Below are 115343 nucleotides of genomic sequence, written 5' to 3' on the forward strand. Positions count from 1 at the left end.
CAACTACGGCGGGTTGCCGCACTACGAGCCCAACAGCTACGGCCAGTGGCAGGAGCAGCCGCAGTACCGCGAGCCGCCGCTGCGCATCCGCGGCGATGCCGACTTCTGGAACTTCCGCGAGGACGACAGCGACTACTTCAGCCAGCCCGGCGCGCTGTTCCGCAGCTACGACGACGCGCAGAAGCAGCGCCTGTTCGACAACACCGCGCGCGCCCTGGGCGACGCCCCGGACTTCATCAAGCAGCGCCACGTGGACAACTGCGGCAAGGCCGACCCGGCCTATGGCGCCGGCGTCGCGGCGGCACTGAAGAAGCTGGCGGAGGCGGGGCCGGCCAACCCGTTCGCGCCGGCACAGCCGGAAGCGACGTTCCCCAGGGCAACGCCGGGCGCGGAAGACATCACGCTGTGACGCCCTTGGCCCCGCCCTGCGCGGCGGGGCCGCGGACACCTGCAAGCGGCGCCTGCGCCCCCACGCGGAGCGGGCGATTGCCGCCCCACCGCCCGCTCCCCGCCAGGGCGGACATGCCGGCGCCGCGCCGGCCGAGACCGGCGCCGGGGTGGCGCTGCGCTGGCGGTCCGCGCCCCCGCCGCATGGCCGCCGGGCGCGCACCGCACCGGCGTACCGGCCGCATCCAGCGTGCCCCATTGCCGCGTGCCCCGTGTGCCGGCGGCCGCGCATGGCGTCTGCCGGCGCTACCATGGCCGGGCATACCCACCGCAAGGATCCGCCCGATGAGCCTTACCGACGAGCTTCTTTCCCAATTGCAGGGCGCGCCGCTGCAACAGGTCTCCCAGCAGTTGGGACTGGACAGCCGGCAGGCCGCCGGCGCGGTCAGCGCGGCACTGCCACTGCTGCTGGGCGCCCTGGGCAACAACGCCGCGCGGCCGCAGGGCGCCGAGGCGCTGTTCGGCGCGCTGCAGGACAACCACAGCGGCCTGGACATCGGCGGCGTGCTCGGCGCGGTGCTGGGCGGCGGCAGCAGCCCGGCCACCAACGGCGCGGGCATCCTCGGCCACATCTTCGGCGGCAACCAGGGCCGCGCCGAGGCCGGGCTGGCGCAGGCCACCGGCCTGGGCGGCGAGCGCGCCGGGCAACTGCTCCGGATCCTGGCACCGGTGGTGATGGCCTACCTGGCCCAGCGCCTGTCCGCGGCCGACCAGGTCGACGCCGGTGGCCTGGGCCGCCTGCTTGGCGAGGAAAGACAACAGGTGGTGCAGCAGGGCGGTGTCGCCGGCGGCCTGCTTGGCAGCCTGCTCGACCAGGACGGCGATGGCCAGCTCGGCGTATCCGATCTGATCCGGCTTGGCAGCGGCCTGCTCGGCAGCGGCAAGCGCTGAGCCGGCGCCCGCGCGGTCTGAACGGCACCCGCTGGCGGCGGGGAGCGGCCCCGCCCGTGCCGCAGGCGGCCGTTGCCACGCGCCGCCAGGGCGCGGCCTCGCCTACAGCGCGTCGATGTCGCCCAGCGCGCGGATCAGCCGCCGCGCGCGTTTGTCCGGCTTGTGTTCCGGGGGCAGGTAGCCGTCGCGGGCGGCGGCGCGCTGCAGCCGCTGTTCCTCGCGCGCCCTGCGCGAGGCCTCGGTCTCCTGGTACAGCGCCTGCGCCACCGGTGCCGGCCCGCGCGTGTCGCTGAGACCGCGCACGCCGATCTCGAAAACCTCATCGCCGCGCTGCACGCGCAGGGCGTCGCCGACGCGGACCGCGCGCGAGGATTTCGGGCGCTGCCCGTCCACCTCGACCTTGCCGGTCTCCACCGCGTGCTTGGCCAGGCTGCGGGTCTTGAAGAAACGCGCGGCCCACAGCCACACGTCCAGGCGGATGGTCGCCGGTACCTGTTGCGTTTCAGTCATGCTTTTTCTTGAAGTCCACGTCCATCGTCTCGCTGCGCGACGAACCGATGGTCCAGTTCAGGCCCTCGTCGGGGTTGCAGCGCCGGCTGCGCATCGATGGCGCGGCCCCCCTGGGCACCGGCTCGGCGGGCCCGGCGCCGACCAGGCAGTCGGCATGGTCGGACGGACGCACGCCGGCGTCCATCAGGCGCTCGCTGTTGGCGCAGCCCGACAGGGCCAGCACCGCCATTGCGCCGCACAGCTGTCTGCGCACTCCCGTTCCTCCACTGGACATACCCGGACGCCATCGTAGCGAGACCTGCGGCCACCGTCACACCGGCAATGCTAGTGTCCGCATTCAGTCGCCGACCGCCGCCCATGACCGCCCCCGCCCCTGCCGCCCGCTCGCTGACCGAAGGCCCCATCGGGCGCAACCTGCTGCTGTTCGCCCTGCCGATCCTGGCCGGCAACATCGCCCAGTCGCTCAACGGCTCGGTCAACGCGATCTGGGTCGGCCGGTTCCTCGGCGAAGCGGCGCTGACCGCCACGGCCAACGCCAACAACATCATGTTCTTCCTGATCGGCTCGGTGTTCGGCATCGGCATGGCCGCCACCATCCTGATCGGCCAGGCGATGGGCGCGCGCGACGTGGTCCAGGCACGGCGGGTGATGGGCACCAGCGCCACCTTCTTCATCGGCATTTCGGTGCTGATCGCCATCGCCGGCTGGTTCATGGCGCATCCGCTGCTGCGGGCGATGGGTACCCCGGCCGCGTCGCTGCCGCTGGCCGAGGCCTACCTGCGGATCATCTTCCTGGCCACGCCGACGCTGTACGCCTTCGCCTTCCTCAGCGCGGCGCTGCGCGGTGCCGGCGACTCGCGCACGCCGTTCCGCTTCCTGCTGCTGTCGGTGGCGCTGGACATCGCGCTCAACCCGCTGCTGATCTTCGGCGTGGGCCCGTTCCCGCGGCTGGGCATCGCCGGTGCGGCGTGGGCCACGCTGCTGGCGCAGTCGCTGTCGCTGCTCGGCCTGCTGGCCTACATGCGCCAGCGCGGCCATGTGCTGTGGCTGGGGCGCAAGGACCTGGGGCTGCTGCGCATCGACCTGGCGATCCTGCGCGCACTGGTGGTCAAAGGCGTGCCGATGGGCCTACAGATGGTGCTGATCTCGCTGTCGATGATCATGCTGATGACCATGGTCAACGATTACGGCACCGATACCGCCGCGGCCTATGGCGCGTCGCTGCAGTTGTGGACCTACGTGCAGATGCCGGCGATGGCGATCGGCGCGGCATGCTCGTCCATGGCCGCGCAGAACGTGGGTGCCGGCCATTGGAGCCGGGTCCGCGGCACCGCGCGCAAGGGCGTGCTGTACAACTTCGTGCTCACCGGGGTGCTGATCCTGCCGCTGGTCCTGCTGGACCGGCACTCGCTGGCCCTGTTCCTGCCCGACGGCAGCCAGGCGCTGGCGGTCGCGCGGCACCTGAACCACATCGCGGTGTGGTCGTTCCTGTTCTTCGGCGTGAGCTTCGTGATTTCCGGCGTGGTCCGCTCCACCGGTGCGGTGATGGCCCCGCTGCTGATCCTGGCCGCCGCGCTGTGGGGCGTGCGCGTGCCGTTTGCCGAACTGCTGCAGCCGTACTGGGGCGCCGATGCGATCTGGTGGAGCTTCCCGGTCAGTTCGCTGGTCTCGATGCTGCTGTCGCTGGCCTACTACCGCTGGGGCGGCTGGCGCAGGGCCAGGATGCTGGCGCCGCCGGCGCATGCCGGGCAACTGGCGACGCCGGCCGAAGTGCCGGCGTGCCCGCCCTCGCCGGTGGCCGACGCCGATGCGGAAACCGCCACCCGCTGAGAACCGGCAGGCGGCAGGACCCCACTTCAGTGCGCGAAGGGCCTGCACGCAGGCCCTTCGCATTGCCGGCACACCCAGGTGCGGGGTATCAGGGCAAAGCCCCCTCGCGTACCGGGGTGCGCTGCTGCGGGCTCAATAGCGCCCGTCGAACGCGAAGATCGGCTTGCGCTGGCGCCACAGGCCGCCGGTGAAATCCGGGAACTCCAGGGTCTGGAAGCCGTTGCCGATGGACTGCTCGGACAGCGGCGTGATCGCGCTCCAGGTCACCGCGTCGAAGATGTCGATCGGCATCGGCGCCTGCGCCTTGAGCGCCTCGACGAAGGCGTGGATCACGAACCAGTCCATGCCGCCGTGGCCGGCGCCGGCGGCGGTATCGGCATGCTGCTTCCACAGCGGGTGCTCGTACTGGTCCTGGTAGGCCTTGAAGTCCTCCCACTCGTGCGGCGGGCTGCGGCCCTCGATATGGATGCCGTGGTTGAGGTCCATCCACAGGCCCTTGGTGCCCTGCACGCGGAAGCCCAGCGAGTACGGGCGCGGCAGCGACGTGTCGTGCTGCAGCAGGATGGTCTCGCCGTTGGCGCAGGCCAGGGTGGTGGTGACGATGTCGCCGAGCTTGAACTGCACCCGGGTGCTCGGATGCGTGGTGCCGCCACTCCTGGCCACGGTGTATTCGTGCAGCCCGCGCGCCTTGCTGGCGAAGGCATTGATGTGGGTGAAGCGGTTGCCGCGGTTGATGCCGGTGTACATCGCGCAGGGGCCGATGCCATGGCTCGGGTACAGCTCGCCGTTGCGGGTGACCGAGTGTTCGGTGCGCCAGCGCGCCTCGGACCAGCCCCTGGGCCCGAACTCGACCCCGCTGCCGTAGGGATGGTCGGGATTGCCGTCGTTGAACTTCACCCCGCGCAGGTCATGCTGGTAACCGCCCTGCAGGTGCACCAGCTCGCCGAACAGGCCTTCGCGCACCATCTGCAGCGCCGCCATCACGTCGCGGCGGTAGCACACGTTCTCCAGCAGCATGTACGGGGTGCCGGTCTGCAGCTGGGTGTTGAGCACGTCCCAGTGGTCCTGCAGGGTGATGCCGGCCACCACTTCGCAGCCAACCGCGACCCTGGCCTGCATCGCCGCGATCGCCATCGGCGCGTGCAGTTCCCATGGCGTGGCGATGATCACCCCGTCCAGGCCACGCTGCTCCAGCAGGCGTTTCCAGGCGTTGGCATCGCCATCGGCGCCGTAGGTCCGCGGCACCGGCTTGCCGGCCCGGGTTGCCATGGCGGTGGCGCGGCCGAGCATGATCGGCTCGATGTCGCACAGCGCCACCATGTCCACGTCGTCACGGCGCAGCAGTTCCTTGAGCAGCACCTGGCCGCGCATGCCGGTGCCGATCATGCCCAGCCGCAGCCTGCGTCCGCGCGCCCAGGCCGGGGTCTCCGGCAACAGGCTGGTGGCGGCCAGCGCGGCGCCGGCCAGGATGAATTCCCTGCGTTTCATTGCATGTCCTCTTTGGCTTGGAATCACGCCCGTGGCGGCCGCCATGGCACGCCCCGGGCGGGCGAAGCAGGCGTGCTCCCCTTCATGCCATGCACGCAGGGGAGCACGCAACGGTGCGGCATCAGAACCGGTAGGTGGCGGTCACGCTGTAGATGCGGCCGAAGTTGTTGGTGTAGCCCGGGAAGTTCATCCAGTCGTTCGGGTCGTAGAACGGCAGGCGGTTGAACAGATTCTTCACCGTCACCCCCACGCTCAGCTTCTCGACCGGCCGCCAGTTCACGCTCAGGTTGGCCGTCCACCACGACGGCGCGCCCTCGCACTGGCTGGGCGACACGTCGACGTAGCTGCCGGTGCAGGTTTCGGCGTTGTTGTCTTCCGCGTCGATGCGGTCATACGCCCACTTGGTGCCGCCGACATAGTTGATGTAGAAGCCGGTGTCCCAGTTGCCGTAGGTCCAGTTGGTGTTGAACGTGGCGCGCAGCCGCGGGTTGTTGTAGTAGCCGACGAAGTTGCCGTAGTACCAGCCGTCGGCATCATCGGCGTTGTACATGTTGCGGTTGGCGATGGTCGCGGCCACGCCGACGTTCAGCCGGCCCCACTCGCCCAGGTCGAAGCGGCCGCGGGCGTCCACGTCCAGGCCGTCGACCAGGGTGCGGCCGCGGTTCTTGTACTGGCCGATCACGCTGGCCACGTTGCCGGTGCTGTAGCCCGGCAGGGTCGCCGGACAGGCCACGCCGCTGGCCGGGTCGGCGCACATGCGGGCCAGCGCGGCCAGGTTGGCCAGGTCGGTCTCGGTGATCGGGAAGCGGGTCATCGCGCTGATTTCTTCCGGCTTGCTGTAGTCCGGCGCGACGATCTCGTTGCGGCGGTACACGAACCAGTAGTCGGCCGACAGCGACAGCCAGTCGGTCGGCTCGAGCACGAAGCCGACGGTGGCGATCTTGGCCTTCTCCGGCTTCAGGTCCGGGTTGGGCTGGGTCATGCGCGCCACGTTGCGGCTGCAGTCGCTGTTCCACAGGCTGTTGCCCAGGTCCTTGTCGACGCCGCGCGCGGACTGGCGCAGCAGGCCGGCGATGGCATTGGTCTCGGCGCAGCGGGTCTCGTCGCGGTAGCCGCCGATCTGCGCGTACACGCCGCCGCTGCCGGACTCGGCCAGGCTGGGCGCGCGGAAGCCTTCGGAATAGGTACCGCGCAGCATCAGCTGCGGCAGCGCCTGGTACTTCAGGCCGATCTTCGGCGCCAGGTTGGCGCTGAAGCCCGGGTACTTGTCCACGCGCAGCGCGGCGTCCAGCTCCAGCTTGTCGGTGATCGGCGCCACCGCTTCGGAGAACAGCGCGTAGGTGTTGCGCTTGCCGTCGAACCATGAGCCGCCCTGCTGGGTGATCAGGCCGTTGGCGGCGTCCGGGTTGCCGGGGGTATAGAAGGTCTCGCGGGTGGCGTTGAAGCCGAACGCGGCGCGCACTTCGCCGGCCGGCAGGTTGAACAGCGGGCCTTCGATCTTGCCGTCCAGGGTATGCAGCCGCGTCCACGACTGGATGTCGAAGGTCGGGAACGCCTCGCGGATCAGCGCGGCATTGGCTTCGCTCAGCTCGCCGAACTTGTAGGCCGGGTGGTCGGAAATGATCACCCGGCCGGTGCCCGGGTCGACCGTGTACGGGCCGAAGGCCTTCTCGAAGCCGCGCAGGTTGACGTTGGTGGTCTGGTAGGTGACCGAATGCGAGCCGGCGGTGGCGAAGGCGGTTTCCCAGTTCCAGTCGCCGATGCTGCCGCGCAGGCCGGCCACCGCGCGGTAGCTCTTGTCGGTATTGCGCTGGCCGAAGTGGTTGCCGCCCACGTCCTGCAGCAGGTAGCCCAGGCCGACCACGCCGCCCATCAGCGCCTTCAGCTCGGGGCTGGCGTGGTTGTACTCGTTGTTCGGGCCGAGGAACGGATACAGGAACTGGTTGACCGTGTTGCCGGTATTGCGCGAGAACCAGCTCTGCGGGTTGCCGGTGGTGGTGCCGTAGGCGCGCGGGGTGCCGCCATTGGCGCGCAGGTCGATATCGGTATAGGTGACCTCGGCGAACGCCTCGGTGGCATCGTTGACCACGAAGTGGCCGTTGACGTAGGCGGTGACCCGGCGGGAGTCGGCGCCGCCGTTGATCTGGCGGTTCATCCAGGTCTGCCAGATGCAGCGGGTGCCGCTGCTCACCTGCAGCACATTCTTGCAGCCCGGCGCGGCCTCGTCCACGCGCGCCTTGGTCACCGGGTCGAAGGCGAAGTAGTACCCCGGGTTGAACACCCCCGGCGCACTGCCCGTGCCCAGCCGCAGGTTCTTGATGTAGTCCGGATTGTTGACGTAGAACTGAGCCGGGTTCTTGTCGTACCACTCGCTGTCGGGGATGCCGTCGCGCTCGTACAGGTTGACGCTGGCGTAGACGTTGTAGCGGTCGCGGGACAGGTCGCCGAAGCCACCGGTGATGCTGGCCTGCTTCTCGCCGTAGGAGTCGAAGCGCGGCGCGGTGTCCCAGGTGCCGCTGACCTCCAGGCCCTGGTAGCTGCGCTTGGTGATGACGTTGATGACACCGGCCACCGCATCGGTGCCGTACACCGCCGAGGCGCCGTCGGTCAGCACTTCCATGCGTTCGATCGCGGCCGCGGGAATGGCGTCGATGTTGACGAACTGGGTCTGGAAGCCCGACGGCGCGCCGTAATACGACAGCCGGCGGCCATTGAGCAGCACCAGCGTGCCCTGCGGGCCGAGGCCGCGCAGGTTGGCCTGCGAGGCGCCGTCGGAACCGGTGAACAGCGACTTGGAATCGACCTGGGCCGGGCGCGCGGCCGGCAGGTTGTCCAGCACCTGCAGCAGGGTGCGGGCGCCCATGTTCTGGATGTCCTGCTTGCTGATCACCTGTACCGGCGAGGCGGTTTCCACGTCGGTGCGGCGGATGTTGGAACCGGTGACCTCGACGCGGGCCAGTTCGGTGGTCTTTTCCTTGTCCTTGTCCTTGCCGGCATCCTGCGCGAGGGCCGGCGCGGCGATGGCGATCAGGGCGCTGGCCACGGCCAGCGACAGCGGCGTGGACAGGCAACGGGTGGGAGTGCGGCGGGCTGGCAACATCGGGGTTCTCTCCTGGCGGTGACGCACGGAACAGCGGATGGCGGGCATGGCGATCCCGTTCCACGGCCGCGACGGCCGTGGGCGGTGTGTTGGGGGAGCAGCGGTGTTACGCGGGGGTCATGGGGCGACAAGTTCGGCGGAGTCGCCCTCCTCGCCGATCAGCACGGCATTGGCCCAGTTGCCACAGACTTGGGCGGGTTGGCTGCCCTGCGCACCCAGCGTGCGCAGGCTCAGCGCGGACAGGCCGCGGATGTCCAGCTCCGGCTTGACCACGCCGGGCGCCTTCACCAGGCCACTGTCGTAGAGCAGGCGGCCATCGCCCCAGACCTGGAACTGCAGGCCGCCGGCGGCGCGGCAGGCATCGTCGATGCCGAGGTCGGCGCGCAGCAGCTGCCAGTGGCCGGTGAGTGCCAGGTCGATGCGGCTGTCGGCCCCCACGCCCAGCCCGCTGCGGAACTGCAGGCCGTTCATGCGCATGCCGGCATCGCCGCGGAACGCGCGGTCGGCCCGCACCTGGCCGGCCAGCGCGGCCGGCAGCGGCAGCCGGGAGAGGTATTGCTGCCGTGCCGGCCGCTCCGGTCGGCGTTGCTCGAGGATGCGGAAAGTGGACAGTGCGATCGGACCGACGTCGCGCGGCCGCAGCGCATCGACGGCGCGTGCCGTGGCGCCCTGCGCGACGCTGACCATCGGGTCGCTGGCCGCGGCACCGTCGCCGTCCGGGTTCTGCACGCCGAGCACGCGGAAGCGCAGCAGGCGGCCGGCATGGGCCGGGAAATCGATGCGCTGCAGGCCTTCTTTCAGCGGCAGGCGGCCGCGTGCGACCGGCTCGCCCCATTCGCCGTTGCTGTCGGCCAGGTAGATCTCGTAGTCGCGTACCTGGCCGTGCTTCCAGTGCTGGTCGTTGCGCGGCGCCAGTTCGATACCGTCGATCATCCTGCGCTCGCCGAAGCCGATCACCCATTCGTGGGCGCCGGTGCGGATGGCCTGGTTGCGCACCGTGCGGAACCAGGTGGCCGGATCGTCGTCGAAGGCGTTCTCCAGCGGGTAGCCGTTTTCCTCGGCCGGGCGGTTGACCACCAGCAGGCTGTCCGGCGGCAGCGCCCGACCCTGTTCCGGGGCGGCCGGGAACGCGTCGTCGGCTGCCGCGGCGGCCACCGGGAAGTCCAGCTGCAGCTGCAGCGGCTGGCGGATGTCCACCGCCGCGGTGCGCACGTGCAGGGTGCCGCGGCGCTCGCCGGCGTCGAAGTACCAGCCTTCGCCGGCCGCATCGAAAGCGGTGGCATCGGCGAGCGCGGGCAGCGCGCGGCCGTCCAGCCGCACCGCGGCCGGTGCCTGCCGGTTGAGCACGCGCAGGCCGTAGCGGCGCTGCGCCAGCTGGCCGCGGTATTCGCCCTGCACCGCCTCGATGCGCACCTGCACCGGGCCACTGCCCTGCGCCGGCGCCTGCACGCGGATCTGCTGGGTGCTCGATTCGCCCTGCTGGTAGCGGCGCGTGTTGCCGTCGTCCTCGTACAGCGTGTACTGCGAATCGCCCTGCGGATACAGGTCGAACGTCACCTCATCCAGCGGCTTCTCGCCGTCGAACAGCATGGCCGGGTACATCGGCAGGATCGCGCCGGCGCGCACGAACACCGGCAGCGTCGCCAGGTCCACCTGGCGGTCGAGCTGGCGGCCGTCGGCGCCGGCCTGCACGCGGCGGCCGTCCCAGTAGTCGATCCAGCCGCCGGCCGGCAGGTGGATGTCGCGGCGCCAGCCGCGGCTGGCGGCCTGGCTGCGGTACACCGGCGCCACCAGCAGGTCGCGGCCGAGCAGGAACTGGTACTTGTAGGTTTCGTCGCGCGCGTGCGGATCGCGAGGGTAGTCCCACATCAGCCCGCGCACCGGCGGCGCGCCGGTCTGCGCGGCCTCGTGCACCAGCCCGTACATGTACGGGGTCAGGCGCATCTTCAGCTTGAGGTAGTCGCGGTTGATCGAGCGATAGGGTTCGTCGAACCACCACGGGTGCTTGCGCGCGTTGGACGACCAGCCCGACATGCCCATCAGCACCGGGGTGAACGCCTTCCACTGCAGGTCGCGGGTGAAGGTCTCGGCGCTGCCGCCGAAGATCGCGTCGACGTCGCCGCTGGCGTAGGCCATGCCGGACAGGCCCGAGCCGACCAGGGTCGGCACGTGCCAGCGGATGTAGTCCCAGCTGCTGCTCTGGTCGCCGGTCCAGGCCACGGCGTAGCGCTGGATCCCTGCCCAGCCCATCACCGTCCACAGGAACGGGCGCGAGTCGGAATTGTCGAGGATGCCGTTGAACGCCTGGCGGTTGGCGTCCATCGCGAACTGGTAGCCCTGGCCGGTCCAGGCCACGTCCAGCTTCTGCACGCGGCTGCCGGCCTTGCCCACTTCCCAGGCGATCTTGTCCACCCCGTTCTCGGTCCACAGGCCGGTCCTGAAGCCGTACTTCGCCAGCCCCTGCACGGTCTCGGGCAGTTGTTTGTAGCCGCAGCCGTAACCGTCGTTGGGCAGGATCCAGCCGCCGGGCATGTCGTGCTCGCGGTACTGCCTGGCGACGCTGTCGACCACGTCCGGCGTGGTCCCGGTGGGGCCATCGCTCCAGCCTTCGGGCACGCTGCCGGGCTTCTTGATGTTGTCGCCGTCGTTGTAGCAGTCGGCATCGCCGTAGGACAGCGCCCAGCGCGCGACCATGTTCGGGCGGCCGGTCAGCTGCGTGTAGCGCTCGATCAGCCGCGGCAGGTCGGCGCCGACGAAGTAGTAGGCGTCGAAGCGGTCCTCGCGGTGCAGCAGCGTGGCCTGGTCGGGCTGGCGCAGGTCGTAGCTGCCATCGCTCCAGGTGTTGCGCAGCATGCCCCAGCCGCGCGAGCTGAGCAGCATCGGCGCCGGGCTGGGGCGGTCGCCCTCCTCCCAGCCGCCGGAATAGGAAATCTCCAGCTCGCGGCCCTTGAACTGGAAGCGGCCGTTCTGCTGGCCGCCGCCGAAGAACGCCTCGTCGGCCTGCGAGGACAGCACCTGCACGCTCTGCGCGGCATCCAGGTCCAGCGGCTGCAGTTCCTGCCACAGGGCGGTGGGCCGGCCAGCGTCCAGCCGCTCCAGGCGCAGCCGCAGCGGCTGCCGCTGCACGTGCAGCACCAGGGCATCGGTGCGCACGCGGATTTCCTGCGCGTCCTGTTCCAGTTGCGCCTGCACGCCGGCCGTGGGCTGCGGCAGCACGATGGGCGCGGCCTTGTCACCGGCACCACTCAGCCTGCCCTTGCGCCCGGCCTGCACGCGGATGATGTCGGCGGCCGGCAGTTCGATGCGCACGCGCGTGCCGGTGTCGGTGAGCAGGTCCCAGCCACGCACGCCGTCGCGGCCATCGCCGGCGCTGACCGCACGCAGGTTGCCCACCGGCTCGGCCTGCGCCGGCAGCGCCGGCAGCAGCAGGACGGAAAGCAGCGCCACCGGCAGTGGCAGACGTCGTACGCGGTTGTGCACCCTTGCTCCCCAGGCCCGATCGGGCATCCGATGGCGTTGCGCCGACTCTAGGGCAGCAATTCGAAAGATGTCAACAAAATGAAAGCAAAAGATAAGGATTTTTTGATAAATCGAAAGTTTGTGCAAAGCACCACTTTCTTTATCGGCATTCACCTGCCGTATCGTGGCAACGAAAGATAGGGCGCACAGAACTTTCGTTCGGCGTCATGACCCGCACAGGCTCGTGCGCCGAAAGTTATCTTTCCTTTTTCTTTCGATGTTTGACATTTCGAAAGAAAAAGCAGATCGTGCGCTGGCCCAACAGGAACCAAGAATGGACGCCACCCTGCTTACCGATCTATCTGCCTGGCAGCGCCTGGGCGGAGCCGATACCGCCGCCGAAATCGCCCAGCAGCCGGCGTTGTGGGACGCCCTGGCCGCAGACCTGGGGCGCGACCGCGAACGCCTGCAGGCGTTCCTCGGCCAGCGCCTGTCCGACCCGGCGCAGCGCGTGCTGTTCACCGGCGCCGGCAGCTCTGGCTTCATCGCCGAGATGGTCGCCGACCATATCAACGCGCAGTGGCCGGCGGACGTGCGCGCGGTGCATACCACCAGCCTGCTGACCCATCCGGCGCTGTATCTGCAGCGCGAACGCCCGACCCTGCTGGTGTCCTTCGGCCGCAGCGGCTCGAGCCCGGAAAGCGTGGCCGCGGTCGAGCGCGTGCGTGCCGACGTGGACGATGCCTGTTTCCTGGATATCACCTGCAATGCGGACGGCGAACTGGCGCGGCGTGGCGCCGGCCGCGCCGACACCTGCACCCTGCTGATGCCGGCGGCCAGCTGCGACCGCGCCTTCGCCATGACCAGCAGCCTGAGCTGCATGCTGCTGGCGGCGCTGGCGGTGTTCGAGCGCGCCCCATGGAACGAACGCGGCGCGCGCATCGGCCAGGTCGCCGCGCTGGCGCGGCAGGGCCTGCGCGCATGGGACGCGCCGGTGGCCGCGCTCGCCACGCAGCCGTTCGAGCGGGTGATCTACCTGGCCAGCGGCCCGCTGGAGGCACTGGCGCGCGAAGCCGCGCTGAAGGTGCTGGAGCTCACCGCCGGCCGCGTGCTGGCGATGGCCAACACCCCGCTGGGCTTCCGCCATGGCCCCAAATCCACCCTCGACCCGCGCACCCTGGTGGTGATGCTGCGCAGCGTGCAACCGTTGGCGCGCCGCTACGAGCAGGACCTGCTGGAAGAACTGCGCGGCGACGGCGTGGCCGGCAGGGTGCTGTCGCTCGGCCCGCATTCGGACATCGGCGCCGGCGACGACTTCACCCTGCAGGTGCCGGCGCTGGCCGATGCCTGGCTGGCGCCGGCGTGGCTGCCGTTCGCCCAGCTCTACGCGCTGCGCCGCTCGGCCGCGCTGGGGCTGACGCCGGACAACCCGTTCCCCGACGGCACCGTCAACCGCGTGGTCAAGGGCGTCACCATCCACCATGGCTGAGTCCATCGCCAACGCCTGCTACGGCATCGATATCGGCGGCACCAAGATCGAACTGGTGGCCTGCGATGCGGCGCTGCAGGTGGCCTGGCGCAAGCGCATCGCCACCCCGCAGGGCGACTATGCCGGCTTCCTACTGGCCGTCCAGCAACTGGTCGCCGATGCCGATGCGGCACTGGGCCGGGGCGCACGGGCCATCGGCATCGCCCTGCCCGGGGTGCGCGAGCGCGCCAGCGGCCGCCAGCTCAGTGCCAACGTACCGGCCCTCACCGGCCAGTACGTCGCCCGCGACCTGCAGGCGCTGCTGCAGCGCCCGCTGCATTTCGGCAATGACCTGCAGTGCTTCGCACTGTCCGAAGCGCATGGCGGGGCCGCCGATGGCTACCCCAGCATGTTCGGCGCGATCCTCGGCACCGGTGCCGGCGGCGGCTACTGCGTGCAGGGCCGGCTGATCGGCGGCTTCAACGGCCTGGCCGGCGAATGGGGCCACTGGAGCGTGCCCGCCAACCTGCTGCAGCGCCACGGCCTGCCGCTGCTCGACTGCGGCTGCGGCCTGCGCGGCTGCGTGGAGCGCTATGTCTCCGGCAGCGGCGTGGCGATGATCGAGCGCCACCTCGGCGGCGGCGCCGGCAACGCCAGCGACGTCATCGCCCTGGCCGAGGCCGGCGACGCGCGCGCGCGGCAGGCGCTGGACATCCACTGCGACCTGCTCGGCCACAGCCTGGCGGCGCTGGTACTGGCGCTGGACCCGCATGTGATCGTGCTCGGCGGCGGCCTGTCGCAGTACGCGCCGCTGTACCAGCAGCTGCCGGCGGCGATCGCCGCGCACCTTTTCGCCGGCGTGCAGGTGCCGCCGATCGTGCCGCCCCGCTTCGGCGATGCCGGTGGCGCGCGTGGCGCCGCCCTGCTCGCCTGCCAGCCCACTTTTTCCTGACCCCGGGAGTTGGTCCATGTCCCCGCTGCAATCCCTGCTCGCCGCGCATCGCGCCGGCCACAACGTCGGCCTGTACAGCGTCTGCTGCAGCCATGAACAGGTGCTGCGCGCGGCGCTGGACGTGGCCGCGCGCCACGCCACCGTGCTGCTGGTCGAAGCCACCTCCAACCAGGTCGACCAGTTCGGCGGCTACACCGGCATGACCCCGGCGCAGTACCGCGATTACGTGTGCGCGCTGGCCGATGGGGAAGGCTTCCCGCGCGAGCGGTTGATCCTGGGCGGTGACCACCTCGGCCCGAATGCCTGGCAGAAGCGCCCGGCCGCCGAAGCGATGACCCATGCGCGCGTGCTGATCGAAGCCTACGTCGCCGCCGGCTTCCACAAGATCCACCTCGATTGCAGCATGTCCTGCGCCGACGATCCGGTGCCGCTGCCGGACGCCATCGTCGCCGCGCGCTCGGCCGAGCTGGCCGCCATCGCCGAGCGCACCGCCGCCGAACACGGCCTGCCGCCGCCGGTCTACGTGATCGGCACAGAGGTGCCGGTTCCCGGTGGCGAAGCCTCGCTGGCTGGGGGCCTGCAGGTGACCACGCCGGCCGCGGCCGCGCAGACGCTGGAAATCCACCGCCAGGCGTTCGACACCCCGCACCTGCGCGACGCCTGGCAGCGGGTGATCGCGATGGTGGTGCAGCCGGGCGTGGACTTCGACCACAGCAGCGTGCACGACTACGACCCGGCCGCCGCGGACGCGCTGGCCGCGTTCCTGGAGCGGCAGCCGCGCATCGTGTTCGAGGCGCACTCCACCGACTACCAGCGCGAGAGCGGCCTGCACGCGCTGGTGCGCGACCATTTCGCCATCCTCAAGGTCGGCCCGGCCGCGACCTTCGCCTACCGCGAGGCGCTGTTCGCGCTGGCGGCGATCGAAGCCGAGCTGCTGCCGGCGGCGCAATGCTCGCGGCTGCCGCAGGTGCTGGAAGAGGTAATGACCGCGCAGCCCCGGCACTGGCAGGCGCACTACCACGGCGACGCGGACACGCTGCGGCGGCTGCGCGCGTTCGCCTTCAGCGACCGCTGCCGCTACTACTGGGGCGAGCCGGCGCTGCGCGAGGCGGTACGCACGCTGTTCGCCAACCTGGAGCGGCACGCGCCGCCGCTGCCACTGCTCAGCCAATACCTGCCGGAGCAGTTCCGCGCGGTGCGCGAGGGCAGCCTGGCGAACACGCCCGACGCGCTGGTGCGGCACCGCATCGGCCTGTGCCTGGACGCGTACGCGCGCGCCTGCGCCGCCAACAGCGCCGGCCCGCGCAGGCACAACGCAAGTTCCGCCCCGGCAAACCTTGCGAACGGCTAAGCTCGCCCTTTCCCGGAGAAAGCACGCAATGGCCATGCGCAACACCCGCTCCCGCCGCCAGCAGATCCTGCAGCAACTGATCGAGCAGGGCTCGGTGCAGGTCGCCGAACTGGTCGCGCGCTACGCAGTGTCGGCAGTGACCATCCGTACCGACCTGGGCCATTTCGAGGAGCAGGGCCTGGCCACCCGCACCCATGGCGGCGCCACCCTGGTGCGCACCCCGCCCGAGGAACAGGACATCCACGAAAAGGATGCGCTGAACCTGCCACTCAAGGAGTCCATCGGCGCGCGCGCCGCGCAGCTGGTGCAGCCCGGCGACAACATCATCATCGACTCCGGCTCGACCACCATGACCCTGGCCCGCCACCTGCGCGGGCACCGCGACGTGACGGTGATGACCAACGGCCTGAACATCGCCTGGGAGCTGGCCAACGCCGCGGGCGTCAACGTGCTGCTCACCGGCGGCCAGCTGCGCAAGCAGTCGCTGTCGCTGCAGGGCAGCCAGGCCGAGGCCAGCCTCAACCCCTACAGTTTCGACACCCTGTTCCTCGGCGTGGACGGGCTGGACCTGCAGTTCGGGCTGACCACCCACGACGAGGCCGAGGCACGCCTGAACCACCGCATGGTCGAGCGCGCGCGGCGCATCGTGGTGCTGACCGACGCCTCCAAGTTCGGCCGCGTCAGCCTGCACCGCATCGCCTACCTGGACCAGATCCACGCGGTGATCACCGACGCCGGCATCGACGAGGCCACGCGCGAGGGGCTGCAGCGCCGCGGCATCGAGGTCGTGGTCGCCGAAGCGGCGGCATAGGCCGGAACCGGACGGCCCCCGCAACCCGGCCCTCGCCCGGAGCGGCAACGCGCGGCTGCGCGCCGCAGACGTGGCCGGAACCCGGGCGGCGCACGTGGGGAACCCGTCGTGCCGCAAGCCCGCGCGGCGGCAACCGCACCACCCCGCGCGTTGCGCGAAACACGGGCGGCAGACATGCCGTGCGGCTTCGCCGTGCCCTCATCCGCCCGTTCCGGGCACCTGCACCCGCAACCGGAAGCAACCGGCGCCTCCACGCCCGAGGCGCGGCAGCGCAGGCGCGCCGTCGTTGGATGCCGCACTTCCCCGCGTGGAAGGCACAAACGCAAACGGCCGCCCGTAGGCGGCCGTTGCGCGACGGCGGGCACGAGGCCCGCGCGGCGGGAATTACTCGGCGGACTTGGCGGCCTGGCGGGCAGCCTTGGCCTGCGCAGCGGCGGCCAGGTCTTCCTTGATGCGGGCGGCCTTGCCTTCCAGGCCACGCAGGTAGTACAGCTTGCCGGCACGGACCTTGCCGCGGCGCTTGACTTCGACCGAGTCGATCAGCGCGCTGTGGGTCTGGAACACGCGCTCGACGCCGTAGCCGTGCGAGATCTTGCGCACGGTGAACGAGGAGTTCAGGCCGGCGTTCTTGGTGCCGATCACGACGCCTTCGTAGGCCTGCACGCGCTCGCGGTTGCCTTCCTTGACCTTGACGTTGACGACAACGGTGTCGCCCTGGCTGAACTTCGGCAGTTCGCGGGTGATCTGGGCGGATTCGAAGTCCGCGACGATGGATTTGTTCAGCTTGCTCATGATTGCACCGATGTATTCGGGTGGACGTGTCGTTTCGACAACTTGGGCTGATGCAGTCGCCGGATTGCGCTGCACGATTGTTGTTCTGGCGGTCCGCAGGGCCCGGGGGCCATGGGAATCCGCAATTCTAGCCTATGCGCCGCCGCCGGCGCCAGTGGGGGCATCCCCTTCGCCGGCGAGGGCCTGCCGCGCCTCGTCCAGCAGCCTGCGGTCGGCCTTGCCCAGGCGGGCCTCGTCCAGCAGGTCGGGACGGCGCAGGGCGGTGCGCAGCAGCGACTGCTGCCGGCGCCAGCGCGCGATCGCGGCATGGTTGCCCGAGCGCAGCACCTCCGGCACGTCGCCCAGCGCGTGGCTGGCCGGCTGGCTGTAGTGCGGGCAGTCCAGCAGGCCGTCGCCCTCGAAACTGTCCTGGACCGCGGATTCGGCGTCGTTCAGCGCCCCCTCCTGCAGCCGGGTCACCGCGTCGATGATCACCGCCGCGCCCAGCTCGCCACCGGACAGCACGTAGTCGCCCAGGGAGATTTCCTCGTCCACCTCGGCGGCCAGGAAACGCTCGTCCACGCCCTCGTAGCGGCCGCACAGCAGGATCATCCGCGGCAACGCCGCCAGTTCACGCACCCGGGCCTGGGTCAGCGGCCGGCCCTGCGGGCTCAGGTAGATCAGCGGCGCCGGGGCCGGGTCGGCGGCACGGGCGGCGGCCAGCGCCGCGCGCAGCGGTTCGATCAGCATCACCATCCCCGGGCCGCCGCCGAACGGGCGGTCGTCCACGCGGCGATAGTTGCCCTCGGCATGGTCGCGCGGGTTCCAGCCGTGCAGGTCGAGCAGGCCGCGCTCCCGGGCGCGGCCGACCACGCCCAGCGCGGCCGACTGCGCGATGAACTCCGGGAACAGGGTGATGACGTCGATGCGCACCGGGCTCAGAACTCCGGGTCCCAGTCGACCACGATCAGGTTGGCATCGAAGTCGACCGACTTGACGAAGTCGTCCATCACGAACGGCACCATGCGCTCGCGGTCGCCACGCACCACCAGCACGTCGTTGGCGCCGGTATTGAACAGGTGCGAGGCGCGGCCCAGGCTGACGCCGTCCACGGTCCGCACGTCCAGGCCTTCCAGGTCGACCCAGTAGTACTCGTCCGGCTTCGGCGGCGGCAGCGCGCTGCGCGGGATATGGATCTCGGTGCCGCGCATGGCCTCGACCACGTTGCGGTCGTCCACCCCGGGGAAGGTCGCCACCAGCGTCTTGCCGGCCTCGCGGCCGCGCACGCCGGAGATCTGCGACTCCTGCCCCGAGGGGCTGCGCAGGATCCAGGGCTGATAGTTGAAGATGGCCAGCCGCGGCTCGGTCCAGGACTCGAGCTTGAGCTCGCCGCGCACACCAAAAGCGCCGGTCACCCTGCCCAGCAGGATCCGGCGCTCGGAATCTTTCTTCATAAAGCAGTCGGGCCGCGCTTGCGCGCGGTCCGCCAGGATCAGGCCGCTGCGGCCTGGGCCTTGGTCGCTTCCTTGTACAGGTTGCGAACCTTGTCGGTCAGCTGGGCGCCGTTGGCGACCCACTTGTCGACCGCGGCGATGTCCAGCACCACGCGCTGCTCGGCGCCCTGGGCGACCGGGTTGTAGTAGCCGACGCGCTCGATGTTGCGGCCGTCGCGGGCGCTACGGACGTCGGTGACGATGATGTGGTAGAACGGACGCTTCTTGGCGCCGCCGCGGGTCAGTCGAATCTTGACCATGGTGGTTTTTCCTTTGTAGCCCAGTCGCCAGGATGGCGCGGTAAGCCGGCGATTATAGCCGCGCCCCCGGCCCATTCCAAGCCCGCCCCCTGCCCTGCCTGAACGGGCCGGTTCAGAGCGGCCGCCAGGGTTCCTGCGCCAGCGCCTGCCGCAGCCGCTCCAGCAATGCCGCCGACTCCGCGAACCGGCAGTCGCCGACGCGCGCCAGCGGCCACAGCCCGGTGGCGTTGCAGGCCACGGCCCCGGAGAAGCCCGGCAGGGCCTCCAGCGGCACCTCGCGCCACGCCTGCGCCCGCCCCAGCCGTTGCAGTCCGGCCACCAGCAGTTGTTCGGCGGTGCCGCGCAGCGCTTCCGCCTGCGGCCACACCACCTCTTCGCCAGCCAGGAAGGCGATGTTCCAGGTACTGCCCTCGCTGACCCGCCCGGCCGCGTCGACGAACAGCGCATCGTCGAAGCCCTGGCGCATGGCCAGGCGCCGCTGCCGGAACAACGGGAAGGTGCCGACGTGCTTGAGCTGCGGCGAGTCGCGCTGGTAGCGCACCGGCAGCACCGCGCGGGCGTCGGCGGGCACCGTGGCCGGCGCCGCGACGCTTGCCAGCACGTCCACCGGCACCGCCCGCGACGGCTGGCGGAAGTCGAACGCGCGCGAGAACACGGTGATGCGCAGCGAGGCGTCCGTCATGCCGCTGCGTTGCAGCGCCTGGCGCAGCCAGCCCAGCAGGCGCGCTTCGTCCAGTTCGGCGTCGAACAGTTCGCGCGTGCCCTGCTGCAGGCGCCGCAGGTGCAGCGCCCAGCCCTGGACCGCGCCGCCGCGCACCTGCAGCGAAGTGAAATGCCCATAGTTGACCAGGGCCGCGTCGAGCAGCCCGGCATCGACCGGTTGGCCATTGCAGGACACGGCCGTCACAGCAGCGCCTGCGCCTGCTGCCACATCCCCTGCACCAGGCCGGCGGCGGGGCCGCGCCGCGCCATCCACGCCGACTGCCCGGCCCAGGCCTGCATCGCGTCCAGGCGGTCGTCGGCCTGGGCCTGCCGGCGCATGCCGGCGGTCAGCCCGCGCTGCACCGGGTACGGCCGCGGCGGTGGCGCATCGGCGGCCTCGGCGGCCCGCACGTAGGCGGTGTCCAGCGCGCGGCCCAGGCGGCCGCTGAAAGCGCGGGTGGTGCGGGTATGTTCCGGTTCCGCCACGGGCAGCGCCTGTTTCCAGGTCTCGGCGATCGTGGATTCGTCGGCGGCCAGGAACGCCGTGCCCACCTGCACCGCGCTGGCGCCCAGCAGCAGCGCCGCGGCCACGCCGCGACCGTCGCCGATGCCGCCCGCCGCGATCACTGGTACCTCAAGCCGGTCGGCCAGGCGCGGCAGCAGCGCGAACAGGCCACTCATCTGCGCCTCGGCGCGCGCGTCCACGAACGCACCGCGGTGGCCACCGGCCTCCATCCCCTGCGCGACCACCGCGTCGGCGCCGGCGGCCTGCGCCTGCAACGCCTCGTCCAGCGTGGTGGCACAGGCCAACCAGGCAATGCCGGCGGCCTTCAGCCGTGCGGCCTGCGCGGCGGAGAACAAGCCCATGATGGTCGAGGCCACCGCCGGCCGCGCCGCGACCAGGGCGTCGAACTGCGCGTCGAAATCGGCCGGGCCGGCATCGCCGGCGCTGGCTGGCACCGCCGGCCCCCAGCGCTCGAGGAAGGCGCGGGTCGCGGCCTCGGCGGCGGCATCGCGCACCGGCGCCGGGTCCGGCACCCAGACGTTGACCTGGGCCGGGCCGCGCGACTGCCGGCGGAAGTCGTCCATCCACTGCCCGATCTGTTCCGGCGTGGACAGCACCGCGCCCATCGCGCCCATGCCGCCGGCATTGGCCACGGCGGCGGACAGGGCCACCGGACAGCTACCGGCCATCGGCGCCAGCAGCACCGGCAGTTCGAGGCCGAAACGCCGGCAGAAACGCTCGGTGCGTTGACGGATGTCCGGGTTCATGCCGCACTCCAATCGGGAGCCACCATCATCGCCGGGCCGTGCGGCGCCGCCAACGGTGGCCCGCCCGGCGGCGACGCGATGGCGGGTGCCGGGTTCGGCCGCACCGGCACAAGCGCCGCCACCGGCGCCTGCGCGGCTCAGCGGAACGGCAGCCCGCCCTTGCCGCCCATCGCGCCGAGCATGCCCTTCATGTTGCGCAGCATGCCCTTCATGCCGCCGCCGGACAGCTTGCCCATCATCTTTTCCATCTGCATGTACTGCTTCATCAGCTTGTTGACGTCGGCCGGCTGGGTGCCGGAGCCGCGGGCGATGCGGGCGCGGCGCGAGCCGTTGAGCAGGCCCGGGTTGCGCCGCTCCTTCTTGGTCATCGAGTTGATGATGGCGATCATGCGCGGCACTTCCTTGCTCTGCTGCACCTGCTGCTTGAGGTGCTCGGGGATCTGCCCCAGCCCCGGCAGCTTGTCCATCAGCCCGCCGATTCCGCCCATGTTCTGCATCTGTTCGAGCTGGTCGCGCATGTCGTTGAGGTCGAACTTCTTGCCCTTGGCGACCTTCTCGGCCAGCTTCTGCGCCTTGTCCTTGTCGACCTGCTGCTCGACCTGCTCCACCAGCGACAGCACGTCGCCCATGTCCAGGATGCGGCTGGCCACGCGCTCGGGGTGGAACACGTCCAGGCCGTCGACCTTTTCGCCGGTGCCGGTGAACTTGATCGGCTTGCCGGTGATGTAGCGCACGCTCAGCGCGGCGCCACCGCGGGCGTCGCCGTCGGTCTTGGTCAGCACCACGCCGGTCAGCGGCAGCGCCTCGCCGAACGCCTTGGCGGTGTTGGCCGCGTCCTGGCCGGTCATCGAATCGACCACGAACAGGGTTTCGGCCGGGTTGACCGCCGCGTGCAGGGCCTTGATCTCGGCCATCATCGCTTCGTCGATGGCCAGGCGGCCGGCGGTGTCGACCAGCAGCACGTCGACGAACGACTTGCGGGCGTCGTCGATGGCCGCGCGCACGATGTCCACCGGCTTCTGCGTGGCCGACGACGGGAAGAACAGCACGCCGACCTGCTCGGCCAGCGTCTTCAGCTGCTCGATCGCGGCCGGGCGGTAGACGTCGGCCGAGACCACCATCACCTTCTTCTTGCGCTTTTCCTTCAGGTGCTTGGCGAGCTTGCCGACCGTGGTGGTCTTGCCCGCGCCCTGCAGGCCGGCCATCAGGATGATCGCCGGCGCCGGCACGTTGAGGTTCAGGTCGGTGGCCTGCGAGCCCATCACCGCGGTGAGTTCGTCGCGCACGACCTTGATCAGCGCCTGGCCCGGGGTCAGCGACTTGAGCACCTCCTGGCCGACCGCGCGCACCTTGATCTTCTCGATCAGCGCCTGCACCACCGGCAGCGCGACATCGGCCTCCAGCAGCGCGATGCGCACCTCGCGGGTCGCCTCGCGGATGTTCTCCTCGGTCAGGCGGCCACGGCCGCGCAGGCGCTCGATGGTGCCGGAAAGGCGCTGGGTCAGGGACTCGAACATGCGGTGCAACCTGCGGGAACGTTGGCAAAGAGGCCAAATTATAGCGGCCGCCGGCGCTTGCCGCCGCCCTGGCGCCGCGCGCATCGCCAGCGGCGGGCGCGTGTGCGAAACTGTGGCGATGACAATCGTTCTCATCGCGACCGCGCTCTACCTGCTGTCCACCGGCCTGCTCGTCCATGGCCTGGCCGCCGAACGCGCCAGCGGCTCGCGCAGCTGGCTGTGGCCGGCGTCCGCGGCGGTGGTGCTGCATGCCGGCTACCACCTGCTGGTGGCGATGCGCACCAGTGGCGGGCCGGACATGCATTTCTTCGCCGCGCTGTCGCTGGTGGCGCTGGGCATGGCCGCGCTCACCACCGTGGTGGGCGCGCGCGGGCGCATGGCGGCGCTGGGGGTACTGGTGTTCCCGATGGCCGCGCTGTTGCTGCTGGCCTACCACGGCTACGGCCATGAACCGAGCCGGGTGCTGGGCTGGCGCCTGGCCACCCACGCCTGGCTGGCGCTGCTGGCCTACGCGACGCTGAGCATCGCCGCGCTGCTGGCGATCATGCTGTGGCTGCAGGAACGGGCGCTGCGCCGGCGTGATTTCCGGCCGTGGCTGCGCGCCCTGCCGCCGTTGAACGACCTGGAAACGCTGCTGTTCCGCACCATCACCGTCGGTTTCTGCCTGCTGACCCTGACCCTGGTCACCGGGGTGCTGTTCGTGGACGACCTGCTGGCGCAGAAACTGGTGCACAAGACCGTGCTCAGCGTGCTGTCGTGGCTGGTGTTCGGCACGCTGATGATCGGCCGCCGCCGGCATGGCTGGCGCGGGGTGAAGGCGGTGCACTGGACGCTGAGCGCGATGGTGCTGCTGTTGCTGGCCTTCTTCGGCAGCCAGTTCGTGATCGAACTGGTGTTCGGGCACGCGCGCTGACCCACGCCCCGGCGCCGCGCCGGCGACTCAGGGAAACGGCCGCACCAGCAGCGCGCGCAGGGATTGCCCGCGATCGGTGATCAGGTCTTCGGCCCGCCAGCAGCCATCGGCCTGGCGGCGCATCGCCAACCGCGCCAGGCGCGGCTCGCCCCATACCGCGAAACGCACTTCCACCGTTCCGGCCGCCGGCGACTGCGCCACCCACTGGTAGCCGGGTCCGGCATCCACCTCGCCATCCTGCCCGTCCAGCCACGGGTCATGGTCGAGCCGGCAGATGCCCTGCTCGCGCTGCTGGCAATCGCGCTCGGCCGCGATCAGCCGTGCGAACCCCGGGGCCAGCAGGGCATCGGGCGTGTCGAGGAAGCGCGCGGACGTCCCGGCCTGGAACAATGCCCGCGCCACCGCCAGCGGGGCCGCGCAGGCGGGTGCGGCCTGCGCCACCGGCGCCAGCAGCAAGCCCAGCACCCCGGCACCGGTCATGGCCCGGGAAATACGCATCGATGCCCTGCCCCGGCGGCGCATCACCGATCCAGCGCGCGCCACTCAGGCCGCCTCGATCGCTTCGGCCAGGCGCTCGACCGCGATCACCTCCATGCCCTTCACCGACCCGGCCTTGGGCGCATTGGCACGGGGCACGATGGCGCGCTTGAAACCATGCGTGGCCGCCTCGCGCAGGCGCTCCTCGCCGTTGGGCACCGGCCGGATCTCGCCGGACAGGCCGACCTCGCCGAAGGCGATGGTCTTGTCCGCCAGCGGCTGGTCGCGCAGCGACGACAGCACCGCCAGCAGCACCGGCAGGTCGACCGCGGTCTCCTGCACGCGGATGCCGCCGACCACGTTGATGAACACGTCCTGGTCGCCGACCATCACCCCGCCATGGCGGTGCAGCACCGCCAGCAGCATCGCCAGCCGGTTCTGCTCCAGCCCCACCGCGACCCGGCGCGGGTTGGACAACGGCGAGGAATCGACCAGCGCCTGGACCTCCACCAGCAGCGGCCGGGTGCCCTCGCGGGTGACCATCACGCAGCTGCCGGGCTGGCGGGTGCTGCCGCCGGACAGGAAGATCGCCGAGGGGTTGGGCACTTCCTTCAGGCCCTTCTCGCCCATGGCGAACACGCCCAGTTCGTTGACCGCGCCGAAGCGGTTCTTGAACGCGCGCAGCACGCGGAAGCGGCTGCCGCTTTCGCCCTCGAAATACAGCACCGCGTCGACCATGTGCTCCAGCACCCGCGGGCCGGCGATGCCGCCCTCCTTGGTGACATGGCCGACCAGGAACACCGCGGTGCCGGTCTCCTTGGCGAAGCGCACCAGCCGCGCGGCGCTCTCGCGCACCTGGCTGACCGAGCCGGGCGCGGCGGTGAGCGTCTCGGTCCACAGGGTCTGCACCGAGTCGGCAACGATCAGCTTCGGGCGCGCCGCGGCGGCATGCTGCAGGATCAGTTCGATGCCGGTCTCGGCCAATGCGTCCAGGCCGTCCAGCGGCAGGTCCAGGCGCACCGCGCGCCCGGCCACCTGCGCCAGCGATTCCTCGCCGGTCACGTACAGCACCGGCAGGGTGCCGGCCATTTTCGCCAGCGCCTGCAGCAACAGGGTCGACTTGCCGATGCCCGGGTCGCCGCCGACCAGCACCACCGCGCCCTCGACCAGGCCGCCGCCCAGCACCCGGTCGAACTCGCCGATGCCGGTGGACACCCGCGCGTGCTCGCTCTGGCGCACGTCCTTGAGCGCGGTGATCTTCGGCGATTCGACCTTGCCGGCCCAGCCGCCACGACGCGCGGCCGGCGCCTTCACCGCGGCCGCGCTCTCCAGCACGACCTCGCCGAGCACGTTCCAGGCGCCGCATTCGGTGCACTGGCCCTGCCACTTGCTGTATTCGGCGCCGCATTCGCTGCAGACATAGGCGGTGCGGTTCTTCGCCATCGGGGGTCCTCGAGTGGATGCGCGCACAGGATACCCGCCGGCCGTCGCAGCCGATGCGACCGGCACGACTAAAGAAGCACGGCGGCATGCCGTTGTCTGGTGCATTCTTTGGCCACGAATCGGCGGACGCTGCGCGCATGGTTGGCACCTACAACCCGACCCTGGTGGTCATTTCGCTGCTGGTCGCCATCCTGGCTTCGTACACGGCCCTGGACATGGCCGGGCGCCTGGCCACGGCCAGCGGCCGCAGCCTGCGTGGCTGGATGGCCGGCGGCGCCCTGGCCATGGGCCTGGGCATCTGGTCGATGCACTTCATCGCCATGCTGGCCTTCCACCTGCCGATCCCGGTCGGCTACGACCTGGCCATCACCCTGTATTCGATGGCCGCGTCGGTGGGCGCGTCGGCCTATGCCCTGTGGCTGGCGTCGCGGCCGCAGCTGCCGTGGCCGCGGCTGCTGGCCGGCGCCGTGCTGATGGGCAGCGGCATCGCCGCCATGCATTACCTGGGCATGGCGGCGATGCGCATGCAGCCGGGCATCGACTACGACCCGCTGTGGTTCAGCGCGTCGATCCTGGTCGCCATCGGCGCCTCGGGCGCGGCGCTGTGGATCGCCCTGCGCCTGCGCCGCGAAGGCCGCCACACGCGGCCGCTGCGGCTGGCCGCTTCGCTGGTGATGGGGCTGGCGATCGTCGGCATGCACTACACCGGGATGGCCGCTGCCGACTTCCCGCCCGGCAGCATCTGCGGCGCGGTGGTCGACGGCGGGCTGGAGACCCGCTGGCTGGCGGTGCTGGTGGTGGTCACCACCCTGGGCATCATCGGCATCACCCTGATCGCCTCGCTGTTCGACAAGCGCCTGCACCGGCGTACCGGCAGCCTGGCCGACTCGCTGGCGCGCGCCAACCAGGAACTGGTGGAGGCGGCGCTGCACGACCCGCTGACCCGGCTGCCCAACCGCATGCTGCTGCAGGACCGCATCGAGCAGGCGATCGAGAAGGCGCAGCGGCGCGGCACCGCGGTGGCGGTGGTGTTCTGCGACCTGGACGGGTTCAAGCTGGTCAACGATGCCTACGGCCACCAGTTCGGCGACCGCCTGCTGGTGCGCATGGCCGAGCGCGTGCGCGGGCTGCTGCGGCCGCAGGACACCCTGGCGCGGCTGGGCGGCGACGAGTTCGTCGTGGTGCTGGACGTGGAGACCACCGACGACGCGGTGGTGGTGGCCGAACGCATCACCGCGGCCGTGGCCGAGCCGTTCGTGATCGAGGCGGCCGAACTGCAGCTCAGCGCCAGCCTCGGCATCGCCCTGTACCCGGACGATGCCACCAGCGAGCGCGAACTGATGGCGCACGCCGACGCGGCGATGTACCACACCAAGCAGTCGGGCCGGAACGGCTACACCTTCTTCACCCCCGCCATGCAGGCCAGCGCCAGCCGCCGCCTGCGCCTGCTGCAGGACCTGCGCCGCGCGCTCGCCCGCGACGAACTGGTGCTGCATTACCAGCCCAAGTTCCCGGCCAGCGGCCACCCGGTGATCGGCGCCGAGGCGCTGCTGCGCTGGCAGCATCCCGAACTGGGCCTGCTCGGCCCGGACACCTTCATCCCGATCGCCGAGCGCAGCGGGCTGATCCTGCCGATCGGCGACTGGGTGCTGGACCGCGCCTGCGCGCAGCTGCGCGCGTGGCACGATGCCGGCCACGGCGGCTGGTCGATGGCGGTGAACCTGTCGCCGCTGCAGTTCGCCTCGCCGGGGCTGGTGGAGACGGTGCGCGACACGCTCCAGCGCCATGCGCTGGCCCCCGGCCACCTGACCCTGGAGGTCACCGAGACCACGGCGATGAGGGACGTGGAGGACAGCCTGCAGCGGCTCAACACGCTGACCGCGATGGGCGTGAAGATCGCCATCGACGATTTCGGCACCGGCTATTCCAGCCTGCTGTACCTCAAGCGCATGCCGGCCACGGAGTTGAAGATCGACCGCGCCTTCGTGCGCGACCTGGAGCACAACACCGAGGACGCGGCCATCGTGTCCTCGATCGTAGCGCTGGGCCGCTCGCTGCAGCTGCAGGTGGTGGCCGAGGGCGTGGAGACCGAGGCCCAGCGCGACTTCCTCGACCAGCTGGGCTGCGACCTGCTGCAGGGTTACCACCTCGGCCGGCCGATGGACCCGGAGACGTTCGTGCGCCAGGCCGGTTGAGCGCGCGGGGCGTCCGCGGCGCGGGCCCGGCGTCGCGGCCCGCCTTGCACGCACGCCCGGGGCGGGGTCCCGGCCCCCGCGAACCGCACAGGCCGCGAACGGCTGCCGCACTGCGCGCGCGGGCAGGCGGGCCGCGCACGCAGCGCGGCGCGGGCGTCCGCCACCCGGCAAAGGAAAAGGCCGCCCGAGGGCGGCCTTTTCGGTCACGGCGTCGTCAGGCGTCAGTGCATCATGTGGTAGTTCATGTTCCACATGACCCACAGCGTGCCGGCGACGATGATGCCGATCACCACCACGGTGAACAGGCCGGCGTTGACGTTCCAGCGCGCGGCCGAGGAGCGGTCCAGGTGCAGGAAGAACACCAGGTGGACCAGCAGCTGCAGCAGGCCGGAGACCAGGATCACCATCGCCGTGGCGAAGGTCGAGGACAGGCCGCCGCTCATCACCACCCAGAACGGGATGATGGTCAGGATGGCCGCCAGCACGAAGCCGATCAGGTAGGACTTGACGCTGCCGTGGCTCTCGCCGCCGGCACCGTGGGCGTGGTTGTCATGTGCGGACATCAGAGGGCTCCCGACAGGTAGACGACAGAGAACACGCCGATCCAGACCAGGTCCAGGAAGTGCCAGAACAGGCTCAGGCACGCCATGCGGGTCTTGTTGGTCTGGGTCAGGCCGTTGCGCTTGAGCTGGATGAACATCACCAGCAGCCACAGCAGGCCGGCGCTGACGTGCAGGCCGTGGGTACCGACCAGGGCGAAGAACGCCGACAGGAAGGCGCTGTGGTCCGGGCCGTAGCCCTGGTGCACCAGGTGGTTGAACTCCCAGATCTCCATGGCCATGAAGCCGGCACCCAGCAGCCAGGTGATGACCAGCCAGGTGAACATCAGGCCGACCTTCTTCTGGTGCATGGCGATCATGCCCAGGCCGAAGGTCAGCGAAGAGATCAGCAGCAGCGCGGTCTCGCCGGCCACGAACTTCAGGTCGAACAGCTCCTTGGCGCCCGGGCCGCCGTTGGTACCGCCGGCCAGCACCACGTAGGTGACGAACAGCGAGGCGAAGATGAGCAGGTCGCTCATCAGGTACACCCAGAAACCGAAGATGGTCTTCTCGCCGGTGTCGTGGTGGTGCTCGTGGTCGTGGCCATGGTCCGCCGCGTGCGCGGCGTGGCCATGGTTCAGCGTGTGGGCGGTCGTGCTCATGCCTTCACCTCGGTCTTCACCAGCCCCTGCGCTTCCAGGTGGCGGCGATGTTCGTTTTCGATGCGTTCCACTTCGGCGGCCGGCACCCAGTAATCCACGTCGTTGTCGAACGTGCGGTAGATGAAGGTGCCGATCATGCCGACCAGGCCGACGATGGCCAGCCACCAGATGTGCCAGATCATCGCGAAGCCGAACACCAGGCTGAACGCGCCGATCACCACGCCGGTGCCGGTGTTGCGCGGCATGTGGATGTCGCTGTAGCGGGCCGGCTTCGGCCAGGCTTCGCCACGCTGCTTGCGCTCCCAGAAGTCATCCAGTTCCTCGCCCTTGGGCAGCACGGCGAAGTTGTAGAACTGCACCGGCGAAGCGGTTTCCCACTCCAGCGTGCGCGCATCCCACGGGTCGCCGGTCAGGTCCACGTTCTTCTTGCGGTCGCGGATGGACACGATGATCTGGATGACCTGGCACAGGATGCCGGCGCCGATGATGAACGCACCGATCGCGGCGACCACGAAGTACGGCTGGTAGTCGGCGTTCGGATAGCTCTGCAGGCGGCGGGTGACGCCCATGAAGCCCAGCACGTACAGCGGCATGAAGGCCACGTAGAAGCCGATGAACCAGCACCAGAACGCACGCTTGCCCCAGGTCTCGTCCAACTTGAAGCCGAACATCTTCGGGAACCAGTAGGTGATGCCGGCGAACATGCCGAACACCACGCCACCGATGATCACGTTGTGGAAGTGGGCGATCAGGAACAGCGAGTTGTGCAGCACGAAGTCGATGGCCGGGATCGCCAGCATCACGCCGGTCATGCCGCCGATGACGAAGGTGACCATGAAGCCGATGGTCCACAGCACCGGCGAGGTGAAGTGCACGCGGCCGCGGTACATCGTGAACAGCCAGTTGAAGATCTTCACGCCGGTCGGGATCGAGATGATCATCGTCGTGATGCCGAAGAAGGCATTGACGTTGGCGCCCGAACCCATGGTGAAGAAGTGGTGCAGCCACACGATGAACGACAGCACGCCGATGCAGGCGGTGGCGTAGACCATGCCCTTGTAGCCGAACAGGGTCTTGCGCGAGAAGGTGGCGATGACTTCGGAGAACACGCCGAACGCCGGCAGCACCAGGATGTAGACCTCGGGGTGGCCCCAGATCCAGATCAGGTTGATGTACAGCATGGCGTTGCCGCCACCGTCGTTGGTGAAGAAGTGCATGCCCAGGTAGCGGTCCAGGGTCAGCAGCACCAGGGTGACGGTCAGCACCGGGAACGCGGCGATGATCAGCACGTTGGTCACCAGCGCGGTCCAGCTGAACACCGGCATGTGCATCAGCTTCATGCCCGGGGTGCGCATCTTGAGGATGGTGATGAAGAAGTTGATGCCGCTCAGCGTGGTACCCAGGCCGGAGACCTGCAGGCCCCAGATGTAGTAATCCACGCCGACGCCGGGACTGTATTCCTTGCCCGACAGGGGCGGGAACGCCAGCCAGCCGGTCTGCGCGAACTCACCCACGCCCAGCGAGATCATCACCAGGCCCGCGCCGGCCACGAACAGCCAGAAGCTGAGCGAGTTCAGGAACGGGAAGGCGACGTCGCGCGCGCCGATCTGCAGCGGCACGACCAGGTTCATCAGGCCGGTGATCAGCGGCATCGCCACGAAGAAGATCATGATCACGCCGTGGGCGGTGAAGATCTGGTCGTAGTGATGCGGTGGCAGGTAGCCCTCGGCGCCGCCGGCGGCGACGGCCTGCTGCAGGCGCATCATGATCGCGTCGGCGAAGCCGCGCAGCATCATGATGAAGGCGACGATCAGGTACATCGCGCCGATCTTCTTGTGGTCCACCGAGGTGAACCACTCGTTCCACAGGTAGCCCCACAGCCTGGCGCGGGTGATCAGGCCCAGCACCAGCAGGCCGATCAGCCCGGCGGCACCGAGCGTGACCATGATGATCGGCTCGTGGTACGGGACCGCTTCGATAGTCAGTTTGCCCAGCATTGTCATTCTCCCGAGGCGCCGTGCCCGGCGTGGGCGGCGTGCTCGTCAGCGTTGTGTCCAGCGGCATCGGCAGCGTCCGGCCGGCTGTCGCCCGCGTCGTGGCCCTCATGGCCCTCGTGGCCCGCGTGCGCGGCGGCGTCATGCGGCGCGGCCGCAGGGTCGTGCTTCTTCATGCCGAAGTGGTGGTTGTCGCCCATGTGGCGGGCCAGGATCCAGTCGAACAGGCCGGCTTCGGTGCGGCCGTAATAGGTCACCGGATACCAGTCATGGTTCTTCTCGGCGCCCAGGTCGGTGAACGCGGCCTTGTCCAGCAGCCTGTCGCTGGCGCGGACCTTGTCCAGCCAGGCGCGGTACTGCTCCTCGCTCACCGCATGCGCGGTGAAATGCATCTTGTTGAAGCCCGAGCCGCTGTAATGCGAGGCCATGCCCTCGAACGCACCGGCCTCGTTGGCGATCAGGTGCAGCTTGGTCTGCATGCCCGCCATCGAGTAGACCATGCTGCCCAGGCTGGGGATGAAGAACGCGCTCATCACCGTGTCGGAGGTGATCTTCAGGTTCAGCGGCGCATCGACCGGGAAGGTCAGCTCGTTGACCACGGCCACCTTCTCTTCCGGGTAGACAAACAGCCACTTCCAGTCCATCGAGATCGCCTCGACCACCACCGGGGCGCGCTCGGATTCGATCGGCCGGTACGGGTCCAGCGCATGCGAGGACCGCCAGGTCAGCACCGCCAGCACCAGCACGATCATGCACGGGATCGACCACACCACCACTTCGATGGCGGTGGAATGCGACCACTTGGGCTCGTAGCGGGCCTTGGTATTGGACGCGCGGTACTTCCACGCGAACGCCAGGGTCATCACGATCACGGGGACGACGACCAGCAGCATCAGCACCGTGGCGGTGATCAGCAGGGTCTTCTCGTCCTGGCCGATCTGGCCTTTGGGGTTGAGGATGGCCGCGTCGCAGCCCGCCAACAGCGCGGACAGGACAAGCAGCATGCCCGGACGCAGGCTGCGTCCAAGTGATTTCAACGGAATCATCGGTCGATCCAATTGCGAGGGGGGGCCTGGTCCGGCACTCCCTTGCACGCTTGCGCGAAACGACCACCCGGTGATGGACCACCGGGGAAAACGTATACGGGACTGCCGGATTCAGCGCGGCAATTCTAGGCTTCGCCCATCACTTTAGAAAGGCATTGACAATGATCCAGCGCAGCTGGAGCCCGATTCAGCATGCGACATGTTGTCGCACCCGCGCGCAGGGCGCGGATTCATGCCGCCTCCCGGTGGCCGGCGCCGGCCACCGGGGGGGCTTGCGGGGTCAGAAGCGGTAACCGACGCCCAGCATGACGCCGTTCACGGTCTGGCCGTCGCGGCGCTCGCCGACGTAGTCGAACATCACCGACAGGCGTTCGCTGGCGCGGCTGCTGACGCCCAGGTTCCACGACAGCAGCTGCTCGCCCACGGCCTGGCTGGCCGCACCGAAGGTCAGGTCCGGCGCCGCGGCGAAGGCCGAGGTGAAGCGGGCCTGCGAATCGCCCAGCTCCTGCTGCCACAGCACCCGCGCGTGCGGGGTGATGCGCTCGCCGTTGCTGCCATGGAAGCTCTTGAACAGCTGCAGGCCGGCGCCGACGCGCAGGCTCTCCAGGCTGCCGCTGCGGCCGCTCAGCGCGCCCACGGCCTGGCCTTCGTTGAAGCGGGCGTTGGACAGGCGGGTGTAGTCGACCACCGGCAGCAGCGGCTGCACCACGGTGCCGCCGGCGGTGGTGAACGACAGCCCGTGCTCCACGCGCGCCGACAGCGCGTCGCTGTCGTACTTGGCGCGCAGCGGGGCGTCCAGGCCGGCGATGCCGGCAATGCCGCGACGGGTGTCGTGGCGCAGGTCGGTATAGCGCACCGAGGCGGTCACGTAGCCCTTGGCATAGGCCGCGTCCAGGTAGCCGCCGATGTCCAGGGCACGCACGTCGCCGTGGAAATCCGAACCATCGCGGCCCTTGGCCGACATGTCGGCCGCGGCCACGCTCACGCCCAGCGCCACCTTGTCGTCGGCCACCCGGGTGTCGGCGCCGACCACGATGCCGCCGATGTTCTGCTTCATCCCGGCAACGTCGCCCTGCGCCTTGATCCGGCCCTGGGTGCTGAAGCCGCGGCCCCAGATACCGACGCCACGACGGCTGTCGCCGCCCTGCATGCCGCCCTCGCCTTCGCCATTGGCGGCCGGCTCGACCAGGTGCATGGCCAGCTGGCTGAACAGGCTGCTGCTGCCCATGCCCGGCTGCGCCGACGCCGCCTGCGCCGCACGCGCGGCCAGGCCATCGGCATCGCCACCGTTGCTGCGCATGTCGAACTGGTGGCGCTGGATGACGTTGCCGATGCTGTCGACCAGCGCGGCGTCGGCCAGCTGCAGGGTGGCGTGCGCGTCGCCGCGCAGCGCACCGGCCTGCTGCCGGATCACGTCGCGGTCGGAGAACTGCAGCGCGCCCAGCAGCGGCTTCATGCCGGCGCGACCGCTGTTGGCGGCCGCGGCCAGCGCGCGGCCCAGGCCATCGCCGGACTGCGTGTTGGCGAACAGCCCGGTCTGCTCGAAGCCGGTGTTGGCGGTCAGCCACAGGCCATCGGCGCTCTGGTGCACGTTGAAGCTCAGCAGCGAGTTGGCGCGCGGGCGGAACACCTCGCCGTCGACGATGCTGGCGCTGTAGGCGTCATCGCCCAGGCGCGCGACCTGCTGGAAGCCCTTGTAGGCCCCGGCCATGTAGATCGGGCCGTCGATCAGCTCGCGGGTGTAGTCGGCGCCATAGAAGCCCTCGGCCACGTTCAGCGCCAGCTGCGCGCCCGGCGCCACGACCAGCGCGCCCTCGTTCATGCCACCGTCGAAGAACCCGCCCACGCGCAGGCGGCCCGCGGCCGCGCCGCCGGCCTCGGTCACGTCGAAGGCCACCAGCGAGCCCGGCTGGATGTTGACGTAGCCATGGGTGGTGAGGTCGCCGCCACGCGGCATCAGCAGGCCATTGACGACCACGCGGCTGAAGCCGTCCTCGCGCCACGACGGCCCGGTGATGCCGAGCATGGCGTCCGAGTCGATGGTCGCCGAGCCGATGTCGCCATGGCCGACCAGCGCGCCGGCGCGCTGCACGCGCAGCTCGGTGGTGCGCAGGGCACCGCCCTCCAGTGCGATCGTGCCGTTCTCCACGCGCATCAGGTCGGCGCCGGTGGTGGCCGCGGTCCGCCATACCGCGCCGTTGCCGATGCTGATCACGCCGGCCGAGTCGGCCAGGGCCGAGGCATCGAGCTGGTCAAGCCGCAGCTTGGAGCCCAGCAGCGCCTGGATCCCCGGATCGCTCAGGTAATCCTGGAGCGAGAACTGGCCGATGCCGTTGGGGCCGTTCTGCGCCAGGTTGTAGATCGTGACGGCCAGGTTGATGTAGGTGGTGCCGTAATCGGCGTCGGTCCAGCGGGCGAAATCGTCGTCCACCAGCGCCTGCAGCAGCCGGCCGGTACGCAGGTAGCCGGGATTGATGTCGCCGGTCACGTTGGACGTCACCCGCAGGGTGTCGCCCGGGTTGCGGTAGTCGGCCGAGGTCATGATGTTGTTGTTGAACATGTCCTGGCCGGGGAAGGTCTCTTCCGCGCGGCCGGTACCGTCCGGATCGAAGCTGACCGAGTCGCCGTTGGTGCGCGCCGGGTCGGCGAACACCAGCAGGCCGTTGGGCTGGGTCACCTCGAACAGCGCCTTGTACAGCAGCCCCTCGTCCATGCCGCCGCCGTAGTTGCCGGTGTAGATGCCGAACATGCGCGGCGACGGCCCGTAGGTCACGCGGCCGCCGGAGCTGGCGGCGTGGATCTGCACCGAGTCCACTTCGGTCGGCAGGTCGCCGGCCATGTAACGCTCGACGCCACCGGACTGCATGATCGAGCAGGAAGAGATGCAGCGGCCGGAAACGATGGTGTTCAGGCCGGCGGTGCGGATCACCGCCTGCAGCCATTCGCCGCTGATCAGCGCGCCGCCGTTGGACGTGCGCAGCACCACCTCGCGGAACGGCCGCCCTTCGGCCTCGGCCTTGGCCAGCATCGCCGGCAGCGCCACGATGTCGGCCAGGGTGACGTCGCCGCTCAGGAAGATGCGGTCACCGTTGACGTGGACCGTCATCGCGCTCGCGTCGCCGGCCACACCGACAGCGGCGGTGGCCAGCAGTCCGGACAGCGCCATACTCAATACCGATCGTTTCATTCGCACTTCTCTCTCCATGGTTGCAGCGGTATTCCCGCTCATCCCGCGCCTGCGGGACCCCAGCAGAACGCGACGAGGCACCCACCACCCCCAGTCGCCCGGTCCGCCGGACATGAACGCGTTCATCAAGCCGCGCGGAATTCCCCCGGGGCTGCCCACCGGCGCCGCGCTGCGTACACTCTCCGCCATCTTCCGCATCGGATCCCCCGACTGTCCGCTTCCCGTGCCCCGGTCGATGGTGCCGCCCCCGCCGGCGATGGCTTCGCGCTGTTTCTGCGCGAACAGCGCGAGCCGCTGCGCGCCTTCCTGCGCGCGCGCGGCGCCGGCGAGGAGGACGCCGAGGACATCGTGCAGGACTGCATGGAGCGGCTGATCCGTTACCGCGGGCATCCACACACGGAGTTGAAGCTGCTGCTGTACCGGATCGCGCGCAACCGCCTGGCCGACCGTGGCCGTTCGCCGCTCGCCGCGCCACACCTGCCACTGGCCGAACAGGACCTGCCGACCGAGGCGCCGTTCACCACGCCAGGGCCGCTGCGCCAGGCCGAATCCGGGCAGATGCTCAATGCGCTGCGCCAGGCGCTGCTGAAACTGCCCGAGCGCTGCCGCGAGGTCTACCTGCTCAACCGCATCACCGGCATGAGCTACAGCCAGATCGCGCGCCACCGCGGCATCACCGCCAAGACCGTGGAAAAGCATGTCGCGCGGGCCCTGCAGGGGCTGCGCCGGGAACTGGGTGCCGACGCGTTCGGCATGGGCGGGGATGAATGAGCGGGCGCGATGCAGCGGCCGGCGACGCGCTGTTCGCGCGCGCCGCGGCCTGGGTGGCGCGGCTGGATGCCGCCGACTGCACGCGCGCCGAACGCGCGGCGTTCGAGGAGTGGCTGGCGGCCGATCCGGCGCGCGTACACGCCTGGGCCGAGGCCGAACGGCTGCACGCGCGCGCGGCCACGCTGCGCGATGACCCCTGGCTGCGCGCCGGCGCGCGCGCCGTGGTCCGGCGCCCTCTCTACCGGCGCCCGCTGTTCGGGCTGGCCGCGGCCGCGGCGCTGTGCCTGGCGGTGGGAACCGGCTGGGTACTGGCCACCGACGGCAGCCCCACCCCGCACACCTACGTCAACAGCGGCCTGGCCCCGCAACGCCAGGTGCTCGGCGACGGCAGCGTCGTGGTGCTCGATGCCCGCACCACCCTGACCGCCCGGTTCGGCTGGCGCAGGCGCGGCATCGAACTGCAGCACGGCCGGATGCAACTGCAGGTGGCGGCGTCGTCCCGACCGATGCGGGTGCAGGCGGGCAACAGCGTGCTGCGCGATATCGGCACCACCTTCCAGGTCGAGCTGCTGGACGATGGACATATCGACATCGCCCTGCTCGAGGGCGCCCTGGAGATCGACAGCCAGGGTACCCAGGGCATGCACGCGACGCTGCGCCCGGGGCAGCAGCTGCGGGTGCTGCGGTCGGGCCGGATCGAGCCCGCCCGCGCGCTTGTGCAGCCACAGGCCGAGGCCTGGCCGCAGGGCCGGCTGCTGTTCGACGCCACGCCGTTGCCGGTGGTGATCGCGCGGATGAACCGCTACACCACCACGCCGCTGGTCATTGGCGATCCGGCACTGGCGCCGCTGGCCGTGAGCGGCAGCTTCGCCGCCGGCGACCAGGCCGCGCTGCTGTCCGCGCTCGAACTGGGTTGGTCGGTCAGCGCGCGCACGCGCGCCGACGGTGCGCTCGAGCTGCGCGGCGAGCGCTGAACCGCGCAATGGGTACGCTGATCGACCGTCTGCGCCCGACCCTGTTGTGCCTGGCGTTGCTGGCCGTGTCGCCGGCCATGGCCGCGCCGGCGAGCGAGAAGGTGGAGTACCGGGTCGCGCGCGGCCCATTGGTGCAGGCCCTGCGCGAATGGTCGCGACAGGGCGACACCCCGCTGCTGTTCGACGCCCGCGAACTGGCCGGACTGGACAGCGCCGGGGTCGAGGGCACGCTGCCGCCGGTGGCCGCACTGGAACACCTGCTGCAGGGGCTGCCGGTCAGGCTGGCGCGCTCGCCGGCGGGCATATTCACCGTACGCCGCCAGCAGGCAGCGCCCCGCCCCGTCCGCAAACCCACCGCTGCGCCTGCGGCGGCGGCCGCGCCAGTGGTGACGGCGCCGGAGGTCGAGCTGGCGCCGCTGCACGTCACCGGCAGCCGCCTGCCGCGCACCTCGCTGCAGACCACGATGAACGTGGAGGTGATCGAGCGCGACGATATTCGACGCAGTGGCTACGGCTCGCTGTTCGACCTGCTGCGCCACCTGCCCGGCATGAACGGGCGGCCGCCGGTGGAAGGCGCGCGCGATGGCGATTCGCCCTACCTGCCCGGCGGCGCCGCGGCGGCCACCAGCCTGGACGGGATGGGGCCGCGCGCCACCCTGTTCCTGGTCAACGGCAGGCGCCTGCCGCGCTACCCCATGGTGTCGCTGCAGCAGGGCGCCCTCACCGACCTGGGCGGCCTGCCGCTGAGCTTCGTCGAACGCATCGAACTGGTGCGCGGCGGCGCCTCGGCCATCTACGGCGCCGATGCCATGGCCGGCGTGGTCAACATCGTGCTGCGCGACCACGCCGATGGCCCGGAGGCCATGCTGCAGACCGGCACCAGCAACCAGGGCGACGGCGCCCAGTACCGGGTACAGGCCGCCACCGGCAATGGCGCTGCCGGCGACGACTGGTTCCTCGGCATCGACCTGCAACGGACCGACCATGTCGCCGGCGACCGCCGCGGCTGGCACCGCGAACGGCAGCGCTATCCGATCGGCCTGCTGACCCGCGACGGGTATTACCTGCCGGCCTACCTGTGCCCGTCGGGCATGCGCGAGGACAGCGGCTGCTGGTACGACAGTTCGCGCCCGCGCTCGCTGCAGCCCGCCGCCTCCACCGCCGCCGCCTACGGCCATTGGCGGCACGACGCGGGCAACGGCCTGCACGCCCATGCCGAACTGCGCGCCAGCCTTGCCCGCCAGCGCTACGAACTGGGACCGACGGCGGCGGCCCTGCGCCTGGCCGACGGCAGCCTGATCAACCATGTGTTCCAGGAAGGCGGCAGCGTGCGCCCGGCGGTCCGCAGCCTCGAACTGGACCTTGCCGCCGGCATCGGCCGCGACCGCGGCGATGGCGGTTGGGAAGCCGGGCTGGGCCGGCAGCGCAGCGAAACCACGCTCTCGACCGAGGGCGCGGTGCGCACCGCGCGGTTGTTCGATGCCATGGCGGACGGCTACATTCCGGGCTTCACCGCGCTGGACCCGGCCCTGCGCGCGCAGTTGTTCCCGCGCAGCCGCAACCGCGGCCGCACCGACCAGTGGCTGGCGTGGTGGGGCGTGCGCCACGCCCTGGGCACGCTGGCAGGCGGTACCGCGCAACTGGCGACGGGCATCGACCTGCGGCACGAAACCTGGACCTCGCGCCCGGACCGGCTGCTCGAGGACGGCGAACTGGCGCTGGGCCTGCCCACCGACCGCCGGCGCCTTTCCAGCCAGAGCAACGCCGGCTACGTCGAACTGGGCCTGCCGCTGGCCGAGCCACTGCGCCTGGACCTGGCCGCACGGCTGGACCACGACGCCGGCGAATTCTCGTTCTCGCCGCGCGCCGGGCTGCGCTGGAACCCCTCGCCGGCGTGGTCGCTGCTGTTCTCGGGCGGCCGCGGCTACCGCGCACCGAGCCTGTTCGAACGACGCCGCCCACCGGGCTACTTCGGCGCCGAAGCCGTGCCATGGTCGCCCACGCTGCCAGCCTGCGCGCACCCCGTCGATGGCGCCTGCCTGGTGGACGTGCAGGTGGTGGAGAACACCGGCGTGCGCGCCGAAACCTCGCGCAACCAGAGCCTGGGCGCCATCTGGAGCCCAACGCCCGCACTCAGCCTGTCGCTCACCCACAACCGCGTCGAACTGCGCAACGAGATCCTGGCGCTGCGCCCGGCCGATGCCGGCTGGAACGCGGATACCTGGCTGATCGACGAGCGCGGCCGGCTGCAGTCGTTGCGCCTGTATTTCGACAACATCGGGCGCACCGTGTCGCGCAACTGGGTGCTGCACGGCGACTACCTGCGCAGCTCCGCCGCCGGGCAGTGGCGACTGTCGCTGGATGCGGTCCACCAGCAGACGCTGCGCCGTCGCGAGCGCGCCGGCAACCGCTGGATCGACCTGCGTGGCCACGCCACCCCGGGCACGGCGGCCAATGCCTCGCTGCACTGGCAGGGCGCGCGCTGGGGCAGTGCGCTGCATGCGCGCTATGCCGGCAGCACCCGCGCCTGGCCGGCCGCAGGCAGCTGCCCGGCGGCGCAGCGCGGCAACGACCAGTGCAGCAACCCGGCGCAGCTGCGCTGGAACCTGCACCTGGATCGCCGCATCGGCACGCGCATGACCGCGGCGCTGGACGTCCTCAACCTGCTCGACACCCAGCCGGTGAACTACCTGCCCGGCAACGGCGGCCTGTCCGCCGGCCTGGACGATCCGCTGGGGCGCTATTTCCAGCTCACCCTGCAGTTCCACTGACCGCCGCCGGCCGGCACGCGCGGCAAAACAAAAGGCCAGGCGCGGACGCCTGGCCTCTGGTTCGATGCTGGTGCCGGAAACAGGAGTCGAACCTGCGACCTACGCATTACGAATGCGCCGCTCTACCAACTGAGCTATTCCGGCGGAGCCGCGAATTGTAGGGGCTGGCCGGCGATGTGGTCAATCGACCAGGCGCAGGCGCAGTTCCTTGGGCAGCGCGAACACCATCGACTCCGGCTCGCCGGCCAGCTCGGCGACGCCGCCGGCACCGAGTTCGCGCAGGCGCTCGATCACGCCATCGACCAGCACCTGCGGCGCCGAGGCGCCGGCGGTCAGGCCGACGCGCTGCTTGCCGGCCACCCACTGCGGGTCGATCTCGTGCGCGCCATCGATCAGGTACGACTCCACGCCCTCGCGGCGGGCCAGTTCGGCCAGGCGGTTGGAGTTGGAACTGTTCGGCGAACCGACCACCAGCACCAGGTCGCACTGCTGCGCCAGTTCGCGCACCGCGTCCTGGCGGTTCTGCGTGGCGTAGCAGATGTCGTCGTTCTTCGGCCCCTGGATGGCGGGGAACTTGGCCCGCAGCGCGGCGATCACGCTGCGGGTGTCGTCCACCGACAGCGTGGTCTGGGTGGTGTAGGCAAGGTTCTCGGGCTGGCCAACGACCAGCGCGGCCACGTCGTCCTCGTCTTCGACCAGGTAGATCGCACCGGCCCCGGCTTCATTGCGCCACTGCCCCATCGTGCCCTCGACTTCGGGATGGCCCTCGTGGCCGATCAGCACCACGTCGCGGCCGGCGCGGCAATGCCGCGCGACCTCGAAATGCACCTTGGTCACCAGCGGGCAGGTCGCGTCGAACACCTTGAGCCCGCGCCGGTCGGCCTCGTCGCGCACCGCCTGCGACACGCCGTGGGCGCTGAAGATCACCGTGTTGCCGTCCGGCACCTCGTGCAGCTCCTCGACGAAGATCGCGCCGCGCTGCTTCAGGTCGTCGACCACGAAGCGGTTGTGCACGACTTCGTGGCGCACGTAGATGGGGGCGCCCAGCGTCTCGATCGCGCGCTTGACGATCTCGATGGCGCGGTCGACGCCGGCGCAGAAGCCGCGGGGGTTGGCAAGCAATACGTCCATGCGGCGATTCTAACGGCGGCAACGGGAAACAAGGGGAACCGGAGCGAAACCGCGCCGCGTCATTGCCCGCTCCCGGCGCCCTGTTCGCGCTTCTTCCCGTCGAACAGCCCGGACAGGGCGATGCCGATGGCGCCGGCCACGATCGCCGAATCGGCGATGTTGAACGACGGCCAGTAGTGGTCGCCGACATACCACTGGATGAAGTCCACCACGTGGCCGTGGAGCTGGCGGTCGATGACGTTGCCGATGGCACCGCCGATCACCAGCGCGTACGGCAGCGCCGCGCGCCAGTTGCCGCGCGCGGTGCGCGACAGCCAGAACGCCATCAGGCCACTGATGGCCACCGCCAACGCGGTGAAGAACCACAGCTGCCAGCCGCCGGCGTCGCTGAGGAAGCTGAATGCCGCGCCGGTGTTGTAGGTGCGGTACCAGTTCCAGAAGCCGTCGATCACCGGCACCGGCGTGAATTCGGGCAGGCTGGCCAGCACCCAGGCCTTGCTCCACTGGTCCAGGCCGATGACCGCCGCCGATACCAGCAGCCAGATCAATGCGTTGGGTTTGACAGCCTTTGCTTGCATGTAATGCGCCTGTAGTGGAGTGGCATGGGACGGAGGCGGCGCCATCGCGCGGCCTCCGTCCCGGGTAACGCCCGGGTCAGAACCAGCGGCGGTCTTCGCCGGCGCCATCGATGTTGCCGACGCAGCGGCCGCACAGCTCCGGGTGGTCGGCGTTGGCGCCGACGTCGCCGCGATGGTGCCAGCAGCGCACGCACTTGGCCTTCTCGGTCGGCTGGGCGCTGACGAACACCTCGTCGGTGGTCGCCGGGCGCACGCTCACGTCGCCGCTGATGAACAGGAAACGCAGTTCATCGGCCAGCGGCTGCCAGCGCACCGCCTGCTCCTGGCTGGCGGCCACGGTGATCTCGGCCTCCAGCGCGGCACCGATGGCGCCATTGGCGCGCATCGGCTCCAGTACCTTGGCCACCTGCTCGCGCAACGCCAGCAACTGCTCGAAGTCAGCGGCCGACAGCTGCGCGTCGGCCGGCAGCGGCGCCAGGCCGTCGTACCAGGTGGTGAACAGCACGTTGCCGGCATGCTCGCCCGGCAGGTAGCCCCACAGCTCGTCGGCGGTAAAGGTCAGGATCGGCGCGACCCAGCGCACGAACGCCTCGGCGATGCGGTACATCGCGCTCTGCGCCGAACGGCGCCCGCGCGAATCGGTCGGCATCGTGTACAGGCGGTCCTTGGTCACGTCCAGGTACAGCGAGCCCAGGTCCACGCTGCAGAAATTCAGCAGCAGCTGCACGATCTCGGCCATGTTGTAGCTGGCGTAGGCGGCCTTGATCTTCTCCTGCAACTCGAACGCGCGGTGCACGATCCAGCGGTCCAGCGCCACCATGTCCTCGAGCGGGCGCAGGTGCCGCGACGGATCGAAGCCGTCCAGGTTGCCGAGCAGGAAGCGCGCGGTGTTGCGCAGGCGCCGGTAGGCGTCGGCATTGCGCTTGAGGATCTCCTGCGACAGCGACATCTCGTTGCTGTAGTCGGCCGAGGCGATCCACAGGCGCAGGATGTCCGCGCCCAGCGTGCGCATGATTTCCTGCGGTTCGATGCCGTTGCCCAGCGACTTGGACATCTTGCGGCCGTGCTCGTCCACGGTGAAACCATGGGTCAGGCACTGCCTGTACGGCGCCGCCTTGTCGATGGCCACGCCGGTCAGCAGCGAGGACTGGAACCAGCCGCGGTGCTGGTCCGAGCCTTCCAGGTACAGGTCGGCCGGCTTGCCGAAACCGCGCGCCAGCAGCACCCCTTCATGGGTGACGCCCGAGTCGAACCAGACGTCGAGGATGTCGGTGACCTTCTCGTACTGCGCGGCCTCGTCGCCGAGCAGCTCGGCCGGGTCCAGCGAGTACCACACGTCGATGCCGCCGTCCTGCACGCGGTCGGCCACCTGCTGCATCAGCTCGACCGTGCGCGGGTGCGGCTGCCCGGTCTCGCGGTGGGTGAACAGCGCGATCGGCACGCCCCAGGTGCGCTGGCGGCTGATGCACCAGTCCGGACGGCCATCGACCATGCTGGCGATGCGCGCCTTGCCCCAGCCCGGGAACCAGCCGACGTTGTCGATCGCGGCCATGGCATCGGCGCGCAGCCCGGCCTTGTCCATCGAGATGAACCACTGCGGGGTGGCACGGAACACCACCGGCGTCTTGTGGCGCCAGCAGTGCGGGTAGCTGTGCTGGATCTCGGCGAACGCCAGCAGCGCGCCGTTGCCGCGCAGCACGTCGACGATCAGCGGCTGCGCCTTCCACAGGTGCACGCCGGCCAGTTCGACGTCGCCGGCCGGCGGCGTGGACGGCAGGTAGACGCCACGGCCATCGACCGGGTTGATCTGGGCGGCGGTGTACGCATCCATCACCCCGTACTGCTGGCTGACCGCGAAGTCCTCCTGGCCGTGGCCGGGCGCGGTGTGCACCGCACCGGTACCGTCGGTATCGGAGACATGCTCGCCGTTGAGCAGCGGCAGGTCGCGCCCGGCGTAGAACGGGTGGGCCAGCAGCTGGTTCTCCAGTGCCGCGCCCCTGGCATGGCCGTGCACGACCACCTCGGCCACGCCGTAGCGGGCCAGCGAACGCTCGGCCAGCGCCGCGGCCAGTACCAGCCAGCGCGGCCGGCCGTCGTGGGCCGGGCCTTCGACCAGCGCGTACTCGATGTCCGCGCCCAGCGACACCGCCAGCGAGGCCGGCAGGGTCCACGGGGTGGTGGTCCAGATCGGCACCGCCACCTCCACCCCGGCCGGCAGAGTGACGCCGAAACGGGTGGCCAGCTGCTGCGGATCGCGCGCGGTGTAGGCCACGTCGATCGCCGGCGAGGTCTTGTCCTGGTATTCGATCTCGGCCTCGGCCAGCGCCGAGCCGCAGTCGAAGCACCAGTGCACCGGCTTGGCGCCGCGCACCAGGTGGCCGTTGGCGACGATCTTGGCCAGCGCGCGGATCTCGTTGGCCTCGAAATCGAAGCTCAGCGTCTTGTACGGGTTGTCCCAGTCGCCGATCACGCCCAGGCGCTTGAAGTCGGCGCGCTGCAGGTTGATCTGCTCCTCGGCGTACTCGCGGCACTTCTGCCGGAACTGCCCGGCATCGAGCTTGGTACCGACCTTGCCCCACTTCTTCTCGACCGCGATCTCGATCGGCAGGCCATGGCAGTCCCAGCCCGGCACGTAGGGCGCGTCGTAGCCGTCCAGGTAGCGCGACTTGACGATGATGTCCTTGAGGATCTTGTTGACCGCGTGGCCCAGGTGGATCTGGCCGTTGGCGTACGGCGGGCCGTCGTGCAGCACGAACAGCGGCCGGCCCTTGGCGTTTTCGCGCAGCTGCGCGTAGATGCCCTGCTCTTCCCAACGCGCCAGGATGCCCGGCTCGCGCTTGGGCAGGTCGCCGCGCATCGGGAATTCCGTCGCCGGCAGGTGGAGGGTAGCTTTGTAGTCTTGGGTCACGGGTACTTACCCTTGCGCGGCAGTTATTGAAGAGTCCGCACAGGGATGTGCGGGCTGTTGCGGGGGACTCGCATTTCCGGCGTCCGCACAGGGATGTGCGGGCTGTTGCGAGGGACTCGCATACTCGTTGAGGAGGGTGCGCGCCTGTTCGGCATCGTGGTGCATCTGCGTGGTCAACGCCGGCAGATCGTTGAACTTCTCTTCGTCACGCAGCTTGGCGACGAACTCGACCTCGATGTGGCGGCCGTACAGGTCGCCCTGGAAATCGAACAGATGGGCTTCCAGCAGCGGCTCCACGCCCTGCACGGTCGGGCGCGTGCCGAAGCTCGACACCGACGGCCACGGTTGCTCGAAGACGCCGTGCACCCAGGTAGCGTAGATCCCTGAAAGTGCGGGCGTCCGCGGGAAACGCAAGTTGGCGGTCGGGAAGCCCAGGGTGCGCCCGAGCTGCTGCCCGCGCACCACCCGGCCGCCGATCGTGTACGGGCGGCCCAGCAGGTCGGCGGCCTGCCCGAATTCACCGGCCACCAGCAGTTCGCGGATGCGGGTGCTGGAAATGCGCTCGCCGTTCAGGTGCACCGGCGCGATCTCGCCGGCGGCGAAGCCCAGCTCGGCGCCCATGGCCTGCAGCAATGCCAGGTCGCCGCCGCGGCGATGACCGAAGTGGAATTTCGGGCCGATCCAGACCTCGCGTGCGCCCAGCCGGCGCACCAGCATGCCGCGCACGAAATCCTCGGCGGTGATGGCCGCCATCTTCGCGTCGAAGCGCAGCAGGCCGACGCTGTCGATGCCCAGCCCGCGCAGCGTGGCCACCTTGTCGCGGGCCAGCATCAGCCGCGGCGGCGGGGTGTCGCGGGCGAAGAACTCGCGCGGCAGCGGCTCGAAGGCCAGCGCCACCGCCGGCACGCCGAGCGCGCGCGCGCGCTCGACCGCGTGGCGCACCAGCACCCGGTGGCCCCTGTGCAGGCCATCGAAGGCACCGATGCAGACCACGCTTCCCTGCGGGAACAACACCCCGCCCTCGACGTCTCTAAACAGCCTGCTCATTCAAACCCGGATCCGGCCCTGGCGGGCCGGCGCTTTGCCATGTGTAGCCGGGAAGTATAGCGGCGGCGCGGGCACGGCCGCCTCACTGCTCGCGCAGGTCGCGCGGGCGGAAGCCCATGGCGAGCATCGCCAGCAGGTAGGTCAGGCCGCCGCCGCCCACCAGCAGCGCCAGGCTGCCGATGCGCTGCCACTTGTCCATGCCGCCAAAGCCGGGCAGCCAGTGCAGCAGCCCCAGCAGCACCGCGCTCATGGCCGCGCACGCCACGACCAGACGCAGCACGTAGCCGCCCCAGCCCGGGCGGCGCTGGTAAACCCCGGTCCTGCCCAGCCAGTACCACAGCAGTGCCAGGTTCAGGTAGCTGGACAATGCGCTGGCGATGCCCAGCGCCAGGTGCAGGCCCGGTTGCGCCGCCAGCGCCGCCATCACGCCCTGCGCCTTCAGTGCCTCGGGCACCATCACCTGGTACAGCACCGCCAGCAGGACGAAGTTGAACACCATGTTGGCCACCAGCGCGGCCACGCCGGCGCGCACCGGGGTCCTGGTGTCCTGGCGCGAATAGAACGCCGGCAGCACCACCTTCAGCAGCGCGAACGCCGGCAGGCCGAAGCTCAGCCCGTAGACCGACAGCGCGGTCATGCGGGTATCGAAATCGGTGAATTCGCGGTACTGGAACAGGGTGGCGATCAGCGGCTGGGCCAGCAGCAGCAGGCCGAGCATGGACGGCACCGCGATCAGCAGGGTCATGCGCAGGCCCCAGTCCAGCGCGTTGGAGAAGCCCTCGCCATCGGTCTTGACGTGGTGCCGGGCCAGCGCCGGCAGGATCACCGTGCCCAGCGCCACCCCGAACACCCCCAGCGGCAGCTCCAGGAAACGGTCGGCCAGCGACAGCCAGGACTGCGAACCGTCGCTGAGCCGGGCCGCGATCACCGTGTCCAGCATCAGGTTGATCTGCGCCACCGACGAGCCGAACAGGGTCGGCACCATCAGGGTCAGTACCTTGCGCACGTCGGGATGGTTCCAGCCCCAACGCGGCAGGGTCAGCAGGTTGATGCCCTTCAGCGACGGCAGCTGGAACAGCAGCTGCAGCACGCCGGCCACCAGCACCGCCCAGCCCAGGGCCAGGATCGGCACCTCCAGCCGCGGCGCCAGCCACAGCGCGCCGGCGATCATGCACAGGTTGAGGATCACCGGGGTCAGCGCCGGCATCGCGAACTTCTGGAAGCTGTTCAGCGCCCCGCCGGCCAGCGCGGTCAGCGACACGAACAGCAGGAACGGGAAAGTCAGCCGCAGCAGGTCCACCAGCAGGCCGTACTTGACCGGGTCGGCGGCGTCGGCATCGGCGAACAGCCAGGCGATCTGCGGGGTGAAGATCAGGCCCAGCGCGGTCAGCACCAGCAGCACCCCGCCCAGGGTGCCGGACACCCGCGCCATCAGTTCGCGCAGGTCGGCGTGCGGACGGGTCTCCTTCACTTCGGTGAACACCGGCACGAAGGCGGTGGCGAACGAACCCTCGGCAAACAGCCGGCGCAGGAAGTTGGGCACGCGGAACGCCACCCAGAACGCGTCGGTGGTGGCATTGGCACCGAAGGTGATGGAAATCGCCTGGTCGCGGACCAGGCCCAGCACCCGCGAGATCATCGTCATGCTGCTGAACGACAGCAGCCCCCGCAACATGCGCGGTGAACTCACCCACGGCCCCCTTGACAACTTGACTTGACGTTCATTCGGCCAACCATCATACTTGCGTGCTTGCTGTTCCCACCATACCGATTTTCAGGAAACCACCACCGTGGCCAATATCAAGTCCGCCAAGAAGCGCGCCAAGCAGACCGTTGTGCGCAACGCGCGTAACACGGCTCAGCGTTCGATGCTGCGCACCGCCGTCAAGAAGGTGATCAAGGCTCTGGATGCCAATGACGCCGCCGGCGCCGAGGCTGCCTTTGCTGTCGCCCAGCCGATCCTCGACCGTTTCAGCGCCCGTGGCCTGATCCACAAGAACAAGGCCGCCCGTCACAAGAGCCGCCTGACCGCCCGCATCAAGGCCCTCAAGGCCGCCTGATCGGCGCGATCACCGGGAGCCGCCCGGCTCCCGACGCGAAAAGCCCGGCTCCGGCCGGGTTTTTTGTGTCCGCCATCCAGGGCGGACACCCTTCGGGCCATCGACAGGCGATGTCGGAAACCGCTCCCGGCGGTTTCCTTGTGCCCGCCATCCAGGGCGGACACCCTTCGGGCCACCGACAGGCGATGTCGGAAACCGCTCTCGGCGGTTTCCTTGTGCCCGCCATCCGGTAACGACGACCCTGCGGGCCATCGGCAGGCAATACCGGAAACCGCTCCAGGCAGCTTCCCTGTGCCCGCCTTCCATCGCCGACCCGCTGCGGACCATGGCGACTGGCCAGGTCGAAAGCCGCTCCCGGCGGCTTCCGGGCACTGCCCCTCCACCGATCACCAGCCGGGCCGCCGACCGAAGACCTGGGAAGCCCCTCCCCCTGCGGATTTCTGCCGCCCGGCGCCGCGAGGCATCCGGCAGCTGCCGTGACGGCATGGGCGGAGCCCATCGGAAAGGGGCATCGCGGCCGCAACCGCGCCCCCACGAGCGGGCGCCGGGGGCGCGGACAGGAACGAAAAACCCGGCCGCGGCCGGGTTTTTCGCGCGTTCCGGGGCAAACGCCGCCTCAGCCCTGCGCTTCGCGCGCCTCGGCCTCGAGCAGCTTCTGCTGGTCGAAGAAGGCCATGATGTCCTTCATGATCGGCCAGGTGCCCTCGCGGCCCAGCGCCGAGACCAGGTACCACGGACCGGTCCAGCCCAGCTCCTTGACCACCTGCTCGGCCGCGGCCCGCGCCTCGTCCTCGAACATCAGGTCGGCCTTGTTCAGCACCAGCCAGCGCGGCTTCTCCAGCAGCGCCGGGTCGTGCTTGCCCAGCTCGCGCTCGATCGCGCGCACCTGCTCGACCGGGGAAACGCCTTCCACGCCCCCCTCCATCGGCGAGATGTCGACCAGGTGCAGCAGCAACCGGGTGCGCTGCAGGTGGCGCAGGAACTGCGCGCCCAGCCCGGCGCCATCGGCCGCACCCTCGATCAGGCCGGGGATGTCGGCGATCACGAAGCTGCGGTAGTTCTCCACCTTGACCACGCCCAGGTTCGGGTACAGGGTGGTGAACGGGTAGTCGGCCACCTTCGGCGTCGCCGCCGAGACCGCGCGGATCAGGGTGCTCTTGCCGGCATTGGGAAAGCCCAGCAGGCCGACGTCGGCCAGCAGCTTCAGCTCCAGCTTGAGCAGGCGCTGCTCGCCCTCCTCGCCCGGCAGCGCCTGGCGCGGCGCACGGTTGGTGGAGCTCTTGAAGTGCATGTTGCCCAGGCCGCCCTTGCCGCCCTTGGCCACCAGCAGGCGGTCGCCATGGCGGGTCATGTCGCCGATCACCTCGTCGGTGTCGACATTGATGACCACGGTGCCGACCGGCACGGTGATGACCAGGTCTTCGCCGCCCTTGCCGTAGGCCTGGCGGCCCATGCCGTTCTCGCCGCGCTGCGCCTTGAAGATGCGCTCGTGGCGGAAGTCGACCAGGGTGTTCAGGTTTTCGTCGGCGCGCAGCCAGACGCTGCCGCCGTCGCCGCCGTCGCCGCCGTCCGGCCCGCCAAGCGGAATGAACTTCTCGCGGCGGAAACCGACGCAGCCATTGCCGCCGTTGCCGGCGATTACAGAGATTTCGGCTTCATCAACGAGTTTCATCTTGGTATCGCAAGGTTCTCAGAATTACTTCGGCCCGCAGCACCGGCGCGTCCTGCGCCGCGCCGGCGGCGCGGTACAGGCGCACGATGCGGCGGGGGTTGCCCCGCCCGTCGGGCAGGAAATAGTGATGGGAGACGCGGTATTGCGCACCTTCCAGCAGCTCCGCGTCGTCCAGTGGACGCCCCTGCGCATCGCGCGCCAGGACCTGGCGGCGCTTGTGCACGGGGGCGCCATCGGGCGCGACGCTGGTGGACTCTTCCAGCTCGACCCGGTTGGACGCACCAAGGGTCAGGGTTCTTTCAAAGTCCTCGCGACCTTCGATGCCCGGACGCTGGCCTTTATAGCGCAGGGTGCGCGTGGCGCCAGCATAGCGGACCGTGCCCTCGCCCATCGGCCAGTCCGGTTGCCCGCTGCCCTGCGGCGCCCGCAGCCAGATCCGCACCGTGGCCGGCGGCGCGCGCCCATCCTCGCCGTACGCCATGTGGACTTCCCAGCCGCGACTCCCGTCCCAGCTGAATACCGTGGTGCGCAGCCAGCCGTCGGCATCGAAATCGCCACGGGCACTGCTGCGCTCGACGCCCCCGGCACCGGGCGCCGGCCGCCAGCCCTGCGGATCGGCCAACAACGCCGGCAACTGCGGCGAACCCGGCGGAAGGGCCAGGGTATCAGCCTGCAGCGATGCCAGCGGCCCGGTCACGGCCAGGGTGTCACGGTCGCTGGGAATGTCGGCCGCGCATCCCGCGCAGGCCAGCAGGCCGCACAGCAGGGCCACAGCCCGGTAACGGATCACCTTCCCTGCCTCCTGCCATGCGCGGCCCGCGGGACCACCTGCAAACGAGAAGCCCCGCCGAAGCGGGGCTTTCGTCGGCGGCGCCCACGCCGTGGCCCGGGCGCCTGCACGTGCGGAAGATCAGGCTTCCGCGACGACGCTGACGGTGCGGCGCTTCTTCGGGCCCTTCACCGTGAACTCGACCTTGCCGTCGACCAGCGCGAACAGCGTGTGGTCACGGCCCAGGCCGACGCCGGCGCCCGGGTGGAACTGGGTGCCGCGCTGACGCACGATGATGTTGCCGGCTTCGATGGCCTGGCCGCCGAAGATCTTGACGCCCAGGTACTTCGGGTTGGAGTCGCGGCCGTTGCGCGAGGAGCCTACGCCCTTTTTATGTGCCATGACGGATTCTCCTTGGATTAGCCGGCGATGCCGGTGATTTCGATTTCGGTGTAGTACTGGCGATGACCCTGGCGCTTCATGTGGTGCTTGCGCCGGCGGAACTTGATGATCTTCACCTTGTCGGCGCGGCCGTGGGCCACGACCTTGGCGGTCACCGAAGCGCCCTTCAGGGCATCGCCGATCTTGATGCCGTCGGCGTCGCCGAGCATCAGGACGGTGTCGAACTTGATCTCGCTGCCGGCTTCGGCTTCGAGCTTCTCAACGCGGAGGGTCTCACCCTGCGCGACGCGGTACTGCTTGCCGCCAGTTACCAGGACTGCATACATGGGATGTCTCTTCTGTAGTTATTCTTGGGATCTGCCCACCATCGAGGGCGGACAGAAGCGGAATTTTACCGGCACCAAGCCGCCCTGGTCAAGTCGCCCCCGGGGCGGAAAACCCGTGCCTGAACAACGGCCTGCGCCCGGCCCGGGCGCAGGCGTGCGCGCTGGCAATTCCGGCAATTGCCCCCAAATCCCAAGCTCGCTAGGCTGATCGACTGCCGTCAGCTGCATCCCCTGCCCCCAACCGCGCCCGGTTTCCGCCGCGCGGCCCAGAACGGACCTCCCATGGCGATGGATTTCATCCGCATCCGCGGCGCGCGGACGCACAACCTCAAGAACATCGACCTCGACCTGCCCCGCGACAAGCTGATCGTGATCACCGGCCTGTCCGGCTCGGGCAAGTCGTCGCTGGCGTTCGACACCATCTACGCCGAGGGCCAGCGCCGCTACGTCGAGTCGCTGTCGGCCTACGCGCGGCAGTTCCTGAGCGTGATGGAGAAGCCCGACCTGGACCACATCGAGGGCCTGTCGCCGGCGATCTCGATCGAGCAGAAGTCCACCAGCCACAACCCGCGCTCGACCGTGGGCACCATCACCGAGATCTATGACTACCTGCGCCTGCTCTACGCCCGCGTCGGCAGCCCGCGCTGCCCCGACCACGGCTACCCGCTGGAAGCGCAGACCGTCAGCCAGATGGTCGACCAGGTGCTGGCGCTGGACCCGGAACAGCGCTACATGCTGCTGGCACCGGTGATCCGCGAGCGCAAGGGCGAGCATGTGCAGGTGTTCGACCAGCTGCGCGCGCAGGGCTTCGTGCGCGTGCGCGTGGACGGAGAACTGCACGAGATCGACGCGGTGCCGCCGCTGGCGCTGCGCCAGAAGCACACCATCGAGGCGGTGATCGACCGCTTCCGCCCGCGCGAGGACCTCAAGCAACGCCTGGCCGAGAGCTTCGAGACCGCGCTCAAGCTGGGCGACGGCATGGCCACCGTGCAGTCGCTGGACGATGCGCAGGCGCCGCCGCAGCTGTTCTCGTCCAAGTACTCCTGCCCGGTCTGCGACTACGCGCTGCCGGAGCTGGAGCCGCGCCTGTTCTCGTTCAACTCGCCGGTCGGCGCCTGCCCCGGCTGCGACGGCCTGGGCATGGCCGAGTTCTTCGACCCGGCGCGCGTGGTGGTGCACCCGGAGCTGTCGCTGGCCGCCGGCGCGGTGCGCGGCTGGGACCGCCGCAACGCCTACTATTTCCAGCTGATCGCCTCGCTCGCCAAGCACTACCGGTTCGATGTCGACGCGCCGTGGCAGTCGCTGCCCGCGGACGTGCGCCAGGCCGTGCTGTACGGCAGCGGCGAGGACCAGATCACATTCACCTACTTCACCGAGAACGGCGGCCGCAGCCAGCGCAAGCACCGCTTCGAGGGCATCATCCCCAACCTGGAGCGCCGCTACCGCGAGACCGAATCGCCGGCGGTGCGCGAGGAACTGGCCAAGTTCATCAGCGAACGGCCCTGCCCCGAGTGCGGCGGCGCGCGCCTGAACAAGGCCGCGCGCAACGTGTTCGTCGCCGACCGTCCGCTGCCGGAACTGGCGGTGCTGCCGATCGACGAGGCCAAGCGCTTCTTCGGCGAACTCAGCCTGCCGGGCTGGCGCGGCGAGATCGCCGCCAAGATCGTCAAGGAGATCAGCGAGCGGCTCGGCTTCCTGGTCGATGTCGGCCTGGACTACCTCACCCTGGAGCGCAAGGCCGACACGCTGTCCGGCGGCGAGGCGCAGCGCATCCGCCTGGCCTCGCAGATCGGCGCCGGCCTGGTCGGGGTGATGTACGTGCTCGACGAGCCGTCCATCGGCCTGCACCAGCGCGACAACGAGCGCCTGCTCGGCACCCTCACCCGGCTGCGCGACCTCGGCAACACGGTGATCGTGGTCGAGCATGACGAGGACGCCATCCGCCTGGCCGACCACGTGGTGGACATCGGTCCCGGCGCCGGCGTGCACGGCGGCGAGGTGGTCGGCGAAGGCCGGCTGGAGGACATCCTGGCCGCGCCGCGCTCGCTGACCGGCCAGTACCTGTCGGGCAAGCGCTCGATCGAGATCCCGGCGCGGCGCCACAGGCCCAACCCGAAGATGACGCTGCACCTGCGCGGGGCCAGCGGCAACAACCTCAAGGGCGTGGACCTGGACATCCCGGCCGGGCTGCTGACCTGCATCACCGGCGTGTCCGGCTCGGGCAAGTCCACCCTGATCAACGACACCCTGTTCTCGCTGGCGGCCAACGAGATCAACGGCGCCTCGCACCCGGTCGCGCCGTACCGCGAGGTCGAGGGCCTGGACCTGTTCGACAAGGTGGTGGACATCGACCAGTCGCCGATCGGCCGCACCCCGCGCTCGAACCCGGCCACCTACACCGGCCTGTTCACCCCGCTGCGCGAACTGTACGCGCAGGTGCCGGAAGCGCGCGCGCGCGGCTATTCGCCGGGGCGCTTCAGCTTCAACGTGCGCGGCGGGCGCTGCGAGGCCTGCCAGGGCGACGGCCTGATCAAGGTGGAGATGCACTTCCTGCCGGACGTGTACGTGCCCTGCGACGTCTGCCACGGCAAGCGCTACAACCGCGAGACGCTGGAGATCCTGTACAAGGGCTACAACATCAACGACGTGCTGGAAATGACCGTCGAGGATGCGCTGAAGCTGTTCGAGCCGGTGCCGGCCATCGCCCGCAAGCTGGAAACCCTGGTCGACGTGGGCCTGAGCTACATCAAGCTGGGGCAGAGCGCGACCACGTTGTCCGGTGGCGAAGCGCAGCGCGTGAAGCTGTCCAAGGAACTGTCGCGGCGCGATACCGGCCGCACCCTGTACATCCTCGACGAGCCGACCACCGGCCTGCACTTCCACGACATCGAGGCACTGCTGGGGGTGCTGCACAAGCTGCGCGACGAAGGCAACACGGTGGTGGTGATCGAGCACAACCTAGACGTGATCAAGACCGCGGACTGGATCGTCGACCTCGGCCCCGAGGGCGGCCACCGCGGCGGCACCGTGCTGGTCACCGGCACGCCGGAAGACGTGGCGGCCTGCCCGCAGTCGTACACCGGCCAGTTCCTGGCCAAGCTGCTGCCCTCCACCAGCGCGCGCCCGGAGCAGCCCGCGGCCGTGGCCAACAAGCCCGACGCGCGGCCGCCGCGCAAGGACGCGCAAGTGCAGCGGGAGGCAGGACGCCGCGAGCTGCCGCCGCGCAAGGAAAAGCCCGCAAAGAAGGCGGCCGCGAAGAAATCCGCCACCAGCAAGAAGAAGGTTTCGTGATGAGCACCGCACACAAGCAACTGGCCCGCGTGCCGATCAGCGTGCGCTGGCGCGACATGGACTCGATGGGCCACGTCAACAACGCCAAGTACGTCTCCTACCTGGAAGAGGCGCGCGTGCGCTGGATGCTGGGCGTGGAAGGCGTGTCGATGAACGACCGCATCGCCCCGGTGGTGGCCAACACCAACATCAACTACCGGCTGCCGATCGTGTGGCCCGACGACATCGTGGTCGAGCTGTTCGTCGAGCGCCTGGGCAACAGCAGCGTGACCATCGGCCACCGCATCGTCGACCAGAAGGACCCGGGCAAGCTGTACTCCGACGGCAACGTGGTGGTGGTGTGGATGGACACCCAGACCGGCCGCAGCGCGCCACTGCCCGAGGCCGTGCGTGCGGTGTCGAGCTGAGCCCTGGCCGCTGCCGGCGGCAGCGAAGGACCGCCGGAAGACGAAGGGGCCGCGATGCGGCCCCTTGTCGTTTCCGCCTGCGTTGCGTGGCGTCAGTCTTCCAGCAGCGGCTTGCGCGGCATCTTCTCTTCGCGCATGGCGGCGTTGTAGGCGAACGCGGCGACGATCGCCGCGGCCTGCTTCAGGTCTTCCGGTTCGGCGTGGTCCCAGGTGTCCAGGTTGCTGTGGTGGACGTTGCTGAAGTAGTCCAGCCGGTCCTGGATGAACTGGAAGCCCGGCAGGCCGACCCGGTCGAAGCTGATGTGGTCGGTGCTGCCGGTGTTGCGGCTGGCCACGGTGGCGGCGCCGACGTCGTTGAACGGCTTCAGCCAGGCCTCGAAGATCGGCATCGCGGCGATGTTCTCCTGCGCATAGATGCCACGGAAGCGGCCCGAGCCGTTGTCCATGTTGAAGTACACCGAGAACTTGTCGTAGTCGCGCAGCTTCTGCAGCGGACCGGTCGGCTCGCGCAGCGAGGCCGGCAGCGCCTTCTGCGCCGGGTCGGTGGGCTCGGGGTAATGCGCGAAGTGCCTGGCCACGTAGGCCTGCGAGCCGATCAGGCCCTGCTCCTCGCCGCTCCACAGCGCCACGCGGATGGTGCGCCGGGGCTTGGCGCCCACCGCCTTGAGGATGCGCATGGCCTCCATCATCACCGCGACGCCGGCGGCGTTGTCGGCCGCGCCGGTGCCGGTGTGCCAGGAGTCCATGTGCGCACCCAGCATCACGATCTCGTCGGCCTTGCTGGTGCCGCGGATCTCGGCGATGGTGTTGTGGCCCGGCTGGTCGGTCTCGTCGGTGAAACGCGCATCGACGTTGACCCGCAGCTTCACCGGCTGCTTGCGCTCCAGCGCGCGCGCCAGCTGGTTGTAGTGCTCGGCGATCATCGCCAGCTCGGGGATGCCCACCGGTTCGCCGGCCTTGCGCGAACCGCCGCCACCGACGCGGATGATGCCGTTGTCCCAGCCGCTGATGCTGATCGACGCCAGCGCGCCCTCCGCGGCGAAGAAGGCATTGGTCGCACGCACCAGCTCCTGGCGTTCGGCGTACTCCTTGACCCGCTTGGCGCGGTCCTTGTCCGCGGATTTGGGAATGGTGAACTCCTGCAGCCCCTCCAGCGAGGTGGCGTCGTGCCGGTGCGAGTCGGCCTCGGTGCCGCGCTTGTACTCACGCGCGTCGCCCAGCAGCAGGATCTTGCCGCGCAGCGTACCCTTGTATTTTTCCAGGTCGGCCAGCTTCTTGATGTCGACCTTGACCACTTCGCCTTCGACGGTGCCGTTGGTGCCCGGCGTCCAGGCCTTGGGCAGCGCATACAGCTGGGTCAGGCGTGGCTCCAGCATCTCCACGCTGGCCGACTCGAACTCCCAGCCGCGGCCGAAGTCGTCGAAGGCCTCGTCATGCGCGCTGGTCAGCCCCCATTCGCCGAACTTCTGCCGGGTCCAGGCATTGGCCCGGGTCATGGCCGGCGAGTTGGTCAGGCGCGGGCCGATGCTTTCGGTGAGATAGGAGAAGGTATCCATGACCTGCGAACGGTGGAACGCTTCCTGGCGGATCTTGCCCACCATGTCCAGATCGACCTGTTCGGCCGCACCCGCGCCACCGGCGAACGCCAGCCCCATGCCCAGTACCAGCAAGCACCGCTTGATCATCATTTCCCCCGGCCCGCGGCCGATCACGACAAAGGCCCGAGTCTAGCCAGCGCCGCCGGCGGCCGAGCCGGCCAATGGTCATGGTCGCGCGTGGGCAGCGGCGCGTTGCCGCCGCAGCGGGCCTGCGCAGCGCCGGCGCGGGCTCAGCCCGGCGACACCACGGCGCGTTGCAGCGCCGGTCGCCACTGCCCCGGCCAGTCGCGGTCGTTGGCCACCTGCGCCTGCGCGCGGCTGGCCTGGAAGGCGGCAAAATCCAGCTCCGCGACCGTCCAGGGCTGGCCGTCAGCGGTGCGCGCCAGCACGCCGTCGTCGGGGAAGCCGCGGTCCATCGGCGCATACACCGCCGCTTCGCCGGTATTGACGTCCAGCGCCGGACTCCAGCCGGCCTCGCCCGCGGTCACCGACTGCGCCACGAACATGCGGTTCTCCAATGCCCGCGCCAGGCAGCCCACGCGCACGCGGGTGGCGCCGGCCTCGGTGTCGGTGCAACTGGGCACCACCAGCAGCCGCGCACCCGCTTCGTACTGCGCGCGCACCGGCAGCGGGAACTCGCTGTCGTAACACACCGCCACGCCGGCGCGGATGCCGTCGATCTCGAACACCTTCAGTACGTCGCCGCCGTCGATCAGCCCGGTGGCCTGCTCGAAGCCGGTCAGCTGCAGCTTGTCCTGCCACAGGTGCGCGCCCTGCGGCGTCAGCCAGTCGCAGCGGTTGCGGTAGCGGCCGTGGCCGGTGTCGAGCAGGAACGTGCCGGCGACCACGTGCATGTCCAGGTCGCGGGCGAGGCCGGCGAACAGCTGCAGCCAGGGTTGCCGGTAGCGCTGGATCGCCGCCAGCGACGCCGCCAGGTCGCGCTGGATGCCCGCGTCGAAGGTCGCCGCCAGTTCCAGCGACAGGTATTCGGGCAGCACCGCGATGCGCGCGCCGGCCGCGGCGGCGGCCTCCAGTTCCTGGCGCTGGCGCGCGGCGAAGGCGTCGAAACCGGCCGGAGCGCCGATCCGGTAACGGGCAACGGCGATCTTCATGCGGCCGGCTCCAATGCACGGGTCCAGACAGTGAGCGCGTGCGACAGCTCGCCGCGACCGACCTCGTCCCAGCACAGGTGCAGGGTCATGCCCGGCTGCCGCGCATAGCCGCGCCTGCGCCAGAACCCGTCGTTGTCGCGGTGGCCGGCGGGCCGGCGCGGGTCGTCGTGGTCGCGGTCCACCGCGCAGAACGCGGTCATCGCGAAGCGCCCGAGCGCGCGCGCATGCGCCTCGCGGGCGTCGAAGAAGGCATGGCCGATGCCACGCCCACGCCAGGCCGGCAGCAGCACCGACTCACCGAAATAGAACACCTGCGCCGGATCGATGCCGGCCGCCTCGAACGGCGCGCGGAACGCCGGGCCGTCATCGAGCAGCGGCAGGCCGGTGGAGGCGCCCACCACCTCATCGCCGGCCCGCGCCACCACGCACACCGCATCCGGCGTGGCCGCATAGGCGGCCAGGTAGTCGCGCTCGTAGTCCAGGCTGCCCCGGTACAGATACGGCCAGTCATTGAATACCCGGATGCGCAGGCGCGCCACGTCGTCCAGTACCGGCAGCAGGTCGGTGCCGCGCAGGGCGGCGATGGAGGGAGAGGCGTCCATGGCGGAATTCTAGCGCCGCGCGTTTGCCGCGCAGCAGCGCCTCAACCTCAGCCGACCAGGGCACCGCCATCCCCGTCGGAGACGAGGCATTCGCCGCGGCCATCGCGCCTGAACCGGTAGACCGTAGGGCACAGCACGCTCGTGCGCCGCAAGGTCCGGCGTTCTTCCGGCGCGAGAAGCCGTGGCATCGCCAGGCTGACATCCCATGACGCCGAACACCGGGATGCCAACGGCACGATGACGATCAAAGCGAGCCCCATCGCGGGCAACGCCGACAACACCACGCCGACGGCCGGAACCCTCCTGTACCCCGCCTCGATGGCCACCGCCACGCCGGCCAGCAGCGGCAGCGCGACGATCGCGAGCAGTGACAGTGCATGATGGAAACGCATCGCGCCCCCGTTCCAGCTTCAGTAGCCGCGTGCGCACCGGGCCGCTCCCGGTTCGCGCCACAACAGCCACAGCCGCCGGTGCACGGCATCGCACACCACCACCTGGCGTTCCCGCAGCACCGCCCTGAAGCGCAGGCCACGACGGCCCAGCGCCTGCCAGCGGCCCGCGCCGTCCAGCGCGGGCAGGCCTGCGGCACCACGCTGGCGGATCCGCTCGGCCAGCGTTGCGTCCAGTTGCAGGCGCAGGCAGCCATGGCGCGGGGCCGTCCCCAGTCCCAGTGCCGCCAGCGGCGAAGCGGACCAGCCAGCGCCCTGCTCCACCCGCAGCACCGCTGCCGCCAGCCCCGGCGGCAGCCCTTGCCGCAGCCGCCGGAGCAACCGTGTACTCAGCCGCATCGGGTTCACCGCAGACCGCCGCCGAGGTCGTACCAGTCCACCTTGCGGGTCAGCCACATGATCGCCGCGAGGATCCCGAACAGCAGCAGCGAGCCCATCAGCAGCGCGTTGTTCTCCGACGCCAGCAGCAGGTACAGGACCCCGTACAGCAGGGTCAGCAGGGTGGCAAAGCCCAGCCCGTGCCGCCAGCTGCGCAACACCCCGCTGAGGTAGAAACCCTGCAGGCCGATGCACGCCAGCGCCGACACCAGGTACGCCTGCCAGAAGACGATGTGCTCGGACAGGCTCAGCAGCAGCAGGAAGAAGATCGCCAGCGCCAGCCCGACCAGCAGGTATTGCAGCGGATGGATCCGCAGCCGCCTGATCAGCTCGAACAGGGCGAAACCGACGAAGGTCAGCAGCACGAACAGGATGCCGTACTTGCTGGCGCGGTCGACCTGCGTGTACACGTCGACCGGGTCCACCAGCGCCACCTCCAGCGCCTCGACCGCGCCGCCATCGCTGCGCAGGTCGCGGCGCAGCTGTTCCTGCGCGGCCGAGGCCAGCGAGGACACCGCCCAGTCGGCCTTGAACCCGGCATCGTCGATGTGGCGCTCGTTGGGCGCGAAGCTGCCGCCGAACAGCGGATGCGGCCAGGTCGAGGCCAGCGACACGCGGGTGTCGTCGCCCACCGGCACCACCGACAGCGAGCGGGTGCCGTCGAGCACGAACTCCAGCTCCACCCTGCGGCCCTCGGCCAAGGTGCCCTGTTGCGGCTGGCCCAGCGGCGACAGCATGGCGTGCAGCCCCTTGGACGCGCCCTCCAGCGCCAGCGAACCGGCGTGCAGCGGCAGCGCGCGCCCGTCCACCCGCAGGTTGGGCGTACCCACCAGGCCGCGCACGTCGGCGATGCCCAGCGCCAGGTAGGGCCGGCCGTAGACGCGGCCCGGCACGGCGGCATAGGCGGCATCGGCGAACTCGGCCTGCACCCGCGCGTGCAAGCTGTACACCGGCACCCGGAACAGGCCCACCCGGCGCTCGTCCGGGCGCAGCTCGCCCTGTATCCGCAACTGCCGCGGCATCTGCAGGTCATAGCCGTGCTCGGTCCGCAGCTCGCTCTTGCGCACGCCCGCCTCGACCACCTCGACCTCGCGCTGCTGGGTCCACGGCAGTACCCGCACCGGGCCGATCAGCGACTGCGCCCCGGCGCGGCTCTGCGCCACCCGTTCGATGGCCTGGTCGCGGTAACGCTCGCGCTCGGCGATGGTGCCGCGGATCAGCAGCAGGGGAATCAGCAGCAGCAACGCCAGCCCGCCGACCACGGCGAAGCGCAACAGCAGTTTCAGGGAAGTCATGGCCCGTCCTCGTGTGGAAACGGGCACAGCGTGGCCGCCCCGGATGGGCGCGGTTTGTGGCGAATTTGAAGTGGAGGTGAAGCCGCTGGCGGTGAGCGCCGCGCAGCGGCGGCAGCGGCCGGTTGCGGACACCTGCCGCAACATAGTATGAATCCGCGCTGTCCCGCCGCCCGGCACTCTCTGGCTGCGCCGCCATTCCCCGAAGGAACCCTACGTGCTGCATGCCAGGTCGCGTACGTCGCTGATCCACCGGCTGTCCCTGAGCATCTGGGGCCTGTTCCTCGCCCTCCTCGTGCTGCTCTGCGCATTCGGCTACCTGGCCATGCGGGTAATCACCGACCGGGTGGTGCCGATGGTCGCGCAGCGCAGCGTCGACCTGCGCGCCCGGGCCAGCGAAGGCCAGTTCCTGCAGGCCGAACAGAGCGTGCAGCGGCTGCAGCGGGAACTGCTGTGGCGGCTGGACCACGCCGACCGGCAGGCCGCGCTGGCCCGCTTCGACACCCTGTTCGCGCGCAGCCCCGACGGCCTGTGGCGGCTGCAGCCCGGGCAGGTGGACCCGGAGCGCGCGCCCACCCTGTACCTGCACCAGCCCGCGCACGGCCTGGACGCTTCGGCGCGCCTGCGCGCGGTGGTCGCCTACGACCTGCTGCGCGAACAGGGCCCGGCGCTGGTGCCGCCGTTCTTCTCGGTCTACATGGACTTCGTCGAGGACGGGCTGATGGTCTATGCGCATGGCATGGACTGGGGCAGCAACGCCGACGCCAGCGCCACCAATGCCGGCTACCCGACCATGCAGGGCTCGGACCCGCGACGCAACCCGCAGCGCAGGGTGTTCTGGACGCCGGTCTACCTGGACCGGCAGGCCAATACCTGGATGGTGTCGGTGATCAAGCCGCTGGACTGGGAGGGGCGCTGGGTCGGCACGCTCGGCCACGATGTGCTTGTGCAGAGCCTGATCGACCACGCCACCGACAACGACAGCACCGGCGTGCAGCTGGTCATGGCCGCCGACGGCGCGCTCATCGCGCACCCGCAGTTCAGCCGCCGCATCGCCGCCGCCGACGGGCAACTGAAGCTGTCCGCGCTCGACGACCCGCTGCTGGCCGAGGTGCACGGGATGATCGCCCATGGCCGCGGCGACCACGGCGTGGGCCGCTCCCCGGACGGCAGCCACTGGGTCGCATGGTCCAGGATCCACGGCCCCGGCTGGTACCAGGTGTTCCTGCTGCCGCAGGCACGGGTGGACCACGTGTTGATGTGGGGCCTGCTGGCGGTGTCCGCGTTCGGCATCCTCGGCCTGCTGCCGGCGATGTGGCTGCTGCGGCGGCGGGTCGGCCTGCTGTTCGGGGCACCGCTCACCCGCCTGACCCAGGCGGTGGACGAGCTGAGCCAGGGCCGCGAACCCAGGCCGATCGCGATGCAGGGCAACGACGAGCTCGGGCACCTGGCCGACGCGTTCGACGACATGGTCGAGGAACTGGTGCAGCAGCGCGCCCTGCAGTTCGCGCACGCCCAGGCGCTGCAGACCGAGATCGACGAACGCCGCCAGTTCATGACCCGGCTGGAGGAGGAGCGCGCGCGCCTGCTGGCGCTGCTCGGCGCGATGAACCTGGGGATCTTGTTCGTCAGCCACGAGAACCGCGCCACTTACTGCAACGCCGCGTTCCTGGCCATGTGGGATTTCCCCGAAGGCATCACCGTGGTCGGCAACACCACCGACCAGTGGCTGGAAGCGTCACAGCGGCTGATGATCGACCCGCTGGAGTTCCGCCGGCACATGGACGAGGCCAAGGTCTCGCCCGAACTGCACAAGCGGCTGGAAATCCGCCTGCACGACGGCCGCATCGTCATGCACGACGCCTACCCGGTGCGCGACGCGCAGGAACACTTCATCGGCCGGCTGTGGGTGCAGGAGGACATCACCCACGAGCGCCAGACCGCCGAACAGCTGGTACGGCTGGCCCAGCATGACCCGTTGACCAGCCTGTACAACCGGCGCCGCTTCGAGGACGAGCTGGCGCGCTTTTTCCACGCCGCCGAACGCATCCCCAGCCAGGCCGCGCTGCTGTTCTTCGACCTGGACGAGTTCAAGTACATCAACGACACCTTCGGCCACCGCGCCGGCGATTCGGTGCTGAACCGCATGGCGGTCGAGATCCGCACCCTGGTGCGCAGCGGCGAGACCCTGTTCCGGCTCGGCGGCGATGAGTTCGCGGTACTGATGCCGCATGCGAGCCTGGACGACGCCCAGCACCTGGCCGAACGCATCGTGGCGCGGATCTCGCAGACGCCGCTGCGCCTGCACGAACACACCGTGCGCCTGACCACCAGCCTGGGCATCGCCCACTTCCCCACCCACGCCGACAATGCCGAGGACCTGGTCGCCCATGCCGACGCGGCGATGTACCAGGCCAAGCACACCGGCAAGAACCGCTGGAACGTGTACCGCCCCGACCGCGACAGCTCGCGCGAGATGGCCACCCGCCTGGCATGGAACGACCGCATCGCGCGCGCGCTGGAGCACGACCTGCTGCGCCTGCATTTCCAGGGCGTGCACCACGCCGCCGACGGCCGCCTGGCGCACCTGGAGGCGCTGATCCGGATGGAGGACGAGGCCAACCCCGGCCAGCTCATCATGCCCGCGCAGTTCATCGAACCCGCCGAGAAGAGCGGCAAGATCCTGCAGATCGACCGCTGGGTGATCGGCCGCAGCATCGAACTGCTGGCCAGCCACCCGAACCTGCCGGCCATCGCCGTCAATATTTCCGGGCGCTCGTTCGACGACCCCGAGCTGCCGGCATGGATCGGCGGCCAGCTGCGCCAGCGGCAGGTCGCACCGCGGCGGCTGCTGGTGGAACTGACCGAAACCTCGGCGGTCTCGGACATGGGCGACGCGGCACGCTTCATCGCCGCCCTGCGCGACACCGGCTGCCCGATCTGCCTGGACGACTTCGGCACCGGGTTCTCCTCGTTCGCCTACCTCAAGAACCTGCAGGCCGACGTGCTCAAGATCGATGGCATGTTCATCCGCGACCTGCCCAGCGAGCGCGACAACCAGGTGTTCGTGCGCGCCATCATCGAAGTGGCGCACGGCATGGGCAAGCTGACCGTGGCCGAGTTCGTCGAGGACGAGGCGACGCTGCAGATGCTGCGCGCGCTGGGCGTGGACATGGTGCAGGGCTACCACCTGGACCGGCCGCGCGCCGACCATCCGGTCTTCGCCGACCGCCCTGCGCCGGAACCTGCTCCGCTGGGCGATGACGCATCACCGCCGGCGTAGCTGCGGGGCTTGCCCCGCATGAAGCTTTCCCGGCGCAGCCCCGTGCCGGGCAAGCCCGGCACCTACGTCATTGGCAACCACAGCGTGGCCTGCGCCCCGCCGGCCGGGCCGTTGCGCAGGGACGCGTGGCCGCCGTGCAGGCGCGCGACTTCGGCCACGAACGGCAGGCCCAGCCCGGAACTGCGCTGGCCGCTGCCGGGGCGGGCCAGCGAATAGAAGCGCTCGAACACCCGTTCCAGCGCGTAGTCCGGCACCCCGGGCCCCTGGTCGGACAGCGCCACCTCCCAGCCGCCCTGCGCGGCCGCCAGCCGCAGCCCGATCCGCCCGCCTTCCGGCGAGAACGCGATGGCGTTGTCCAGCAGGTTGTCCAGCGCCTGCCGCAGCAGGAACGCATCGCCCTGCACGCTGGCGTGCGCGGGCAGTTCGCAGTGCAGCGCCAGGCGGGCGGCCTGCAGGCGCGGCGCCGCGTCCTCGGCGAGCTGCCGGCACAGCGCCGCCAGGTCCACCGCGCTGCGCCGCTGCAGCCAGCCATGCTGTTCCACCTCGGCCAGCCGCAGCAGCTGGTCGATGGTCTCGGTCAGGCGCCGCTCCTGCTGCGCGATGTTGGCGGCGAAACGCTGGCGGTCGGCCTCGGGCAGCGGTTCCTGCAACAGCTCGGCGGCACCGCGGATCGCCGCCAGCGGGCTCTTCATCTCGTGCGTGAGCGACTGCACGTACTGCTCGACATAGGCCTTGCCCTCGAGCTTGCGGCGCATGGTCTCCAGCGCCTGGCCGAGGTCGCCGATCTCGTCGCCGCGCGGCCTCGGCGGCGGCACCGGTTCGCCGGCGCTGACCGCCTTCGCATAGCGGCTCAGGCTGCCGATGCCGCGCGCCAGCCACCAGGTCATCAACAGCCCGATCAGCGCCGCCGAGCCGATCAGCCACGCGCCGCGCGCGACGATGGCGCGCTGGCTGGCGGTGATGAACGGATCGATGCTGTCGTTGGGCTGGGCCAGGGTCAGCACCCCGATCAGGGTGCGGCCATCGTCCGGATCGTAGACCGGCGCGGCCACGTGCATGACCGTGCTGTCGGCATCGCCCGGGGTCCCCGGGCTAGAGCGCGCACCGTACTGGCCGCGCAGGGTGCGGTAGACGTCGTTCCAGCGCGAGTTGTCGCGGCCCACGTCCTGCCCGCGCGAGTCGTAGACGACGATGCCGCGGGCATCGGTCACGGTGACCCGGTAGTCGATGCTGCGCTTGGGGAACCGCCACACCATCGCCCGCGGGTCGCGCCGCTGCGCGGTCGCCATGTGCGCGGCGAAGCGGCCGTCGGCGATGTGCCCGGCCTTCAGATCCGGCGCGGCCATCACCGCCAGCACGTTGGCCGAGTCGACCAGGGTGGACTCCATCGCCTGGCGCACGCCCGGCTTGACCTCGTCGACGAACACCCGCATCACGAAGAACGCGGCGATGCCGACGATCAGGAAGAAGCCGAGGAAGAGTTTCAGGCCCAGGCGCATTTATCGCCGCCTTCGTTTCTGGAGCAAACGCTTTCGGTCCCCTTCGGCGAGCGAGTTGGTTCTCTTTGCTCGTGCAAGGAGCAGTAACCAACAGAAAGCACGCCCCTGCATCCGCGCCCGCTGCGCAAGCGCATCGGCTCCACTCCGCCGGCGGGATTTTGCTACGCGGCATCCCTGTCGCGTGGAAAAACGACGTGCATCCATGCACGTCGCCCTTCGGGTTTTTCCCGCCGGCTCCGTCGCGGCGGAAGGGGATTCTGAAAGGCAAGAGCAGCCGACGCCATTCCGCCGCTCTTGGCCGCCAGCGTCCAGGATTGCCATCCGGCCGGTGCCGCGACTGTGCTTTTGCTCCTGGATGCTGACTTCCCATGGCCGTAAAGCGGGCCGAGTACCGCGGCGACCCGAGGAGCGAACATGCGCACACATCTGAATGAGGCGCGCGGTGCGTCGTCTCCCTGGCCCGCGAGGAGCACAGGTAACCGATGCGGCTTGATCGCATCGGCTCGCGTCCGGTCCGTGCTTTGCCCTGGCCGCTTCCCTTTGCACAGCCAAAGACAAACAGCCCACGCTCCGAAGGGCAGCGAAAGCCTTTGATCTTCCGCAATCAGACATCCAGCGCATATCCCACGCCCCGGTGCGTGCGGATCGGATCGTCCTGCGCCCCCGCCGCGCGCAGCTTGGCGCGCAGGGTCTTCACGTGCGTATCCACCGTGCGGTCGGCGCTGTCGCTGGCATGGTCCCAGCCGCGCTCCATCAGCTGCGCGCGGCTGAGGATCGCCCCCGGCCGCTGCAGCAGCGCCGCCAGCAGCGCGTATTCGTAGCGGGTCAGGTCCAGCGGCACGTCGCGGTAGCGCACCCGCCGGCCCTCGCGGTCGATCGCGAACACCCCCTGGCGCACCCAGCCGGGCTCGGCGTCTGCGGCCAGCGGCTGCGCCGGCCGCCGCAGCCGCGCGCGCACCCGCGCCACCAGTTCGCGCGGCGAGAACGGCTTGCCGACGTAGTCGTCGGCGCCCAGCTCCAGCCCCAGCACCCGGTCGAACTCGTCGTTGCGCGCGGTGAGGAAGATCACCGGCACCTGGCTGAAGGTGCGCAGCTGGCGGCAGACCTCGAAGCCGCCCAGGTCGGGCAGGCCCACGTCCAGTACCACCACGTCGATGCCGCCGGCGCGCACCCGCTCCAGCGCCAGCCGTCCCAGCGCGCAGTGCTCGGCCGCGTGGCCCTCGCTGCGCAGCGCATACAAGACGGTATCGGCGATGGCGGCCTCGTCTTCGACGACGAGCACCCGGGCAGGCTGTTCGGACATGGCGCCAGCATAGCCGCCCCGGGGCGGCGCCCGTACACTGCACCGATGAACTACCGCCACGCCTTCCATGCCGGCAACCATGCCGACGTGCTCAAGCACATCGTCCTGCTTGCCCTGATCGATGCGCTCAAGCGCAAGGACGCGCCGTTCTTCGTGCTCGACACCCATGCCGGCCGCGGCCGTTACCTGTTGTCGGCCGAGGAAAGCCGCAAGACCGCCGAGGCCGACGTCGGCATCAGCCGGCTGATGGCCGCGCCGGCCCTGCCGGAAGTGGTCGAGCGTTACCTGCGCGCGATCCAGGCCAACAACCCGGTGGGTGGCCTGGTCGCCTACCCCGGCTCGCCGCTGCTGGCCGCCCAGGCCCTGCGCGAACAGGACCGGCTGGCCGCCTGCGAACTGCAGCCGGAGGAGGCCGCGGCGCTGAGGGAGCTGTTCGCGCGCGACCGCCGCGTGCAGGTGCTGGCCGGCAACGGCTACGACAGCATCCGCGCCCTGCTGCCGCCCAAAGCCGGCGCCACGAAGATCGGCCGCGCGCTGGTGCTGGTCGATCCGCCCTACGAGGCGCAGGACGCCGAATACCCGCAGATCATCGCCACCCTGCGCGAGATCCTGGCGCGCATGCCGCAGGCGCAGTGCGCGGTGTGGTACCCGATCAAGCAGCGCCGCAGCCTGCTGCCGTTCTTCCGCAAGGCCGCCGCGCTGCCGGCGAAATCGGCGCTGGTGGCCGAACTGATGGTGCGCCCGGACGATTCGCCGCTGCGCCTGAACGGCAGCGGCATGCTGCTGCTCAATCCGCCTTGGCAGTTCGACCAGGCGTTGGCGCCGGCCTTGCCGGTGCTGCAGCGCGAACTGGGCGAAGCCGGCGCCTCGACCCGGCTGGAATGGATAAAAAGCGGCGATTGAGCCGGGCCAGCGCGCGACGGCGGTGGCCGCGGCGGACCTGCCGGCACGGCGCGTGGCCCCAGGGCGGCCCCGCTCGCCACGGTTGAATCACGTTCACAGAACCTCACGCCACAGGTGCAAGAATCGGCGGACTCTGGAGGAACCGCAGTCATGGCTACCCGCAACCGCATGCCCCCGTGGCATGAAAACTTCAAGGCACCCAGCGGCCGGGAACTGCTCATCCGTCCCATCCGCCCCGAGGACGGTGCCCCACTGCAGGGCGCATTCGCGCTGTTCGGGCCGGAGGAAGTCCGCGACCGCTTCCTGCAGGCCGTTGACGTGCTGTCGGACGAAACCGCCCAGCGCCTGACCCATCCCAATCCCAAGACCGAAATCTCGCTGGTCGCGGCCGAGCCGCTGCCGCCGGGTGAGGCCGTGGTCGGCGCGGTGGCCCGCGCCTCGATCATCCCCGGCACCCGCGACGCCGAGTACGCCATCCTCGTCAGCCGCTTCCTGGCCGGCCAGGGCCTGGGCCGGCAATTGATGCGCAAGCTGGTCAAGTGGGCGCGCGGCAAGTACCTGGACCGCATGTACGGCGACATCGCCCAGGACAACGAACCGATGCTGCAGTTGGCCGCCTCGCTGGGCTTCAAGCAGGTGCCGCACCCGTCCGGCACCCCGGGCCTGGTGCGCATGGTGTTGGAACTGGCCAGCTGAAGGCCAGGAGTGAGTAAAGAGGAGTGAGGAGTGAGAAAAAGCAGGAGCAGAAGCCGTCATCTCCGCGACGGCGGAGATCGCTCTTGCCCCACAGGTGGCTGAAGCGCGGGAGTGAGCGAAAGGAGTGAGAAGAGGCAGGCGCGGGAAGCAAGAGCGATTTCCACCTTCGCGGGAAGGACGGCTTTGGCTTTCAACCCCGGCTTTGGCCGTTGCCGTTGCCGTTGCCCCTTCTCACTACTCACGCATCTTCACTTGCCCCTGCTTTTCCTCACTCCTCACTCCTCTCCACTCACTCCTATAAAATCAGCGACGTCATGTCGCTCCCCACCTCCTATCCCGTTCCGCCGCTGCCCCGCGCGGGCCAGCTCCGCGCCTGGTGGCGCGCCCCCGCATCGACCAGCGCGCTGGCCTGGCACGTGGCCCGTGCCGCGCAGGCGCATGGCAAGCCGCTGTTGCTGGTCACCCGCGACAACCACGGCGCGCACCAGGCCGTGGCCGACCTGCAGACCCTGCTGGGCGACGACGCCACGCTGCCGGTGGTGCCGTTCCCGGACTGGGAAACCCTGCCCTACGACCAGTTCAGCCCGCACCCGGACATCATTTCCCAGCGCCTGGCCGCGCTGCACCGGCTGCCGGGGCTCACCCATGGCATCGTGGTGGTGCCGGTGCAGACCCTGCTGCAGCGGCTGGCGCCGCTGAGCTACATCGTGGGCGGCAGCTTCGACCTGCGGGTCGGCCAGCGCCTGGACATGGACGCGGAAAAGCGCCGCCTGGAGAGCGCGGGCTACCGCAACGTGCCGCAGGTGATGGATCCGGGCGATTTCGCCGTGCGCGGCGGCCTGCTCGACGTCTACCCGATGGGCGCCGACGCGCCGCTGCGGATCGAGCTGCTGGACGAGGACATCGACTCGATCCGCGAATTCGACCCCGAATCGCAGCGTTCGCTGGACAAGGTCGCGGCGGTGAAGATGCTGCCCGGCCGCGAAGTGCCGATGGACGAGGCCAGCCTGGCGAAGGTGCTGGCCACGCTGCGCGAGCGCTTCGACGTGGACACCCGCCGCAGCCCGCTCTACCAAGACCTCAAGGCCGGGGTGCTGCCGTCGGGCATCGAATACTTCCTGCCGCTGTTCTTCGAGCGCACCGCCACCCTGTTCGATTACCTGCCCAGCGGCTTCCTGACCGTGGTCGCGCCCGGCGTGGGCGAGGCCGCCGACGCGTTCTGGGCGCAGACCGGCAGCCGCTACGAGCAGCGCCGCCACGACATCGAACGGCCGCTGCTGCCGCCGGAGGAGATCTACCAGTCGCCGGACAGCCTGCGCGAGCAGTTCAACCGGCAGCCGCGGGTGGACGTGTGGCCGGCCGACCACCCGCGCATCGCCGAGGCGCAGGCGCTGGGCGACCAGCCGCTGCCGCCGCTGCCGGTGGCGGCCAAGGACGCCCCCGCCGGCCAGGCGCTGAAGTCCTTCCTCGAGCACTACCCCGGCCGGGTGCTGGTGGCGGCCGATTCGCCGGGCCGCCGCGAGGCGCTGCTGGAAGTGCTGCAGGCCGCCGACCTGCGGCCGCCGGTGGTGCCCGGGCTGCCGGCGTTCCTGGCCGCCGACACGCCGCGCTTCGCGATCACCGTGGCGCCGCTGGACGACGGCTTCGCCCTGGCCGAGCCACCGCTGGCGGTGCTCACCGAGCGCCAGCTGTTCCCCGAGCGCGCCGGCCAGCCGCGTCGCAGCCGCCGCGCCGGGCGCGAGCCGGAGGCGATCATCCGCGACCTCGGCGAACTGACCGAGGGCGCGCCCATCGTCCATGAGGACCATGGCGTCGGCCGCTACCGCGGGCTGATCGCGATGGACGTGGGCGGCATGCCCGGCGAATTCCTGGAGATCGAGTACGCCAAGGGCGACCGCCTGTACGTGCCGGTCGCGCAGCTGCATCTGATCAGCCGCTACTCCGGCGCCTCGCCGGAAACCGCGCCGCTGCATTCGCTCGGCGGCGAGCAGTGGGCCAAGGCCAAGCGCAAGGCCGCCGAGAAGGTACGCGACGTCGCCGCCGAGCTGCTGGAGATCCAGGCCCGGCGCCAGGCCCGCGCCGGCCTGGCGCTGGACATCGACCGCGCCATGTACGAGCCGTTCGCCGCCGGCTTCCCGTTCGAGGAAACCCCGGACCAGCTGGCCGCGATCGAGGCCACCCTGCGCGACCTGCAGTCGTCGCAGCCGATGGACCGCGTGGTCTGCGGCGACGTCGGCTTCGGCAAGACCGAGGTGGCCGTACGCGCCGCCTTCGCCGCCGCCAGCGGCGGCAAGCAGGTGGCGGTGCTGGTGCCCACCACGCTGCTGGCCGAACAGCACTACCGCAATTTCCGCGACCGCTTCGCCGATTACCCGCTCAAGGTCGAAGTGCTGTCGCGCTTCAAGAGCACCAAGGAGATCAAGGCCGAGCTGGACAAGGTGGCCGACGGCAGCATCGACGTGATCGTCGGCACCCACCGGCTGCTGCAGCCGGACGTGAAGTTCAAGGACCTGGGCCTGGTCATCGTCGACGAGGAGCAGCGCTTCGGCGTGCGCCAGAAGGAAGCGCTCAAGGCGATGCGCGCCAACGTGCACCTGCTCACGCTCACCGCCACGCCGATCCCGCGCACGCTGAACATGGCCATGGCCGGGCTGCGCGACCTGTCGATCATCGCCACCCCACCGCCGAACCGGCTGGCGGTGCAGACCTTCGTCACCCAATGGGACAACGCGCAGCTGCGCGAGGCGTTCCAGCGCGAACTGTCGCGCGGCGGCCAGCTGTATTTCCTGCACAACGACGTGGAGAGCATGGGACGGATGCAGCGCGAGCTGTCCGAGCTGGTGCCCGAAGCGCGCATCGGCATGGCCCACGGGCAGATGCCCGAGCGCGAGCTGGAAAAGGTGATGCTGGATTTCCAGAAGCAGCGCTTCAACGTGCTGCTGGCCAGCACCATCATCGAGTCGGGCATCGACATCCCCAACGCCAACACCATCATCATCAACCGCGCCGACCGCTTCGGCCTGGCCCAGCTGCACCAGCTGCGTGGCCGCGTCGGCCGCTCGCACCACCGCGCCTACGCGTACCTGGTGGTACCGGACAAGCGCTCGATCACCCCCGACGCGCAGAAACGGCTGGACGCCATCGCCTCGATGGACGAGCTCGGCGCCGGCTTCACCCTGGCCACCCACGACTTGGAGATCCGCGGCGCCGGCGAGCTGCTCGGCGAGGACCAGAGCGGTCAGATGGCCGAAGTCGGTTTCAGCCTCTACACCGAACTGCTGGAACGCGCGGTGCGTTCGATCCGCTCCGGCAAGCTGCCCGACCTGGACGCCGGCGAGGAAGTGCGCGGTGCCGAGGTCGAGCTGCACGTGCCGGCGTTGATCCCGGAGGATTACCTGCCCGACGTGCATACCCGCCTGACCCTGTACAAGCGCATTTCCAGCGCGCGCGACAGCGCCGGCCTGCGCGAACTGCAGGTGGAGATGATCGACCGCTTCGGCCTGCTGCCGGATGCGGTCAAGCACCTGTTCGCCATTGCCGAGCTCAAGCTGCAGGCCAATGCGCTGGGCATCCGCAAGCTGGAACTGGGCGAAAACGGCGGCCGCATCGTGTTCGAGGCCAAGCCCGACATCGACCCGATGGCGGTGATCCAGCTGATCCAGAAGCAGCCCAGGCTCTACCAGATGGATGGCCCGGACAAGCTGCGCATCCGCCACCCGTTGCCGGAAGGCGCGGACCGCTTCAACGCCGCCCGCGCGCTGCTGGCCACCCTGCGCCCGGCGTGAGCGGATGAGAGGTTTGCCAGGAACGGGGGCGGCGAGGACAATAGCCGACCTCCTCCCGGCCAGGCCGTTTTCCCACTGCGGTGCGGCGCTTCATGTCTTCGACCTTCTCGGCCCCGGGCCTGTCCATTCCCCTTGAAAACGACAGCTGTGGCATCTCCGTGCTGGCCGCCGCGCTGGACGAGCGCGACAGCTACACCGACCAGCACTGCGACCGGGTTTCGCTGCTCGCCCATGGCCTGGGCGAACGCTGCGGCCTGTCCGGCGCGCAGCTGGAGCAGCTGGCGCTGGCGGCGCGCTTCCACGACGTCGGCAAGATCGGCATCCGCGACGACGTGCTGCTGCATCCCGGCCGCCTGGACGAGCCGCGGATGGAGAAGATGCGCACCCATCCCGAGCGCGGCGCGCGCCTGTTCGCGGCCACCGGCCGCGACGACGCCGCCGCCGTGGCGCGGCTGATCCTGCACCACCACGAAGCCTGGGACGGCAGCGGCTATCCGCACGGCCTGCAGGGCGAGGAAATCCCGCTGGAGGCGCGCATCCTGACCATCGCCGACGGCTACGACGCGCTGACCTCGCGCCGTCCCTACCGGGGCCCGATGCACACCGACGACGCGCTGGCCATCCTCAACCGCGAGAAGAACCGGCTGGTCGACGCGCGCCTGCTCGGCGAGTTCCGTGGCCTGCTGCGCGCCCGCGCGCACGCGCGCCCGGCCGGCTGACTGGCCGGGCCGGCGCGCTCACAGCACCGGCGACATCATCGCCACCGCGTTCTGCACCAGCCGCGTGGCGAAGGACCAGCGCTGGACCTGCTCCATGGTCACCGGCACCGACACCGACAGGTAGCGCTGCTGGCGCTGGCGGATCGCCGCGGTCACCCGCGGGTCGGCGACCAGCAGGCTGTTCTCGAAATTCAGCTCCAGGCTGCGCCGGTCCATGTTGGCCGAGCCGACCAGGCTGACCTGTCCGTCGACGGTCATGGATTTGGCATGCAGCAGGCCGAGCGGGTACTCGTGGAGCTCGACCCCGCTGCGCAGCAGGTCGCCGTAGGTGCTGCGGCTGGCCTGCCCGACCAGCCACGAGTCGTTGCGCCGCGGCAGCACCAGCGTGGTGCGCACGCCGCGCCGCGGCGCCGCGCAGATCGCGCGCAGGATCGACTCGTCGGGCACGAAGTACGGCGTGGTGATCACCAGCTCGCGCCGCGCCGCGTAGATGCAGGCCACGTACACGTCGGCCATGACGTTGTGGCGCGCGACCGGCCCGGTCTCGAAGGCCATCGCCACGCAGCCGTCGTCGTGCCACGCCGGGGCCGCCGCCGCGGCGTAGCCATCCAGCCCGGCTTCGCCGGTTTCCGGGATCCAGCCGCTGAGGAACAGGAACTGGAGTTGCGCCACCACCGGCCCCTGGCAGCGCAGCAGCAGGTCGATCCACGGCGCCTGCGCCGGCTTTATCCGGAACTCGGGATCGGCAAGGTTCTGGCTGCCGCAGTAGCCGATGCGGTTGTCGATGACCACGATCTTGCGGTGGTCGCGCAGGTCCATGCGGCTGAACGCCACGTGCTGCAGGCGATGGATGTCGTCCAGCGTCTTGAGCTGCCGGACCCCGGCCTGGGCCAGTTGTTGCCAGCGCGGCCCGTCGATGAAGGCGCGCGAACCCAGCGCGTCGACCATCACCCGGCACGCCACCCCGCGCCGTGCGGCGTCGGCCACCGCGTCGGCCAGGCGGCCGCCGGCGCCGTCGTCGAGCCAGATGTAGACGGCGATGTGCACGCTCTCGCGGGCCTGTTCGATATCGGCGACCAGCGCGTCCAGCGCGCGGCGGCAATCGCGCTCGGGCGCATCGGCCGGGCTGTCCTCCTCGCCCAGCAGCTCCACCCGGTTGCCGCCCACCGCCGGCAGGCCGTTGATGGTGCGCGCCAGTTCCAGCAGCGGCACCGCGCCGTCCACCACCGCAACCGCTGCGGGTGGCGGCGCCAGGGCCGCGGCCGCCGTCATCCGCCGCAGCACCTGTTCCACCCGGCGGAACCGCGCGCGGCCGATGCTGGTCTCGCCCAGCAGCAGGTACGCAAGCATCCCCACCCCGGGGGCGAGCATCACCACCGCCACCCAGGCCGCGCGCGAGGCCGGGGTGCGGTTGGCGCGGGTCAGCGCACGCGCGGCGACCAGCAGGTGCGCGGCGAATGCCAGCGCGGCGATTGTCCACTGCAGCGGCGCGTGCGCCCCGCCTGCTTCCGGCACCATGCATGCCTCCCGTTGATCGATGATCCGCCATCCCGTGGCGTGGCCGATCAATACCACGACCGACCGCGGCCGGCATCTCCGCGGCAGCGCCGCAGCGGCCCCGGTGACCGGCTGCATGCCGCACAATACGCGCCACGGTGAGCGCGGCCGGCCGACCGGCCCTGCGGCTCGCCGCGCGGGATCGCCAGGGAGAGCAATGGATAACCTGCTGTGGTTGACCCTGTGGCTGCCGCCACTGCCGCCACTGCCGGCTTTGGCGGGCGCTGGCAGGGTGGCCGTACCGGCGCGTTTCACCGGGCATTGGGCCGGAAGCCCCGACGCCTGCGCGTCGGACGCGGACAAGCCTGCCCTGCGTATCGCGCCCCGCCCCCTCGCCTGCCGGGAAAGCGACGGTCCGACAAAAGCCGTCGTGGTCCGCGGCGACACCGGGCCGGCGCTGATCGCCGGGCTGTCCGGCGAGGGTGCGACCTGGCGCGCCGGCGCGGGCTTCCAGCGTTACGCGGACCGGCGCCGGCGCGTCGCCACCCGCACCGGCCAGCAATGCGTGCGCTACCGCTACCGGTGTGGCGCACCGGCGCGCGTGCCGTCCCACCGCCCCTCCATGCCGGCAGCGCCCAGCCGCATGGCGCATTGCCCACGTCAGGAGACACCGTGAAGTTCCTCTACCTGCTTCTGTGCATCGCCGGCACGGCATTGCCGCTGTCGCAGTTCGTTCCGTGGCTGTCCGCGCATGGCCTCGACCTGCCGCTGCTGGTGCAGCAGGCCACCTCCGGCCGCATCGCGGCCTTTGCTTGGGCGGACGTGCTGGTCTCGGGCATCGCCGTGGCCGTGCTGGTGGTCGCCGAAGGCCGCAGGCTGGCGATGCCGCGGCTGTGGCTGCCGCTGTCGTGCCTGCTGGTCGGCCCGTCGCTGGCGTTGCCGTTGTTCCTGTATCTGCGCGAACGGCATCGCGCGGCGGCGCCGCTTCGCCGGGCGCACTGAGTCGCCCGCGACGGACGCCAGCGCGGGCCGCAGGCCGGCGCTGCGGCCACCGTCGGCAGGACACCGCCATCGCCGCAGCGGGCCCGCCACGCGGGCGTACGCGGCAGCAGGCGCCAGAACGCAAAGGCCCGGCATGCGCCGGGCCCTGCGTCGGTTGCCAGCCGGACTACCGGCGGTTTACCAGATGACCACGCGCTTGTCGTCGCCACGCACCATCGCATCACCCGCCTTGCACTGGAACGCTGCGGCGAAGGACGGCATGTTCGACGGCGCACCGTTGGCGCGGAAGTTGGCCGGTGCGTGCGGATCGGTGTTCAGGCGCACGCGCAGCTCGCCCTCGGTGAAGTTGCGGCGCCACACCGTGGCCCAGTTCATGAAGAAACGCTGGTCCTGGCTGTAGCCGTCGACGGCCACGTTCTTCGACGGGTCTTCCTTGAGCGCCATCTGCAGCGCGTCGTAGGCCACGGTCAGGCCACCGAGGTCGCCGATGTTCTCGCCCAGGGTCAGCTTGCCCTTCACGTTCACCCCGGGCAGCGCCTCGTAGCCATCGAACTGCGCGACCAGCTGGTCGGTGCGGCCGTTGAAGGCGCTGCGGTCGGCGTCGGTCCACCAGTTGTCGAAGTTGCCGTTGGCGGCGAACTGGCTGCCCGAGTCGTCGTAGCCGTGCATCATTTCGTGGCCGATCACCGCGCCGATGCCGCCGTAGTTCAGCGCCGGGTCCGCCTTGGCGTCGAAGAACGGCGGCTGCAGGATCGCGGCCGGGAACACGATCTCGTTCTTGGTCGCGTTGTAGTAGGCGTTGACCGTCTGCGGGGTCATGCCCCACTCGGTCTTGTCCACCGGCTTGCCGATCTTGTCCAGCATGTAGCGGTAGTTGAACGCGCGCGCGGCCTGCATGTTGCCCAGGTAACTGTCGCCGCGGGTGGCCAGGCCCGACCAGTCACGCCACTTGTCCGGATAGCCGATCTTGGGGGTGAAGCTGGCCCACTTCTCCAGCGCCTTCTTCCTGGTTTCCTCGCCCATCCACGGCAGGGTCTCCAGGCGCGCCTTGAGCGCGGCCGACAGGTTCTCCACCAGGTGCTGCATGGCCACCTTGGACTCGGCCGGGAACACCGCGTCCACGTACAGCTGGCCGAGCGCCTCGCCCATCGCGCCGTTGACCGACTCCAGCACGCGCTTCCAGCGCGGCTGCATTTCCTGCTGGCCGCGCAGGGTCTTGCTGAAGAAATCGAAATTGGCCTGCTCGAAGGCCTTGCTCAGGTACGGCGCCGCGTTGTCCACGGTATGGAAGCGCAGGTAGGCCTGCCAGGTGCTGGCCGGCACCTCGGCCAGCATCTTGTCGAGCTCGGCGAAGAAGCCCGGCTGCGCCAGCGAGAACTTGTCCTTGGCCGGCACCTTCAGGGTGTCGAACAGCGCGGTCCAGCTGAAGTTCGGCGTCTGCCGGTCGGCGTCGGCGGCACTGACCGGGTTGTAGCGCTTGGCCGGGTCGCGCAGTTCGATGCGCGACAGCGACGCCTTGGCCAGCCGGGTTTCGAACGCCATGACCGCCTGGGCCTGTTCCTTGGCCTGCGCGGCCTCCACGCCCGACAGCACCAGCATCCGTTCGATGTAGGCGACATAGGCCTCGCGGATCCCGGCCTGCGATTCGTCGAAGTAGTAGCCCTTTTCCGGCAGGCCCAGGCCGCCCTGGCCGACATAGGCGATGACATTGCCCGAGTCCTTGAAGTCCGGGCTGGCGTACAGCGAAAACAGGAAGCCCTGGCCCTGGGCGTAGGCCTGGCGCAGGTAGCCGGCGATGGCGGCGCTGTCGTTGAGCGCGGCGATCTTGTCCAGCTCCGGCTGCAGCGGGGTGATGCCGGCGGCCTCGATCGCGGCCTCGTCCGAGCCGGTCTTCCAGATGTCGCCGATCTGCGCCTGCACGGTGCCGGCCTTGGCGTTGGCCGCGGCGGCCTGCTGCACCAGCGCGTGCTGCACCTCCAGCGAGCGCTCGCGCAGGATCTCGAAGCTGCCCCAGGTCACCTGGTCGCCCGGCACCGGGTTGGCCTTGAGCCACTTGCCGTTGACGAAGCCATTGAGGTCGGCGCAGGCCGACACCGCCGGGTCCAGGTCGGCCACGTTGAACGCCACCGACGGGGTTTTGATCTGCGACAGGTCGAACGCCGGCTTGGCGGCCGCGTCGGCGGCGGGCGGTGCGGCGTCGCTGTTGCCGCCGCAGGCGGCCAGCGAGGCGGCGATGGCGACGGTCAGGGACAACGGGACGAGCTTGGAAAGGGTCATGCGGATCTCCGGCCTTGCAGGGAACGCCGCGCCTGCGCGCGGCCAATCCGCGAGCGTAGGCGATGGCGCCCGCCCGCGGATAGGCCGAAGGTCATGCCGCGCCGATGCGCGACTCAGCCGCGACGCGCGGCCTCGATCGCGGCGATGTCGATCCTGCGCATGCCCATCATCGCCTCGAACGCACGCCTGGCCGCGGCCGGGTCGGGATCGCTGATGGCGGCGGTCAGCGCGCGCGGCGTGATCTGCCAGGACAGGCCCCACCTGTCGCGGCACCAGCCGCAGGCACTCTCCTGCCCGCCATTGCCGACGATCGCGTTCCACAGGCGGTCGGTTTCGGCCTGGTCGTCGGTAGCAACCTGGAACGAGAACGCCTCGCTGTGACGGAACGCAGGGCCGCCGTTGAGGCCCAGGCACGGGATGCCGAGCACCGTGAACTCGACCGTGAGCACATCGCCCTGGCGGCCGGCGGGGTAATCGGCGGGCGCGCGATGCACGGCACCCACGCGGCTGTCGGGAAACGTCGCCGCATAAAACGTGGCGGCATCCAGGGCGGTACCGTCGTACCACAGGCAGATCGTGTTCTTGCCGGTCATCACGCTGCTCCTCGTCGGGAAAGGCCTGCCGGCGGCGCAACGCGCACGCGATGGCGCCGGGCCGGTGCAGCGTAGCGCAGCGCCACGCCCCCAGCCGTCATGGTCCGGCGAGCCGACGCGGGGCGTATCTCGGGAGGCAACCCGCACATCGCGCGGCCCCGGGGCCGGCGTGGCTCAGCCGTACCGGACCAGCGCGCCCAGTTCGCGCTCCAGCAGCGCCGGATCGGCGGCATTGAGTTCGATCAGGCGGCGCAGCGCGGTGATGCTGTCCAGGTCGATCTCGTCGCAGCGCAGGCCGACATGGCGCCCTTCCACGTGCACCACGGTGGCCTGCATGCGGATCGGTGTGTCCTGCGACAGTTCGACCTGCAGCTGGCAGCGCTCGTGCAGCCTGCAGTCGCCACCGGGTTCGGTCTCGAACAACGCCCCCTTGAGCGACACATCGTGCACCTGCCCGCCATGGATGCTGCCATCGACGCGCACCAGCCAGGCCGGGGAATGGAAGGGTGCGCGCCAGAAATGGCGCCGTTCCGTGGACGTGTTCATGCGCTTCCCCGTGCGTTTGGATGGAACAACCGGCCGCAGCATAGCCCGGGCGCCCGGCCTTTCCACAAACCGTTGATCGGAAAGGGCTGTCGTGGATCTGGCGTGTGGCTGTCGTGGCCGGCCGCCACGACGCTGCGGCAGTGTGCCCGCTGCTTTGGCAGGATGGATGCGGTCACATGGACCAGGAACCGATGAAGATCGACAGCAACCGGATCAGGACACTGCGCGAGGCGCGCGGCTGGTCGCAGGAGCATCTGGCGGCCGTGGCCGGGTTGAGCCCGCGCACCGCGCAGCGGCTGGAAGCCGGGGCAGGGCCGCGCACGAATCACGGATGGCGATGGCTGCCGCGCTGGGTGTGGAACCGGAACGATTGCTCGAAGCCGACACGCCGCCGCAGGCAGCGTCCGCTTCAATGCAGAACCCGGATCACCTTGAAAGGATCATTCCCTGGGCAATGCTCTTTTTGCTGGCATTGGCCTGGTTCGGCTACGGCGTCGGCAAGGATCTCGCCCTGCGCGACAACGCGCGCTGCGCCGACAATCCGGTCCAGTGCAAACGCCGAGCTGCCTCGCGACCGCGCCCGTCCCGTATCGGTACTGAAGGTGCATCGCTGGGCAGTGGGGGCGTCGGGTAACCGGCAGCGGCGGGGACACAAACGAGAACACCCGGCCGCAGCCGGGTGTCTCGATGCTTCAAGCAAGCCGGGGTTACTTCGCCTTGCCCTGGTTGGCCACCGCCTCGGCCGCCTTCTTGGCCGCTTCCGGGTCGCCCAGGTAGCGGAACGACTGCACGCTCAGGTCATCGTTCAGTTCGAACAGCAGCGGGATGCCGGTGGGAATGTTGAGCTCGAGGATCTCCTCGCGGCTGACATTGTTGAGGTACTTGTACAGCGCGCGCAGCGAGTTGCCGTGGGCGGTGACCAGCACGGTCCTGCCGTCCTTCAGCTGCGGGGCGATGGCATCGTGCCAGTACGGCAGCACCCGCTCCAGGGTGGTGGCCAGCGATTCGGTACCCGGCAGCGCATTGCGGTCCAGGCCGGCGTAGCGGCGGTCGTGGATCGGGTGGCCCGGGTCTTCCAGGTCCATCGGCGGCGGCGGGATGTCGTAGGAACGGCGCCATACCTTGACCTGTTCCTCGCCGTGTTTCGCGGCGGTCTCGGCCTTGTCCAGGCCCTGCAGGCCGCCGTAGTGGCGCTCGTTGAGGCGCCAGGACTTGTTCACCGGCAGCCAGTCCTGGCCCAGCTCGGCCAGCGCCCCCTGCAGGGTGTGGATGGCGCGCTTGAGCACCGAGGTGTGGGCGACGTCGAACTGCAGCCCTTCCTCCTTCATCAGCCGGCCGGCGGCGGCGGCTTCGCGGCGGCCCTGCTCGGTCAGGTCCACGTCCACCCAGCCGGTGAAGCGGTTGTCGAGGTTCCACTGGCTCTGGCCATGGCGCAACAGCACGAGTTTGCGGGTCACTGCGAAAGTCTCCGGTCGGGGGAAGGCAACGCGCTGATTGTAGCCGCATCGCTCCGCGCGCCCCGCCTGCACTGCGCCGACACGGCGCGCATGGCAGGCTTGCCGCATGCGCTTCCAGCCCCCCGCCGACATCGCCCCCGCCGCCCTGGCCGCGCTGCGCCGCCAGCAGGTCGAACTGGCCGCGCAGGTGCGGCTGGACGACCGCCTGTCGGCGCTGCCGTCGCGCGTGGCCGGGGTGGACAGCGGCTTCGAGGACGAGGGCCGCACCACCCGTTCGGTGGCGGTGCGGGTCGATGGTGGCAGCCTGCAGCCGCTCGAATCGACCCTGGTGCGGCTGCCCACCGCCCTGCCCTACATCCCCGGCCTGCTCAGCTTCCGCGAGTTGCCGGCGGTGCTGCAGGCGCTGGCGCAACTGCGCGAGGCGCCGGAGCTGGTGCTGGTCGACGGCCACGGCATCGCCCACCCGCGCGGGCTCGGCATCGCCGCGCACCTGGGGGTGCTGACCGGCCTGCCCAGCATCGGCGTGGGCAAAAGCCGGCTGGTCGGCGAATACAGCGAACCCGGTCCGCAGCGGGGCGACCATGCGCCGCTGTCGCACAAGGGCCGCCAGGTCGGCTGGGTGCTGCGCAGCAAGCCGCGCTGCAACCCGCTGTTCATCTCCCCGGGCAACCATGTCTCGGTGGAGGCCTGCCTGCCGCTGGTGCTGGCCTGCCTCACCCGCTACCGGCTGCCCGAGCCCACCCGCCTGGCCGACCGCCTGGCCTCGCGCCGCGACCGCGGCGCGGCCTGAGCCCACCGCGGCAACGGTCCGTTACGGTCCCGCCGCCGACAACCGCGTGCGGCGCATGCCATCCTGCCCGTCCCCGTACCGGAGCCCGCCCATGACCACGATCATCAGCCCCCGCGTCCATGACCTCGGCGGTTTCCAGGTGCGCCGCGCCGTGCCCACGCTGCAGGCGCGCAGCGTCGGGCCGTTCGTGTTCGTCGACCACATGGGCCCGGCGGTGTTCGCGCCCGGCCAGGGCATCGACGTGCGCCCGCATCCGCACATCGGCCTGGCGACGGTCACCTTCCTGTGGTCCGGGGCCATCGGCCACCGCGACACGCTCGGCTCGGAGCAGGTCATCCGCCCCGGCGACGTCAACTGGATGACCGCCGGCCGCGGCATCGCCCATTCCGAACGCACGCCGCCGCCCGAGCGCGCGCACGACCACCCGCTGCACGGCATGCAGACCTGGGTGGCGTTGCCCAAGGAGCACGAGGAAACCGCACCTGAGTTCCATCACTTCAGCGCGGCGCAGCTGCCGCAGCAGCACCGCGACGGCGCCTGGCTGCGGGTGATCGCCGGCCGCGCCTATGGCGAGGAATCGCCGGTGCGGGTGTTCGCCGACACCCTCAATGTCGCCATCGACCTGGAACCGGGCGCGGAGATCGACCTGGACGCCTCGCACGTGGAACGCGCGCTCTACGTGCTGGAGGGCCAGGCCCAGCTCGACGGCGTGGACATCCCGGTGCAGCACCTGGTGATCCCGGAGCCGGGCGCGCGCGGGCGCCTGCGCGCCAGGACCCCGCTCAAGGCGATGCTGATGGGCGGCGAGCCGCTCGACGGCCCCCGCCACCTGTGGTGGAACTTCGTTTCCAGCTCGAAGGAACGCATCGAACAGGCCAAGGACGACTGGCGCGAGGGCCGCTTCGGCACCATCCCCGGCGACGACAAGGAGTTCATCCCGCTGCCGGGCTGAGGGCCGGGTTAACGCTTTGAATACGCCGCCCCGCCGGTTCTTGGGTATGTTCGCGGTGCCCATTCCGGGTCATTTCGGGGGAGCGGACGATGAGCATGGGGAAACGACTGGCGGCCGAGTTCCTCGGCACCTTCTGGCTGGTGCTGGGCGGCTGCGGCAGCGCGGTGCTGGCGGCCAAGTTCGGCGGTGACGGCAATCCACTGGGGATCGGTTTCCATGGCGTGGCGCTGGCGTTCGGCCTGACCGTGCTGACCGGCGCGTATGCGTTCGGGCACGTCTCCGGCGCGCACTTCAATCCGGCGGTCAGTCTCGGCCTGTGGGCCGGGGGCCGTTTCGCCGGCAAGGACCTGGTGCCCTACATGGTCGCCCAGGTGCTGGGCGGCCTGCTGGCCGCCTTCATCCTGATGCAGATCGCGCAGGGCCAGGCCGGGTTCGCCATTGACGGCACCCAGGCCGGCGCCTTCGCCAGCAACGGCTACGGCAGCCTGTCGCCGGGCGGCTACGGCGTGGCCGCCGCGTTCCTGTGCGAGGTGGTGATGACCGCCATGTTCCTGGTGGTGATCATGGGCGCCACCCACGGCAAGGCGCCGGCGGGCTTCGCGCCGATCGCCATCGGCCTGGCGCTGACCCTGATCCACTTGATTAGCATCCCGGTCACCAATACCTCGGTGAACCCGGCGCGCTCCACCGCCGTGGCGGTGTTCGCCGGGCCCGGGGCGATCGGCCAGCTGTGGCTGTTCTGGGTGGCGCCGCTGCTCGGGGCGCTGATCGGCGGCCTGGCCTACAAGTGGATGGGCAGCGACACGCGCTGACGCCGCCCGCGGCCTGCACCGGCGACGGCCCCCGCGCGGGGCCGTCGTCGTGTCGGCCAGCGGCCGGTTTGCGGCGCCCGGCGTTTTTGTAATACCGTGGAAACACACCTGGCGCGCAACGGGGACGCGCGCATCGGGCAGGGGCAACAGCACCCGCGGGTGTATCCGATTGCAGACAGACAACATTGCCGCCGCGCCCGCGGTGGCCGGCGTCCGGGGGACAACGCATGCTCAAACACGCTCGTATCGTTGCTTGCGCGCTGCTGCTGGCCGGCAGCGCCGCTGTTTCCGCCCAGCAGGCCGGGCAATGCCCGCTGCTGCCGTCCGGCAGCGGCCTGCAGTGGCAGGAGCAGGCGCAGAGCGATTTCATCGTCTGCAAGGCCACCACCGGCGATGGCCGCACGGTATTGAACGTGATGCTGACCGGGCGCGACCCGGGGCTGAGCCTGGTGCGTGCGCTGCGCGCCGAAAAGGGCCGTTTCGCCGGCGAGGAACTGTACTGGTACAGGCTGGACATGGGCGGGCGCGACATGCCCGGGCTGGAGACGCGGCGCATCACCGCGGTCAAGCTCGACCGCAACCGCTACGCGCAGATCTGGATCGACGCCGGCGACGCCGCCGAGCTCGCCAGCCTGCAGCAGTTGACCGGCACCCTCGGCGACGCGACCGCCAACTTCGCCGGCAAGTAACGCCCCGCCGGCGCGGTCCCGGCGGTCATGCCGGGCCGCGCGCGGCGCTCAGAAGCGCCCTTCCTGGTAGTCGATGAAGGCCTGCATCAACTGCTCGCGGGTGTTCATCACGAACGGCCCGTGGCGCGCCACCGGTTCGCGCAGCGGGCGCCCGGCCACCACGATCAGGCGCGCACCGTCGGTGCCGGCGCGCAGGCGCAGCCCGCGACCGCCGCCGAGCACGGCCAGCTCGTGCCGCGCGACTTCGCGCGCGGCCTCGCCGTCGCCCAGGGTCAGCCCGCCCTCGAACACGTAGGTGAAGGCGTTGTGCCCGTCCGGCAGGTCGTAGGCCCAGTCACGCCCCGGCGCCAGCTCCACGTCCAGGTACAGCGGATCGGTGGCCGGCTGCACGATCGGGCCATGCACCTCGCCCACCTGCCCGGCGATCACCTTGACCGTGACGCCCCCGGCCGGTGCCACCTGCGGAATGCGGTCCGGGGCGAACTCCTGGTACTTCGGCTCGGTCATCTTGTCGCGCGCGGGCAGGTTCACCCATAGCTGGAAGCCGCGCATGCGCCCGGATTCCTGCTCGGGCATTTCCGAATGCACCAGGCCGCGGCCGGCGGTCATCCACTGCACGCTGCCGGGCGTGAGCAGGCCTTCGTTGCCGTGGTTGTCGCGATGGCGCATGCGTCCGTCGAGCATGTAGGTGACGGTCTCGAAGCCGCGGTGCGGGTGCTCCGGAAAGCCGGCGATATAGTCCTCCGGGCGGTCGGTGCCGAACTCGTCGAGCATCAGGAACGGGTCCAGATCGGGCAGCGCCGGGGTGCCGATCACCCGGGTCAGGCGCACGCCGGCACCGTCTGAGGTGGGCATCCCGCGGATGCTGCGCAGCACCCGCGCGAGGTTGTGGTCGCTCATGGTCAAGCCTCCCTTGTGATCTCCCGACAATGGGCGCCGGCCATGGCCACGCCAATCGCCATCTCCGCAACCGATTGTTCCAGCACAGGCGTTGGTGTCGCGTTGCCGGGCGATCCCACCCCGGCAGCCGCGCCGGCTAAGACCAAAGTCGCACGCCGCCGGCGCGCCGGAGCGTTGACCCCCGGCCGCGGCGGGAGGACTCTTGCAACGGTCTTCCCGCGAGGTGACTCGATGAAAGGTTTCTCCAAGGCCGGCTGGGCGCTGCTGTCCCTGATCGGCGCATTCTGCCTGGGTGTCGTGGCGCTGCGCCGCGGCGAACACATCAACGCATTGTGGATCGTGGCCGCGGCGGTGTCGCTGTACCTGGTCGCGTTCCGCTACTACGGGCTGTTCATCGCCAACAAGGTGCTGGGCGTGGACCCGACCCGCGCCACCCCGGCGGTGATCCACAACGACGGCCTGGATTACGTGCCGACCAACAAGCACGTATTGTTCGGCCACCACTTCGCCGCGATCGCCGGCGCCGGCCCGCTGGTGGGCCCGGTGCTCGCCGCGCAGATGGGCTACCTGCCGGGTACGCTGTGGCTGATCGCCGGCGTGGTGCTGGCCGGCGCGGTGCAGGATTTCATGATCCTGTTCATCTCCAGCCGCCGCAATGGCCGTTCGCTCGGTGACCTGGTGCGCGAGGAAATGGGGCCGGTGCCCGGCACCATCGCCCTGTTCGGCGTGTTCATGATCATGATCATCATCCTCGCGGTGCTGGCGATGATCGTGGTCAAGGCGCTGGCCGACAGCCCCTGGGGCATGTTCACGGTCATGGCCACGATGCCCATCGCCATCCTGATGGGCCTGTACATGCGCTACATCCGCCCGGGCAAGATCGGCGAGATCTCCCTCGTCGGCCTGGTCCTGCTGCTGGCGGCGATCTGGTACGGCGGCAGGGTCGCCGCCGACCCGGTGCTGGGGCCGATGTTCACCTTCACCGGCGTGCAGATCACCTGGATGCTGATCGGCTATGGTTTCGTCGCCGCGGTGTTGCCGGTGTGGCTGCTGCTGGCGCCGCGCGACTACCTGTCCACCTTCCTCAAGATCGGCACCATCGTCGGCCTGGCGATCGGCATCCTGATCGTGATGCCGGAACTGAAGATGCCGGCGCTGACCCAGTTCACCGACGGCAGCGGCCCGGTATGGAAGGGCGGCATGTTCCCGTTCCTGTTCATCACCATCGCCTGCGGTGCCGTGTCCGGCTTCCATGCGCTGATTTCCTCCGGCACCACGCCCAAGCTGCTGGCCAACGAAGGCCACGCCGCCTACATCGGCTACGGCGGCATGCTGATGGAATCGTTCGTGGCGATCATGGCGATGGTCGCGGCCTCGATCATCGAGCCGGGCATCTACTTCGCCATGAACAGCCCGGCGGCGGTGATCGGCACCGATGTGGCCAACGCCGCGCAGGTGGTCAGCAGCTGGGGCTTCACCATCTCGCCCGAACAGTTGACCGCCACCGCCGCCGAGATCGGCGAGAACACCATCCTCTCGCGCGCCGGCGGCGCGCCGACCCTGGCGGTGGGCATCGCCCAGATCCTGCACGCGGTGCTGCCGGGCGACGGCATGATGGCGTTCTGGTACCACTTCGCGATCCTGTTCGAAGCGCTGTTCATCCTCACCGCGGTGGACGCCGGCACCCGCTCGGGCCGCTTCATGCTGCAGGACCTGCTGGGCAACTTCGTGCCGGCGCTGCGCCGCACCGACTCGTGGGTGGCCAGCTTCATCGCCACCGGCGGCTGCGTCGCGCTGTGGGGCTACTTCCTGTACCAGGGCGTGACCGACCCGCTGGGCGGCATCAACATGCTGTGGCCGCTGTTCGGCATCGCCAACCAGATGCTGGCCGGCGTCGCGCTGATGCTGTGCGCGGTGGTGCTGTTCAAGGCCAAGAAGGAAAAGTACGCCTGGGTGCCGATCATCCCGGCGATCTGGCTGCTGGTGTGCACCACCGCCGCCGGCTTCATCAAGATCTTCTCCGCCGAGCCGGCGGTGGGCTTCCTGGCGCAGGCGCACAAGTACCGCGACGCCATCGCCGCCGGCAACCTGCTGCCGCCGTCCAAGGACTTCGGGCAGATGCAGCAGGTGATGGTCAACAACTACATCAACGCCGGCCTCACCGCGCTGTTCCTGTTCGTGGTGTTCGCGGTGCTGGTGTATTCGGTCAGGACCATCGCCGCCGCGCGCCGCTCGCCGGTGCGCACCGACCATGAAACGCCGTACGTGGCACTGAAGCCGCACGAGGTGGACCTGTAATGGGCACCGCGCTGGTCCCGGCCGGCCAGCACCAGGCGTTCCGCCGCACCTGGCGGCGCCTGGTGCAGACCGCGCGCCTGTGCTGCGGCGTGCCCGACTACGACAACTACGTGCGGCACATGCGCGAGAAACACCCCGAGCGCGAGGTCATGGACTACAAAACCTTCTTCCGCGAGCGCCAGGAAGCGCGCTTCGGCGGCGGCAAGGGCTTCCGCTGCTGCTGAAGCCCCGGTGCCGGGCCCGGAAGCACGAAGGCCTCCGTCAGGCGGCCTTCGTCATGCCCGGGGTGGCAGCGCCGGATACCGGGTGATGGGCGTCAGGCGCCGGCCATCCACTTGAGCATCAACCCGGTGATGTAGGCCAGCACCGTGCCGGTGGCATAGCCCACCGTACCCAGCAGCACGCCCACCGGCGCCAGACTGGGATGGAACGCCGCCGCCACCACCGGTGCCGACGCGGCCGCGCCGACATTGCCCTGCGAACCGATGGCCAGGAAGAACATCGGCGCCTTGAGCAGGCGCCCGACCACGTACAGCAGCAGCACGTGGGTGCCCATCCAGATCACCCCCAGCAGGAACAGCCACGGCCGTTCCAGCAGCGACAGCAGGTCCATCTGCATACCGATGCAGGCGATCAGGAAGTACAGGAACAGGGTGCCGATCCGCGAGGCGCCGACCGCTTCCAGTTCGCGCGCACGGGTGAAGCTCAGCGCCAGGCCGGCGAAGGTGGACAGCATCACCACCCACACGAACTGGTTGTCCAGCGACGCCTGCCTGGCGAAGCTGAGGTTGGCCGAACACCACGCCGCCAGCGGCGCGGCCAGCGCATGCGCCGCGCCGACCACGCCCAGGCCGACGCCGACGATGATCATCAGGTCGGTCAGGGTGGGAATCCGCGCGCTGCGGGCCTGGTAGTCGGCGATGCGCCGCTTCATGTCGTCGATGGCCGAGGTATCGGCGCCGTTGCGCGCATCGATGGACTGGGCGCGCCCGGCCAGCCAGATCAGCGCCGGCATCAGCAGGATGCTGGCGCAGACCACGTCCACCACCGCGAACTGGCCGAAGGTGGTGGCATCGACATTGAAGGTCTCGCGCATCGCGGCCATGTTGGCGCCGCCGCCGATCCAGCTGCCGGCCAGCGCGGCCATGCCGGCCCAGGTATCCCCGGCCACGGTGGGCGGGTGGATCAGCTTCATCGCCTGGAAGGAAACCAGCGCGCCCAGCATGATGCCCACGGTGCCGGTGACGAACATCACCAGCAGCTTCGGGCCGAGCCGGGCGATGCCCTTCAGGTCGATCGACAGGGTCAGCAGCACCAGTGCCGCCGGCAGCAGCACGTCGCGGGCGATCGGGTTGTAGAGCTTGGTGCCATGGCCGTCGATCAGGCCGGCGGTGTTGTAGATCGCCGGCACGAAGTAGCACAGCAGCAGGCCGGGCACCCAGGTGAAGACTTTGCGCCAGAACGGGGTCGGCCCGCTGGCCAGCCAGAAGATCAGCGCCAGGGTCGCGGCGATGAGTCCCAGTCCGACGATGTCGTTGCTGATGAGGGCGGGGGTGCTTTCGGTCGGCATACGGCCTGTTCCTGTCGATCGAAGGGAAACAAAAACGCCACGTTGATGACGTGGCGTGGGGGAGCGAAGCCTAGCATGCCGGCGGTGGCGTTGGGCCCGGCGGCGGGAGGCCCTGCCTGCCGCCGCGCGGGGCGATGCCGGTGCGGGCGCCACCGCGCGGTGGCGGGGAACCGGGCCAAGCGCTCAGCCCGCTCCCGCCATCGCGCGCAGGGTGATGCCGACCACGTAGGCCGCGCCGGTACCCACCGCGTAGCCCAGGGTGCCGAGCAGCACGCCCACCGGGGCTAGCGCCGGATGGAACGCCGAGGCCAGTACCGGCGCCGAGGCGGGGCCGCCGATGTTGCTCTGCGAGGCGATGGCGAAATAGAAGAACGGCACCCGCAGCAGCTTGCCGGCCAGCCACAGCAGCACGATGTGCACGCCGATCCACAGCACGCCCAGGGCGAACAGCCACGGCTTCTCCAGCAGCGCCAGCAGGTCCATCTGCATGCCGATGCAGGCGATCAGGAAGTACAGGAACATCGAGCCCCACTTGGAGGCGCCCACGCCTTCGAGCTCGCGCGCGCGGGTGAAGCTCAGGCCCAGGCCGATGAGCGTGGCCAGCAGCACCACCCAGACGAACGGCTTGTCCAGGCTCACCGAGGCCGACCAGCCGACATGCGCCGCGAACCAGGCCGACAGCGGCCCGGCCACCGCGTGCGAGATCGCCACCGCGCCGAACGCCACGCCCGCCATCACCATCAGGTCGCCCAGCGCGGGAATCCGCGCGTGTTGCGCCTGGTAGCTGGCGACGCGGTCGCGCAGGTCGTCCAGGGCGGTGGTGTCCGCGCCGCTGCGCCGATCCAGCGCCGGGGCGCGCGAGGCGAAGAAGATCAGCACCGCCATCCACACGTAGCCGACGCCGACGTCGACCACCGCGAACTGGCCGAAGGTGGTCGCGTCGACCTCGAAGATCTCCTTCATCGCCAGCATGTTGGCGCCGCCGCCGATCCAGCTGCCGGCCAGCGCGGCCATGCCGCCCCAGGTGCTGCCGGCCACCGTCTCGGGATGGACCACGCCCATCAGCCAGAACGCCACCAGCGCGCCGAGCATGATGCTCAGCACCGCCGCCACGTACATGGCCAGCATCTTCCAGCCCAGGCCGAGGATGCCCTTCAGGTCGATGGACAGCGTGAGCAGCACCAGCGCCGCCGGCAGGAACACGTCGCGTGCGATCGGGTTGTAGAGCCGGGTGGTCTCGCCGTCGATCAGCCCGAAGGTGTTGTAGACCCCGGGAATGAAGTAGCACAGCAGCAGCGCCGGCACGACGCCGTAGAACTTCCTGAGCAGCCGGTTGCTGCTGGTCGATGTCCAGAAAATCGCGCCCAGCGTGGCGGCGATCAGGCCGAACACGATGATGTCGTTGCTGATGAGTGCGCCGGATGCGGCTGCCGTCATCGTCTGTTCCCCTGGTTGCATGAGCGGGGCAACGCCCCTGCCCGATCAAGAAAGCCTGCAGCGCGGCCGCTCCGTGCAGGAGACAGGGATTGCGCAGGACCCATCACCACGGCGACTCCCTCGCCCCCACCCCGCGCGTCCACGCGCCGGGCACCACGTCACTTCACCGCCGGACCGGCGGCGTGTCCCGCCCGGGCGTCACCCCGGCGCGGGTTGCCGCGGGCGATGGCCGCGCACTGCCGCGCATGCCCGGCAGCCCAGCCAACGGGCCTTGGGCGAATCGGGCCGGCGCCGCCGGCGGGTGCGGCGTGCCGTGCGTACCGGCAACCGGCCCCCCATCGCCGGCGGCCCGGCAACCGCGGCATGCGCGGCGGATGCCTGAGGCTGGAAGGCCGCGCGTGCCCCGCTTTCCTTGCGGCCCGGCCAGGGGCGAGCGCGTGCCGGCGCGCCCGGCTGGCGGCCCACGGAACAAAAGGGCGCGCCGATGGCGCGCCCCTCCCCGCACGGGGTCATTGCCCGATGTGCTGCTTCAACCAGGCGTTGACCGTGTCGTGCCACTGCACGCTGTTGTGCGGCTTGAGCACCCAGTGGTTCTCGTCCGGGAAGTACAGGAACCTGGATTCGATGCCCTTGCGCTGCAGCGCGGTGAACGTGGCCAGGCCCTGCTCCACCGGGATGCGGTAGTCCAGCTGGCCCTGCACCACCAGCATCGGCTTGCGCCAGTTGGCGACGTGGTTGACCGGGTTGAACTTCTCGTAGTTCTGCGGGACGTCGTACGGGGTGCCGCCCTGCTCCCACTCGGTGAACCACAGCTCCTCGGTGGCATAGCCCATCGCGCGCTGGTCGAACACGCCGTCATGGTTGACCAGGCACTTCCACGGCTCGTTCCAGTTGCCGGCGATCCAGTTGACCATGAAGCCGCCGTAGCTGGCGCCCAGCGCGCAGGCCTTGTCGCCGTCGAGGAAGCCGTACTTCTGCTGCGCCGCGGCCCAGCCCTTCTGCAGGTCTTCCAGCGGGCGGTCGCCCCAGTGCTGGCTGATCGCGTCGGTGAACGCCTGGCCATAGCCGGTGGAGCCATGGAAATCGATCATCACCACCGCATAGCCCTGGCCGGCGTAGGTCTGCGGGTTCCAGCGGTAGCTCCAGCCGTTGCCGAAGCTGCCCTGCGGGCCACCGTGGATCAGGAACGCGACCGGGTACTTGCGGCCGGCCTGGTAGTCGTGCGGCTTGACCACGTAGCCGTGCACGGTCTCGTCGTTCCAGCCCTTGAACGAGAACTGCTCGAAATCACCGAAAGCCACCTCCGGCAGCATCTCGCCGGCGCTGGGGGTGATCGCGCGCAGCGGCGCGCCGGCAGCGGTGGTGCCGGTGAACACCTGGTCGCCGCTCTTGAGCGAGTTGCGGGTGAAGGCCAGCGTCTGCCCGGCCACGTCGAAGGACGAAATGCTGCCCTCGCCGACCACCTTGCTGACCGCGCCATCGGCTACCTGCACCGCGAACAGCGGGTGCTCGCCCATGTCCTGCGCGGTGGTGTACAGGGTGGCGCCATCGGCCGACAGGGTGATGCCGTCGGCTGAGCGGTCCCACTGCGGGGCGATCTCGCGGGTCTTGCCGCTGGCCAGGTCCAGCGCCATCAGGCCGAAGCGGTCGGCTTCAAAGCCCGGGCGCTTCATCGCGCGGTAGTACAGGATCTTGCCGTCGGCGCTGAACACCGGGCCGGCGTCCCACGCCGGGTTGGCGGCGGTCAGGTTGACCGGTGCGGCCTTGCCGCTGGCGTCGAGCTTGTACAGGTCGAAGTTGGTCGACCACGGCTCCTGCCGGCCCTGCACGCGGATGCTGGCGACCACCGAGGTTCCATCCGGCGACCACACGAAGTCTTCGTTGCCGCCGAACGGCTTGGACGGGGCGTCGCCGGCCAGGCCGGCACTGATCGCCGTGGCGGTCTTGCCCGCGGCCGCGCCGGCGGCCGGCAGCGGCGCCACGAACAGGGTGTTGCGGCGGCCGTCGGCCCAGGTATCCCAGTGGCGCACGAACATGCTGTCGAACACGACGCCGCTGCTCCTGGATTGTTCGCGCTGCTTGAGCCGGGTGGCGGTGCAGGCCAGGTCCGAAGCGCACTCCTGGAACGTGCCGGCGCTGAACAGCACGCGGTCGCCCTGCGGCGAGACCCGGTAGCTGTCCACGTCCAGCGCGAAGTCGGTCAGCTGGCGCGGCGCGCCGCCGGCCACCGGCATTGCGTACAGCTGCTGGCTGCCGTTCTTGGCGCTGAGGAAATACACGGTGCGGCCATCGGCCGACAGTGCGGCCGAGTTGACGTTCCAGCCCTCCGGCGAGAGCCGCTTCGGCGGTGCCAGGTCGCGGGTGCGCAGGTCGCGGATCCACAGGCTGCTGCTGGCCTTCAGGTCGGCGTCGACCACGCGCTTGGCGAAGATCACCTGCGCGCCATCGGCGGTGAGCAGCGGCGCGGACACGCGGTCCAGCTTCACCATGTCGCGGACTTCGAAGCCGCGGGCGCTGGCCAGCGAGGGCAGCGCGGCAAGCAGGCACAACGGCAACAGGGCGTGACGGAGCTTCATGGGATTCTCCCGGAACAAGGCAGGCAAACCATGGATGGTAGGCGCGGCCGGGCGCCGCGCGCAAAGGCTTGAAGTCATGCCTGCCCCCCCGCAACGACAAGGCCCCGCCGGAGCGGGGCCTTGCGCGGTCGATCATCGCCCGGGTGCGGGCATCAGCCCTTGGCCGGCGTCGCCTGCTCGCCCTTGCGGCCGACCCGGTACAGCAGCCAGCCGACCAGGAACAGCACCGCCAGGCCCACCCACTGCGCCGCGGCGCCGAGGCTGAGCGGCAGCGCCAGCACGTCCGGGTTCTGGGTGATCACGATCGGCAGGGCGATGGCGATGCCCATCAGCGCCTCGCCGGTGATCAGGCCGGCGGAGAACAGCACGCCGGGGCGATGCACGCGGTCCAGCGCCTCTTCGTCGTCGGCGCGCACCTTGTGGAAGCGCGCGACCAGGTGGGCCAGCAGGCCGCCGAGGAAGATCGGCACCATCAGCTCCAGCGGCAGGTAGATGCCGATGGCCGCGGCCAGCACCGGCACGCGGAAGCGCTTGCCGGTCTTCTTCAGCCAGCCGTCGATGGCGATCACCACCGCGCCGATCACGCCGCCGATGATGATCATGGTCCAGGGCAGGTCGCCGCCGAACAGGCCCTTGGCGACCGAGGCCATCAGGTTGGCCTGCGGCGCCGGCAGGGTCTTGGAGCCGATGCCATAGGCCTCCTGCAGCAGGTTCAGCACCGGTGCCATGATCAGCGCGCAGGAGAACGCGCCGATGCCCAGCATCAGCTGCTGCTTCCACGGCGTGGCACCGACCAGGTAACCGGTCTTGAGGTCCTGCAGGTTGTCGCCGCCGACCGCGGCCGCGCAGCACACCACCGCGCCGATCATGATCGCCGCCACCGCGCCCAGCGGCGCGCCGCCGACCTGCACCTTGCCGTCGTCGCCCAGCAGCATCAGCAGCACCACCGAGGCGAACAGGATGGTGGCGATGGTGATGCCCGAGACCGGGTTGTTGGACGAGCCCACCAGGCCGGCCAGGTAGCCGGACACCGAGACGAACAGGAAGCCGGCCACGATCATGATGATCGTCATCGGCACGCTGACCAGCCACTGGCCGACGATGGCCTGGTACAGCGCCAGCAGCGGCAGCACGAACAGCACCAGCGCCACCAGCATCCACTTCATCGGCAGGTCGCGCTCGGTCTCGGCCAGCGGCACGGCGCCGGCGCTCTTGCGCGCGGCGGCGAAGCCGCTCTTGATCCCGGCCAGCAGCGACTTGCGCAGCGAGAACAGCGTCCACACCCCGCCCACCAGCATCGCGCCGACGCCGAGGAAGCGGATCTTGGACGACCAGATGGCGAACGCCGCATCGGCCGCCGGCGCGCCGGCGATGCCGGCGGCCAGTTGTGGATCGCTGCCCAGGAACAGCGCGTGGTACAGCGGGATGGCGATGTGCCAGGACAGGATGGCGCCGGACAGCACCACGATGCCGACATTGAGGCCGACGATGTAGCCCACGCCCAGCAGCGCCGGCGACAGCCCGGTGCCGAGATAGCCGATCACCTTGTTGTTGGCGAAGTAGCCGGCGACCGCCCAGCTGTCGGGAATCACCTTCAGGCCATTGGCCGCGGCCAGCTTGACCACGCCGCCGATGGCGGCCGACAGGCCGAGGATCTTCAGCCCCGGCCCGGGGTTCTCGCCGGCCTTGAGCACTTCGGCCGCGGCCTTGCCTTCCGGGAACGGCAGCGGCTCCTCGACGATCATCGAGCGCCGCAGCGGCACCGAAAACAGCACGCCGAGCAGGCCGCCGAGGCCGGCGATGCCCAGCACCCACCAGTATTTGAAGTCGGGCCAGTAGCCCATCAGGATCAGCGCCGGGATGGTGAAAATCACGCCCGCGGCGATCGACGAACCGGCCGAGGCGCCGGTCTGGACGATGTTGTTCTCGAGGATGGTGCCGCCGCCGAGCAGGCGCAGCACGCCCATCGAGACGACCGCGGCGGGAATGGCCGTGGCCACGGTCAGGCCCGCGAACAGGCCCAGGTAGGCGTTGGCGGCAGACAGCACCACCGCCAGCACGATGGCCAGGACCACCGCGCGGAAGGTGAGCTGCGGGGGTGCAGCATTGTTCATGGAAATTTCCGGCTGGCAAAAAACGTTGCCACGCTAACGTCCGCTTAACGGCAAGTCCAGCCGTACCGCAGCATGCGCGACGTGCCATGCGGCCTGTCGCACCCCGGCACCGGGCCACGGCGACACCTGCATCCGCGCCCGCCCGGCGGCCGGGCCAGCACATGCGCCGGGCGGGCGCCGCCGGGCCCGTCCCGCGCACGGCTCCTATACTTGCCGCCGACTCCGCAGCCGGCGCCCCGATGCACGCAATCCCCGCCTCCCCGTCCAGCGACTTCCTCGGCCACCCCAAGGGGGTCTACGTCTGCTTCTTCACCGAAATGTGGGAGCGCTTTTCGTTCTACGGGATGAAGGCGCTGCTGCTGCTGTACCTGACCAAATACCACCTGTTCGGCGACAAGGCCGGGCTGGACCTGCTGGGCGCCTACGGCGGGCTGGTGTACTGCGTGCCGGTGTTCGGCGGCCTGCTCGCCGACCGCTGGCTGGGCATGCGCAAGGCGGTGGTGTTCGGCGGCATCCTGCTGGTGCTCGGCCACCTGGGCATGGCCTTCGAGGGCCACGCCGCGCAGCGCGTCGGCGGCGAGGTGGTGCGCGACGACGCCGCGCTGGGCGCGACCTACCTGTCGCTGGCGCTGATCGTGATGGGCGTTGGCTTCCTCAAGCCCAACATCTCCACCATCGTCGGCAAGCTGTACCCGGACAACGACCCACGCCGCGATTCGGGCTTCTCGCTGTTCTACGCCGGCATCAACCTCGGCGCGCTGTTCGCCTCGCTGGTCTGCGGCTTCCTCGGCGAGGCCTACGGCTGGAAATACGGCTTCGGTGCCGCCGGCATCGGCATGCTGGTCGGCCTGGCCATGTTCCTGTGGGGGCAGAAATACCTGCAGGGCCACGCCGAGCCGCCACGGCCGCAGGCGCTGCGCGAGCGGGTGGCCGGACTGCCGCGCGAATGGCTGATCTACGCCGTCGCCATCGCCGGGGTGGTGCCGGTGGCGGCGCTGATGTGGGCCGCGGCCAACGGCGCCTTCGCCCTGGGCGGCGAGATCAGCCTGGCGCTGATGCTGATGGTCGTGGTGCTGGGCGGCGTGCTGCTGTGGTTCGCCTGGTTCACCGGTACCCGCTGCACCCCGGTGCAGCGCCAGCAGATGATCGCGCTGATGGCGCTGATATTCATGGCACTGGTGTTCTTCACCCTGTACGAACAGACCTACGGTTCGTGGGTCACCTTCACCGACCGCCTGCTGAGCAAGGACCTGGTGCCGTCGCTGGTGATCCGCGACGGCACCCCGCTGCCGTGGTCGATCGCTTCGCTGCTGCTGGCGCCACTGGGTTTCGTGGTCGCCGCGCGCCTGTCCGAACGCACCCCCGGCTCGGGCGCGCCGCGCCTGCTGTTCGCCATCATCGTCGCGGCGATGCTGGTGCTGCTGCTGCGCGACTGCCTGGTGCTGCCGCAGACCGCCGGTTCGCTGACCTACCTTGGCGCGCTGTTCCTGGTGCTGCTGGCGCCACTGTTCGCCGCGTTGTGGGCGTGGCTGGACCGGCGCGGGCTGGATCCGTCCAAGCCGGTGAAATCCTCGTTCGGGCTGCTGTTCGGGGCGCTGTCGTTCGTGCCGCTGGCACTGGCCGCGCAGCAGGTCGGTGCCAGCGGGCAGATGGCCAGCGTGTGGTGGCTGGTGCTGGCCTACCTGGTCCTGGAGATCGGCGAGATGTGCCTGTCGCCGGTGGGACTGTCGGCCGTCACCCAACTGGCGGCCCCGCGCGTGGTCAGCCTGATGATGGGCACCTGGTTCCTGGCCACCGCCTTTTCCGAAACCCTGGCCGCACTGTTCGGCAAGCTCGCCGCCATCGACGTGCCCGAAGGCGAAGTGATGGACATCGCGCAGGCCGCGGCCCGCTACGAACACCTGTTCTGGCTGCTGATGTGGATCGGCCTGGGCTGCGCCGTGCTCGCCCTGCTCGCCGCGCCGCTGCTGAAGCGGATGATGCACGGGGTGCGCTGAGGGCGCGCCCTGGCGGGAGCACCAACGGCGCCAGCGGGCGCCGTTGGGATCATGGCGGATGCGCCCCTACTTCGCGGTGTCGCCGCCCAGGTGCCGCGACAGGAACGACGCACCTTCACCTTCCCTGCCCCTCCCTGATCGCCTCGTCCATGGAGGCCGATTCTCGCCACGCGGCAAGCCCATGTGCACGGGAGCGGCCGCCTGCGCGGCTCAGAAATCGACGTCCAGATTCACGTACACCGCGCGCCCCTGGATGCCGTAGATGTTCTGGTAGAACGGATACCAGGTCATGCTCGTGTCCCGGGGCCCGTAGCGGTCGAACAGATTGGTCACGTCCACGCCCAGGCGCACGTTGCCGGTGATCTTCTTCGACAGGCTGGCGTTCCACTGCACGTAGGACGGCAGCTGCGCGCTGGCCTGGTAGTTCACCCGCGCGCCGTTGCGGTAGCCATAGACGCTGGCCGACCATTCGCCGCGGTTCCAGCCCAGCGTCCAGTTGCTGCGCGAGCGGAACGCCAGCGGCTGGTTGCCGCAGCTGTAGGTGGCCGAATAGGAGCAGCCCATGTAGTCCTGCCATGGGTCGCCGGCGGCGACCTGCACGTCGTAGCCCAGCGTGCGGCTGTAGCCGGCGTTCAGGCTGAAGTCGCCGAACCTGCTCCCGCTCCAGGCGTACTTCAGGCTCGCGTCCACGCCCTTGGTACGCACGCCCGCCTGGTTGATGGCGTCCAGGAAGTACCCGGTGACTTTGCCCGCCGCGTCGCGCTGCACATAGGCCAGGTACACCGCGCAGGCACCGGAATTGGGATCGACCGGCGTGCCATCCACGCGCTTGCCGAGCAGGCAGCTGGCGTTCTCGCTCATCAGCGTGGCGGTATCCAGGTACTGGCTCTTGCCCTTGAGCGTGATCTCCCAGTAGTCGGCACTGAGCGACAGCCGGTCGGTCACGTCCCAGACGATGCCCAGGCCGTTGGAGGTGGCGGTTTCCTCATGCAGTCGGCTGTTGTTTCCGCCTTCCACGTACCAGGCACTTTCGTGGTGGTCGGCCCCGCACTGGGCGAGCCCGGCCGTCGTGGTCAGGTCCAGGCCGTCGCGGCGGCACAGGTAGTAATTGGTGATGTAGTCGTCATAGTTGGTCACCGGCTCGCCGTAGAGCCACATGATGTTGGGCGCCATGAAGCTGGTCTGCCGGCTGGCGCGCAGCAGCAGGTTGTCGAACGGCCGCCATTCGAGGCTGGCCTGCCAGGTGATCGCGTCGCCGACGTCGGAGATGTCGTCGTACGTGTCCCAGCGCCCGGCCACGTTGGCGACCAGGCGCTGCAGCAGCGGGATGCGGAACTCGACGCCGGCACCGTAGCGGTCGCGTGGCCCGCCACCGGACACGCCGGTGTGGTTGAAGGTCCTGTCGGCGCCTGTATACGTCCCGAGGCTGCGGCGATCCGGACGCAGTTCGTACTTCGAATGCGAGGCCTCGAACACCGAGGCCATCTCCACGTCGCCGGCCGGCAGCGCGAACAGCGCACCGTCGAGGACGAACTGCGCCTGCAGGGTCTGCGACAGGTTGCGGTTGCGGATGGTGTCCACCATCGACGCGTATTGCTGCGGGGTGATGGGCCCGAACAGCACCGACGGATCGATGCGGTACAGCGGCGCACCATCGACCTCGCCCAGCGCCTCGCCGAACAGATAGCGGTGCACGCGGTCGGTCATCAGCTGCTTCCAGCTGCTCTTCATCTCGTCGCGCGACAGGCTGACGCTGGCGTCCCAGTCCAAGCGCGCGCCCAAGGTGCCGCGCACGCCGGCGTTGGCGCTGAGGGTGGTCTCGTCCCACACCCGCATCGGCGCGCCGCCGATGTCGTTGGGGTCGAGCGCGCGCCAGTACTCGAACTGGCCGATGTCCACATCATGCGCGCTGCCGGCGTTATACAGGTACATGCTGGTGCGGTGCGCGGCCTCGCTGCGCGAGCGCTGCACCAGCAGCTGCCCGTACCCTTCCAGCGCGTCGTTGAAACGGAAGTGGCCGGACACGTAAGCCGAGGTCTTGTCGTGCTTGTTGGCCAGGGTGTCGCCGTCGTAGTAGTTGGCGTTGCCACAGGCATACGGCCGCGCAGCGCTGGCCGAGCCGTACATCGGGAAGTAGTTGCGCCCGAGGCTGCGGCAGGTGTGCTCCAGCGCCGCGGTGGCCGTCGCCGGATCGACATCGCCGGCATAGAGCAGCCGCCCGTCGCTGCCGAGCCAGTAGTAATCGTTGTAACCGGCATCCATCAGCGCCGTGTCCAGGCCGAAGGTGGGGCGGTTGCTGCCCGCATTGCCCGGCGCGTTCATGCCGGTGCGGATGATGTTGCCGCGCTGCCAGGAGAAGATCGGCTCGCGGTTGAGCTGTTCGAACGCATAGGTGACGCTGCCGCGGTCCCATGCCTTGCCGCCACTGAACTGGAACTGCCCGGTATCGCCGCCGCCACGCGTGGTGGTGCCGCCGCGAACGCGCAGGTGGTTTCCTTCCCAGTTGTCGCGAGTGACGATGTTGACCACGCCGGCGACGGCATCGGAACCGTAGATGGCCGACGCGCCGCCGTTGAGGACTTCGATGCGCTCCACCACCACCGCGGGAATGCTGCCGACGCTGACGCCGGTGGAGGCGGCGCCGGAGCTGGCCGCGTACTCGGTCATGCGCTTGCCGTTGAGCAGGATCAGCTGGTAACCGACACCCAGCCCGCGCAGATTGAGGAACGCGGCATCGGGCTGCGTGGAGCTGGCGTTGAACTCGCCGCCGACCACGTCGCCGTTGAACTGGGTCAGCGTCTGCAGCGTCTCGGCCACGGTGCTGTAGCCCTGCTTGCGGATGTCCTCGCTGGTGATCACCACCACCGGCGATGGTCCTTCGACCGCGGTGCGCTTGATCCGCGAGCCGGTGACCTCGACCTTGTCCAGGGTGCGCGCGACATCGCCCGCATCGGCCTGTCCGCTGGCCGCGTCCGGTGCCGCCTGCTGCGCATGCGCGGCGCTGGCGGCCAGTGCCGCGGCCGGCACCGCCAGGGCCATGAAGACCGCGACTGCAAGGCGGCGATGCTGCGGTTGTTGCGGGCGTTTGGACATCATGGTTCGTCTCCCCGTTGCTCGGCGTGGTTCGGCTGGAAGGCACTGCGGCGATGGCGATCTGTCGCGAAGGACGGCGTTGTCCCTTTTCCGGGCGCTACGGCGGGCTCCGGCGCTGCGCATCGCAACACCGGAATAGGCGGCACCAGGCCCGGGCACGTTCCGGTCGCATGGCGGCCCTGCGGGCACGCTTCCCCGGAACATGACGGCGATCCTAGGCGCGTCGCCAGCGGTCACGCATCGGGAGAAACCCCGATTGTTCGCATGCCGTGGCGGCGTCCGCCGACGTGGTACCGGCGCGTTCGAGGCGACGACGAAACCACTTTGAAAATGACACCTGCGCAGTGGCTCCAGGCGCGCGTGGATGCGGTATCGTTGCCGCGGTCGACGCAGGCCGCGACAGCACGCGCGCCGTCGCTGCACTTTGCGCCTGTCCATGCCGATCGCTGCATCCGCGGACATCGCCGCGCATGACGGACACCACCTTCTCGAACAGACCGGGGAAAAGATGAAGATCCAGGCACCACGCATGGCCGTTCTCGCACTCGCACTGGTTTCCGTCGGCATCGCGCCGGCGCTGCACGCCGCGCCCGGCGCCGGCGACCGGCCCGGTTGTGGCGCGCAGCCGGCATCGGCCAGCGCGCAGGCCAGGCGCGACGCGTTCGACGCAGCGATGCGCGCGCATGGCATTCCCGGCGCACAGTTGATCCATACCCGCGACGGCATCTCCGAGGCGTACTGCCATGGCGTGCTCGATGCCCGCGCGGCGGCCACGGTCGGCGACGACACCGTGTTCCAGGCTGCCTCGTTGTCCAAGGTCGTCGCCGCCTACATCGCGCTGCGCCTGGTCGACGCCGGACAGCTGGACCTCGACAAGCCGCTGTGGGACTACTGGCAATCGCCCAGGACCCGGGACAACCCGCTGGCGCGGCGGATCACCACGCGCATGGTGCTCGACCACACCAGCGGCCTGCCCAACTGGCAGATATCGCCGTCGAACCCGGCGATCGACCACACGCCGCTGCAAAGCAAGTTCGCACCGGGCGGGCACTATGCTTACTCCGGCGAAGGCTTCTACCTGCTGCAGCGCACGCTTGAGCACCTCACCGGCAGCAGCTGGAATGCGCTGGCCGCGCGCGAAGTGTTCTCGCGGTTCGACATGCCCAGCAGCAGCTACCTCACCGACCCGGCCCTGCACGCGCGCAACGCCAACGGCCACGCAGGGAATGGCAGCGCCGAACCCGAGCGCGTATTCGCCTGGGAGAACACCGCCTGGACGCTGGTCACCAACGCCCATGACTACGACAACTTCATCCAGCGGGCGTTGTACCGCGGCGAAGGCCTGCGCCCGGACACGCATGCGTTGATGTTCGCGCCGTCCAGCGATGCCGACGACCCGGCGGCGCCCAGCCCGGCCGATGCGTTCATCACCTGGGGCCTGGGCGTCGGACTGCAGGACGCCGATGGCCGGCGCCTGGCCTGGCACTGGGGCGACAACCCCGGCTTCAAGGCGTTCTTCATGCTCGACCCGGCCAGCGGCGAAAGCCTGGTGCTGTTCACCAACAGCGAGAACGGACCGGCCACCTACAAGCAGGTGCTGCGCACGTTCATGGGGCCGGGCAGCTACCCGGCGGTCGACTGGTCCAGCGCGCAGGATTGAGGCGGCATTGAGGCGGTACGGCAAAGGCCGGTTGCGGGCATGCCGCAACCGGCGCGGTCGTCGCGGTCACCCCGCGCTCAGCCCCATACCGCCGGTTGTGGCATCGACATGCGGCCCTGCTGGTACACGATGCCGCCCGGCCAGTCCTCGGCCTGCAGCCAGGGGCCATCCAGGTCGCAGACCTCGCACAGCTGCGCCAGCACCATGCCCGGCGCGACCGATACCGAGCCACCCAGCATGCAGCCGACCATCAGCCGGAACCCGGCCGCGCGCGCGGCGCTGGCCAGTTCCAGCGCGGCGGTGAGGCCCCCGGTCTTGTCCAGCTTGATGTTGACGAACTGGTAGCGTCCGGCCAGCGCGGGCAGATCCTCGCGCGTCGACAGCGCCTCGTCGGCGCAGACCGGGATCACGCCGTCGTAGCCCAGCAGCCCGTCACTGTCGGCCACCGCGACCGGCTGTTCGAGCAGGTCCACCGCGAATGGCTGCAGCGCCGGCACGTAGGCCCGCAGTTCCTCCACGCTCCACGACTGGTTGGCATCGACGATCAGCCGCGCCCGCGGCGCGCCGCGGCGTACCGCGGCCACCGCATCCACCGGCGAGCCCTTGCCGACCTTGACCTTGAGCCAGGGATAAGCGGCATGCGCCCGCGCGGCGGCCTCGTAGGCGGCGATGTCGCGGATGCCGATGGTCACCGCGCTGTCGACCGGCCGCCAATGGGCGATGCCGGCCCGGGTCCAGGCCGGCACCCCGCTTTGCCTGGCCTCCAGGTCCCACAGCGCGGCGTCCAGCGCATGCCGGGCGCCGCCGGCCGGCAGCAGCCGCAGCAGCGCGTGGCGGTCGCAGCCGCGCTCCAGTGCCGGGCGCACCTGTTCGATCTGCGCGAGCATGCTTTCCGGGGTCTCGCCGTGATAGCCGACGCCACCAGCTTCGCCACGGCCGACCCGGCCGTCCTCGTGCAGTTCGACGATGACCACGCGCGCCTCGCTGCGCACGCCGCGGGCGATCGCGAACGGCTCCCTCAGTTTCCAGGCATGCGGCCTGGCATGCAGCGTGCGCATGGCCATGCCCTCAACCCATGATCGAGGCGAGCACCCGGTCCAGGTCGCTGCGCATCGGGTCGAAAGCGGGCACGCCCAGCTCGCGCTCGGCACGCGCCAGGGCCTCCTGCGCAGCGGCGGCATCCAGCGCCGAGGTATTCAGGCTCACCCCGACCAGGCGCGCAGCGGGGTTGGTCAGGCGCGCGGCCTGCAGGTACAGGTCGCGCGCCACCGCCAGCCCCGGCACCGGGTAATCCGGCCAGCTGACCAGGTGCGTGCGCAGCGGGTCGTGGCACAGCACCAGGCCGTCGGCCTGCGAACCGTGCAGCAGGCCCAGGGTCACCCCGGCATAGGCCGGGTGGAACAGCGAGCCCTGGCCTTCGATCAGGTCCCAGTGGTCGGGCGCGGCGTCGGGCGAAATGCACTCGGCCGCGCCGGCGATGAAATCGGCGATCACCGCGTCCACCGCGATGCCGGCGCCGGCGATCATGATGCCGGTCTGGCCGGTGGCGCGGAAATCGGCATCGATGCCCTGCCCGCGCATCGCCCGCGCCAGCGCCAGCGCGGTGTATTTCTTGCCCAGCGCGCAGTCGGTACCGACCATGGCCACGCGCTTGCCGCTGCGCCGCTTGCCGGTGGCGCGCGGCAGGTTGTCCGGCGGCCGGCGCACGTCCACCAGGCGCACGCCCGAACGCAGCGCCGCCTGTGCCAGGCCGGGCACCGATTCCAGCGGCGTGTGCAGGCCGCTGACGATGTCCAGGCCCGCCTCCACCGCGGCGATCAACAGCGGGCTCCAATGCGCGGGAATGCGCCCGCCGACCGGGGTCACGCCGATCACCAGCGAGCGTGCGCCGGCCGCGGCCGCGGCGGCCGGGTCCAGCTCCGCCAGGCCGAGGTCGATGGTGCCGCCGGGCAACCGCGTCTGGCCGATGCAGTCCGGTGCGCTCCAGTCGCGCAGGCCGAAGGCGGTCTTGGCCTTCAGCGGGTTGGTTTCCTCGCCCAGGAACAACAGGTAGGGCATGTGCAGGATCACCCTGCCGGCGGCCGCGCTCATGGCCTGGCCTCGCTTCCCACCTGTTGCCGTTCGTTCGTGTAATGCATGGTCGCCACCTTTGCCCGGGCCGGAACTGATCGTCGCCATTCGACCATACCGGGGAACGCCCCGAATCGGGAAAAACCCGCATATTCCCGGCCAGCTGCCACGGCCGGCCGCGGCCGGCGCGCGGCGCTTGCCAGCGCTACGGGCCACTGCTACATAGCCACGATGCCGCGCGCCGCCCGCGCCCTTCCGGAGACGCCATGCTGATGCTCGATGCCCCACCCTGCGCGCGCGCCGATGGCCTGGCGTCCGCGCGCGCGGCGCTGGTGAAGGCGCTGGACATGGCGTCGCTGTGGCAGGCATGCGCGACACTGATCAACGCCGCCCTGCCGTGCCATTCGTGCAGCCTGCTGTTCGACATCGACGGCTACCAGCCGCTGCAGGGCCGGCATCACCTGGCCACCGCCGGCGACGACGGGGCGCGCCTGGTGACCAGCCTGGAAGTCGCCGCGCCCTACCTGGACGCCAATCCGCGGATCCGCTGGTACACGTTCTCGCAGATCGCCTCGCAGGACGCGCTGGCGCCGGAACGACTCAAGGCGCAGAACCCGGCGCCGGGCTGGCGCGAGTTCATCCACCTGGCGTTCTGGGACGGCACCCGGCTGGAGGCGGTACTGAGCATCCGCATCCTCACCGCCCATACCGAGCTGTCCGACGCCGAGCTGGCATTCCTGGCCGAGCTGTATCCGTTGCTGGACGCCAGCCTGCAGCGGGTACGCATGCTCGAATCCGACCGGCTGCGGCACAAGGCCGTGGAGGACCTGCTGTACGCGCTGCCGCTGGCCGCGTTGCTGGTGGACGGCAACCTGGTGCCGTCGTACATGTCGCGCGAGGCCAAGCGCATCTGCCGGCGCTGGAGCACCGATACGGAACGCGACGGTTGCCTGCCGCGTGCGATCGAACTGCCGCTGCGGCGCTGGATGGAGGGCGCCGCCGGCACGGCGGCGGCAGCCGGCCAGCGCGCCACTTTCACCGTGGCGCATCCGCAGCACCCGACGCAGTCCCTGCGCGTGGAGATCAGTTCGGCGCCCGGCAATTCATTCCGCCACGCCCAGCACCTGCTGATCCTGGCCGCCGATGGCGAGGGCGACGACGCCGCTGCCGCGCGCAGCCTGCCCCTGCTCACGTGCCTGTCGCCGAGCGAGCGCAAGGTCGCCGGGCTGGTTGCCTCGGGGCTGCGCAACGACGCCATCGCCGAGCGCCTGTGCCGTTCGCGCAAGACCATCGAATCGCAGATCAGCTCGATCTTCCGCAAGTTGAACGTGAGCAACCGCACGCAGTTGGCGCGGCTGCTGAACTGAGCCGCCGACGCATGCGGCCGTTCGAGCCGCGGCCGACGGGCTGAACAACCCGCGCCTGGGCCAGGCGCACTCCGCGCGCGCCCGGCGCATGGCGCGATCACCACCCCCGACCGGCCTCGACGGACCCGGCGCGCGCGGTGCGCATCGCCGGACCACTGGCGCCGTGCCGGCGGCGGGATGACGCCATTCAACGGACAGGCAGGGCTGTCTGGTCAGCGTGACCGCGGTGGCGGCGGCACCGTCGCGACCACCCGCCGCCGCATGCCGCGGCGGGCCCCGGCGCACACTTCAGCGCGGCACCGCTGCCGCCTGCGCGCGTCTTACCGCTTCCAGCACCGGCGCCAGCGGCAGCGCCGCGGCGGTGCCGCGGTGCCCGTGCACGGTGTGCGCGCGGAACAGCGAGTTGACGATGGCTTCCTCGGTCGCCTCGGCGGCGGCCTGGAACAGCGGCGACATGGCTTCGCCGGCCACGCTGCGCGCCGGCTGCACCGCCACCTCAGGGTCGCGCAGGTTCTCGCTGGCGGTCGAGAACGCGATGACGTAATCGCCCGAGCCGTTGGACATGACCGAGCCGGTGCGCGCCAGCCCGACCAGCGCCCGCTTCGCCAGCCGCTGCAGCTGCGCCGCGTCCAGCGGGGCATCGGTGGCCACCACCATCATGATGCTGCCGTCGCCGGTGCTCGGCGGCGGCACCGCCAAACTGCGCGCATGCGCCGCCGGATCCGGCAGAACCTTCCACACCGGCACCCCGGCAATGGTGAGTTCGCCGCCGAAATTGCTCTGCACCAGCACCCCGACCGTGTAACCGCCATCGGCCGCGGGCAGCCGCCGCGAACTGGTGCCGATGCCGCCCTTCCAGCCGAACGCGACCGTGCCGGCGCCGGCGCCGACATCGCCCTCCTCGACCTCGGCACGCGACACCGTGGTCAGCGCGCGCTCCACCAGCGCCGGGGTCAGCGGGCGCGCGCGGATGTCGCTGAGGTAACCATCGTTGGTTTCGCCCACCACCGGGTTGATCGAGCGCACCTGCTCCATGCCCGGCTGGCGCAGCAGCCAGTCCACCGCCGCGTCGGCGACCTTCCAGGTGCTCAGCGTGCCGGTCAGCAGGATCGGGGTTTCCAGTTCGCCCAGTTCCTGCACCTGGGTGATGCCGGCCAGCTTGCCGTAGCCGTTGCCGACCACGATCGCCGCCGGCACCCGCTGCCGGTACGGGTTGCCGGCGTGCGGCAGGATCGCGGTGACCCCGGTGTGCAGGCGCGTGCCCTCGCGCAGCGTGGCATGGCCGACGCCGACACCGGCCACGTCGGTGATCGCGTTGCGCGGCCCGACCGGCAGCGTGCCGATGACCACGCCCGCCTCGCGCGCACGCGGCCGCTGTTCGGCGGCGGGCGTGGCGGATGTGGCGCCGGCGGCGGCCAGGGCGAGCAGCAGGAGGGACCAGCGCTTCATCATTCGACTATCTCCAGCAGGACACGGGGACATGGCGGCACGGTACAGCAAGCCCTGCGGCTGCGGTCACGCGTCCCGGCCGCGGCCCGCTCCGGCGGCCACGACGCCTGTGATGCTGGCGCCGGAACGGGGCCGGCGCATCGGGGGAAATCCCCATTCTGGGCGCGGCGGCGCGCGCCCCGGGCCACGGCCTGGGCCGCGCCTCAGTGCGCGGCCGGTCGTTCGTACCAGCCCCGCGACCGGTTGACGATGTGGACCACCGACAGCATCACCGGCACCTCGATCAGCACGCCGACCACTGTTGCCAGCGCCGCCCCCGAATGCACGCCGAACACGCTCACCGCGGTGGCCACCGCCAGTTCGAAGAAGTTGCTGGCGCCGATCAGCGCCGACGGACCGGCCACGCAATGGGCCACGCCCAGCTTGCGGTTCAGCAGGTACGCCAGCCCCGAATTGAAGTAGACCTGGATCAGGATGGGCACCGCCAGCATCGCGATGACCAGCGGCTGCGCCAGGATCTGCCGGCCCTGGAAGCCGAACAGCAGCACCAGCATCAGCAGCAGCGCCGCCAGCGACAGCGGGCCGAGCCGGGCCAGCCAGCGGTCGAGCCGGGCCTGTCCGCACTTGCGCATCACCCAGGCACGCAGGCACGTGGCGATGATCACCGGCACCACGATGTACAGCCCCACCGAGATGGCCAGCGTGGCCCATGGCACGGTGATCGAGGAAATGCCGAGCAACAGCGCGACCAGCGGCGCGAACGCCACCACCATGATCGCGTCGTTCAAGGCCACCTGGCTGAGGGTGAACGCCGCGTCGCCGCGGCACAGGTTGCTCCACACGAACACCATCGCGGTGCACGGCGCGGCCGCCAGCAGGATCAGGCCGGCGATGTAGGAGTCCACCTGGTCGGCCGGCAACCACGGTCCGAACACGTGGCGCAGGAACAACCAGCCCAGCAGGGCCATCGAAAACGGCTTCACCGCCCAGTTGATGAACAGCGTGGTGCCGATACCGCGCCAGTGCCGGCCGACCTGGCGCAGCGCGCCGAAATCCACCTTCATCAGCATGGGCACGATCATCACCCAGATGAGCGCGGCCACCGGCAGGTTCACCTGCGCCCATTCGATGCTGCCCAGGCGCACGAACACGGAAGGCAACTGGTGGCCCAGCAACGTGCCCACCACGATGCAGAGCGCCACCCACAGGGTCAGGTAGCGCTCGAAGAACCCCATGCGTGGCGCAGCGTCACTCACTGGCTTCGTCCCCGGCGCCAATCGCGCCGATGCCGTCGAGCGCGGCCTGTAGCCCGGCACGGTCGCGCCAGAGCGCAGCCGGAAGTGCGAGCAAGGCCTTCAGCCGGGCCTGGATGACACGGTGGGCCTGCTTGAACGCGGCACGCTTGTGGTCATCGCTGCCATCGGCCGCGGCCGGGTCGGGCAACCCCCAATGGGTGCGCAGGAAATCGCCGAACACCACCGGGCAGGTCTCCGCCGCGGCCGCGTCGCACACGGTCACCACCAGGTCCATGCGCGGCGCGTCCGCCATGGTGAATTCGTCCCAGGACTTGCTGCGCAGCCCGGCAGTGGCAATTCCCTCGGCCCGCAGCTGGGCCAGCGCGAACGGGTTCACCGTGCCAGTGGGCTTGCTGCCGGCGCTGAATGCCATGAAACGGTCCCCGGCCCACGCCCGCAGCGTGGCTTCGGCCAGGACGCTGCGGGCACTGTTGCCGGTACACAGGAAAAGCACGTTGTGGGTCATGGGCGGGGGTGTCGTGTGGGGAAAGACAGGGCGCGGTGGTGACCGGCCGCGCGCTCAGCAGGCGCAGGCCGGCGCGTTCGCCGGCGCGCATGCGGCACCGGGCGAACCGGCACAGCAGTTGTGGGTGAGGTACTGGATCAGGCCGTTCATCGCCTGGAAGTTGGCGCGGTAGTAGACGTATCGGCCCTGGCTTTCGCTCACCACCAGGCCGGCAAGCACCAGTTCCTTCAGGTGGAAGGACAACGTTGCACCGGGAACACCCAGCGCCTCGCCGATGTCGCCGGCCACGCGTCCATCGGGGCCGGCCTCGACCAGCAGACGGAAGGCCGCCAGCCGGGTCGCATGTCCCAGCGCGGTCAGGGCAGCGATTGCATCATTCGTTTCCATTTTTCTAGAATAATCGAATGATTAAGCCCAAACAATCCTCCTTCGACCTCCCCACCCATCTGGATGCCGGCCTGCTTCCCGCGCCCATGCACGAACCCGCGGGTTCCGACGACCGGCATCGGCCCCGCATCCTGTTGCTGTACGGCTCGCTGCGGCCGCAGTCGTTCAGCCGCAAGCTGGCACGGGAAGCCGAGCGCATCCTGCAGTACCTCGGTGCCGAGACCCGGGTGTTCGATCCGCACGACCTGCCCATGCTGGACAGCGTGGACAAACAGCATCCGAAGGTGCAGCAACTGCGCCAGTGGTCGCAGTGGTCCGAAGGCCAGGTCTGGGTGTCGCCCGAGCGCCACGGCACAATCACCGGCGTGTTCAAGAACCAGATCGACTGGCTGCCGCTGGAAGACGGCAGCGTGCGGCCGACCCAGGGCAAGACCCTGGCGGTGATGCAGGTCAGTGGCGGCTCGCAGTCGTTCAACGTGGTCAACACCCTGCGCGTGCTGGGCCGCTGGATGCGCATGCTCACCATCCCCAACCAGTCCTCGGTGGCCAAGGCCTGGCAGGAGTTCGACGACGACGGCCGCATGAAGCCCTCGCCGTACTACGACCGGGTGGTGGACGTGATGGAGGAACGGATGAAGTTCACCCTGCTGGTGCGCGGCCACGGCGAGCATCTGGTGGACCGCTACAGCGAGCGCAAGGGCGCGGAGGAAGCGCGACGCATCGCGCAGGCGGCCGCGGTGACGGAATGACGGGATGACGCCGCGCTCCGGCGGCGCGCCGACCATCTCCCCCGCGTATCGCGCCGCGCCGCAGCGCGCGGCACAGGGCAGGTGAAAAAGAAAAAGCCCTCGGCAGCGAGGGCTTTTCCAGGAGTACCGGGCGATCTACCGCCGCGGCATCAAAACGGAATATCGTCGTCGGCGAAGTCGTCCATCGGCGGCGGGGCCGGCTGCTGCGCGGGCGCCTGCCGCTGCGGGCGCTGGCCGTAACCGCCGCCGCCCTGGTCCTGGTTGCCATAGCCACCGCCCTGCGGGCGCGGGCCCGACTGGCGCTGCGGGCGTTCACCGCCGCCGTAACCGCCACCACCGCCGCCACCCTCGCCACGGCCGCCGAGCATCTGCATCTCGTTGGCGACGATGTCGGTGGTGTACTTCTCCACGCCGTCCTGCCCGGTGAACTTGTCGTAGCGGATCTCGCCTTCGACGTAGACCTGCGAGCCCTTGCGCAGGTACTCGCCGGCGATCTCGCCGAGCTTGCCGAAGAACACCACGCGGTGCCATTCGGTGCGTTCCTGGTTGTTGCCGTCGCGGTCCTTGCGCACGCTGGTGGTGGCCAGGCTGATGCGGGTCACGGCCATGCCGCTCTGGGTGTACTTCACGTCCGGGTCGTTGCCGAGGTTGCCGACCAGGATGACTTTGTTGATGCCGCGGGCCATGGGATTCGCTCTTTGCGTTGTGTGCCGGGGTATGTGCCGGCTGCAGCCGGCATCCGTGGGTCCCGGTGCAGGTGCCGGGACGGAACGGGACATGGGATGGTAGCAACCCATCCCGTTCCCGCCCACCCTGCCGGCTCAGCCGGCGTCGTGCACCGACAGGCTGGCTAGGTAGTTGCCTACATCGGCGGGCCATTGCCGGAAGTGCATGGCAAGGGCGGCGGTGTCGCCCGCGAACAGCGCGCGGCTGGCCTCCTCGAAGCCTGGCAGGTCCCCGGCCAGCACCCGCATCGCCTGGTACTGCGCCTCGCGGCGCTGGCGCAGGTCGCCCGCCCCCTCGTCCTCCCGGCGCGCCTGCTCGACCAGCCGGCGCAGGGCCGCCGAGGCCCCGCCGGGCTGCGCCGCCAGCCATTCCCAGTGGCGCGGCAGCAGGGTGACTTCGCGCGCCACCACGCCCAGCCGCGGGCGCCCGCGCTCCCTGGGCGTGGGTTTTCCGCTCGCGTCCGCAACCGCGAAGCGCACGCGCAGCCGTTCCAGCACCTGCGCGGCATCACCGCGCAGGTCCAGGTCCACGCTCTGCCCGGTGCGGTCGTCCAGCACCAGCAGCGGGCGCCCGTGCGCACCAGTGCCCGCGCGCGCGGCAGCCTCCCGCGCCACGTCGCGCAGCGCGCCGCGGACCAGCAGCCGGCCGCCGTCGAACAGGGCGTGGGGCGCCTTCAGGGGATCGTTCATGCAATGGCTCCATATTTGACCCGGGTAATATTGCCATTTCATTTTTACCCGGGCAATATAAGGCCTCCCGCCAGACCCCAGCCCCCATGGACAGGCACCAGCGCCGGCAGCAGATCGCCGACTACAAACGCCGCGCGACCCGCAGCGGCATCTACCACGTGCGCTGCACCGCCAGCGGCGAAAGCTGGGCCGGACCGGCCAACGACCTGTCCACCATCGGCAACCGGCTGTTGTTCACCCTGCGCCTGGGCAACCACCCGCACCGGCGCCTGCAGCAGGCCTGGAACCTGCACGGCGCCGAAGCGTTCCAGTGGCACGACGCGCACGTGCTGGAACACGACCCCGACCTGCACGACTTCGAACGCGCGCGGCGGCTGCAGGACGCGTTGGCCGAGGTCTGCCGGCGGACCGGCGCCACGGCGCTGCGTTGATCCGTGGCGGCGGCACGGTTGCCGCCGCCACGTGGCATGATGGCCGGCACCTTCACCTTGCCGGTCATGATGGTCATCAAGGGCAAAGCCACGTCACTGGATATCGCGCACATGGCCGGCGTTTCGCAACCGACCGTGTCGCGCGCCCTGCGCGGCAGCCCGATGGTCAACGCCGACACCCGCCGGCGCATCCTGGAGATCGCCCGCCAGCTCAACTACAAGGTGGACAAGAACGCGTCCAGCCTGCGCTGCCAGCAGTCCGGCACGCTGGCACTGCTGTTCTTCGAGGACCCGACCCCGGACGACTCGCTGATCAACCCGTTCTTCCACTCGATGCTGGGCTCGATCACCCGCGCCTGCGCGTTGAAGGGACAGGACCTGCTGGTGTCGTTCCAGCAGCTGTCCAGCGACTGGCACGCCGATTTCGAGGACAGCAACAAGGCCGACGGCATCATCCTGCTCGGCTATGGCGACTACCACCAATCGGTCGAACGGCTGCGGCGCCTGGTCGAACAGGGCACCCATTTCGTGCGCTGGGGCGCGGCCCTGCCCGGCCAGCCCGGGGTATCGGTGGGCAGCGACAACTTCCAGGGCGGCTTCGACATCACCGCGCACCTGCTCGACCAGGGCCGGCGCCGCATCGCCTTCCTCGGCCACGCCTCCAGCCATTACCCGGAATTCCAGGAACGCTACCGCGGCCATGCGCAGGCGCTGCGCGCGCGCGGCCTGGAACCGGAGCCGGGCCTGCAGCACGACGCCATCACCACCGAGGAGTCCGGCCACGCCGCCTGCGCCGCGCTGCTGGCCGGCGGGCAGCGTTTCGACGCGGTATGCGCGGCCAGCGACCTGATCGCCATCGGCGCACTGCGCGCGCTGCGCGAGCACGGCCTGCGCATACCGCAGGACGTGGCGGTCACCGGCTTCGACGACATTCCGCTGGCGGCCTCGGTATCGCCGGCGCTGACCACGGTGCAGCAGGACACCAAGCTGGCCGGGCACCTTCTGGTGGAGAAGCTGCTGGCGCTGATCGCCGGCGCGCCGGTGGACAGCCAGAGCATCGCGGTCAGGCTGGCGGTGCGCGAATCCTCGCGCATGTAGCTGCGGGCCTTGCCGCGCATGGCGCTTTCCCGCTGACGCCCGAGGCGGGGCCAGCCCCGCATGCATGGGGTCAGCCGAAATCCCGCAGCAGTTCGCCCACGCCCGATGGCGCCACTTCGAAGCCCAGCGGCGTGCCCGGGTTCACCACCACGCCGTAGCCGCCCGGTACCCGGCGCAGCACGTCCAGCATCAGCCAGCGCAGCGTGTGCGGCGCCTGCTGGGCATGGATGCCGACCCGCGCCATGTCGGTGAACACCGCCACGTGCAGCACGCCCTGCTTGTCGAACAGCAGCGGATCAAAGCCGCTGCCATCGGGGGTGACCAGGCTGCCGGTGAGCAGCACCACCTCCGAGGCGACGAACGCCTGCATGAACGCCCTGATCGGCAACGTCCCGTCCATGGCGGCCTTGAGCAGCGTTTCGAGCGGGTTCTGCGGGGCAAGCGTGTCCATGGCGTGCGGCATCGGGGGGGCCGGGAATTGTACCGCCGCGGCGCCATCGACCAGGGCGTGTGCGCTGGCGGGGGCGACGTTCGCGCGCGCGGTGTCAGCGCGCCAGGCGCGCGTCGCGTGCGGCCTGGTCGGCCATCGCCGCGTCCAGCCGCGCCTGCAGTGCCGGCTGCCGCACCTCGGCGTCGAGCACGAACACCTTGACCGCGTGCGCCGGCACCATCGCCCGCAGCACGTCGCGCACCGCCTGCGTGCCACCCTCGAGCGCGTCACGCCAGGTGCCGGCCTGCAGGTAGCGGCGCACTTCGAAGGCCTGCGCGGTGTCGCCCTTGTTGAGCAGCACCAGTGCGGTCTGCGCGGTGCCGCCGTGCTGCAGCACGCGGTAGAACACCGCCTGGTCGCCCTGCAGGCGTTCGTTGACCTGCAGGCCGCGCTGCAGCGCCGGGGTAGCCTGGCGCAGGCGCGCAATGCGCTGCAGCGGGGCGAAGATGGGGCTGCGCGGCGCCGCGTCGATACGCTCCTGGCCGAAGTAGGCGCGGTTGCCGGCATGTTCGGCGCGGCCGCGCATGAAGCCGGTTTCCGAGCCGTAATAGAGCACCGGGATGCCGCGCGCAGTGAACAGCCAGTTGTGCGCGTCGATGAAACCGGCATCGCTGGCGTCCAGCCGCGCCATGTCGTGGTTGTCGTAGAACGTCATCAGCGCGTACGGGTTGGCGTACGGGCCGCCGTCCAGGTGCAGCGGTCCGGCCAGGGTTTCGTAGCCCTGGCCTTCCCTGCCGAACACCGCCGCCAGCGCGCCGCGCAGCGGGAAATCGAGCACGCTGACGTTGGCGTTGGCCGGCCAGGTGTGTTCGGCGATGCGCGCGGCGTCGTAGTCGAAGGCCTCGCCGAACATGAACATGCCCGGGTGCGCGGCGCGGATGCGCTGCACGAACGCATGCCACCACCGGTGCGGCAGCCAGCCGATGGTGTCGATGCGCAGCGCGTCCACGCCCTGCGCGGTCCACTGCAGGTAGGCGCCGACCAGGTAGTCCATCACCGCCGGGTTGTCCTGGTTGAAATCGGACAGCTCGGCCAGGTTGCCGTCGAAGATCGACCCCTTTTCGCCGTCGACCGGGCCGATGGCGTTGTAGAAGGCATGCAGCGGGTTGTGCTTCGGGTCCAGTTGCTGCGGCGGCAGGTTCTGGTGGTCGGCAATCAGCTTTCCGTCCCGGTCGAAGATCTGGCCGAACTGCGGCTGCAGCACCGGCATGGTCCAGGCCGGCGAGCCGTGGTTGCCGACGATGTCCAGCACCACCTTCAGGCCGGCATCGTGCAGGCCGCGGGTAAGGCCGGAAAAATCCAGGTCCGCGCTGGGCAGGTGTTCGTCCAGCCGGTAGAAATTGATGCCCCAGTAACCGTGGTAGCCGGTCTTGCCGCGGTCGGTCAGGCTGCTGTTGCAGGTGACCGGGCGGCTGCCGGTGAACGCCTGGTCGGGGTTGTCGACGATCGGCGTGATCCACACCGCGCCGAAGCCGAGGTTGCGGATGTACCGCGCATTGTCGAGCACGCCGCGGAAATCGCCGCCGAGGTAGCCGATGTTGCCGTCGATACCGTCCGCGCAATGCACCGGGATGTCGAAGGTCGGGTGCGCGCCGCCCTGCTCGCGCTGGTCGTTGGCCGGGTCGCCATTGACGAAGCGGTCGGTGATCACGAAGTACACCGCGTCGCCGGCGAACGGCTCGGTGGTGCCGACGTAGTCCGGGCGCGGTGCGGCCGCGGCGGCGCCGGCCAGCAGGGCAAGGGAAAGCGCCGGCGCCAGGCCGGCCATCGACAGACGCACGCGCATCACACCACCTCCGGACGGGACGGCACCCGCAGCACGCACAGGCCGGCCACGAACAGGCTGCAGCCGCCCAGCACCAGCACGTGCATCGGCATGCCGCCCAGCCAGGTGCGCAGGGCGAAGCCGAGCGCGCTGGCGGCCACCAGCTGCGGGATCACGATGAAGAAATTGAAGATACCCATGTACACGCCCATCTTCGACGCCGGCACGCTGTCGGACAGCAGCGCGTACGGCAGCGACAGGATCGAGGCCCAGGCGAAACCGACCCCGACCATCGACAGCAGCAGCCACTTCGGGTCGCCGATGAACATCAGCGACACCAGCCCGGCGCCGCCCAGCCACAGGTTGAGCAGGTGGCTCCAGCGCAGGCCCAGCACCCGCACCATGGCCGGGATGGCCAGCGCCGCCAGCGCGGCGAAGCCGTTGTAGGCGCCGAACAGCACGCCGACCCAGTTGGCGCCTTCGTTGTAGGCGGCCGACTGCGGATCGGTGGAACCGAAATGGGTGCCGGCCACCGCCGCGGTGCTGTAGATCCACATCGCGAACAGCGCGAACCACGAGAAGAACTGCACCCACGCCAGCCGCCGCATGGTGGCCGGCATCGCGCGCAGGTCGCCGACGATGGCCGCCAGCATGTGGGTGCCGGGCAGCAGCCGCGCCAGCGCCAGCAGCACGCCGTAGGCGATGCACAGGCCGGCCAGCACGTACAGCATGCGGTCGCCCTGGCGCCAGCCGATCAACAGCGCGAGCGCGGTACCGAGCAGCAGCCACGTGGCGACCTGCGCCCATGGCGGCGCGCCGCCGGGCGCGGCCACCCGGTGCGCGGCGGGCGGCTCGGCGTCGTCGAACGCGGCCAGCTCCGCCGGCGGGTACTCGCGGGTACTGAACACCGTCCACGCGATCGCCGCCAGCAGCACCACCGCACCGAAGTAGAACGCATAGCGCACCGTGTCCGGCACCTCGCGCGGCGCGGCGGTGTTGGCCACGCCCCAGCGCGCCAGCAGATACGGCAGCAGACTGGCGATGATCGCGCCGACGCCGATGAAGAAGCTCTGCATCGCATAGCCGGCCGGGCGCTGGCGCGGCGCCAGCTGGTCACCGACGAAGGCGCGGAACGGCTCCATCGACACGTTGATCGAGGCATCCAGCACCCACAGCGTGCCGGCGGCGATCCACAGCGTCGGCGAATTCGGCATCACCAGCAGCGCCAGCGTGGTCAACACCGCACCGAGCATGAAGAACGGCCGCCGCCGGCCCCAGCGCGTCCAGGTGCGGTCGGACAGGTAGCCCACCACCGGCTGCACCAGCAGGCCGGTCAGCGGCGCGGCGATCCACAGCCCCGGCACCGCCTCCATCGACGCACCCAGCGTCTCGAAGATGCGGCTGGCATTGGCGTTCTGCAGCGCGAAGCCGAACTGGATGCCGAGGAACCCGAAACACATGTTCCAGATCTGCCAGAACGACAGCTGCGGTTTGCTTTTCATCAAGCGCTTCCCCCCTCCGGGAATCACGGATGCGATGTACGCCGCCACGGCGGCCGGGCCATGGTAGAGGCCGCCCGCGCGATGCGCACCGCCGGTGCATACGTATTCAATGCCGCTGCCGCCGATGACGCTGTGCACCAACTGGAATAGTGGTGGCACCTGCCTGCCGCCCCCGTGCTCCGGAGCCGATACCCGTCATGGTCCTGCCACGCCCCTGCCCGTTCCCGCACCGCATCACCCTCGCCTTGCTCCTGCTGCTGGCCTGCCTGCCCGTCGCCCGGGCGGCGGACCTGGCGCGCATCGCCTCGCCCGGCGACGTGCTCGCCGTCGTCCTTGAAGCGCAGCACGAAGGACGCATCGCCTACCGGGTGGAACGCCGGGGCCAGGCGGTGATCGCCCCGTCGCGGCTGGGCTTCCTGCTCGGCGACGGGCGCCTGGAACGCAACCTCGAACTGGTCGGGCAGTCGCGCCGCAGTTTCGACGAGACCTGGGAGCAGCCGTGGGGCGAGCGCCGCCTGACCCGCAACCACTACAACGAACTGCGCGCCCGCTTCGCCGAGAAGCCGGTGGACGCGGCCCATCCCGGGCGCCGTTTCGACGTGGTGTTCCGCGTCTACGACGACGGCGTCGGCTTCCGCTACGAGTTCCCGCGGCAGGCGGCGATGGGCGAGGCGCGCATCCGCGCCGAGCTGACCGAGTTCGCGCTCGCCCGCGCCGCGAGCGCCTGGTGGATCCCGGCGTTCGAATGGAACCGCGAGGAATACCTGTACCGCCACACCCCGCTGCGCGAGATCGGCACCGCGCAGACTCCGCTGACCCTGCGCGATGACAGCGGCCTGCATGTGGCCATCCACGAGGCCGCGCTGCTGGACTACGCGGGCATGAACCTGGCCCGCGGCGACGGCGACGTGCTGCGCGCCGCGCTCACGCCCGGCAGTGGCGACGCCGCGGTGGTGCGTGCGCTGCCGTTCAGTACGCCGTGGCGCACGATCCAGGTCGGCGAGCGCGCCGGCGACCTGGCCGAATCCAGCCTGGTGCTCAACCTCAACGAGCCCAATGCCATCGGCGACGTGAGCTGGTTCACGCCGGCCAAGT

Annotated in this window: 94 protein-coding genes and 1 tRNA gene (2 of these 95 only partly in view); 36 read left to right on the top strand and 59 right to left on the bottom strand. The window is 70.1% G+C overall.

The genetic code is table 11. The features are described from left to right. Together MKP15_RS01635 and MKP15_RS01640 are read left to right on the top strand one after the other, a co-directional pair. Nucleotides 1–409, top strand: the 3' portion of a protein-coding gene (locus MKP15_RS01635) for a catalase (RefSeq protein WP_240211711.1). 1106 nt of this gene lie to the left of the window's left edge; the window shows 409 of its 1515 coding nt (coding positions 1107–1515); its start codon lies off the left edge, out of view; the stop codon is at nt 407–409. Between the two features lie 323 nt (nt 410–732). Continuing rightward, nucleotides 733–1338: a DUF937 domain-containing protein gene (locus MKP15_RS01640; protein ID WP_161614149.1), complete on the top strand. Its 606-nt coding sequence runs from the start codon at nt 733–735 to the stop codon at nt 1336–1338. A gap of 102 nt (nt 1339–1440) precedes the next feature. Here the strand turns inward: MKP15_RS01640 and MKP15_RS01645 are convergent, their stop codons facing one another. Then, nucleotides 1441–1848, bottom strand: coding sequence for an RNA-binding S4 domain-containing protein (locus MKP15_RS01645; RefSeq protein WP_104938384.1), 408 nt, complete (start codon nt 1846–1848; stop codon nt 1441–1443). Beyond that, entirely contained in the window at nt 1841–2101 is a 261-nt protein-coding gene (locus MKP15_RS01650) for a hypothetical protein (RefSeq protein WP_158681826.1), read from the bottom strand. Before MKP15_RS01650 ends, MKP15_RS01645 begins: the two co-directional genes overlap by 8 nt. Nucleotides 2102–2205: 104 nt before the next feature. Here MKP15_RS01650 and MKP15_RS01655 point away from each other — a divergent pair, with 104 nt between their 5' ends. Continuing rightward, nucleotides 2206–3678, top strand: coding sequence for an MATE family efflux transporter (locus tag MKP15_RS01655; protein WP_240211582.1), 1473 nt, complete (start codon nt 2206–2208; stop codon nt 3676–3678). Nucleotides 3679–3810: 132 nt separating this feature from the next. Here MKP15_RS01655 and MKP15_RS01660 read toward each other — a convergent pair whose 3' ends face one another. The 3 genes from MKP15_RS01660 to MKP15_RS01670 form a co-directional block, all read right to left on the bottom strand. Then, nucleotides 3811–5166, bottom strand: a complete 1356-nt coding sequence (locus MKP15_RS01660; RefSeq protein ID WP_240211583.1) for a Gfo/Idh/MocA family oxidoreductase — start codon at nt 5164–5166, stop codon at nt 3811–3813. Between the two features lie 121 nt (nt 5167–5287). Continuing rightward, nucleotides 5288–8266, bottom strand: coding sequence for a TonB-dependent receptor (locus MKP15_RS01665; protein WP_240211584.1), 2979 nt, complete (start codon nt 8264–8266; stop codon nt 5288–5290). A gap of 117 nt (nt 8267–8383) precedes the next feature. Beyond that, a complete protein-coding gene (locus MKP15_RS01670) occupies nt 8384–11746 on the bottom strand; it encodes a TIM-barrel domain-containing protein (RefSeq protein ID WP_240211585.1) in 3363 nt (1120 codons plus the stop codon). Nucleotides 11747–12059: 313 nt separating this feature from the next. Between MKP15_RS01670 and MKP15_RS01675 the strand changes: the two genes are divergently transcribed. Genes MKP15_RS01675 through MKP15_RS01690 form a run of 4 tightly spaced genes read left to right on the top strand, consistent with a single transcriptional unit; the run spans nt 12060 to nt 16307 of the window. After that, nucleotides 12060–13214, top strand: a complete 1155-nt coding sequence (locus tag MKP15_RS01675) for an SIS domain-containing protein (protein ID WP_104938379.1) — start codon at nt 12060–12062, stop codon at nt 13212–13214. Then, nucleotides 13207–14145 (top strand): ROK family protein, encoded by a 939-nt coding sequence (locus MKP15_RS01680; RefSeq protein ID WP_240211586.1) that lies wholly within the window; start codon nt 13207–13209, stop codon nt 14143–14145. The genes MKP15_RS01675 and MKP15_RS01680 overlap by 8 nt, the downstream gene beginning before the upstream one ends. 16 nt (nt 14146–14161) lie before the next feature. Further along, entirely contained in the window at nt 14162–15496 is a 1335-nt protein-coding gene (locus MKP15_RS01685; protein WP_240211587.1) for a D-tagatose-bisphosphate aldolase, class II, non-catalytic subunit, read from the top strand. Nucleotides 15497–15530: 34 nt separating this feature from the next. Beyond that, entirely contained in the window at nt 15531–16307 is a 777-nt protein-coding gene (locus MKP15_RS01690) for a DeoR family transcriptional regulator (RefSeq protein WP_161614141.1), read from the top strand. A 384-nt stretch (nt 16308–16691) separates the two neighbouring features. On the opposite strand, the gene rplS is transcribed toward MKP15_RS01690, so the two are convergent. From rplS to ffh, 7 genes are all read right to left on the bottom strand, one after another. After that, the gene (gene rplS / locus MKP15_RS01695) at nt 16692–17099 is read right to left on the bottom strand and encodes a 50S ribosomal protein L19 (RefSeq protein ID WP_054664251.1); all 408 of its coding nucleotides are present in this window, start codon (nt 17097–17099) and stop codon (nt 16692–16694) included. Between the two features lie 132 nt (nt 17100–17231). Continuing rightward, nucleotides 17232–18011: a tRNA (guanosine(37)-N1)-methyltransferase TrmD gene (trmD, locus tag MKP15_RS01700; RefSeq protein WP_104938376.1), complete on the bottom strand. Its 780-nt coding sequence runs from the start codon at nt 18009–18011 to the stop codon at nt 17232–17234. A gap of 5 nt (nt 18012–18016) precedes the next feature. Further along, the gene (gene rimM, locus MKP15_RS01705) at nt 18017–18532 is read right to left on the bottom strand and encodes a ribosome maturation factor RimM (protein ID WP_104938375.1); all 516 of its coding nucleotides are present in this window, start codon (nt 18530–18532) and stop codon (nt 18017–18019) included. Nucleotides 18533–18570: 38 nt separating this feature from the next. After that, entirely contained in the window at nt 18571–18831 is a 261-nt protein-coding gene (rpsP, locus tag MKP15_RS01710; RefSeq protein ID WP_054664242.1) for a 30S ribosomal protein S16, read from the bottom strand. Between the two features lie 112 nt (nt 18832–18943). Next, nucleotides 18944–19729 carry an aminotransferase class IV family protein gene (locus MKP15_RS01715; protein WP_240211588.1) on the bottom strand — a complete coding sequence of 262 codons (786 nt, stop codon included), beginning with the start codon at nt 19727–19729 and terminating at the stop codon, nt 18944–18946. Nucleotides 19730–19734: 5 nt separating this feature from the next. Next, entirely contained in the window at nt 19735–20805 is a 1071-nt protein-coding gene (locus tag MKP15_RS01720; protein ID WP_240211589.1) for a nitronate monooxygenase, read from the bottom strand. A 137-nt stretch (nt 20806–20942) separates the two neighbouring features. Continuing rightward, the gene (ffh, locus tag MKP15_RS01725) at nt 20943–22322 is read right to left on the bottom strand and encodes a signal recognition particle protein (protein ID WP_240211590.1); all 1380 of its coding nucleotides are present in this window, start codon (nt 22320–22322) and stop codon (nt 20943–20945) included. A gap of 118 nt (nt 22323–22440) precedes the next feature. Between ffh and ccsA the strand changes: the two genes are divergently transcribed. Continuing rightward, nucleotides 22441–23235 carry a cytochrome c biogenesis protein CcsA gene (gene ccsA, locus MKP15_RS01730; protein ID WP_240211591.1) on the top strand — a complete coding sequence of 265 codons (795 nt, stop codon included), beginning with the start codon at nt 22441–22443 and terminating at the stop codon, nt 23233–23235. 27 nt (nt 23236–23262) lie between these two features. Here ccsA and MKP15_RS01735 read toward each other — a convergent pair whose 3' ends face one another. Together MKP15_RS01735 and radA are read right to left on the bottom strand one after the other, a co-directional pair. Then, the gene (locus MKP15_RS01735) at nt 23263–23733 is read right to left on the bottom strand and encodes a hypothetical protein (protein WP_240211592.1); all 471 of its coding nucleotides are present in this window, start codon (nt 23731–23733) and stop codon (nt 23263–23265) included. 45 nt (nt 23734–23778) lie between these two features. Continuing rightward, nucleotides 23779–25155, bottom strand: a complete 1377-nt coding sequence (gene radA / locus MKP15_RS01740) for a DNA repair protein RadA (RefSeq protein WP_104938370.1) — start codon at nt 25153–25155, stop codon at nt 23779–23781. Nucleotides 25156–25292: 137 nt separating this feature from the next. Between radA and MKP15_RS01745 the strand changes: the two genes are divergently transcribed. Continuing rightward, complete coding sequence (locus tag MKP15_RS01745; RefSeq protein ID WP_240211593.1) at nt 25293–27350, top strand: bifunctional diguanylate cyclase/phosphodiesterase; 2058 nt, start codon at nt 25293–25295, stop codon at nt 27348–27350. A 221-nt stretch (nt 27351–27571) separates the two neighbouring features. Here MKP15_RS01745 and cyoD read toward each other — a convergent pair whose 3' ends face one another. The 5 genes from cyoD to MKP15_RS01770 all read right to left on the bottom strand — a co-directional run bounded on the left by cyoD (nt 27572) and on the right by MKP15_RS01770 (nt 34778). After that, nucleotides 27572–27913, bottom strand: coding sequence for a cytochrome o ubiquinol oxidase subunit IV (gene cyoD, locus MKP15_RS01750; protein ID WP_054664221.1), 342 nt, complete (start codon nt 27911–27913; stop codon nt 27572–27574). Further along, nucleotides 27913–28551 (bottom strand): cytochrome o ubiquinol oxidase subunit III, encoded by a 639-nt coding sequence (gene cyoC / locus MKP15_RS01755; protein WP_054664219.1) that lies wholly within the window; start codon nt 28549–28551, stop codon nt 27913–27915. Before cyoC ends, cyoD begins: the two co-directional genes overlap by 1 nt. Beyond that, nucleotides 28548–30548 (bottom strand): cytochrome o ubiquinol oxidase subunit I, encoded by a 2001-nt coding sequence (gene cyoB, locus MKP15_RS01760; RefSeq protein WP_104938368.1) that lies wholly within the window; start codon nt 30546–30548, stop codon nt 28548–28550. The genes cyoC and cyoB overlap by 4 nt, the downstream gene beginning before the upstream one ends. 2 nt (nt 30549–30550) lie before the next feature. Beyond that, the gene (gene cyoA, locus MKP15_RS01765) at nt 30551–31591 is read right to left on the bottom strand and encodes a ubiquinol oxidase subunit II (RefSeq protein ID WP_240211594.1); all 1041 of its coding nucleotides are present in this window, start codon (nt 31589–31591) and stop codon (nt 30551–30553) included. A gap of 280 nt (nt 31592–31871) precedes the next feature. Next, on the bottom strand, nt 31872–34778 hold the full coding sequence (locus tag MKP15_RS01770) for an autotransporter outer membrane beta-barrel domain-containing protein (RefSeq protein ID WP_240211595.1): 2907 nt from the start codon (nt 34776–34778) through the stop codon (nt 31872–31874). Between the two features lie 273 nt (nt 34779–35051). On the opposite strand from MKP15_RS01770, the gene MKP15_RS01775 reads away from it, so the two are divergent. The 3 genes from MKP15_RS01775 to MKP15_RS01785 are packed head-to-tail and all read left to right on the top strand — an operon-like array spanning nt 35052 to nt 39294. After that, entirely contained in the window at nt 35052–35549 is a 498-nt protein-coding gene (locus MKP15_RS01775; RefSeq protein WP_161614152.1) for an RNA polymerase sigma factor, read from the top strand. Beyond that, nucleotides 35546–36523, top strand: coding sequence for a FecR domain-containing protein (locus MKP15_RS01780; protein ID WP_240211596.1), 978 nt, complete (start codon nt 35546–35548; stop codon nt 36521–36523). The genes MKP15_RS01775 and MKP15_RS01780 overlap by 4 nt, the downstream gene beginning before the upstream one ends. 8 nt (nt 36524–36531) lie before the next feature. Continuing rightward, nucleotides 36532–39294 (top strand): TonB-dependent receptor, encoded by a 2763-nt coding sequence (locus MKP15_RS01785; RefSeq protein ID WP_240211597.1) that lies wholly within the window; start codon nt 36532–36534, stop codon nt 39292–39294. Nucleotides 39295–39362: 68 nt separating this feature from the next. Here the strand turns inward: MKP15_RS01785 and MKP15_RS01790 are convergent. The 6 genes from MKP15_RS01790 to murJ all read right to left on the bottom strand — a co-directional run bounded on the left by MKP15_RS01790 (nt 39363) and on the right by murJ (nt 46633). Continuing rightward, nucleotides 39363–39438 (bottom strand) — tRNA-Thr (locus MKP15_RS01790). A gap of 36 nt (nt 39439–39474) precedes the next feature. Continuing rightward, nucleotides 39475–40425 carry a 4-hydroxy-3-methylbut-2-enyl diphosphate reductase gene (gene ispH / locus MKP15_RS01795; RefSeq protein WP_161614130.1) on the bottom strand — a complete coding sequence of 317 codons (951 nt, stop codon included), beginning with the start codon at nt 40423–40425 and terminating at the stop codon, nt 39475–39477. A 59-nt stretch (nt 40426–40484) separates the two neighbouring features. After that, nucleotides 40485–41003: a signal peptidase II gene (gene lspA / locus MKP15_RS01800; RefSeq protein WP_240211598.1), complete on the bottom strand. Its 519-nt coding sequence runs from the start codon at nt 41001–41003 to the stop codon at nt 40485–40487. A 76-nt stretch (nt 41004–41079) separates the two neighbouring features. Further along, nucleotides 41080–43911, bottom strand: coding sequence for an isoleucine--tRNA ligase (gene ileS, locus MKP15_RS01805; RefSeq protein WP_240211599.1), 2832 nt, complete (start codon nt 43909–43911; stop codon nt 41080–41082). A 6-nt stretch (nt 43912–43917) separates the two neighbouring features. Then, nucleotides 43918–44958 (bottom strand): bifunctional riboflavin kinase/FAD synthetase, encoded by a 1041-nt coding sequence (locus tag MKP15_RS01810; protein ID WP_240211600.1) that lies wholly within the window; start codon nt 44956–44958, stop codon nt 43918–43920. 82 nt (nt 44959–45040) lie between these two features. Next, nucleotides 45041–46633, bottom strand: coding sequence for a murein biosynthesis integral membrane protein MurJ (murJ, locus tag MKP15_RS01815; RefSeq protein ID WP_240211601.1), 1593 nt, complete (start codon nt 46631–46633; stop codon nt 45041–45043). A 115-nt stretch (nt 46634–46748) separates the two neighbouring features. Here murJ and rpsT point away from each other — a divergent pair, with 115 nt between their 5' ends. After that, nucleotides 46749–47018 (top strand): 30S ribosomal protein S20, encoded by a 270-nt coding sequence (gene rpsT, locus MKP15_RS01820; protein WP_054664179.1) that lies wholly within the window; start codon nt 46749–46751, stop codon nt 47016–47018. 616 nt (nt 47019–47634) lie between these two features. On the opposite strand, the gene obgE is transcribed toward rpsT, so the two are convergent. The 4 genes from obgE to rplU form a co-directional block, all read right to left on the bottom strand. Further along, the gene (gene obgE / locus MKP15_RS01825; RefSeq protein WP_161614127.1) at nt 47635–48690 is read right to left on the bottom strand and encodes a GTPase ObgE; all 1056 of its coding nucleotides are present in this window, start codon (nt 48688–48690) and stop codon (nt 47635–47637) included. After that, nucleotides 48677–49462 (bottom strand): hypothetical protein, encoded by a 786-nt coding sequence (locus MKP15_RS01830; RefSeq protein WP_240211602.1) that lies wholly within the window; start codon nt 49460–49462, stop codon nt 48677–48679. Before MKP15_RS01830 ends, obgE begins: the two co-directional genes overlap by 14 nt. A 138-nt stretch (nt 49463–49600) precedes the next feature. Then, nucleotides 49601–49861, bottom strand: a complete 261-nt coding sequence (gene rpmA, locus MKP15_RS01835; RefSeq protein WP_104938357.1) for a 50S ribosomal protein L27 — start codon at nt 49859–49861, stop codon at nt 49601–49603. A 17-nt stretch (nt 49862–49878) separates the two neighbouring features. Beyond that, nucleotides 49879–50187, bottom strand: coding sequence for a 50S ribosomal protein L21 (gene rplU, locus MKP15_RS01840; protein WP_054664165.1), 309 nt, complete (start codon nt 50185–50187; stop codon nt 49879–49881). Between the two features lie 282 nt (nt 50188–50469). Here rplU and uvrA point away from each other — a divergent pair, with 282 nt between their 5' ends. Both uvrA and MKP15_RS01850 read left to right on the top strand, forming a co-directional pair. Beyond that, entirely contained in the window at nt 50470–53478 is a 3009-nt protein-coding gene (uvrA, locus tag MKP15_RS01845; protein ID WP_240211603.1) for an excinuclease ABC subunit UvrA, read from the top strand. Next, nucleotides 53478–53885: a thioesterase family protein gene (locus tag MKP15_RS01850; RefSeq protein ID WP_240211604.1), complete on the top strand. Its 408-nt coding sequence runs from the start codon at nt 53478–53480 to the stop codon at nt 53883–53885. The genes uvrA and MKP15_RS01850 overlap by 1 nt, the downstream gene beginning before the upstream one ends. 92 nt (nt 53886–53977) lie before the next feature. On the opposite strand, the gene MKP15_RS01855 is transcribed toward MKP15_RS01850, so the two are convergent. The 6 genes from MKP15_RS01855 to creD all read right to left on the bottom strand — a co-directional run bounded on the left by MKP15_RS01855 (nt 53978) and on the right by creD (nt 59319). Continuing rightward, nucleotides 53978–55540, bottom strand: coding sequence for a M20/M25/M40 family metallo-hydrolase (locus tag MKP15_RS01855; RefSeq protein WP_233996357.1), 1563 nt, complete (start codon nt 55538–55540; stop codon nt 53978–53980). A 173-nt stretch (nt 55541–55713) separates the two neighbouring features. Next, nucleotides 55714–56595 carry a carbon-nitrogen hydrolase family protein gene (locus MKP15_RS01860; RefSeq protein ID WP_240211605.1) on the bottom strand — a complete coding sequence of 294 codons (882 nt, stop codon included), beginning with the start codon at nt 56593–56595 and terminating at the stop codon, nt 55714–55716. Continuing rightward, a complete protein-coding gene (locus MKP15_RS01865) occupies nt 56592–57197 on the bottom strand; it encodes a GNAT family N-acetyltransferase (RefSeq protein WP_104938354.1) in 606 nt (201 codons plus the stop codon). The genes MKP15_RS01860 and MKP15_RS01865 overlap by 4 nt, the downstream gene beginning before the upstream one ends. Before the next feature lie 47 nt (nt 57198–57244). Then, nucleotides 57245–57589 (bottom strand): hypothetical protein, encoded by a 345-nt coding sequence (locus MKP15_RS01870; RefSeq protein ID WP_104938353.1) that lies wholly within the window; start codon nt 57587–57589, stop codon nt 57245–57247. Between the two features lie 18 nt (nt 57590–57607). Then, nucleotides 57608–57985: a hypothetical protein gene (locus tag MKP15_RS01875; protein ID WP_161614122.1), complete on the bottom strand. Its 378-nt coding sequence runs from the start codon at nt 57983–57985 to the stop codon at nt 57608–57610. Nucleotides 57986–57990: 5 nt separating this feature from the next. Continuing rightward, complete coding sequence (creD, locus tag MKP15_RS01880; RefSeq protein WP_240211606.1) at nt 57991–59319, bottom strand: cell envelope integrity protein CreD; 1329 nt, start codon at nt 59317–59319, stop codon at nt 57991–57993. A 214-nt stretch (nt 59320–59533) separates the two neighbouring features. Between creD and MKP15_RS01885 the strand changes: the two genes are divergently transcribed. Next, entirely contained in the window at nt 59534–62599 is a 3066-nt protein-coding gene (locus tag MKP15_RS01885) for an EAL domain-containing protein (RefSeq protein WP_240211607.1), read from the top strand. A 62-nt stretch (nt 62600–62661) separates the two neighbouring features. Here the strand turns inward: MKP15_RS01885 and creC are convergent, their stop codons facing one another. Both creC and creB read right to left on the bottom strand, forming a co-directional pair. Beyond that, entirely contained in the window at nt 62662–64098 is a 1437-nt protein-coding gene (gene creC, locus MKP15_RS01890; RefSeq protein WP_104938349.1) for a two-component system sensor histidine kinase CreC, read from the bottom strand. A 604-nt stretch (nt 64099–64702) separates the two neighbouring features. Further along, the gene (gene creB, locus MKP15_RS01895) at nt 64703–65401 is read right to left on the bottom strand and encodes a two-component system response regulator CreB (protein ID WP_104938348.1); all 699 of its coding nucleotides are present in this window, start codon (nt 65399–65401) and stop codon (nt 64703–64705) included. Between the two features lie 45 nt (nt 65402–65446). Between creB and rlmJ the strand changes: the two genes are divergently transcribed. From rlmJ to MKP15_RS01915, 4 genes are all read left to right on the top strand, one after another. Next, nucleotides 65447–66304 (top strand): 23S rRNA (adenine(2030)-N(6))-methyltransferase RlmJ, encoded by an 858-nt coding sequence (rlmJ, locus tag MKP15_RS01900; RefSeq protein WP_240211608.1) that lies wholly within the window; start codon nt 65447–65449, stop codon nt 66302–66304. A gap of 150 nt (nt 66305–66454) precedes the next feature. Continuing rightward, nucleotides 66455–67000: a GNAT family N-acetyltransferase gene (locus MKP15_RS01905; protein ID WP_054664133.1), complete on the top strand. Its 546-nt coding sequence runs from the start codon at nt 66455–66457 to the stop codon at nt 66998–67000. A gap of 314 nt (nt 67001–67314) precedes the next feature. After that, nucleotides 67315–70785 carry a transcription-repair coupling factor gene (mfd, locus tag MKP15_RS01910; RefSeq protein WP_240211609.1) on the top strand — a complete coding sequence of 1157 codons (3471 nt, stop codon included), beginning with the start codon at nt 67315–67317 and terminating at the stop codon, nt 70783–70785. A 92-nt stretch (nt 70786–70877) separates the two neighbouring features. After that, nucleotides 70878–71504, top strand: a complete 627-nt coding sequence (locus tag MKP15_RS01915) for an HD domain-containing phosphohydrolase (RefSeq protein WP_104938344.1) — start codon at nt 70878–70880, stop codon at nt 71502–71504. Nucleotides 71505–71522: 18 nt separating this feature from the next. Here the strand turns inward: MKP15_RS01915 and MKP15_RS01920 are convergent, their stop codons facing one another. Further along, on the bottom strand, nt 71523–73022 hold the full coding sequence (locus MKP15_RS01920; protein ID WP_240211610.1) for a phospholipase D-like domain-containing protein: 1500 nt from the start codon (nt 73020–73022) through the stop codon (nt 71523–71525). 196 nt (nt 73023–73218) lie between these two features. Here MKP15_RS01920 and MKP15_RS01925 point away from each other — a divergent pair, with 196 nt between their 5' ends. Together MKP15_RS01925 and MKP15_RS01930 are read left to right on the top strand one after the other, a co-directional pair. After that, entirely contained in the window at nt 73219–73677 is a 459-nt protein-coding gene (locus MKP15_RS01925) for a hypothetical protein (protein WP_240211611.1), read from the top strand. Then, the gene (locus tag MKP15_RS01930) at nt 73674–74003 is read left to right on the top strand and encodes a DUF2834 domain-containing protein (protein ID WP_104938342.1); all 330 of its coding nucleotides are present in this window, start codon (nt 73674–73676) and stop codon (nt 74001–74003) included. The genes MKP15_RS01925 and MKP15_RS01930 overlap by 4 nt, the downstream gene beginning before the upstream one ends. Nucleotides 74004–74180: 177 nt before the next feature. Here the strand turns inward: MKP15_RS01930 and MKP15_RS01935 are convergent, their stop codons facing one another. From MKP15_RS01935 to MKP15_RS01950, 3 genes are all read right to left on the bottom strand, one after another. Beyond that, nucleotides 74181–76280, bottom strand: a complete 2100-nt coding sequence (locus MKP15_RS01935) for a M13-type metalloendopeptidase (protein WP_240211612.1) — start codon at nt 76278–76280, stop codon at nt 74181–74183. A gap of 113 nt (nt 76281–76393) precedes the next feature. After that, nucleotides 76394–76873 (bottom strand): VOC family protein, encoded by a 480-nt coding sequence (locus MKP15_RS01940; protein ID WP_104938341.1) that lies wholly within the window; start codon nt 76871–76873, stop codon nt 76394–76396. A gap of 174 nt (nt 76874–77047) precedes the next feature. Beyond that, nucleotides 77048–77419 (bottom strand): PilZ domain-containing protein, encoded by a 372-nt coding sequence (locus MKP15_RS01950; protein WP_275692435.1) that lies wholly within the window; start codon nt 77417–77419, stop codon nt 77048–77050. Between the two features lie 331 nt (nt 77420–77750). Between MKP15_RS01950 and MKP15_RS01955 the strand changes: the two genes are divergently transcribed. Next, entirely contained in the window at nt 77751–78053 is a 303-nt protein-coding gene (locus tag MKP15_RS01955; protein ID WP_240211613.1) for a hypothetical protein, read from the top strand. Between the two features lie 73 nt (nt 78054–78126). Here the strand turns inward: MKP15_RS01955 and gpmA are convergent, their stop codons facing one another. Then, on the bottom strand, nt 78127–78876 hold the full coding sequence (gpmA, locus tag MKP15_RS01960; RefSeq protein ID WP_104938339.1) for a 2,3-diphosphoglycerate-dependent phosphoglycerate mutase: 750 nt from the start codon (nt 78874–78876) through the stop codon (nt 78127–78129). Between the two features lie 106 nt (nt 78877–78982). Here gpmA and nfi point away from each other — a divergent pair, with 106 nt between their 5' ends. From nfi to MKP15_RS01980, 4 genes are all read left to right on the top strand, one after another. Further along, nucleotides 78983–79666: a deoxyribonuclease V gene (gene nfi / locus MKP15_RS01965; RefSeq protein WP_240211614.1), complete on the top strand. Its 684-nt coding sequence runs from the start codon at nt 78983–78985 to the stop codon at nt 79664–79666. Nucleotides 79667–79757: 91 nt separating this feature from the next. Then, nucleotides 79758–80618 (top strand): pirin family protein, encoded by an 861-nt coding sequence (locus tag MKP15_RS01970; RefSeq protein WP_161614111.1) that lies wholly within the window; start codon nt 79758–79760, stop codon nt 80616–80618. A gap of 89 nt (nt 80619–80707) precedes the next feature. Beyond that, nucleotides 80708–81430 carry an aquaporin Z gene (aqpZ, locus tag MKP15_RS01975; RefSeq protein WP_275692436.1) on the top strand — a complete coding sequence of 241 codons (723 nt, stop codon included), beginning with the start codon at nt 80708–80710 and terminating at the stop codon, nt 81428–81430. Between the two features lie 227 nt (nt 81431–81657). After that, on the top strand, nt 81658–82119 hold the full coding sequence (locus MKP15_RS01980; RefSeq protein ID WP_237723479.1) for a hypothetical protein: 462 nt from the start codon (nt 81658–81660) through the stop codon (nt 82117–82119). Between the two features lie 48 nt (nt 82120–82167). Here MKP15_RS01980 and MKP15_RS01985 read toward each other — a convergent pair whose 3' ends face one another. Beyond that, the gene (locus MKP15_RS01985; RefSeq protein WP_240211615.1) at nt 82168–83019 is read right to left on the bottom strand and encodes a pirin family protein; all 852 of its coding nucleotides are present in this window, start codon (nt 83017–83019) and stop codon (nt 82168–82170) included. 231 nt (nt 83020–83250) lie between these two features. Between MKP15_RS01985 and MKP15_RS01990 the strand changes: the two genes are divergently transcribed. Both MKP15_RS01990 and MKP15_RS01995 read left to right on the top strand, forming a co-directional pair. Continuing rightward, on the top strand, nt 83251–85317 hold the full coding sequence (locus MKP15_RS01990) for a carbon starvation CstA family protein (RefSeq protein ID WP_104938334.1): 2067 nt from the start codon (nt 83251–83253) through the stop codon (nt 85315–85317). Beyond that, entirely contained in the window at nt 85317–85541 is a 225-nt protein-coding gene (locus MKP15_RS01995; protein ID WP_054664081.1) for a CstA-like transporter-associated (seleno)protein, read from the top strand. Before MKP15_RS01990 ends, MKP15_RS01995 begins: the two co-directional genes overlap by 1 nt. Before the next feature lie 92 nt (nt 85542–85633). Here MKP15_RS01995 and MKP15_RS02000 read toward each other — a convergent pair whose 3' ends face one another. The 4 genes from MKP15_RS02000 to MKP15_RS02015 form a co-directional block, all read right to left on the bottom strand. Further along, entirely contained in the window at nt 85634–86887 is a 1254-nt protein-coding gene (locus tag MKP15_RS02000; protein ID WP_104938333.1) for a DUF819 family protein, read from the bottom strand. A gap of 183 nt (nt 86888–87070) precedes the next feature. Further along, nucleotides 87071–88324, bottom strand: a complete 1254-nt coding sequence (locus MKP15_RS02005; protein WP_104938332.1) for a DUF819 family protein — start codon at nt 88322–88324, stop codon at nt 87071–87073. Between the two features lie 509 nt (nt 88325–88833). Continuing rightward, nucleotides 88834–90900 (bottom strand): S9 family peptidase, encoded by a 2067-nt coding sequence (locus MKP15_RS02010; protein ID WP_240211616.1) that lies wholly within the window; start codon nt 90898–90900, stop codon nt 88834–88836. A 152-nt stretch (nt 90901–91052) separates the two neighbouring features. Further along, entirely contained in the window at nt 91053–93014 is a 1962-nt protein-coding gene (locus MKP15_RS02015) for an oligopeptide transporter, OPT family (RefSeq protein ID WP_104938331.1), read from the bottom strand. A 239-nt stretch (nt 93015–93253) separates the two neighbouring features. On the opposite strand from MKP15_RS02015, the gene MKP15_RS02020 reads away from it, so the two are divergent. Beyond that, a complete protein-coding gene (locus MKP15_RS02020) occupies nt 93254–95011 on the top strand; it encodes an oligopeptide:H+ symporter (protein WP_240211617.1) in 1758 nt (585 codons plus the stop codon). Nucleotides 95012–95221: 210 nt separating this feature from the next. Here the strand turns inward: MKP15_RS02020 and MKP15_RS02025 are convergent, their stop codons facing one another. Continuing rightward, entirely contained in the window at nt 95222–98107 is a 2886-nt protein-coding gene (locus tag MKP15_RS02025; protein WP_240211618.1) for a TonB-dependent receptor, read from the bottom strand. Nucleotides 98108–98633: 526 nt separating this feature from the next. Between MKP15_RS02025 and MKP15_RS02030 the strand changes: the two genes are divergently transcribed. Continuing rightward, the gene (locus tag MKP15_RS02030; protein WP_240211619.1) at nt 98634–99764 is read left to right on the top strand and encodes a serine hydrolase domain-containing protein; all 1131 of its coding nucleotides are present in this window, start codon (nt 98634–98636) and stop codon (nt 99762–99764) included. 77 nt (nt 99765–99841) lie between these two features. Here the strand turns inward: MKP15_RS02030 and dgcA are convergent, their stop codons facing one another. After that, nucleotides 99842–100822 carry an N-acetyl-D-Glu racemase DgcA gene (gene dgcA, locus MKP15_RS02035; RefSeq protein ID WP_240211620.1) on the bottom strand — a complete coding sequence of 327 codons (981 nt, stop codon included), beginning with the start codon at nt 100820–100822 and terminating at the stop codon, nt 99842–99844. A gap of 10 nt (nt 100823–100832) precedes the next feature. Continuing rightward, nucleotides 100833–101855 (bottom strand): DUF1611 domain-containing protein, encoded by a 1023-nt coding sequence (locus MKP15_RS02040; protein WP_161614102.1) that lies wholly within the window; start codon nt 101853–101855, stop codon nt 100833–100835. A gap of 245 nt (nt 101856–102100) precedes the next feature. On the opposite strand from MKP15_RS02040, the gene MKP15_RS02045 reads away from it, so the two are divergent. Next, nucleotides 102101–103201: a LuxR C-terminal-related transcriptional regulator gene (locus tag MKP15_RS02045; protein ID WP_240211621.1), complete on the top strand. Its 1101-nt coding sequence runs from the start codon at nt 102101–102103 to the stop codon at nt 103199–103201. A 288-nt stretch (nt 103202–103489) separates the two neighbouring features. Here MKP15_RS02045 and MKP15_RS02050 read toward each other — a convergent pair whose 3' ends face one another. The 4 genes from MKP15_RS02050 to MKP15_RS02065 all read right to left on the bottom strand — a co-directional run bounded on the left by MKP15_RS02050 (nt 103490) and on the right by MKP15_RS02065 (nt 106798). Beyond that, entirely contained in the window at nt 103490–104650 is a 1161-nt protein-coding gene (locus MKP15_RS02050) for a P1 family peptidase (protein ID WP_240211622.1), read from the bottom strand. 203 nt (nt 104651–104853) lie between these two features. Continuing rightward, nucleotides 104854–105885 (bottom strand): ACR3 family arsenite efflux transporter, encoded by a 1032-nt coding sequence (gene arsB / locus MKP15_RS02055; RefSeq protein WP_240211713.1) that lies wholly within the window; start codon nt 105883–105885, stop codon nt 104854–104856. A gap of 13 nt (nt 105886–105898) precedes the next feature. Then, nucleotides 105899–106411, bottom strand: a complete 513-nt coding sequence (locus MKP15_RS02060) for an arsenate reductase ArsC (protein ID WP_240211623.1) — start codon at nt 106409–106411, stop codon at nt 105899–105901. A 54-nt stretch (nt 106412–106465) separates the two neighbouring features. Then, nucleotides 106466–106798 (bottom strand): metalloregulator ArsR/SmtB family transcription factor, encoded by a 333-nt coding sequence (locus MKP15_RS02065; RefSeq protein ID WP_240211624.1) that lies wholly within the window; start codon nt 106796–106798, stop codon nt 106466–106468. Between the two features lie 17 nt (nt 106799–106815). Between MKP15_RS02065 and arsH the strand changes: the two genes are divergently transcribed. Continuing rightward, nucleotides 106816–107547 (top strand): arsenical resistance protein ArsH, encoded by a 732-nt coding sequence (gene arsH, locus MKP15_RS02070; RefSeq protein WP_275692437.1) that lies wholly within the window; start codon nt 106816–106818, stop codon nt 107545–107547. Nucleotides 107548–107696: 149 nt separating this feature from the next. On the opposite strand, the gene ssb is transcribed toward arsH, so the two are convergent. Beyond that, the gene (gene ssb, locus MKP15_RS02075) at nt 107697–108233 is read right to left on the bottom strand and encodes a single-stranded DNA-binding protein (protein WP_240211625.1); all 537 of its coding nucleotides are present in this window, start codon (nt 108231–108233) and stop codon (nt 107697–107699) included. 135 nt (nt 108234–108368) lie between these two features. Then, on the bottom strand, nt 108369–108962 hold the full coding sequence (locus MKP15_RS02080) for a DUF2239 family protein (RefSeq protein ID WP_240211626.1): 594 nt from the start codon (nt 108960–108962) through the stop codon (nt 108369–108371). A gap of 86 nt (nt 108963–109048) precedes the next feature. Here MKP15_RS02080 and MKP15_RS02085 point away from each other — a divergent pair, with 86 nt between their 5' ends. Together MKP15_RS02085 and MKP15_RS02090 are read left to right on the top strand one after the other, a co-directional pair. Then, entirely contained in the window at nt 109049–109393 is a 345-nt protein-coding gene (locus MKP15_RS02085) for a GIY-YIG nuclease family protein (RefSeq protein ID WP_240211627.1), read from the top strand. A 69-nt stretch (nt 109394–109462) separates the two neighbouring features. Next, entirely contained in the window at nt 109463–110491 is a 1029-nt protein-coding gene (locus tag MKP15_RS02090; protein WP_161615060.1) for a LacI family DNA-binding transcriptional regulator, read from the top strand. A gap of 70 nt (nt 110492–110561) precedes the next feature. On the opposite strand, the gene MKP15_RS02095 is transcribed toward MKP15_RS02090, so the two are convergent. The 3 genes from MKP15_RS02095 to MKP15_RS02105 form a co-directional block, all read right to left on the bottom strand. Beyond that, nucleotides 110562–110942, bottom strand: a complete 381-nt coding sequence (locus MKP15_RS02095) for an SseB family protein (protein ID WP_240211628.1) — start codon at nt 110940–110942, stop codon at nt 110562–110564. Nucleotides 110943–111036: 94 nt separating this feature from the next. Continuing rightward, complete coding sequence (locus MKP15_RS02100) at nt 111037–112749, bottom strand: alpha-amylase family glycosyl hydrolase (RefSeq protein ID WP_240211715.1); 1713 nt, start codon at nt 112747–112749, stop codon at nt 111037–111039. A 17-nt stretch (nt 112750–112766) separates the two neighbouring features. Continuing rightward, the gene (locus MKP15_RS02105) at nt 112767–114248 is read right to left on the bottom strand and encodes an MFS transporter (RefSeq protein ID WP_240211629.1); all 1482 of its coding nucleotides are present in this window, start codon (nt 114246–114248) and stop codon (nt 112767–112769) included. 197 nt (nt 114249–114445) lie between these two features. Here MKP15_RS02105 and MKP15_RS02110 point away from each other — a divergent pair, with 197 nt between their 5' ends. Next, nucleotides 114446–115343, top strand: the beginning of a protein-coding gene (locus MKP15_RS02110; protein ID WP_240211630.1) for a glycoside hydrolase family 97 protein. The gene runs 1169 nt beyond the window's last position; the window shows 898 of its 2067 coding nt (coding positions 1–898); it begins with the start codon at nt 114446–114448; its stop codon lies off the right edge, out of view.

Origin of the sequence: Stenotrophomonas sp. Y6 (assembly GCF_022436665.1) — a bacterium.
Classification (GTDB): Bacteria; Pseudomonadota; Gammaproteobacteria; order Xanthomonadales; family Xanthomonadaceae; genus Stenotrophomonas; species Stenotrophomonas acidaminiphila_A.

What these genes read in the sequence shown, in the direction of transcription:
- MKP15_RS01640 (WP_161614149.1), top strand. Translation starts at nt 733, where the DNA reads ATGAGCCTTACCGACGAGCTTCTTTCCCAATTGCAGGGCGCGCCGCTG.
- MKP15_RS01645 (WP_104938384.1), bottom strand. Translation starts at nt 1,848, where the DNA reads ATGACTGAAACGCAACAGGTACCGGCGACCATCCGCCTGGACGTGTGG.
- MKP15_RS01655 (WP_240211582.1), top strand. Translation starts at nt 2,206, where the DNA reads ATGACCGCCCCCGCCCCTGCCGCCCGCTCGCTGACCGAAGGCCCCATC.
- MKP15_RS01660 (WP_240211583.1), bottom strand. Translation starts at nt 5,166, where the DNA reads ATGAAACGCAGGGAATTCATCCTGGCCGGCGCCGCGCTGGCCGCCACC.
- MKP15_RS01665 (WP_240211584.1), bottom strand. Translation starts at nt 8,266, where the DNA reads ATGTTGCCAGCCCGCCGCACTCCCACCCGTTGCCTGTCCACGCCGCTG.
- MKP15_RS01675 (WP_104938379.1), top strand. Translation starts at nt 12,060, where the DNA reads ATGGACGCCACCCTGCTTACCGATCTATCTGCCTGGCAGCGCCTGGGC.
- MKP15_RS01680 (WP_240211586.1), top strand. Translation starts at nt 13,207, where the DNA reads ATGGCTGAGTCCATCGCCAACGCCTGCTACGGCATCGATATCGGCGGC.
- MKP15_RS01685 (WP_240211587.1), top strand. Translation starts at nt 14,162, where the DNA reads ATGTCCCCGCTGCAATCCCTGCTCGCCGCGCATCGCGCCGGCCACAAC.
- MKP15_RS01690 (WP_161614141.1), top strand. Translation starts at nt 15,531, where the DNA reads ATGCGCAACACCCGCTCCCGCCGCCAGCAGATCCTGCAGCAACTGATC.
- rplS (WP_054664251.1), bottom strand. Translation starts at nt 17,099, where the DNA reads ATGAGCAAGCTGAACAAATCCATCGTCGCGGACTTCGAATCCGCCCAG.
- rimM (WP_104938375.1), bottom strand. Translation starts at nt 18,532, where the DNA reads ATGAAGAAAGATTCCGAGCGCCGGATCCTGCTGGGCAGGGTGACCGGC.
- rpsP (WP_054664242.1), bottom strand. Translation starts at nt 18,831, where the DNA reads ATGGTCAAGATTCGACTGACCCGCGGCGGCGCCAAGAAGCGTCCGTTC.
- MKP15_RS01720 (WP_240211589.1), bottom strand. Translation starts at nt 20,805, where the DNA reads ATGAACCCGGACATCCGTCAACGCACCGAGCGTTTCTGCCGGCGTTTC.
- ffh (WP_240211590.1), bottom strand. Translation starts at nt 22,322, where the DNA reads ATGTTCGAGTCCCTGACCCAGCGCCTTTCCGGCACCATCGAGCGCCTG.
- ccsA (WP_240211591.1), top strand. Translation starts at nt 22,441, where the DNA reads ATGACAATCGTTCTCATCGCGACCGCGCTCTACCTGCTGTCCACCGGC.
- MKP15_RS01735 (WP_240211592.1), bottom strand. Translation starts at nt 23,733, where the DNA reads ATGCGTATTTCCCGGGCCATGACCGGTGCCGGGGTGCTGGGCTTGCTG.
- radA (WP_104938370.1), bottom strand. Translation starts at nt 25,155, where the DNA reads ATGGCGAAGAACCGCACCGCCTATGTCTGCAGCGAATGCGGCGCCGAA.
- MKP15_RS01745 (WP_240211593.1), top strand. Translation starts at nt 25,293, where the DNA reads ATGGTTGGCACCTACAACCCGACCCTGGTGGTCATTTCGCTGCTGGTC.
- cyoD (WP_054664221.1), bottom strand. Translation starts at nt 27,913, where the DNA reads ATGTCCGCACATGACAACCACGCCCACGGTGCCGGCGGCGAGAGCCAC.
- cyoC (WP_054664219.1), bottom strand. Translation starts at nt 28,551, where the DNA reads ATGAGCACGACCGCCCACACGCTGAACCATGGCCACGCCGCGCACGCG.
- cyoB (WP_104938368.1), bottom strand. Translation starts at nt 30,548, where the DNA reads ATGCTGGGCAAACTGACTATCGAAGCGGTCCCGTACCACGAGCCGATC.
- cyoA (WP_240211594.1), bottom strand. Translation starts at nt 31,591, where the DNA reads ATGATTCCGTTGAAATCACTTGGACGCAGCCTGCGTCCGGGCATGCTG.
- MKP15_RS01770 (WP_240211595.1), bottom strand. Translation starts at nt 34,778, where the DNA reads ATGAAACGATCGGTATTGAGTATGGCGCTGTCCGGACTGCTGGCCACC.
- MKP15_RS01780 (WP_240211596.1), top strand. Translation starts at nt 35,546, where the DNA reads ATGAGCGGGCGCGATGCAGCGGCCGGCGACGCGCTGTTCGCGCGCGCC.
- MKP15_RS01785 (WP_240211597.1), top strand. Translation starts at nt 36,532, where the DNA reads ATGGGTACGCTGATCGACCGTCTGCGCCCGACCCTGTTGTGCCTGGCG.
- ispH (WP_161614130.1), bottom strand. Translation starts at nt 40,425, where the DNA reads ATGGACGTATTGCTTGCCAACCCCCGCGGCTTCTGCGCCGGCGTCGAC.
- lspA (WP_240211598.1), bottom strand. Translation starts at nt 41,003, where the DNA reads ATGCAAGCAAAGGCTGTCAAACCCAACGCATTGATCTGGCTGCTGGTA.
- MKP15_RS01810 (WP_240211600.1), bottom strand. Translation starts at nt 44,958, where the DNA reads ATGAGCAGGCTGTTTAGAGACGTCGAGGGCGGGGTGTTGTTCCCGCAG.
- murJ (WP_240211601.1), bottom strand. Translation starts at nt 46,633, where the DNA reads ATGTTGCGGGGGCTGCTGTCGTTCAGCAGCATGACGATGATCTCGCGG.
- obgE (WP_161614127.1), bottom strand. Translation starts at nt 48,690, where the DNA reads ATGAAACTCGTTGATGAAGCCGAAATCTCTGTAATCGCCGGCAACGGC.
- rpmA (WP_104938357.1), bottom strand. Translation starts at nt 49,861, where the DNA reads ATGGCACATAAAAAGGGCGTAGGCTCCTCGCGCAACGGCCGCGACTCC.
- rplU (WP_054664165.1), bottom strand. Translation starts at nt 50,187, where the DNA reads ATGTATGCAGTCCTGGTAACTGGCGGCAAGCAGTACCGCGTCGCGCAG.
- uvrA (WP_240211603.1), top strand. Translation starts at nt 50,470, where the DNA reads ATGGCGATGGATTTCATCCGCATCCGCGGCGCGCGGACGCACAACCTC.
- MKP15_RS01850 (WP_240211604.1), top strand. Translation starts at nt 53,478, where the DNA reads ATGAGCACCGCACACAAGCAACTGGCCCGCGTGCCGATCAGCGTGCGC.
- MKP15_RS01855 (WP_233996357.1), bottom strand. Translation starts at nt 55,540, where the DNA reads ATGGGGCTGGCGTTCGCCGGTGGCGCGGGTGCGGCCGAACAGGTCGAT.
- MKP15_RS01860 (WP_240211605.1), bottom strand. Translation starts at nt 56,595, where the DNA reads ATGAAGATCGCCGTTGCCCGTTACCGGATCGGCGCTCCGGCCGGTTTC.
- MKP15_RS01865 (WP_104938354.1), bottom strand. Translation starts at nt 57,197, where the DNA reads ATGGACGCCTCTCCCTCCATCGCCGCCCTGCGCGGCACCGACCTGCTG.
- MKP15_RS01870 (WP_104938353.1), bottom strand. Translation starts at nt 57,589, where the DNA reads ATGCGTTTCCATCATGCACTGTCACTGCTCGCGATCGTCGCGCTGCCG.
- MKP15_RS01875 (WP_161614122.1), bottom strand. Translation starts at nt 57,985, where the DNA reads ATGCGGCTGAGTACACGGTTGCTCCGGCGGCTGCGGCAAGGGCTGCCG.
- creD (WP_240211606.1), bottom strand. Translation starts at nt 59,319, where the DNA reads ATGACTTCCCTGAAACTGCTGTTGCGCTTCGCCGTGGTCGGCGGGCTG.
- creC (WP_104938349.1), bottom strand. Translation starts at nt 64,098, where the DNA reads ATGCGCCTGGGCCTGAAACTCTTCCTCGGCTTCTTCCTGATCGTCGGC.
- creB (WP_104938348.1), bottom strand. Translation starts at nt 65,401, where the DNA reads ATGTCCGAACAGCCTGCCCGGGTGCTCGTCGTCGAAGACGAGGCCGCC.
- rlmJ (WP_240211608.1), top strand. Translation starts at nt 65,447, where the DNA reads ATGAACTACCGCCACGCCTTCCATGCCGGCAACCATGCCGACGTGCTC.
- MKP15_RS01905 (WP_054664133.1), top strand. Translation starts at nt 66,455, where the DNA reads ATGGCTACCCGCAACCGCATGCCCCCGTGGCATGAAAACTTCAAGGCA.
- mfd (WP_240211609.1), top strand. Translation starts at nt 67,315, where the DNA reads ATGTCGCTCCCCACCTCCTATCCCGTTCCGCCGCTGCCCCGCGCGGGC.
- MKP15_RS01915 (WP_104938344.1), top strand. Translation starts at nt 70,878, where the DNA reads ATGTCTTCGACCTTCTCGGCCCCGGGCCTGTCCATTCCCCTTGAAAAC.
- MKP15_RS01920 (WP_240211610.1), bottom strand. Translation starts at nt 73,022, where the DNA reads ATGGTGCCGGAAGCAGGCGGGGCGCACGCGCCGCTGCAGTGGACAATC.
- MKP15_RS01925 (WP_240211611.1), top strand. Translation starts at nt 73,219, where the DNA reads ATGGATAACCTGCTGTGGTTGACCCTGTGGCTGCCGCCACTGCCGCCA.
- MKP15_RS01935 (WP_240211612.1), bottom strand. Translation starts at nt 76,280, where the DNA reads ATGACCCTTTCCAAGCTCGTCCCGTTGTCCCTGACCGTCGCCATCGCC.
- MKP15_RS01940 (WP_104938341.1), bottom strand. Translation starts at nt 76,873, where the DNA reads ATGACCGGCAAGAACACGATCTGCCTGTGGTACGACGGTACCGCCCTG.
- MKP15_RS01950 (WP_275692435.1), bottom strand. Translation starts at nt 77,419, where the DNA reads ATGAACACGTCCACGGAACGGCGCCATTTCTGGCGCGCACCCTTCCAT.
- MKP15_RS01955 (WP_240211613.1), top strand. Translation starts at nt 77,751, where the DNA reads ATGGCGATGGCTGCCGCGCTGGGTGTGGAACCGGAACGATTGCTCGAA.
- nfi (WP_240211614.1), top strand. Translation starts at nt 78,983, where the DNA reads ATGCGCTTCCAGCCCCCCGCCGACATCGCCCCCGCCGCCCTGGCCGCG.
- MKP15_RS01970 (WP_161614111.1), top strand. Translation starts at nt 79,758, where the DNA reads ATGACCACGATCATCAGCCCCCGCGTCCATGACCTCGGCGGTTTCCAG.
- aqpZ (WP_275692436.1), top strand. Translation starts at nt 80,708, where the DNA reads ATGAGCATGGGGAAACGACTGGCGGCCGAGTTCCTCGGCACCTTCTGG.
- MKP15_RS01980 (WP_237723479.1), top strand. Translation starts at nt 81,658, where the DNA reads ATGCTCAAACACGCTCGTATCGTTGCTTGCGCGCTGCTGCTGGCCGGC.
- MKP15_RS01985 (WP_240211615.1), bottom strand. Translation starts at nt 83,019, where the DNA reads ATGAGCGACCACAACCTCGCGCGGGTGCTGCGCAGCATCCGCGGGATG.
- MKP15_RS01990 (WP_104938334.1), top strand. Translation starts at nt 83,251, where the DNA reads ATGAAAGGTTTCTCCAAGGCCGGCTGGGCGCTGCTGTCCCTGATCGGC.
- MKP15_RS01995 (WP_054664081.1), top strand. Translation starts at nt 85,317, where the DNA reads ATGGGCACCGCGCTGGTCCCGGCCGGCCAGCACCAGGCGTTCCGCCGC.
- MKP15_RS02000 (WP_104938333.1), bottom strand. Translation starts at nt 86,887, where the DNA reads ATGCCGACCGAAAGCACCCCCGCCCTCATCAGCAACGACATCGTCGGA.
- MKP15_RS02005 (WP_104938332.1), bottom strand. Translation starts at nt 88,324, where the DNA reads ATGACGGCAGCCGCATCCGGCGCACTCATCAGCAACGACATCATCGTG.
- MKP15_RS02010 (WP_240211616.1), bottom strand. Translation starts at nt 90,900, where the DNA reads ATGAAGCTCCGTCACGCCCTGTTGCCGTTGTGCCTGCTTGCCGCGCTG.
- MKP15_RS02015 (WP_104938331.1), bottom strand. Translation starts at nt 93,014, where the DNA reads ATGAACAATGCTGCACCCCCGCAGCTCACCTTCCGCGCGGTGGTCCTG.
- MKP15_RS02020 (WP_240211617.1), top strand. Translation starts at nt 93,254, where the DNA reads ATGCACGCAATCCCCGCCTCCCCGTCCAGCGACTTCCTCGGCCACCCC.
- MKP15_RS02025 (WP_240211618.1), bottom strand. Translation starts at nt 98,107, where the DNA reads ATGATGTCCAAACGCCCGCAACAACCGCAGCATCGCCGCCTTGCAGTC.
- MKP15_RS02030 (WP_240211619.1), top strand. Translation starts at nt 98,634, where the DNA reads ATGGCCGTTCTCGCACTCGCACTGGTTTCCGTCGGCATCGCGCCGGCG.
- dgcA (WP_240211620.1), bottom strand. Translation starts at nt 100,822, where the DNA reads ATGCGCACGCTGCATGCCAGGCCGCATGCCTGGAAACTGAGGGAGCCG.
- MKP15_RS02040 (WP_161614102.1), bottom strand. Translation starts at nt 101,855, where the DNA reads ATGAGCGCGGCCGCCGGCAGGGTGATCCTGCACATGCCCTACCTGTTG.
- MKP15_RS02045 (WP_240211621.1), top strand. Translation starts at nt 102,101, where the DNA reads ATGCTGATGCTCGATGCCCCACCCTGCGCGCGCGCCGATGGCCTGGCG.
- MKP15_RS02050 (WP_240211622.1), bottom strand. Translation starts at nt 104,650, where the DNA reads ATGAAGCGCTGGTCCCTCCTGCTGCTCGCCCTGGCCGCCGCCGGCGCC.
- arsB (WP_240211713.1), bottom strand. Translation starts at nt 105,885, where the DNA reads ATGGGGTTCTTCGAGCGCTACCTGACCCTGTGGGTGGCGCTCTGCATC.
- MKP15_RS02060 (WP_240211623.1), bottom strand. Translation starts at nt 106,411, where the DNA reads ATGACCCACAACGTGCTTTTCCTGTGTACCGGCAACAGTGCCCGCAGC.
- MKP15_RS02065 (WP_240211624.1), bottom strand. Translation starts at nt 106,798, where the DNA reads ATGGAAACGAATGATGCAATCGCTGCCCTGACCGCGCTGGGACATGCG.
- arsH (WP_275692437.1), top strand. Translation starts at nt 106,816, where the DNA reads ATGATTAAGCCCAAACAATCCTCCTTCGACCTCCCCACCCATCTGGAT.
- ssb (WP_240211625.1), bottom strand. Translation starts at nt 108,233, where the DNA reads ATGGCCCGCGGCATCAACAAAGTCATCCTGGTCGGCAACCTCGGCAAC.
- MKP15_RS02080 (WP_240211626.1), bottom strand. Translation starts at nt 108,962, where the DNA reads ATGAACGATCCCCTGAAGGCGCCCCACGCCCTGTTCGACGGCGGCCGG.
- MKP15_RS02085 (WP_240211627.1), top strand. Translation starts at nt 109,049, where the DNA reads ATGGACAGGCACCAGCGCCGGCAGCAGATCGCCGACTACAAACGCCGC.
- MKP15_RS02090 (WP_161615060.1), top strand. Translation starts at nt 109,463, where the DNA reads ATGGTCATCAAGGGCAAAGCCACGTCACTGGATATCGCGCACATGGCC.
- MKP15_RS02095 (WP_240211628.1), bottom strand. Translation starts at nt 110,942, where the DNA reads ATGGACACGCTTGCCCCGCAGAACCCGCTCGAAACGCTGCTCAAGGCC.
- MKP15_RS02100 (WP_240211715.1), bottom strand. Translation starts at nt 112,749, where the DNA reads ATGGCCGGCCTGGCGCCGGCGCTTTCCCTTGCCCTGCTGGCCGGCGCC.
- MKP15_RS02105 (WP_240211629.1), bottom strand. Translation starts at nt 114,248, where the DNA reads ATGAAAAGCAAACCGCAGCTGTCGTTCTGGCAGATCTGGAACATGTGT.